The following is a 115,343-nucleotide window of genomic DNA, read 5'->3' on the forward strand; positions in this document are numbered from 1 at the left end:
GTATAAATCCTCGCACCCCAATGATTCGGCAGATCGGTAATGACTTGATGATCGCAAGGACTATCTGTTTCATATACCTGACGTTCGAAATCAATGTCCCTGTCTGACGCTCCAAATGGAACACTAAAGCCACTGCTTCAAAGTTAGTAGAAGTCGTTAGTAAATCCGAATATGGATACAACATCTCAATGTAACGATGAAAAAAAATATTCAACACGCGTAATCTGGTTGATTCATCAGGCAAGATATGCTGATATAAAGGATCATTTTTAGCAAATGCTTCGGCCAGAACACTGGCTGCTCTCGGAATATCATGCTTCTGAATTTTTAGTAATGTACTACAAATAGTTCCACCTCATTTAATAGTCTTACGAATTAGTATAACTCGTCCAATTGAATATGGCACGATGGTTCTATTGTCATTTCTTTATTGAATACGATATGATTGAAAAGATTACAAAAATACTGGGAGGTAAAATGGAAGATATTATACTGTGGCTTAAATACTTGTTTCTAGGGTTTGTTCAAGGGGCAACTGAGCCAATCCCCGTCTCTTCGAGCGGCCATTTGATCATCGCACAGAAATTGCTAGGCTTAAAACAAAATGGGCTATCATTTGAAATCTTAACAAATACGGCTTCACTAATCGCGATTTGTTTTATTTTCCGTAAAGATATCGGAAGATTGATCACTGGATTCGTTCAATTTATTCTGACCCGCAAAGAGGAATATAAGTCAGATTTCCTGTTCTCTTTGTACATCATCATCGGTACCTTGCCTGCGGTAATCGTTGCTTTACTCTTCAAGGATCAGATTGAGGATATCTTCTCGTCAGTTCATACCGTATCCATCGCCTTGCTGGTTACGGGGGTAGCTTTATGGTTGATCCGTAACCTTCGCGGCCGTAAACAAGATGGTGACTTAAAAGCGAAGGATGCAGTTATAGTCGGACTTGCCCAAGCAGTCGCCCTTATTCCTGGGATAAGCCGCTCTGGTGCAACTGTCATCTCTTCCATCGCTGTGGGAATGAAGCAAGAAACTGCTTTACGCTTTTCTTTTATGCTTTATATTCCTGTCAGTTTGGGCGGACTTGTTATGGGCGCATCTGATATTGCCCACGATCCTAACCGCTCGCAGCTAGCAATTCCATACTTGATTGCATTTATTACTACACTTATCGTTACTTATTTCTCCATGCGCTGGTTTATGGGGATTATGGCTAAAGGTAATTTGAAGTATTTCTCTTATTACTGCTTCTTAGCTGGGATACTTCTCCTCATCTTTATGTAAGACATAACTTCAATTAAAAAACCTCATGACAATCTCTGAAATTACAGAGAGAGCCTGAGGTTTTTTTATACTATTTCAACATGGATATTACTTCATCGCTCGACCGGATCTTACCTATACGAGGGAAGATAGTTTTGCATACATAATCATGCTCTTCTTTTACCATCGCGGTCATAGCGTCTTCTACAAAAACTTGATGATAACCAAGCTGATAAGCTTCTCTTGCAGTAGTATCCACACCAATCGAGGTAGAAATACCACATAATACGATCGTATCTATTCCGCGGCGCCGTAACTGCAAATCAAGATCTGTACCGAAAAATGCCCCCCACTGACGTTTGGAAATCAGATGTGCATTTTTGATATTCGCTAATTCTGGCACGATGTTGTCCCAACCTTCTGGAAAGGTGACAGAATTCATTTGTAAATCAGTTTTAGGTTTAAGCATATCTTGCCCATCTAGCCATGACACCCTCACTAGAACAACAAATCCCCCTTTCTCCGTAAAGGATTGAGCTAATTTGCTGGCATTCTCAACCACCTGAGCACTTGTATTCGGCCCCTGCTTTGGACTGTGGACAATTCCTTGTTGCAGGTCGATCACGACTAGCGCCGTTTTACTTGCCTCAATACTTTCAGATGCTAAGCTTGTTAATTCTTCCATTGTCTTCTCTCCGATTACTATCAATTTTGTGTACATCTTAAAATAGACCCACTGTTAGTTTAATACAACAATTACCCTATATTACCCAATAGGTGTCCCATTAGGTAATTTAATATCTGGCTTCAAGAGAACCACATCCCCTTTATCCGGTATTCCTCCAAGAACTAATACTTCTGATAGGAAACCCGCTATATTTCGAGCAGGGAAGTTAACTACCCCAATGATTTGTTGCCCTACAATCTCTTCAGGCCTATATCGTTTAGTAATCTGTGCACTTGATGTTTTGCTTCCGATATCGGGTCCAAAATCAATTTGGAGTTTAATCGCAGGTATTTTTGCTTTTGCAAAAAACTCCGCTTTAATAATCGTTCCAACACGAACATCAAGTTTCAAAAAATCATCAATAGTTACCATTTCCCATCCCCCTATACATATTTCCGACTACTCATTTACTTATTTTGAATGTTGTACTTTAAAGATTTCGACCAAAAATACATTCCCATACCGAGTAAGGTTATTATGCCGCCTAAAAGCTGGAATAATGACATAGTTTCCCCTAATAATAGGTATGCAAGGACAATGGCAAGAACAGGCTCACCAATAATCCCAACCGAGACAGTAGTTGCTCCAATCGACTTTAACAAAAGGTTAAAGATGTATTGACCAAAAATAGTTGGAATTATTGCAAGAAGCAAAAAATAAATTCAATCTGATGAAGCATAATTAATTAATGAGACATTATTTATCAAATTGTACACGAGCATAACAGTACCACCAATAAAAAAGACGAAAATGCTGTATATATTTGCATTGATTTTGCCGCTTACTTTTTGCCCGGCCAACAGATAGACTGAAGCGCAGAATGTGCCAATTAACGATAAAGCATCGCCGATTAGTGCATCTTTCGAAACCCATATGTCTCCCCATGCAATAACAATCGAACCTAAAAGAGCAACAATCAGGCAAAAAACGGTTAGCAGGTTAACATGTTCTTTGAATAAAAAGTAAGACCCCATCATAACAAATAGCGGCTGTAACGATAAGATCACCATGGAGCTTGCAACTGAAGTATAGACCAATGATTCCATCCAGAATAAAAAGTGTAACCCTAGAAATAGGCCGGATAAAACAACGATGGCCCAATCTTTTTTATTCATCTCAGCAGAACGAGCCATTTTCCCAGATGTAAAACAGAGCATGATGATTACAGAAATAAACAATCTATACATCCCGGCCACTGAAGTAGGTGTATCTGATAGTTTAATCATGATTGAAGAGATAGAAACGGACAAAATACTGATAAATAACAGAATAAACGGATGAAATAGTATAGGCGGTTTATTTGAACTAACCATAGTTCCTCCAAAATGTGTGACAATCCCTGTGCACAGAATTGTATGATAAGTCTAGGCTGGATATAATAATATCACCGTCAGGGTCTATATTGTGCAACTATATCTTTAATTTATATAGAAATATCGTCAAATAAGGAGAATAAGCACTTTGAAAAGGCAATTGCACGAAGCCATTCAATTTCCTGATGATGCATTTCCATACATCATGTACACTCATACCAATTATGAATCTATTCCTAATGGCAGAGGGGTTAACGATCTACATTGGCACCAAGAACTACAAATTACTTTAGTGACCAAAGGGAAACTAACCATACAAGTCAACGGAATCAATTATGATTTAGAAGCAGGTCAGGCCATCTTTATTAATAAGAGCGTACTTCATATTGTTACGTACCTTAACCAAGAGGGTGAATATGTTAGTTTTAACTTCCCAGAGAAGTTACTCGCTTTTTATTCTGAAAGTGCAATGGAAAAAAAGTATGTACTTCCGTATACCAATTCATTCTTGTTAAGTTTAGAAATCAAAGGAGATAAGGACTGGCATAATCAAATCCTACAAATTCTTTGGGATATGAAAAAAGAATTTGAATCGAAAAAAAAATGGGGATGGGAGTACGAAGTTTCTATCAAAACTGTCCAGTTATGGTTAATCCTTATATCAAATTTTTCTCTATCCTCTGAGGAATCGTCTAAATATAACAGACTCCAGCAAGAGAGACTACAATTAATGCTTAGTTTTATTCACAAAAACTATTCTAATAATTTGACATTGAAGGAAATAGCAGACACAGCACATCTAAGTGTATCGGAGTGCACTCGAGGTTTTAAGAAAAGTATCCATATGACTCCGTATTTCTACTTAATTAAATATCGCATTAATAAAAGCTGTGATTTGTTAATAGCAACTGACTACACGATAACTGAAATCGCACAGCGAGTTGGTTTCAATAACGCCAATCACTTTATCCAGTCTTTTAAAAAACACTTAAACATAACTCCTAAGGAGTTCAGAAAAATTAGAAATGAACGAACTTAAAAAACAACAAAAGCAGAGTCGATCGCTTTGTCTGACTGCCTAGTGTTAGCGTAATTTCGATGTCCTTCGTAAATCTCGAATATATTTCCAAGACACAAGCTTAATGTTTTTATTTTCTATTAGTCTATGATTCGAAATCGACATAAACGATATTCCACTCTTTTCCAATAAAGTTACGTTTATATCTTCAACCTTTTCGTCCTGCATGAATTAGTGTTCAATTCTCCTATATGATAAACTTGCAAGAAGTTATCTGCTATTTATCTATTAATAAAGGAGCGGAAAAATGAGATGGGCAAAAAGAAAAAAACATTACCCGCCAATTTTGCCGAGCTGGTTAAAACGAATGATATGTCTGCCTTAAAAGAGGTATTTGAGCTATGCGAATGGGATGCCCGTGGGGGTTACAGCAAAGGTACCGCCCTCAGCTTCCGGCAAATACCGGATGAAATGGTTTCCTGGCTTGTGGAGCAGGGTGCTGACATCAACGCTGCCGACAACTATAAGCGTACCCCTCTTCATGCTCAGGCTGCAACCTGGTCCGGAAATGTCCCCTTACTCCTTGAGCTAGGTGCAGATATGGAAGCCCTGGATTACCAGAATGAGACACCGCTGCACTCAGCAGCTGCTTCTTACAAAACAAAAGTAGTGCGGGATCTGGTGGTACGCGGCGCAAATGTCCATGCAGAAAATAACCGAAAAAACACACCTCTCGCCAAAGGATTATTACAATGCCGGAATATCGATATAGTTCACATGGCAGAAATCTCGCGTATTATGCTAGATGCAGGAGCAGTAATCACGCCGGAGATGAAGGAATCCGTGCGGCGTATCGGCAAGGATTTTGAATTCGTCAGAACAAATTACAATAAAGATCGACTGGATGAAACGGCAAATGCTCTCCTGGAGCTGTACCGGCAATTTGATGTCGAGCCTATAGCGAAACTGGTGAGACATGATGGAATCTCTCCTATCAAGGTAACGGCAGCCGCATGGCCCGCACAGCACCAAGAGCTGTGGGATTTTCTCGTCCCTGCTTCAGGACACGCGATAACGGTGCAGGGTGAGGTTATCCGCATCACAGGGCGGGTGTCTCATGAAATCCTTAATAATGGCGGAGGAAACTGGGATGCCGATTACCGTAAAATGCTGGATGCACTGATGCGGCATTTTAGCACGGGGACGCCTTTAACGCCCGTCCTTCTTCAAGAGGCAGCTGCACTCGCCAAACGGTTCCGCAACATCGCTGGCAATGAGCAACCAGCCAGATTATGCGAGCTGGCGGTGCAATGGGTACTTGCCAATCCTCAGCCCATTTCTATGACACAACCCGATTATTCCCGTTAAGTCTATCCTGCTAAAGAAAACAAAGAAACGCCCCGAAGAAAAAAACTTCGGGGCGTCAATTTACATAAATTCTAGATCCAACAAGTTTTAAGGATAATGACGAGGAGAATGTAAAGCACAAGAATCGTACCCGTTGATGTCCAAGGATTAATACAAACTGGAGCCTTTTTTTGTTCTTGAACGCCCCCAACACAGTTATACCCCATTTAAATCCCTCCCTAATTATTTTATTTTAATTTCACAACAGCATATGACTATGTATCATCAAGTGATTGGGCATTAAACAACTTTACCGCTTGTATTTAATTCTATGATTCTATTCATTTTCTTTAACTTGACAAGCATCCATAACTTTATGCTAATATAGACAAATCAATAACGTTGATATATCATCTATTCTTCAATTAGGAGAGATCATATGGATTCAAGAGAACCTTTAGGTTTGGTCATTCGAGATTTGCATTTAGAAATAGCAAATTATTTAACAAAGTTACTTGCTCCTTTTCGACTTGCACCTGAACAGCATCTACTTATGGCTCTGATGCTTGAGAAAGAAGGTCTATCTCAGAACGAGATTGCTGCTAATCTTGGTAAGGACAAAGCCAGTGTTGCCAGAATGATCGCCAGCTTAGAGAGCAAAGGTTACATACGCAAAGTAACAAGTGCGCAAGATCGCCGAGCGGTAAATGTATATGTAACAGAAGAAGGACGGAAATTAGAGAATACTATAAATGAGGTGACGGTCAATTTAAACGAAATTATCGAGTCAGGATTATCTGCTTCAGATTACTCAACACTTAAGACTTTGTTAACTCGTGTGCAGGATAATGTAAGAGGTGCTTAGAGCATTTCTCTCCTCCTCATAGTTGATATATCATCTATCCAGCATAAATAATCCGAATCACAATTCTGAAAAGAGGTTCATCATAATCATGGAATCAACATCAACTGTTCAAGTTAAACGTCCCGCCCTTATGGCCTTCTCGCTTATGCTAGGTGCATTCGTCGGGCTATTTAGTGAAACCGCCTTAAACATGGCTTTTACAAATTTAATGGATGAATTTTCAATCAACGCCTCAACGGTTCAATGGCTAACCACAGGATATTTACTTGTATTAGGAATCCTCGTTCCAATATCCGCCCTATTAATGCAATGGTTTACCACTAGACAATTATTCACAGCTTCCTTGCTATTATCTATCGTCGGTACATTAATTGCTGCCCTCTCCCCTAATTTCAGCTCATTATTAATTGCACGTTTAGTGCAAGCCTTAGGGACAGGCTTATTGCTTCCATTAATGACCAATATTATTCTTATTATTTTCCCTGCACATAAACGCGGAACTGTCATGGGAATGATGGGGCTCGTTATTATGTGTGCACCGGCCCTTGGACCTACTCTATCTGGTTTAATTGTAGATCATTTTGGCTGGGAGTATATCTTTTGGATAAGCTTACCTTTATTGTTATTTACATTAGGTTTCGGATTAACATTCATCAAAAATGTAGCCAACATCACAAAACCTAAAATAGATATTTTATCCATCTTGCTTTCTACGCTTGGATTTGGTGGAATCGTCTTTGGTTTTAGTAACTTTGCTGATCATTCTTTGAGTGAAATCATTGTTTTGTTGCCTCTTATTATTGGTTTCATCAGCTTAATCTTGTTTGTATTACGGCAATTTAAATTGGAAACCCCAATGTTGAATTTACGGGTATTTAAATATCCCATGTTTACGATAGGTCTTATAATGCTCTTTTTAGGAATGATGATCATTTTATCTTCTGCAATTTTATTACCTTTATATTTAAAAGGAGGTTTATTGTTATCGGCCACAATGGCTGGTACTCTACTTCTTCCAGGCAGTGTTATTAACGGGGCTATGGCTCCAGTTACGGGTAGAGTATTCGATAAATACGGTCCGAAATTATTGCTGCCGCTTGGATTTTCCATCACAACCATTGCTGGTTTTCTATTTACAAGAAACTCAACTGAAACCAGTAGCCTAACCTTTATTTTAATACACTGCGCAATGTTTATCGGATTAGCAATGGTCATTATGCCCGCTCAAACCAATGGGTTAAATCAATTACCTGTGAAATACTATCCGGATGGGGCTGCTGTTATGAGTACACTTCAGCAAATTGCAGGTGCTCTTGGTACAACGTTCGCTGTTACGCTAATGTCTAGTGGACAAACACGATTCGCAAACACACATCCAACCGCTGCACAGCCTGAAATATTAACCGCTGGAATTACACATGCTTACTTATTTATCGCAGCAATTGCAGGTATAGGATTGATTATATCGTTATTTGTGAAGCGTATTCGAGTGTATTGATTTGTATGTTAAAAAGACAGTGGACATGAACTGCCCGCTGTCTTTTTTTTCAAGTATAATCCTAAGGCTTTAACTCATATGTTTTTCATAAAAAACTAATATTAAGTTGTCATTTATTTTTTTGGTTTCCCCCGTGCTTCTATACCCTAACTTTTCATATAAATAGCAATTCCTTTGCTCTTGTATAATACTATCCAGCTCCCATTTCTTTGATACTGACCCGATAAGTTTTATTTTCCTTTTTAACGATGCGGACACCACCCACAACAATATCAAAACTCTTAATCATGTAATAATCTGCAAAAGACTGATTAATTCGATCCCTTATTTGTTCCACAGATTCATTGGCTGGGCTGGTTTCATAATCTTTATATTTCTCCAGCAATGGCATAAAGGCTTTGACTTGCATTTCATGAATAAACGCTGCGTCACTCGCGTCTGCTTTACATATAGAAATCTCCATAAAGTTATACCCCTCCGAAAGTTAGTAAATATATAAGCTGTCAGATATTCTTTTTATCCTCCGATTTAGAGGAATCTCTAAAAGAGCCCAAGATACCCGTAAACAGCCCAATTAATCCAATAAAAACGCCTATCCCGCGGCCACCCTCATAGGCTAATATCACAACTACTCCAAACAATGTAATGTGAAGACCAAAAAGCTGAGTTTGTAGGACACTAGGCCGGATAAAATCTAATAATGCTCCTGCGTGAAACATTACAACAACTAGCACAATTAGAGCGGTTAAGATCCATAATCCTAAACTAATCATCCTTACCTCCATTAAGATTTATTATTCACTAGGCACTCCTGATTTGAAAAAAGACACTTGAGCCTCCCGGCTCCAGCGTCTCATCATGTGGATTTATGGTTTGTTTTTGGGAAGGATATAGAGCGTTCCGTCTTCTTTATATTCAGCATAGGCAATATCCTCAATGCAATTATAGCCCTGCTCTCTGACGCGTTCCTTAATCTGCTCCTTGTTCATCGCTCTGCCACGCATAGACTCTTCCAGTACCCTGCCTTTATCAATAACTGTAACGGAAAAAGCAGAAGATTGCTCATCTTCAGACTTGCGCATTACCGATAGAGAACCGTTCGTTTCGAGCAGAGCATACCGTACTTCACTTAGGGAAAAGATATTTTGTTGCCTCAGCATGAACAGCAGTTGGGTATACTCAATATCATATTTCTCCAACAAATCCTGATTCACTATGCCATCGTCAATTAGCAGCACTGTCCGGCCTTCCGCCATGTTCCCGAATTTCACAAAATGGGTAGTCACCTTTTCGAACAGATAAGATAATGCGGTCCAAATAAAAAGAGCAAACAGCAGATGCCAGATCTTCACCTCATCATCATATATCGTATTGCCGACAATTTCACTTAAAATCAATGAAGACAGAAAATCAAGTGGTGTCAATTGACTAAGCGTCTTGCGGCCGGTAATAAAGGTAATGATCCACAAACCAAAAAAGCTGATGACCAATTTGACGCCTATAGTTACAAATATCTCCATTGCTGCACCTCCAGATGGGACTCGCGCAGGCACGTTGCCCTTTTTACACGAAATCCATTCATGAAAGGTATTACACACTCCTAGTGGGGTATAAACAGCAAAAGATACTCTCTGCAACTTGCCTATGTTGGGATGGTTATAAGGAATGTTGTCCCTTTGCCTTTTTCACTATCGACTTCAATATTTCCTTTCACTTTATCGACGGTACTGTAGACCATAAGCATACCCAGCCCCGTCCCTTCTGCTTTAGTAGAATAATACGGTTTACCGAGTCGCGATATTTCATCTTTAGTCATGCCGACTCCGTTATCTTTGATACTGATCATAATATTTTGCTTTTTTTCAAATATATCGATAAATAGCGTTCCGCCATCGGTTTCCTTCATCGCTTCTATACCGTTTTTATATAAATTAATTAGACACTGCTGAATCTGGTTCCGGTCATAATTTTTATTTAAGGAATTATTAAAATTGAATTGAACATCTACTTTGTGCATGGTGGCATAAGGCATTATGATATTTTTAGTATATTCTGATTCTGCCTTCATATTGGAGTAAACCATGTTTTCAGATTGTGGCTTGGCAAAGGAGAGATAATCACTTACAATTTTTTCTGCTCGCTGTAGCTCTTGTAAAGACAACTCTACAAATCCCTTTTCCTCTGGCGTCATTGTTTTAGATTTATTTAATAGCTGCAAAAAACCACTAGTCACTGTAAGTGGATTTCTGATTTCATGGGATACACTTGCCGCTAGCTCGCTGACGACATTTAATCTTTCCGATTGGACAATCCGTTCCCGATTTTTAATATTAGATATAATTTTTTCAATCAAAATCATAATGACACTCATCACCCCAACATGAGTCGTCAAAGCATTTAATGAAAGAATCCAAAATTGCCTGTCTAAAGAATCCTGAACCAAACCTAAAATAAACAGATAAACCCCCATAATTAGCAAAGCAATCAGATTTGCCGCAATCACACGACCTTTCGATGGTAATTTTAAAAATCTGTTTTTATATAACGGCACCAAAATCAGAATCGCCGTCGCAAATAGAAACGAATAAAATACGCCATCTCCACCCACATAGAATCTGTACGCATTCAAAATAATATATAGAGGAAAAACATTCCTATATCCTCCAAAGAGTGCCACAATAATAAACGGAATGTACCTTAAATCAAAAATATAGCCAATTTCTAGTCTGATAGGTTTAGCGATACAGAGACTCATGGTCACTGCTGACATAAAAACGAGAATCAATCTATTGTAGGAATAGGCCCGATTCTCAAAAAATATCAGAAATGTTAATACTGGAAAAAGCAAAAACAAAAAATTCAAAAGTAGGGTTTCAAACAAGAGATGACTTCCTTTCAGCCTTTTGCTGCGTAAATGAATATATTCAAGGTTATATTAAGGGTTTTAGATAATTACCTAAGCTAACATTATAAGTCACAGTATTGACTATACACTAAGTATTTCTCAACCATTTTTCAAATAATCCCAAAAAATCATACTATAGAACCACAATTAGCAAAAAAATACAGACATCTGAAGTCTGTATGGGGTCATCAATTTTCGTATTCCTGAATATCCACATTATAAACTGTACCTTCGTAGTTTTTATGGCTGGAAATGAATCATTGAATTTGTTTTACACAGAAAACAGCCATCCCCTCAGGATGGCCGGTTTTTATTTCACTAAAAATCCGTTAACTGTGATATGGAGCGGCGCCTAATTTAACTTCGCTCGGATCTCCACTTTTGATCATAGCAATGGAGACAGCTATAAGCAATATTTTCCGATGAATAAATAAGTACTACAGCCTAAAAACAATTTGATCTCCTGTCTCATTGTTCTTGAAGGGTTTACCATATTTCCTGAACTCTAATGTAACGCCTGAAGGATCGTCAGAAAGCGGTGGAGAAATCACGTAATTATAAGAAGCTTGTCCGGTTGAACTTCCGCCATTCGTCATTCGACTATCATATTCTTCTCCTATAAACAGCTCGAAAAAGCTATGGCTATGAGAATTTGCTGGAAGCTCAGTTGTCATGTCCCAATCTATATTAAGGGTGACCACACTAGCATTACTGTATTGACGTATAGAGGTCAGTGTATAAAATAATTCATCTTTCTCAATTGATTTAAGAACTGCAATATGTTTTCTAAAATCAATTGGCTCAACCATCGGTTTAAAATGCTCTTCACTTAGCAATGTCCCAAATACCGCTTTCAAAAAATCCTCATAGAGCTCATAATTTTCTGCCCATTTAGAGATAGATTCAAACGGTGGGAATCCTGGATTATTATTCGAGATTTCCTTTCGTTGCTTGATCAATGCACATATTTGCTCGTCGATATCCTTAATTTGCAGATCGTAATGTTCAGTTGGTCGTACAAACGGCATCCTTTTCATTTTGAACCTCCTTTTTGCACAAATGCAAAAGAAATCTCAGCTTCACATACCAGCTCACTATTTACTGTTGCGATGCCTTTGCCTTTTACAATCTCACCTTTCATCCGATTGACTTCGAATTCGAGAAGAAGCTGATCCCCAGGCGTTACTTGGCGCTTAAAACGGGCATTATCAATGCCAACTAATAACCCTATCTTGCCCATCAGCTTTTCGTTTTTGCACATTGTGATTCCTCCTACCTGGGCTAATGCCTCCACAATTAAAACACCTGGCATAACAGGATGCTCAGGAAAATGGCCGCTAAAAAACGGTTCATTAATGGATACATTTTTTATACCTACTGCTCTCTTGTTATCCTCCAACTCTATAATTCTGTCCACTAAAATAAACGGATACCGATGAGGAATAAGTTCTACAATCTGCTGTATATTAAGCATAATTCCCGTCTTAGCCTCCTAAAATACTTTTTGGGTAATTTTAACACCAGAAGAGATTTTGTACTACTCAAAAATACCAAAGCAACTGGCTTATAACATCACTTCTGGAGAACCTAAAAAACAACGGCAGCCCTGAACTAGTAAATAAAGTCCACGACTGCCGCTTTTTATTGATCTACTGTATCCTGTTAGTTTAAGATTCAAACTCAATTAACAAACACCTGTGTCTTTCTCCCTGCTTCAATTCGTTCAGTGAATTTTCCGCCAGTGTATTCCTCTATTACCTTTTTCCAAAAGCGTTGTGCGGGCTCATTATTATCTATTTGATAAACTTCCCATAGCCCCTTATGTAAATTAAAAATATCTTTTGCAACTAGTCTACCTAATCCTACTCTCCGATACTTTTTTATAATAAAAAACTCTGCAATGGAAAAGTATAAATCATCATCTCTATTTTTTAATTTGACTAAAACGAATCCAGCATTTTTCTCATTCAGAGTTAACAGATATGGGAAATTCGACTCTTCTGTCCAGTAATCGTTGAGAGGATAATCATTAAATTTTCCGTTTTCTTCAAGGTGCAAATCCATATACTCGGAGAAATCATACATATAAAATTGCATTAGGTTGTTGAGGATTTCTTTTTCTTCAAGGGTCGCCCTTTTAATTTGATAGTTCATTTAATAATCATCCCATATCTATATTTTATCTAATTAGTAACGGAATCTTCTATTTTCTCGGATAAGTTTCTTCGCATCCTTTTGAAATAAAATGATTGTTGTTGTACGCTTCAATGGATTGATTCCCAATTACTTTGCAGTGATATGTTACCACTCAAGAATACTCTCTTTCAACTTTACAAATTTTCACTTTGTAATTTTGGTACCATTCTTTCTTACCTTTCTCCTGAGCAACTTTGTGAGATTGATGCTGTTTCCAGTTACTAATCGCCTCTAAGCTCTCCCAATAAGAAATCGTAATACCCGCTCCTGAAGAATTCCGGACACTTTCCACTCCTAAAAACCCTGGTTGCCCGGACGCAAGCTGCTCCATTTTTTCAGCCATAATGTTATATCCGTTATCCCCCTCCGTACGTTGACTTGAAAATATGACTGCATAATAAGATCCGTTTGATTCATGAACCATTCCGCTCAAACTCCCCTTTAATCGTAGATGTTTTTATATAAAACAGATTATACTATTATAATTAAGATAAAAATAATGAATATTAATTATTAGTTTAATGAATTTTTTTCATATATTATTGAGGAGAGAAATCATTATGAATCTTTTAAAATATCAGATTTTCAGTAAGGTAGTTGAGATTGGCACTGTGAAAATAGGTACTTTCTCTAGTGTATCGATCCAATGGATGCCCCAAATCATTAAACAATTTCAAAATCAGTTTCCACATATTGAAATAAAACTACTTGATGGTAACTACTCTGAAATAGAAGAATGGATTGCCGATGGAACCGCTGACTTGGGATTTGTAAATCTGCCTAGTAAGTATACTCCCCGAAATGATTCTGTCACATCTCCCCGACAATGTATGTTATCGCCCATTAGAAGGAGAGCATTATCGTTCTATTGGCATTGCAGCCGCATCCATTAAAAATGCCTCTCCAGCGGCAAAAAAACTAATTGAATTCATAACAGAATGGATCACCCAACGTGCCCAACCCTCCGCATTACCGTGATTAATGATACGGCTCAACGCGCTGTCTGTAACGGCAAGCTTTAAGGTTATCCTTCGCAGAGTGGTCCTTTTTTGAATCTAGTATTAACGTCAGCGTCAGGGAAAAATGAACCTTGTCTATGTATCTTTTGCGTAATTCACTACTCCCGGAACACGAAAATTCGCATAACATAGAGAACAGCCTGCTGGCTGTTCTCTATCGCTGTCTGCTTTAGAAGCACGTGAACGAAGCGATCCGATTCAAATCAATACCAAAGTACGACCAGAAAAAACCGTTCCATCTGAACCCTGCAATAGAATTACGCCCGACGAATACTGGAAAGAACCAAAATTGCTCGCCGTTGTTCAGCCAAATGTATGTGTTGCGGAACAGGCAGCGTCTGATCCCGCCGGGATCAATGGCAAATGTGGTAGTCGACATTTGCGGCACGAATTGCGGTGGAGGAGCCGTCGGCGCTTGAACGCCTCCTGGTGCACCCCCCGGAAATTGTCCGGGGGTTCCCGGAAACCCTGGTCCCCCGGGTCCTCCAGGTCCTCCAGGTCCTCCGGGTCCTCCCGGCATGCCAGGTCCGCCAGGTCCGCCAGGTCCGCCCGGGAATCCTGGAAATCCTCCGCCGGCTCCCGGTGTTGGAAAAAATCCCATATGTGATCGCTCCTTTCAATGAGTAGGCATAATCATCATATGCATTCGTGGAGAGGGCGCTTGGGCGCAATGGGCGTTTTTTCAAAAAATGAAAATCAACAATAAGATCTAACATAGGCTATATCAAAAAACTAAACTTGCTCCTACTTATAGTACGGTTCAACGCATCATAAATAAACTAAGCCAATTACACTCATCAGCACCTGCTGAATTAATTCCGTCCACGTCACCTTGTTAAGTTTTCAACTTTAACGTTAAATCGTCACTGATGAGATGCAGATGCTTGGTCAGCCTTCACACAATCAATAGCGACAACGAACGCAATCATGAGCGTCTCCATCTCATCATTCAATATTTGAACCTTATAGCTATCACCCCAAGTGAACCACTCCTTGTTCACTTTACCGATGACTACACCATGCTGTAAAACCTGAAAATCCATGTCCCACCAGTTACCATGTACCTCAATGTCAGCCGCATCAATCGTATAACGTGCTTTAAAGAAAGAAAACTCCTTCTTAATCGTTAACACCTCTCGACCATCTACTTCAACAAAAAACTTTGGTAAAAAACTGAACACCTTTTTCGTAATTAGTGCGACTTCATCTCTTGTTGTATTCATAATAGAGAAAGTCTTGGGAATTTGCATAAAACTGCCCTCTACGTAATAGACATCTTGCTCCTGCTGATTCTTTACCGTGAATTTACCACTTAGACTGAATACCTTTTGTTTTATATAAAGTTGCTTCATTCTAAGCCTCCTATCGCTCCTTAGTTAACATCATTTTAGAGAAATGTTATAGTTGTTTTGTCATAATAAAGTCTATTTGTTCCTCATCACCCATATAAAAAGAATGAGTTCCTGTATGAACAAACTTCATTTTTTCATAAAAGCTAATGGCGTTCTTATTTTTTTCCCAAACCCCCAGCCAAATCTTCTCTTTATTACATTGTATCGCTATTTCTATAGCTTTATTTATTAGATATTGCCCAAGCCCCTGTTTATGAAATTTTTTCCTAATATAAATCCTCTCGATTTCAAGCGAATCATTGCCCATTACTTCAGATTGAGCATCATCGGTGTTAACCTTTAAATACCCAGCTATTTCTTCATTAAAATAAATAAAATAGAATTCTGATGAGCTATCCGACAATTCTTTTTCTAATTGCTTTAAGTTAAATGCTCTATCCAAGTAGGCTTTCATATTTTCAGGTGAATTCTGATTACTAAATGTCTCATTAAATGTTTCAACACTAATTCCTTGAAGTGAACCTAAATCTTCGAACGTGCACTTTTTTATATTTATAGCCATTGTGTTTTCTCCTTTTAAAATATCAATTTACAAATAAACTCTTATTTTGAGCTCCATTTATATGGTGTTATGCAGATGTGACAGGAAAATAGTATACCATAATTGTTGTATTTGCAACAAAAACTAAGTGTTTTCCATTCATTCCACCTATTAGCGTATTGGCGTAATCAGTCTCTATGCGGCAGTCAGGACTCCAAAAGTGGAAGCGAACGAGGTTTTTGGGGTTCGATGATGGATGGCGGTTACTTTCGGACCCAGATGACGTTATTTGCGAATATTTCGGCTTTGGAGCAAGGGTTCGGACTCCAGTGCAGTTATTCCCCTGAAAAGGCTGCTTTCGGGGTGTTTTTCAGGCCAATAGCGACTATGCGGTCCGTTAGAATTCCAAAAATGGGATATGACGCGTCTAAGGGTCATCTGAGTCCGATAGATGCTTCCGGACGCGCAAATGTGATCGAAGAAAGTGTGACTTGGGAGTGTGATAGCGGAAGAGAACAAAATTTGAGGATTCGGTGATGAAGAATGTGAGCGAGGTTTGGGGTTGAATGATGGAGAATGTGAGCGAGGTTTGGGAAATCGGTGATAGCGGTAACAAACGAAGTATGAGAAATCGCGGATGGAGGAAGCGAACGACGTTTGGGGATTCGATGATGGAAGACGGTTACTTTCGGACCCAGATGACGTTATTAGCGAATATTTCGCCTTTGGAGCAAGGTTTCGGACTCCAGCGCAGTTATTCCGTCGAAAAGGCATCATTTGGGGTGTTTTTCAGGCCAATAGCGACTATGCGGTCCGTTAGGATTCCAAAAGTGGGATATGACGCGTCTAAGGGTCATCTGAGTCCGTTAGCCACTTCCGGGTGCGCAAATGTGATCGAAGAAAGAGTAGTTTTTGGGGGATAGCGGAGGTGACAAAATTAGAGTGTTCGATGATGGAGAATGTGCGCGAGGTTTGGGAAATCGGTGATAGCAGCAAACGACGTTTCTGGATTTGCGGATGGAGGAAGCGAACGCCGTTTCTGGATTCGCAGATAGAGGAAACGAGCGACGTTTTGGGGTTCGATGATGGAGCAAAAAAAATGACGTGCCCCAGTAGCCATTTTCGGCTTTTGGGACACCCATCCTCTCCGCAGTGCGCATATAGCGCGGTATGGTGGACTGGTCAGAGCCCGGTTAAAGCCATCTCATAAATCTTTTTTTAGATAGTTTAATCTGATTATGTTCGGCCCATGCGGTTAGTTCTTTCATTCCCTTGTATTCTTCGTCAAGAAAACTAAAACATAATCTATAGGGAGGAAATTTGTGATCTACAGGTTTAATGCCTATTACGGGTATGAAATAGCCCTTTACATAAATATTCTCAATTTGTTTCGCTTGAATTTCTTTGTTATCTACTAGTATAGAGTCTGGAAGAATCCGAACCTCAATGAACTTTCTAATCGTAATGATCCTATAGAGCAATATGATTACAACAATCAGACAGAAGGTCAACCATATATAACCAAAATAAAGTAATACTTTATACTCCATATTATTTCTGGCATTTAACAGTAGTATGCTACTTGAAAAAATCATAGAAAACAGAAGCGACATTAACGACGGACGACTCACCTTATAAGCTCCTATATTTTCCATAACCCCCTCACTTTCTCAGACTATTATAGCTTACTATATTTCATAAATTATGGATATGGCACCTCTTTTTAATCCACTGGAATCTCAATCACCTTGTTATATTCCTTCATATAATGTATTCCTTCTATCAGAATATTTTCAGGTTTCGTTTGTGTATCAAATAATAAGGTGCGTTCCTTCATGAGTTTACCGTTGTTTTTTTCTGACTCTTTTTGATTAATTGTTGTTTTTAAAGCCGTGTTTTCGCCAGCATTTTCTATAGACACACCATCCAGCATTACATCCTCATCTGTAGCAATAGTTACTTCAATCCCTTGAGCGGTATTGGACACATCCTTAATCCATAATTCTTTATCCCCCAGTAGAATCGGCTCATTACTATCAGCATTTAGAGGATACTTCTCTTCCAGCTTCTGATATCCAACAAACTCTTTAACAACCAGCTGCAATGAATGTAGTTCTTTTGGCAAGGTGTCATAACGAATATCAAATGATCTCCCACCCAGCGAGGTTTTATTGCTACTGCCTAATATTTCTACAGGCTTTCCATTGGCAATTAATTGAATGCCTTCTAACCCTAATCTTATTCGATCGAAATTCTCGACATTCATACTCCCTTTAATCACAGTCATGGTTGGTGTGGCCGTGATCGATTTGAAGGTAATTGATCCTTTGTCGGCTTTGACCTTTTTATTAATCGACTGTTTGATCTGAGTCACCATCGCTTGATTTGGATTATAAGAAAACGTTATGCTCCCTTCACTCATCTGCCCTTTCTGTAGAGGTCCCCAGTAATGAAGTGTTAGTTTTTTCGAAAATGGGCTTACGCTATCAAATGTCATCGTGCCTTTTATTTCTGTATGTTCGTCATTGATTAAAGATACGCCACTTCTTATGTTGGAATTCGTGAGAAACCCTTCTATTTTAGAAGGACTAAAATGATCTCCCGTCTCCTCTAGTCCCTTAGGATTGTTTAACGTGTAATACACAATAAATTGATTGGCATCTGCCATAATTCCGTTAATCTTAAGTTCTGTTCCATCTGCTAACGTCGTCTTTTTGTCTATGCTTTGTCCCATTCCTTGTTCATTGAGTTGTTGTAAAGTTCCCTCTAGCACCTCATCAAAACCAAATAACTTTTTTCCATAATAAGCGAAGGCATTATAGCTGTTTCCAGTAACCACTATCACTAATAAGATGACGGCTGCAATCTTCCAGAGGGGGGAGCTTTTTCTTTTTATTCTTTTTGGGGGTGCCGAGTCTAAAGCATTTCTTAATCTCATTTCTAAACCCTCAGGTGCAGTTATGGACTCTAAATTCCTCTTCTCATCCACCAATCGTTGTTCGACGTTATCGTTCATCAACATCACCTCTGTAATGATTTTTTAGCGTTTGTAATCCATTGTAGATTCTTGATTTAACAGTTCCGATCGAGACCTGTGTAATGTCAGCTATCGTTTGATAATCGAGATCATGAAAATACTTTAATTGAATTGCTTCTCTTTGCTGCTCGTTCACATGTAACAATAACGCCTGCATATCCATTTGCTGTTCACTTTTATGATAAGGATCGCCTGGTGCAACATGGACGCTTTCCATCTTATCATTGGAGCTCCAATCCTCTAATAACACCAGTTTACTTCGCTTATGAAGCTGCCTTTTGCAGCCATTTACCAAAATCGTCTTACTCCAGCTGTAAAAAGACTCCTCTTTCTTAAGTTGATCAATCTTCTCGTATAACGTAACTATCATTTCCTCCATGGCATCCATAGCATCATGCGCATTTCCCATATAGCTGTACGTAAGCCTATAAAAAATATCTTTTTCATACATGATTAATTGCAGCAAAACTTCTTTATTTCCCTTTTTGGCTTTTTTCACCAATCGAACAACATCCATGCCTTCACCTCTCTCCCCTATATGAGTCAGGAGCACTGTAAAAAGTTCATCTTCATAAAAAATTTTTATATATCGCGAACTATTCAATCCACCTAAACTGTAATATTCAGGAAAATTCCACTCAGACATACCCAAATCTAGTTGATTTTAAACGCTTCAATGTAATAGAATGAACTAATCTAAAAAGAAAAGGATGGGCATAAGCAATGCCGTTTAAAGAACCTCGTACCCTCAGTAAAAGATCCCTGCTATTCTTCTCTCTCATTATGCTTGTAAAAAGCTATTTTGCCTGGTATTTTCTATTTGAAGATGGCCCTACTTGGACCACTTGGCTTAAAGAAATCCCTTTTGTACTTCTAGTCTTTTGCTTGATTGAATGGTTCGCTACGAAACGAAAAATTGCAATTTACATGCTTGTCAATGTGTTGATTACTACTCTATTTTTCTCATTAATTGTATATCATAATCATTTTGGCATCATTGCTACTTCGCAAGTATTAGATCAGGTCAAACAAGTGGGAGCCGTAAAGAAAAGTATATTTTCGGTCCTTCGTCCTCAATATATGCTTATCTTTGTGGATATCATTGTCATCAGCTTGGTGATGTTTAGAAAACAGAAAGCACTGGATTGGAAAAAAGCCATGTCGCGCAAAAGTAACCGTAAAGCGGTGGCAGTCCTGTTCTGTATTTCCATCATCATTTGTGCAATGAATATTTTTCCAAACCGTGCCAGTATGAACGAAACGATTAAAGCGGAGCAAATGGGCATTCTTAATTATGAAGCCTACTCTCTGCTAGCTGATCAAGAGGAAGAACAAATTGACGTCTCTGAGATTACGCAATCCACTATTGATAAAACCAAAGGAATTCAAGCAATCTCTAACCCAGTTTTATTTGGAGCCGCCAAAGGAAAAAATCTAATCATTCTGCAAATGGAGTCTTTCCAGAACTTCTTAATCAATCTAAAGATTGATGGACAAGAAATCACACCAAATATGAACAAGCTTGCGGCCAGCAGCTTCTACTTCCCGCGTTTCTACCAGCAGGTTGGACAAGGCAACACTTCTGACGCAGAGTTTATTGTGAACACTTCTTTTTATGTACCACCTGATGGTCCAGCTACCCAAATGTACGCTCCTAAAGAGCTTCCAAGCTTACCCAAGCTGCTGCAAGCACAAGGTTACGATACGGCAACATTCCATACGAACGAAGTCGACTTTTGGAACCGTGGTGAGCTTTATAGTGCTTTGGGATTCAATCGTTATTATGATAAAACTTACTTCGGGGAAGAAGACACAGTATTTTATGGCGCTTCTGATGAAGTTTTGTATGAAAAAACCGCTGCAGAGCTGGCAAGAATGGATCAGGATGACCAGCCCTTCTACTCCCATGTAATTTCGATGTCATCTCATAACCCGTTCTCCATCCCAGAGGATAAATACAAAATGACACTTCCAGTGCGATTCGAAGGAACGCTTGTTGGCGATTATATTCGGGCTCAGAATTATGCTGATTATGCGCTAGGACTTTTTATTGATGAGCTCAAACAAAACGGAGTGTGGGATAACAGCTTGATCGTATTGTACGGGGATCATCGTGGGCTGCCTATCTTCTCTCTAAAAGAGGATGATCATCTCCTACTGGAAGAGATTCTCGGCCATGAATATTCGGAACGTGAATTGATTAATATTCCGTTGATCATGTCAGCGACAGGGATTACAACACCTAGTGTAAAAGAACAGCTGGGCGGGCAAGTGGATATTTTACCTACCGTATCTAATTTATTGGGTGTCTCACTTACAGATCATATTCATTTCGGACAAGATCTCTTGAATCAATCATCATATAACTTACTTCCACAACGGTATTATTTGCCTACAGGATCTTTCGTAAATAACGAAGAGCTCTTCTTATCCGGCAGTGGCTTCGAGGATGGCCAGCATTATACTTTATCTGGTAACGGCGATCAACCTCTGCAATCCACAGAAGACGAATTCGAGCGTGCCTTACAACTGCTCCATTTGTCAGACAGCTATGTTACACAGCTACCGGATAGAGTTATTGAAGAATAAGCTGCAATGTACAGCAAAAAAGACTGTGCTCGCCAAATCGGCGAGCGCAGTCTTTTTCTATAATGGTTATTATTTTGACTCTTTAACAACTAGTTTAAGCGGTGCCGCAATCAGCTTTTCTACGGTTTTGCCTTCTAATACATCCTTAGCGGCTTGAATGGCTAGCTGGCCAATTAATTCAGGCTGCTGAGCAACGGTTCCTGTTAATTTACCAGCTTCGATGGATTTAAGTGCATCTTCATTTCCATCAAAACCAATCACAGGGATATTCTTGCCTGAACTTTGAATGGCTTCAATGGCACCTAGCGCCATTTCATCATTATGAGCGAAAACTGCTTGTACACCAGGATTTCCTTGTAGAAGGTTCTCCATAACGGTCAGGCCTTTCGTACGGTCGAAATCAGCCGTTTGCTTAGCAATGACATCTAGCTGGCTGTCCGCAATTTCATGGAATCCCTTACCGCGTTCCCGAGTCGCTGACGCTCCTGGGGATCCTTCTAGCTCGATGACCTTTGCACCTTTCCCAAGCTGCTCTACAATATATTCTGCCGCCATAGAGCCACCCTTTACATTGTCAGAGGCAACAAGAGCTTTGATATCCCCTTGATCTGCGGAACGGTCCAAAGTAACGACGGGAATATTTAAACTGTTAGCTGTTTGCACTACCGTCGAGATCGCTGATGAATCTACAGGATTGATCAATAACGCATTCACACCTTTTTGCATCAAATCTTCGACGTCATTACTTTGTTTAGCAGAATCATTTTGGGCATCAATGACAAGGACTTCCAAGCCTTGCTTCTTAGCCTCGGCCAAAACACCATCTTTAACGGATACAAAGAAGGGGTTATTTAAAGTAGATATGGATAATCCAATCTTCATATTCTCCATGCTTCCACCACTGCTAGGCTTAGCCCACTCTGGAGGCTCCAAGGAACAACCTGTCATGAGAATTAATAGTAAGGAAGTAAGAATCAAAGTTAACTTTTTCATGTTGGAATCCCCCTTATACGGCTTTCTTACGGTCTATGAGTACGGCAATGGCAATAACGATCCCTTTGACCACCATTTGGTAAAAAGAGGATACGCCGAGCAAGTTCAAACCATTGTTCAAAATCCCGATAATCAGTGCACCAATCAATGTGCCTACGATACGTCCACGACCACCAGTTAAGCTCGTACCGCCTAATACTACAGCTGCGATAGCATCCAGCTCATAGGATGTGCCTGCTGTGGGTTGTGCTGAGTTCAATCTGGAAGTCAGGATAGCTCCTGCCAATGCGGACAACATACCGGTCAATGAATAGATCATAATTTTAATGCGGTCTACTTTAATCCCTGAAATAATTGATGCTTTTTCATTACCACCAATGGCATAGGTTTTACGACCAAATGGAGTTTTGTGCAATACAACCCATAAGACTGCGAAGACGATGAGCATTGTTATAGCAGGTACAGGTATTCCCAGTAAATATCCACGACCAAACAATTGGAAGGTCATGCTGTCTCCAAGACCTGTGATTGGATTACCGTCTGTGTATACAAGAGTTAATCCCCGGAAAATCGTCATGGTCGCCAACGTAGCGATAAATGGTGCCATTTTACCTTTGGTAATCATCAGTCCGTTGACCATCCCCATCACACCACCCGCTAAACAACCTACAATAATAGCTAAGACAGGATCCCAACCTGACAACATCAGGTTAGCTGTGAAGGCACTGGATAGGGCTAGAATAGAACCCACCGATAAATCGATACCACCCGTTAGAATAACAAAGGTCATCCCAAAAGCGATAAGCGCATTTATGGCAACTTGTCTAAGCAAGTTCAGGATATTAAGGGGCTCCATAAAGCTTGGGTTCAACACCGTAACGATAACAATTAGAATAATCAGCCCTAGTAATGGACCTAGCTTCTGTGTAATTTGCCCGATTTGAAAACCTTTATTTTCTCTCTCACCTTTGATAGTTGTCATTACTATTGCCCCCCTGTAGCTAACGTCATGATTTTTTCTTGCGTAGCTTCTTGTTGTGATAGCTCTCCACTAATTTCCCCTTCATGAACCACTACGATCCGGTCGCTCATTCCTAAAACTTCAGGAAGCTCTGACGATACCATGATAATGGCGACTCCACGTTCCGTTAATTCGTTCATGAGCTGGTAGATCTCCCGTTTAGCTCCTACGTCCACTCCACGGGTAGGTTCATCGAGGATAAGCACACTTAAGCCAATCCCAATCCATTTGGCGATGACCACTTTTTGTTGATTCCCCCCGGATAAATTCCGGACCAAAGTGGAGGAAGACTGTGTCTTGATGTGCAGCCGTTTGATAAGTATGTCTACAAATTCTTGTTCTTTTTTATCAATGATTACACCCTTAGGAGCGAAGCTATATAAATTTGTAAGGACCATATTGTCTCGAATAGAGAAATCAAGCACTAACCCTTCATCTTTCCGATCCTCCGTAACGAATCCTATCCCCACCTTCATCGCATCATTGGGATTTCGAATCGTGACCTTTTCTCCCCGTACCATAATCTCACCACGGTCTAACGATTCCAATCCGAATAAGGTTCTCATCATTTCTGTTCGTCCAGATCCCATTAATCCTGAGAAGCCTAAGATCTCACCAGAATGAACGGAGAAATTAACATCTTTAAATTGCCCTTTTTTCGTGGCATTTTTGACTTCAAGAACAACCTCTCCGGGTTTGGAGGTACGCTCAGGAAACCGGTCAGTTAATTCACGCCCTACCATCTTCCGAACTACATCATCGAAGTTAGTCTCTGGAATAGGCTTCGTGTCTACTGTTTTCCCATCTCGCATGACCGTTATTCGGTCACATATCGTAAAGATCTCTTCCATCCGGTGCGAAATATACACGATGGAGACGCCTTCCTTTTTAAGGGAAGTTATGACTTCGAACAATTTTTGGATTTCCCGTTCGGTTAATGCCGCTGTCGGTTCGTCCATGACGATAACTTTTGCATGAGTCATAAGCGCTTTTGCAATCTCAATCATCTGTTTCTCACCTACCGAACATTCCCCCGCCTCTTGATTTAAGGGAATCGTTACGGAGAGCTTACGAAATTGTTCATTTGCTAACGCTTTCATCTCTTTCATATTTAAGATCCCTAGTTTGGAGGTTCGTTCCTTACCAATAAACAGATTATCTAGAACCGTCATATCCGGCCACACGTTCAGCTCCTGATGAATAAAAGCGATCCCATAACGTTCAGCCTCTTTGGGATTATTAAAGTATGTTTCCTGACCATCTATAGTAATGGTCCCTTGATCACGCTGATGCAGTCCAATCAGAATGTTCATCAGAGTAGACTTGCCTGCGCCATTTTCTCCCATTAGGGCATGAACTTCGCCATCCTTCAGTTCAAAATCCACACCCGTCAACACACGGTTAGCCCCAAAAGATTTATAAATATCTTTCATCGTAATGTGCATACGCTTTGAACCCCCTTTTTATCAAAAATAGACCCCGGCTTGTAAAATACAATTTGCATAAGGCTTAGCTTCCCCCGTACGAATGATGACCTTCGCATGCTGGGTTAACCATTTAAATTGTTCATGTGAAATCGCCTCTATAGGTATTTCCTTAAATTTGTCATTCAAGTATTCAGAGGTATCTTTATTTTTTGCAGCTAATTCCTCTGCTACGATAACTTTCTCAATGACCATATCCTCTGAAATGATTTCGACAAGCTCTTGGAAGCTGGGAACTCCCAATTTAAGTGCTAAATCAATCTTTGGAACACCAGGTGGAACGGGTAATCCAATATCAGCAATGACAATCGTATCGGTGTGGCCTAAATCAGTAAGCACTTTGGAAATATGACTGTTTAAGATTCCTTGTTTTTTCATAATTAAAGACTCACCTCCACCTCTACTCTTGTTGGCATGCCACCTTGGGCACCAAATTTTGTGACGGATAAAGAAGCCGCGCGATTGGCAAACTTTACACTAGTTCGAATAGACTTGCCTTCAGCTAGAGCAACAGCAAATGCCGCATTAAAAGTATCTCCTGCTCCAGTGGTATCTATAGCATTTACTTTATAGGTGGGAACTAAAACTTCCTGTTTACCATCGTAATAACGCACACCATTGCTGCCCTCGGTTATAAATAACTTATTGGGATATTTGCGTAAAGCTTCAGCAGTACTCATCTCAGGAAATAATATTGCACATTCATGTTCATTGGGTGTTAAATAGGTGGCATTGTTTATAATCGTTTCACTGATAGGACGAGCAGGTGCTGGGTTAAGCAACATAGGCACATTGAATTTGTGGCAAATCTCACTTACAAAAGACACCGTTTCTTCCGGAATTTCTTGTTGGATTAATACCATGTCAGAGCCTTTAATATTCTCAAGTGCCCGTTCAACCAATGCAGGAGTAACTAAATCATTGGCTCCTTTTACAACGATAATGCTGTTATCGCCTTCCGCTAAAATGATGTGGGCTGTTCCGCTTTCGGCATGTGTAACCGGTTCCACATTGGCGGTAAAAACGCGATTCTTTTTCAGATTATCCATGATAGCGGTACCATAGAAATCATCACCTACACAACCAACCATCGTAACTTCTGCTCCAAGACGGGCAGCAGCGACTGCTTGGTTCGCGCCCTTACCGCCCGGAACGGTGGAGAATTGTTCTCCAAGCACAGTCTCACCCGCGTGAGGTCGCTTATTCGAAGTCACTACTAAATCCATTGAACAGCTGCCAATTACACAAATCTTAGCCATTTTCATCAACCTTTCTCATGCTGTCATCTATTCTTTACTTCTTGTAGTTTCCCGCTCCACAAAGCTAACGGGTAGTTGAATAATCTTCTCTTCCACCTTATCTTGCTCAATTAGCTTAATAAGTAAACCCGCCGCTTCTCTACCCATATCATGTGCCGGCTGGCGAATGGTGGATAAAGCAGGTGACAACAAGCTGCTAAGCGGGATATCATCGAATCCGATGATTTGCAGATCCTGCGGCACTCTTTTACCTAAACGATGTGCTTCATGAATGACTGCCGTCGCGACAATATCATTACTGGCAATTACGCCATCTGTATCTATATATTTAGCAAATAACTCCACAGCCCATTGTTCTGCTACTGTATGGGAGAAGGATGAAGTTTGGATCACATTATAGCTGATTCCCATTTCATTAAGTACTTCAATCGCCCCAAGAAATCGATCTTGTGCAGGTTTGATATGCGCCGGTCCTTGTATGACTGTGATTTTTTTGCTTCCCCGTGCGATAATCTCTTGTGCTGCAAGACGTCCGCCCTTTTTGCCATCTGCGTATACGGAAGGGCTATCGTTAGAAGTACGGTCCAGAAATACGACCGGAATTTTCAAGTTAGAATAAACGTCGCTCTCAGGGAAGTTGGTTGACGATATCATGCCAATGACATTATTTTGGATAAAGGTTTGAATATAATCCATCTCTTTGTCCTCGTTCTCATCACTATTGCCAAAGATGATCCGATAACCTTGCTCCTGCATCCGATCCTCTATCCCCCGCGCTAACTGCGGGAAGAAGGGGTTGGTAATATCAGGCAAGAGCAGCCCGATTAATTTAGATTTCCGCTTGTACAATGATCTTGCAACCTCATTAGGGGTATAATTCATTTCTTTGATCGCTGCCTCAACCTTTTTGCGAGTATCGATATTCACATATCCAGATTCATTTATAACCCGTGAGACTGTTGCTACCGAAACTCCAGCTATTTTTGCGACATCTTTGATCGTCATCATTCTTTAATTCATCCCCCAATGTGTAACCGGTTACATGTATTACATAAATTAGATTATCACATAACCTTTTCATTTACAAATCTTTTTTTTGATCATAAAGCTAACAAAAGATACCAATTATATATCGATATCTTTTGTTATTTGAATTTATTTATCTGCAAAGCGATTTAATAATTTTATTGTATTGAAGTGCATACCTTCATGGTAAAGTGTGAAATTTATGAATTCACCGATTGAATTTAAGGTTAATCCACTTCCTGTTGTAAGAGGGGTTACTTGCTCACTTAAGCGATTGTGAAAAGCTTCCTGGATCCGTTTGGGTTGCTCCGTAAGCATCTCAAGTAAAACTTCAAGCGTTGGCGGTTCCTCATTCCACTCGGCTGGTTTAGTCCCTTTCGCAAATAAGCGTTCAAAGCTTGCCGGCAATTGCATAAGCTCCCTAGCAGAATGAAAGGCAAACTTCTCTTGCACCAAATAAATATGTCCCAAGTTCCAGCGGATATTGTTATTAAAACCTTCTGGAATACTATCTAAAATTCCCTCAGATAGTCCCTCGACAGCACGCACAGTAACACTACGCACAAACTTAATTTGTTTGAATATAATTTGATCCATTATAACCCCTCCTAACTTTTATCCATAGTTTACCATAAGCTTATCTTTAATTTCCTAATATTATTTTAAACTTAATTGTTTCATAACGAACGTAATAAACGACTGCATATAACTTTCTTGAAGTTCCTTCTTTCTGTAGCCCATCCATATCGAATGCTTGGAGACTACATTTTCTACTGCTACATTAGCTAATGTTCCCTGATCAAGATAAGGTTTCGCCAACAAAGCAGATACATAACTAATTCCATAACCGGCAATCACAGCTTGAATAACTTCATTCACTCCATTAAATTGAAGCCCAATCGTTGGCTGCTGTACACTTCTTTCTTCACACAACCGGACAAGCCGCTCTCTGGCTGCACTGCCCTCTTCTCTCATAATAAATGCTTCAGACATCACTTCTTCAAAGCTTACCTGCTGATTGGCATAAGGGTGCTGGGAAGAAACCACGAATACATACTCGTCCCTATATAACTCCCGATGTTCGAACACTCCTGTATTATGCGTAGGAAACTCCATATCACTGTAAATCGCTACGTCTGCTTCAAAATTATTCAATTTTTCCATGACTCCATGAGAATTAGTAGTAGTGATCTGAATGTTAACTTCCGGAAAAGATTGTTTGAATAATGACGCCCACCGGGGAATGAGGATGCTTGTTGCCAAATAATTACCTGCAATCCGCAGATTCCCCTCAGGAAATTTGTGATAGTCTTCAATGATTTGCTGGACTTGATCACCCATGGCAAAAAACTTCTCAAGAGGTTCGATTAACCTTTTTCCTAAAGGGGTGAGCACCATCCTCTTTCCTTTAATTTCAAATAACAAAATATGATTCTCCCGTTCAAACTTACGGATTTGCGCTGATATAGCGGGTTGACTGATATGCAAACGTTCAGAGGCTTTGGTCACACTACCTGTGATCGCAACGTAATAAAACAATTTTAATACATGATAGTTCATCGTGATCTCTTCCTCACTTCATAAAATAATATCTGTATTCGCCGCTTATCCTCAGTCATTTTACTATAACTATACATTATGGATGTTAACTATTATATATTGTTTATTTATATTTATTTCTTTTATACTTACAACTATTCATAAGGGAGGTTTTGTTAATGACAAAGACAGTATTATACTTAACCCGCCACGGGCAAACAGAATGGAATTTACAAAAACGAATGCAAGGGCATCAAAATTCTGCGCTTACAGCCTTGGGCGAACAGCAGGCCGAATGGTTAAGGGATCGTTTGCAAGTAGAAAACTTAGGCGCAATTTATTCTAGTACTAGTCCAAGAGCATTGCATACTGCGCAGATTTTACGGGGAAAGCGGAGTTTACCTATTCAACAGCAAGTTTCTTTAATGGAAATAAACATGGGGAGCTGGGAAGGAATGAATACGGATCAGATACAACTAGAATCCCCTTTACAATATTCCCATTTTTTCACCAGACCCGATCTATATATTCCTCTAACCTCAGGTGAGACTTATAAGCAGCTTGAAGAAAGAGTAGTGCCGACAATGGAGCGCATCATAAACGATAACGTAGGGCTAGAGGTGCTCATCGTCACCCATCGGATGACTTTAAAGGTCATTATGGCTTATTTTCTTAATAAATCATTGCAGGAAATAGGGGAGTTACCGGATATTCTCTCTACTGCATTATGTAAAGTAACCCTAACTGATAACAATACAACCATCGATCTGTATGGAGATACTTCACATTATCAATGACTATGTATTAAAAAAATAAAAAGGTAACTCCGATTAACGGGGCTACCTTTTTAGCGTTCAACATTAAATATCCACACTTTTGATTATAAAACTGCGTACCTTCATCCATTTGCCTGAAATGAATTCATCAATCGTTTTCGTCTTTGGTCTAACGCAAAAACGGTGTTTTGCCCCTTTATCAAAGCCCACAGCTTCAAAAATTAGGCTGTCCCCTATTTGCTCCTTGAAGAACACCTGCTTTAATCCCAACCTATTTAACATTTCAAGCTTTACGCTCTCAATATATGTGCGCGAATACTCCTTAGACATATGTGTTCCTCCTAGTAGTGGTAGTAATATTATAAGTCAATAGGAAGAAAATCAACAATAGTTCATATATTCATCATCCACAAAAAAACAACCAGGCAGCAATTCTCCGTTATTGGAGGTTCGCTGACTGGTGTTTTGGGTCTGTTGTGATTTGCTTGATAGGTTATGAGCTAAGCTTAATCATTCGTAGCTTTCGGATAACCACTCCGTTGTAGCGCACTATCTTGATATATCTGTAAGATAACTGCATTCTATACACTTATTCGATATCCACAAGGGCTAATTCTAACTTTAAGTGTATTCTATACAATTAAAAACTAGAGAAATAGCCTATAGAGTATTAAATCAGGAAAATAGATGTACAAAATACAGCTATTTTCATTGGCCGGGCGTTTTGAGCATTTTAGTTGTACAAAATACAGTTAAAACCATCTACTGTACACTTCAATGTTTCATACTCCATTACTTCATACTCCATTACTTCATACTCCATTACTTCATACTCCAATAATTCACTGCTTCAATACTCCATTACTTGTTACTTCGAAGCCGTTGGCTCTCATATGGTAACTAGATGGGGTGTAGTCCATTATGAGTCAGCCCATTCATTACTGATTCCTTTTGCCTATCCTATCCGGATAATTCTATCTATATAGTTAGTCCTTCTACTTCTACCTAATCGAAATCATCACTAACTTATTTAACTTCAGTTGCCCCAGTCACTTTACCTTCAATCCCTGCAGTTGCTTTCACATCTTCGTTTGCGAAGTAAAGATTTCCATCAATAGTCGAAGTTTCATGCAGATTAAATCCGTTCGCTTCTACATAAACATCACCTTTAATGGTTCCGCCTTGAACTCGTAAATTTTCACTTTGTACAGTTAACTTAGGTACAGTGAGTGTGTAATTGGCAGTAACTTTGTGATCAGCGTCTTGGGCATAAAGAGCAATCTTACGGTAGATGTCGCCGTCTGCGGCCCCTTTATCATGGAATTCGCCTTCAACAACAACATCTTGGGCAATGGTCACATCATTTAGAATGGCAATAATCCAGTTTCCATCTTTACTTACAGCCTTGGTAAACGCATCTGCTTGATTTACGATTGAAGCTGTAGTAACTGCATCCGTTTGCTCTGTAGCTGGAGCCGTAGTAGCCGCTGAATTAGTTGCATTATTATTATTCGCACCACAACCAGACAAGACTGCAACCGAGACGCCTGCTACTAACATCATTTTAAATAACTTCATTTTAAATCCCCCTTGTTTTTGATTATAAATTAATTATATATTAAAATTTTTAATAAACAGGTGAAAATTTTCACAATATTGTGTCGTTATCTGAAGCGGTTTCACAAAGGTGATTAATTCCATACAAAAAGGACACTCCCAATAACTGCGGAAGTATCCTCATAGTCTTTATTACTATAATTTTTTAGATTAAATACCCTCTTGAAAAAGATATGGAACCATCATACTCTACACTTACTTTTTTAATGTTAGGTTTATGCAAAACATCAGCATAAAAATAATACAGCGGAAGGATGACCATTTGGTCAATGAGCATTTTTTCAGCTTTTGCATAAAGCTTGTTTCGTTCGCTAGTGTCTAATGTAAGCCTAGCTTGTTTAATATAACTATCATAAAGTGCACTGCTCCAGCCCGAATCATTATCGCTGCTCCAAGATGTGAAATAATCTAAAAAAGTCGATGGATCGTTATAGTCGGCTGCCCAAGCCGCTTTTGCCATTGTATAATTCAGCTTAAGACGATTATCAAGCAGATCTTCCCAGGGTTGAACCTCAAAGCCTACTGTAATGCCCAGATTTTTGTTCCAGCTGTTAATAACGGCTTCTGCAATTTCTTCATGACCTTCATTTATAATAATCGAAAAACTAGGAAGCTGAGTTAAGCCCTCTTCCTTCAAACCTTCCTGAAGTAATTTCTTAGCCTGTATTACATCCTCTTTGAAATACCGTGTATCAATAATCTCTGATCTAAAATTCAACTTGGAACCACGAATACTCCGAGGAATAAAACCGTAAGCAGGTGTACCATAGCCGATAGATTCTCGGTTAGCTGCCATGGCTAATGCTTTACGTATCTTCAGATTTTTGAAAGGTGCTTTGCTTAGATTGAACTGATAATAATATGTAGAAGCATACGGCAATGCATATAACTCCTGAGGGAATACAGAATTTAAAGAAGCCTTATCTATCAGCTCATCTTTTGCCCCTACCCAGTCAACTTCATTGTTTAAGTAGGCCATAGTTGGCGAAGGTGTTCCAGCTTTAGGCCGAAGTAGATGCACCTCTGAGAAACGAATTTCTTGCGCCGCATAATAGTTTGGATTTTTAATTAGATGAATCGAATTTTCATCCCACTGTTGCAGTTTAAAAGGGCCATTAGTAACCATAGTTTTAATATTGTACGCCCAATTCTTATCTGCTTTCGCGACTTGCGCATTAATTGGCATGTAAATACTTTCCGCGAGAAGCTGCGGGAAATGTGAAGTTTTTTCATTCAAAGTCACTTGGAGTGTATCGTTATTTAACGCTTTCACACCCACTTTCGAAGACTCCTTTAGCTTCCCTTTATGATAATTCTCTGCGTTAGCAATTATGAACATTTTGAATGCATAGCTATTCATAGACTGAGGTGCAAGCGCTTGTTTCCATGCATACTCAAAATCTGAAGCCTTAACCTGCTGCTGATTACTCCATTTTGCGCTCGGCCGCAAGGAGAACGTGTATGTTTTCCCATCCTTGGAGACTGTCCACGACTTGGCTATCCCGGGAACCGCCTCTCCCGCATCATTCAAACGCACCAATCCCTCAAATATCCCTTTAATGACCGTAGTCGTACTACTATCTGTGGAAGAGGCAGGATCTAGATCTACAGGAATATAATCAAAACCAATACGCAACACCTGTTTAGCCTGTACAGCAGATGCAGTGTTCCCTTCACTTACATTTAAACCTATTAGTAATACTAAAACAAAGAGAACATGGAGCAATTTTTTCATCGACACTTCCCCTATTTCTATTATTTTTATTAACTAGAATAACATGGAATCTATTGATTCCGATAGATTAATTTCACCGCAATTCTTCCATTTCTAGAACCTAGCAGGGTCATCTAACTGCACACTCACTTCCCATTGACGCTTTGGGATCAGAATGTTAATCTTTAGAAAATATCACAAGGATAAGGGAGCTATTTACTGGTGAAAAAGACAACCATGAAGGACATCGCACTTCGTGCCAATGTCTCCGTCGCAACAGTGAGCTATGTTCTGAATCGTGTCGGCAACCAAACCATTCCTGAGAAAACGCGCCAGCAGATTCTTCAGCTTGCCGAGGAACTACACTACATACCCAATCTGGCGGCACGTTCACTTGCGAATCAGAAAACAGGATTGGTAGGTGTGCTTGTTAACACCTCAGCCCATACACCACACTGGAAGCTCCATGCCCAGTTCTCATTTATACATGCCTTGGAACAACGGTTAACAAATGCTGGTTACCATACGCTGCTATATTCACTTGATGTTGATCAGCCTTCTTTGGATATTATCGTAGAAAGAAAGCTGGAGGCTGTATTTCTGATCGATGTGCGCGAGGAAGCCTTTTATTCGATCTCCAAGCATTTTGTAGAAGGAATTCCTTTGATTCTGATCGACAGCATGATTGAAGATAAACTCTTTAAGCAGGTCCTTTTCAACTATCGAGCAGCTCTGCAAAAGGTAAAACCACAGGACCTTTCACAGGTATGTTTAATTATGGAGAGCTTCAATAACTCTTTCCTCACCCGCTTTATTCAGGACAGTATTCCATTACCTGAAGAAGCGATATTCACCGTTGTCAATTTGGAGGAATTAAATACATTCTTACAGGAGGGGGGCTATAAAGAGGCCATTGTCATTAATGAGTTTATTGGAAGTTACGTTGAAAAAAACGGGAGGTTCGAACAACTCTCTGTTCTTTGCACCTGCAATTGTCCGGAAATATTAGGCGATGACGTTCATAAATTCATTTTCACAGGGGATAAAGCGGCTACTGCATTTGAACTAATGGACAAATTATTGCATCATTCTGACTACTCCGCACAAAAAAATAATTGTTATTTTGTAGAATAATTTTTTTGGCTATTCACTTAATCGTTTAAGTTGAAGGGAGCATAACTTATGTCTGGTCCTTTATTAGTGAAACAAGTTCCCCCTGCTGTTCAAGCTCATCCCTCTCTTTGGGGAAATCGGAGATTCCTGCTGCTACTCAGTTCGTACTCCATTTCCTTATTCGGTAACACTTTTCATAGTATTGCTTTAAGTTTATGGGTACTGCAAACGACCGGCAGCGCCAAAATGATTGCCATCATCACGATAATCAATTTAGTGCTCAGTTCTTTACTTGGATCGATAGGGGGAACTTTTGCGGATAGGGTCAATCGTCGAACCCTCATGCTGATCACCGATCTGATAAGTTGCGGACTCGTAGTGACACTTGCTTTAGCCATTTCCCTGCCCTCTACATCGTTCATTATAGTCGCTATACTGACGGGTCTTACGACCGTTTCAGCTTTATTCCAGTCCCCGGCATACCAAGCTTCTATCACTACTGTTGTTGGTAAAGAACATCTACAAAAAGCGGTAGGATTGTTGAACTTGTCTGAAAACATCTGCCGTACTATTGGTTATTCAGCCGGTGGTATTTTCGTAGCGAGTTTTGGAGCAGCCGACGCTATTTTATTTGATGGAGCTACATTTTTCCTCTCCTTTCTGCTCGTTTTAGCAGTTCGCTCCCTTCCTTTGCCAACTCAATTAAATAACGCACCCAAGAAAGAACGGAAATTCACACAGGATCTGGTTGATGGAATTCGCTATATTTGGAGGTATCCTTTCGCACGCGCCGTTATGATTATGCTTCCTACCTTAACCTTATTTTTTGTCCCCTCCCTGATGTTGACGCAGGTTATGGCCGTCAAAGTGTGGGATTCCACTCCCTTTCAGTTTGGACTTATTGAAGCCTGTATTCCACTTGGTTATATAATCGGGTCCGGACTGATCTTGCTGCTTGGCTCCAAATTGAAAAACAGAGGTTTCCTTATTATGACTGGACTGCTATGTCTCGGTCCCCTGTACCTCCTGTTATCATTCGTCACTTCCGCTGCGATTGCCATTCCTATCATTCTTGTGATTGGCTTCATGTTCTCATTCTCCACGTTGCTGATTAATACAATCCTTAGGCTGGAAGTTTCAGAAGACATCCAGGGTAGGGTGTTCGGTGTATTAGGTTCTATCATGAGTGTAGCCCCATCCATTGGTCTTACTGCTGTCTCGTTCTTGTCTGATCTCTTCAGCCCTGGTCCTGTCATGGGTTCAATCGGAGTCTTGCTGCTGCTGTTTGCCTTATCAACTATCACTAAATTAAAGGTAATTCGAAACTACAAGTAATTTCAGAATGTATCCTGTGTTCTTTATCGCCCTCTTTTTCTAATAACGCGTCTAAGATAAAGCTCAAACAGTAATAAAACAACCAGAAAAATCAATAACAGGAGACCCGCTATTCCAGTTAGAAACGGAAATAGGAGTGGGAAGAAAATACTAGGATAGGCCTTAGTAACATCTGAATAATACCCCATACCCATAAGGGAGGTACCGGAGAACTCGATTAGCTTGACACCTAAATGATTGATGCTTCTTTGCGCATAGCTGAGAACCTCTTCGTCTACTTCTCCGTTTTGTGCAATCGTGATGATTTTCCATTTTCTGTTTTCCATGGGTTGACTATCATCGGTCAGTCTTTGGACTATACTTACTTGTTCCTCACCAGTTTTTCGGTCCTTTACTGTGAGAATATCTATCCACGAAAAATATCTGCTGCCTCTGTCCCGATTGGATAGCCATATTTCATCAGGGGTGGAGATTTTTTGATCATTTAATAAGAACTGAACTTTGACAATATCACCAGGCGGGGCCTTCTCCTCTTCATCCCATGGAGTCATATCTGCTTTCCTGCCTGTTTTCACGTATATAGTTGAACAATGGGTTAAAAGAAATCGCCAGCAAAAATAGCGAGACGCCAGATATAACTATAAACTTCTTCATAAGTCCTCCTTTTTAACTTACAGTCAGTTTAAACTTTTGGCGTGAACCCCCTTCCGGTCCATCGGGAACATATTCCTGCAAAGGACTAAATCCAAATTTCCGATAAAACTCCCTGGCAGGTTGGCCTGCTAAATGATCCTCACCAAAGGTAGTGACGGTTATCTAAATCTCCCAACCATAATAAACATTGTGGAATAAAATCTGCATAGTTCTGTAATGCATTAATCGTACGGATTACCTCACAAGTACCCAGCTCCCGTTCTGCGTCATCCGAGCTCTCCAGTCCTAGCGAACGTCTGATATTGTAAGCTAACCATTCTAATTTTCCCAAAAAGCAATAGTTAAGCACAACCTGCCAATCCGCATAAATCTTTCCGCCATGCTCCAGATAGCTGCTAATCAAATTTGAGAATGCCTTTTTGCTTAAATCTCCCGATTCAGAACCTGACCAATATAAAGCTACATCTATCAGCTCTAACGTCGGATGAATAGGTCCTGCTGCTTCCCAATCGATTATTATTGGAGCTTGCCGCTCATCCCACAAGACATTCTTGGGGTCTAAATCCCGATGGCTGATAACATAATGATTCGTCAATAGACTCGCTGAAGAATAAATCAATGCCTCCCAATTCTCTATCTTATGCAGGTGATCTGCCAGCAAGCTTGACCATTCTGCACGCTGCTGCTCTCCTTTGAGAGCAAGCTCTTTCCAATTGGCAACTGCAGCATTAGACGCTATAAGCGTTTCAAAGTGATGATCATCCGTTCCCTGTGAGAAATCGATGATGTGGAGCTGCGTAATGCCTTCCCCTGAACCCATGGAAACAATAAATAAAATTGCCCCTCAACCTCGTGCATACTACTGCCATTAGATACGATTGCCGGAACAGCATGGATCCCCTTTTGATAAGCCAGATTCGCAACCATTTCAGAAAAAATATAATTAGACATGGCTGTATCTCGTTGCATAATTTGAGGATTTAAGGCCTTTACTGCGTATTGCGCTTTATCCGTTTGCAGGCGATACATTCTGTGCAAGAGTCCACCTGTTATCGGTTCAGGTTCATTCATCAACAGACCCAGATTATATTTGGCACAAAGTGTTGCGAATTTTAAATTATAGCTCATATTTTCCATGTTATGTATTCCTTTCCGTGTGAGTGAAGCCGTACTCATATAAAATGGTTCAAGTAAATTTAAAACATATTTTTATCTTTATGAAATATTATGTACTGTTCACTATGACATCCTGTGTAACCCTCGTGAACCAAAAATGAAAAGGAGGCTTCGTTAATGAGTAAGCGGTTACATCAATCAGGGTATCTTGTAATCATTTGGTTTTTAGTCTTTACCTTAGGGACGGCAGCTTTTGGCTCTCTTTCCTCTGTGTCGGCAGCAGCTGCCCGGCAAGCGGAAAAGCTAAATCGGGGACTAGTAGCAGTGAAGGTATCCAGCGGTGTATTTGTGAGCTGGCGGCTACTCGGAACAGAAGAACTGTCGGTTTCTTTTAATTTATACCGCAATGGCACAAAAGTAAACGTTACCCCAATCACGGACAGCACGAATTATCAGGATAACGCCGGCACAGCTTCGTCTAGCTATACAGTTCGAGCAATCGTTGGCGGTATTGAGCAATCTGATTCTCCAGCAGCAAATGTATGGGCCAACAATTATTTGGACGTTCCAATTCAGATTCCGGCTGGCGGCACTACGCCAGATGGCGTAAGTTATACCTATAGTGCCAATGATGCCAGCGTGGGTGACTTAGACGGTGACGGGGAATATGAAATCGTATTGAAGTGGGATCCTTCCAATTCCAAAGACAACTCGCAAAGTGGCTATACTGGCAACGTCTATCTGGATGCCTATAAGCTGAATGGAACTCGGCTATGGCGAATTGATCTGGGCAAAAATATTCGGGCTGGCGCGCATTATACTCAATTTCTAGTCTATGATTTCAATGGTGATGGTAAAGCCGAAGTAGTCTGCAAAACAGCAGACGGTACGGTTGACGGAGTTGGCGTAACCATTGGAAACGCAAGTGCAGATTATCGCAATTCCAGTGGATATATCCTGACCGGACCTGAATATCTGAGTGTATTTTCCGGACAAACGGGGAAAGCCTTAACCACAATTGATTATGTTCCTGCCAGAGGAACGGTATCCAGTTGGGGTGACAATTACGGCAATCGAGTAGACCGCTTTTTAGCAGGAGTAGCCTATCTGGATGGAGTACATCCAAGCATCATTATGGCACGTGGTTATTATACACGCACAGTCGTTGTAGCTTTTGACTGGAATGGCAGTGCTTTGACTCGTAAATGGACCTTTGATAGCAATAGCTCCACCAATGCTGGAACCGCCGGTCAAGGTAATCATAGCTTAAGTGTAGCCGATGTGGATAACGATGGTAAGGATGAGATCATTTATGGTGCCTTAACCATTGATAATAACGGTGCGACCTTATACAATACAGGGCTGGGTCATGGAGACGCGCTGCATGTAGGCGATTTAAATCCGAACCGCCCCGGTCTCGAAGTTTTTAAAGTCATGGAAAATACTAGTTCTCCCTATGGCGCTGCGGTATGGGATGCTGCAAACGGGACGGTCTTATGGGGTGTATACACGGGAAAAGATACCGGCCGGGGGATGGCTGCCGATATTGATCCCAATTATCCCGGGGAAGAGGTATGGGCTCACGGCGTTGGCCTATACTCCATTACAGGCACCAAAATAAGCAGCACAATGCCTTCTGTGAATTTTGGAATCTGGTGGGATGGCGACTTGTCCCGCGAACTGCTGGATGGTGTCAAGATTGATAAATGGAACCCTGCAAGCAACTCCGTTACCAATTTATTAACCGGAGCGAGCGTAGCATCCAACAATAGTACCAAAGCAACGCCAAGCCTACAGGCCGACCTGCTTGGAGACTGGCGCGAAGAGGCTATCTGGAGAAAGTCCGATAACTCGGCTCTACGAATCTATACAACTACGAACATCACCACTAATAAAATATATACCTTAATGCATGATCCAGTATATCGGTTGAGCATTGCCTGGCAGAATACAGCTTACAATCAACCTCCGCACACAGGATTTTTCCTAGGCAACGGTATGCCCACTGTGTCTAAACCCAATATCTACGTAGTGCCGTAAGCTTTCTAAAGAATTAGTAAGTGAATAAAAAAGCAATTGCAGTTATCCGGATGTGCCGGGGCAATTGCTTTTTTGTTCGGTTTATATCAGCAATGATCGAGGTGCGTTAATAGTTTTTTTAATTGTTTAATGCCTTCGCATTGAGTGGTTATTATTGCATATAAAATAGGTTTTAGTGCTGGGCAGATATTAAACTGTAAAACGTTGTTTGACATTCGTACAGCGCTAGATCCCCAATCAGAATCCCAGCTTTAATAGCCAGGCCGCAAGCTTCTCCTCCCGCCTTTTCAATTCACCATCTACGCGATTATATTTTCCAAGCCGTTGCTCAGCTGCAATGCTGCCATCTAGCATATATAAGACACGCTCAGCTTGAGCAGCGACTTTGGCATCATGTGTGGCGATTATAAGCGTTGTTCCTGATTGATTAATATCTGCTAATATGTCCATGATTTCACTAGCTGCTTTTGAGTTAAGCGCCCCGGTTGGCTCATCGCCAAACAATATATCTGGCTGATTAATGAGTGCTCTGCAGATTGCTGCTCTTTGCAATTGTCCTCCTGACACCTGTGTAATATCACGTTCAGCCAGCGTAGCAATTCCTGTTTTGTTCATTAACTCGGCTGCTCTTTTATTGATAGTTCTACGGCTGCTGGTTCTCGCCCGATAAGCAGACAGGATGATATTGTCGCGGATATTCAAGTTTTTTAACAGATGCATTTGCTGAAAAATAAAGCCCATATGCTTTAAGCGCAGTCCGGCTAATTCGTTCTCTGAAACTCCGCTGATCTCCTGCCCTTTAAAAATAACACTTCCCGCTGTCAACTTATCCATCCCGCTGATCGTATACAGCAATGTTGATTTTCCTGAACCAGAAGGTCCCATGACAGCTATGAATTCCCCCTGTGACACCTGAAGCTGAACATCCTTTAATATCGACTGCGGAGTTCCTTGCCCTGTTGAATAACTTTTTTTTAACCCCTTCGTCTCTAATATGAACATTCTGCCACCTCCTATCATTCGACAATTAGTTTGGCTATACTGGATTTTCTCATTGAGATCGTGCTTGTTACGGTGGTGAGCGCTACAATCAGCATGAAAAGTAGCGGAAGAATAAGATAGGCTACCGCCGGATTGATTACAAACTGTATCTTAGAAGCACCCATAAAAGAGCCTAGCATTTGAGCAATTTTTTGCCCGAGAGTGTTAGCCGCAAAAGTACCAAGAATGACGCCCAGCCCTGATATTATCAGCATCCTTACCAGATACTGCCTACGAATATCTCCTAACGTAAAGCCAACACTTCTCAAAATAGCGGTTTGCGAAGAATCCTTGGCAAGCAGCATTTTCAAAAATAAAGAGGTAATCAATACCGAAATCGAAAATGCGATAACGATGGATAAGCCTGTAACCAGCTTCAATTGGCGAATTGTATTTCCTAATGTCTGAGCTAAATAGCTTTGCAGATGAGTGATTTTTGCTGGATAAAATAAATTGGTGTACTGATCCATTTTTGCCTGGACGGAAATTCCCGGGTTCACATCCAAAGCTACTACATACCAGAGAACCGTCTTCGGATCATATGGCAATTGCGATTTTGCGGTTCGGCCACCATTAGTTATATCCTGATAGATCCCGCTAACAGTCAATTTTTTTGCCACCACAGCAACCTCTAAAAGAACGGTATCCCCCACCTTTTTATTCAGTTCCTTGGCGTTCAGGTCAGAAAGAGCGATCTCACTTGCACTGCTAGGAGTTCCTCCATTAACATACGAGAGCGGAAAAATAGTAAAGTCACCGGTTTCAACATTTAGCGATTCCCATACACCATCACTACCTAATACCTTAAATCTAGAAGTAATCAGTGGAGATAATTTAGAGATGTCCGGGTCATTTTCAAGCTTGGTTATCATCTCATTAAAACGCTTCTCTATTTGGTTCGATTGCTGCAAATCTATACGAATATCGCTCTGACCGACGCCCATATAAGAAACAAACCGGGGAGACTGAAGGGTATTCAATATATTCACTGGCACTAGAACGATAAACAAACTGATCACAAATACGAAGAACAATAATCCGTACATGGTGAAGCGCCCGTAAACATCTTTTACCCCGAGAAAAGCATTCACGTTAACAAATTTACGCTTACTAAGTGAAAATCTGCTTGTGTTAATCCTTGCTTCACCCCTCGTACCTGACCGTAAAGCTTCTACAACCGTGATGCGATTAAAGCGTCTAAGAATCATCCGGCAAAAGAATACAACAACTCCAAAGATCAAACCTACCGCCAGGACAGGAACAAAATATTGAAGGATACTGGCAGGAGCAACGCCCAAATACAAAGTAATATTGGCTGTAAACAAACGCACCACACCTAAAGATAGTAAATATCCACATACAGAGGCGACGGCTGCCATCACGATATATTTTGCTAAATAAATGCTGCGAATATCTTGCTGCGTGATCCCAATCGCTTTCATGACACCTATCTCTCTGTAATCCTCTTCCAAGGTAGCGATCATCGTAAATCTGAGACATAAAATAGCAATCAGCATCAGCAGAACACTTACCAAAATAATAACAACTGCGATAATCCCATCCGTCAGTGCATTCAGCGTTTTAAATAAAGGATAGTCAATAGAGGGGCCTTTATTGGGCAGATTTGAGGATTGATACTCATTGCGGAAATCATTGAGCTTGGATAGATCCGTAAGCTGAAATTCAATCAGGTATTCAGGTTCACCCAGATTCTGTCTCAGCGCTATGAAGTCAGCAGTATTTACGACAAATCGTTTGGAGCTGACCATGGCTGGATTCATTTGGACATCCCTTACAAAATCAGTAATCACAAACTTTTTATCGAACTGTTCACCTAGAATGCTAACTACGTCGCCGATTTTCAAATTCTTTTGCTTCATATAATAAATGGGGACAGCGATTTCTCCTGCCGATACCTCAATCACCTTGTTCTCTAAATTCAGCAGCAAATCAAACGAAGGATTCTGCTCTACAAAGCCGATATCCATCACGCTGTTTGCTTCCGAGCCTTGGTTACTGCCTAGATAAACGTTAGATCCATCCAAGTTAAGCATCTCTACGATTTGTTGATCTTTCACCAGTGGATTAGTAGCTGTAAAGCTCTCGATTGCTGAGCTGTCGATTTGTCCTGCGTGCATCTGCACGAAATGAGGGGCTTTGGATTTAATCAATAGCTGATTCAAGGACCCCGACAATTCCATAATCACTTGCGACGCAGAAGCAACAAGCAAAGCCGATAACATGATAAACACAAATAATCCGAAGGTAATGATTTTATTGCGTTGAAGGTCTCTTTTTACAATTCGTAGCAGCATTGACGGGCCTTCTCCTCTCTAATACAGAATTCAATTATCCACGTTCAAGGTTACGGATTGATTTCATTCGGGGGATCACAAATGCCATAATAATGATGAGCAAACCAGAGATGATAAATAATAAGCCGATTCCCCGTCCTTCCCCTGTGCCTATCACCTTACCTACTGATGAAGTAAGCAGACCTCCCTCTCGTAAAAGAGGATTAAACACTTGATCAGCCAATATGCCAGCAAAAGCATACGCAGCCACATAACCAAGTTGTGATAAAATGCCAATGATCCCCCATGCCCGCCCCTGTGTGTCATTTGGGATATGGTTGCGAATCATAACGTCAGCACTGGTATTAACAAAAGGCAACGTTGCAAAAAATAAAAAGCCAGCAGCTGTAATAAAAGCAACATTCGTGGTCAGTCCCACCAAAGAAAAAAACAGTCCGGCGAATCCTAGGCCGAGCGCTAATACTTTGATATATTTACGATCGATGCTAAAAACTCCAATAATCAGACTGCCGAGCAACATCCCTATAGCACTTACAGACAATACCGTGCCTAGAGTTTTCGTATCCGTAAAGGGTAGAAGCATAGGCGTATATAAGGTTTGGAGAAAACCCACATAAAAAGTAACGACAGACAAAATGATCGTAAGCTGCAGTACACCTTTCGTGTAAATAAGAGCATCCCAGCCCTCCTTCAAATCTTTTACAAACGACTGATTCGTTGGGACTCTGTGTTCAGTCTGTAGATTCCTGCGAACAGCCATCACTGCAAGAACTGTAACTAGAAAGGTTGAGATATCTATAAGCAGGATAGTTGTTATATCCATAAAGCTAAGCAAAATCCCGGCAAGGATAGGGGAAAGAAGATATTTTGAGGACGCAGCAAGCTGAACTAAACCACTGGCCTTGGCAAATTGCTTCTCTGTTAATAAATCTGTAATGGTAGCCTTGTAGGCAGGTTCAAGCAAGGATACAAAAATCGAACTAAACGTCACGCCTAGACAAATCTGCCATAAATGAGGTTCACCCAGCAGCATGATGATGAGAACATATACTAGTCCAAAAGCAGATAACAAATCCCCTGCTATCATCATCAATCGACGATCAAACCGATCCGCTAACACGCCGCCAAAAGGACTAAGCACAATGGAAGGGAGAAAAGCACATAAGGTTAAAAGTGCCACGCTAGAGGCAGTCTGCGTCATCTGGAACACATAAACCCCTAAGGTGAAAGCCGTCAACCCGCTGCCAATACTGGATATCCACTCCCCCATCCAAATGATCATAAAATTACCGAAGGATTTGTTGTTCAGAATATTCCCTCTCCCCTACTCAAACATTTGAAACACATAGTCGAAGCTACCTTTCTCCGCCCCTAGCGTAATTTCCATCGTATAGATAAAAGCTCTTATCTTCTGGATGATTTCCTCAGGCTGCCACTTGAATATACCTTCATCAAAAAGAAATTGAGAGGTGATCAATAGAAATTCCATCGTCTCCCGGGGATACGGATTGTGAAACAGTCCCTCCTCTATGCCCTGCTCAATGACCTCCGTCAAAACAGGAGTTAGCCGCAAAATGGTTTCCACCAAGCTTTTCTGGTGCAGCTGTGCATTATCAGCCTGATGGAACTGCTCAATCATTTGGCTTTTTCTGTCCGTATCCGGCTTTTGCGCCATAATGATTTGCAGCAGCTTTTCATGAACGGTCAGCTTAGGATCTGCAGCAATTTGCTTAGCGGTTGCTACACCAACATCAATAAATCGCAGCACTACAGCATCCATGACCTCTTCCTTCGATTTAAAATAATAGTAGAAGGTTCCCTTCGCAATACCTATAGCCTGCAAGACATCATTCACTGTCGTTTTGGTATACCCTTTCGTAAAAAACAGCATTTCTGCTGTATCCAATATTTCATTTCTACGTTCTTCCGCTTCTTTGGAAATTCTCATCTGAAACGTCCTCCATTCTATCGACCGACCGTCGGTCTATTCCAATTATATACAAATATCAGATCCTGTCAAGATTAATCCGGCATCACAAAAAAGAGAGAATTCCAAAAGCTACGTTATGGCAGCTGGAACTCCCTCTTTTTTGGATAAACTGTTGGGTTTTACTGTTGGGTTTTACTGCTGGGTTTTAGTCTTACTGTTTACTGTTTACTGTTTGGTCTTATTGTTTATTGTTGGATTTTACTGTTTGGTTTTACTGTTTGGTCTTACTGCTGCGTTTTACTTTTAGCTTGCTCTTTGATCTGATCCGTTGAGCGAAACCTTTGCTCGTGTTGTAACACTAAACTTCGTTTGCTTATATCACATTTACACTTACGACATAGCCTATCGGACACAGCTGACCTTATATGCGGCATTATCCCCCATTTGGAATCCTAACGGACCGCATAGCCACTATTGACATGAAAAACACCACAAAAGACCCCTTCCTCAAGGAATAGCTGCACTGGAGTCCGAAAACCGGCTCAAAGGGCTATAAATTTGCAAATAGCGTCCTTTGGGTCCTTAAGCTACACGGGATAGGTATTCTATAGGTATTCAATAGGTATTAATTACCTAAGTACGGACTAAGTGGCTTCCGGCTGCAGATTTTGCCCCCAAACGGCTTCCCTGTATAGAATGCTGCTATTTCGCATGAGCTTCTGCAATCCCGTCTCAAAAAGATTATCTAATCCGCCGGATTGTACTAATGAAAATTTGCTGCCCAAGGAATAGGCTATATAATAATCCGCCCAACTGCTATAACGTTCTTGTAGCTGCCTTGCTGCTTCTATTTTGTATTCCCAGGCTTCTTCCTTCTTCAAATAATCCTCAACATAACCAATCCGGCTCAGATAAATTACCCAAGCTAACCCAAAAGCAGAAATGTCACCAGAAGGCAACTGATGTATTCCTTGTGCAACAACCTTCAGATTAACAAAATCCTCATGATCCTTATGTGCCTCAAGATATTTACTGCGTGAGGTTTCGGAAAGTGTGGCTAAACGAGCATGTAAAGATCTATATTCTGCACGGTTGCCATCTTCTAAAAGCCAGCGAATTTGGCGATGAAAGGAGTTAGCATCCTCGATATTCCATCTTTCACAAGCATTTTTGATTAATCCTCTTTTGAAGAAGACATTACTGAAATCAAACTCATAAACCACATAGTATCTCCCTAAGAGACCACGTATGCAGGTAGAGGAAAGACAGCGGAAATACATTTCCAATCGTTTTCTTTGCTTAACATTGTATTCCTTCAGCATGTAGAGCCTCCTGATATTAGTTCGAGAATAAGTATGCTGTTTTGCAAATGTTCCTGATTTTCCATAGAATAATAAGAATGAACACCGCATTGACAAGCGGGGGAAGCTCAGAAACTGAAAAATAACATATGGTATATACCAAAATATAGAACCAGCTTAATTTCAGGAAAACCAATAGATAGAATAATATAGGCCCTATAATGTTCTTTCCAATGGTTACTAGCGAAGAGATACGAAGACGTTGTGGATACAGTTTTTTGTTCTTCAACATGTACTTATTCGCAAGATAACGAAAATGAACGAACTCGTCTTTTTTAGGCTCATTTGTCTCCGTTTGTGTAAGAGCTTCCTCAATTTGAGAACGTGCAATCTTACATTCCAGAATTAAACATTGCACATTTCTATTTCCAGCATCCTCCTGCAACAGATATTCACAATCCTTCATCGCTTCCTCATAACGCTGCAAATAGTAGAGAAGCCGCCCTCTTAATAAGTAACCGTCTCTTTCGTTAGGCCACATAGTGGTTACTTGGTTTAAACACACCAGCGCTTCCATATAATCAGCAGTATCCAGACAATACTTAGCTCGCATTAATTGCAGATCCGGATCATTCTGAAACAGCTTATTTGCTTCGTCGAGCAGTTGACCAGCTTCAGTATGTTTATCCTCCATCAGCATGAATTGAGCGGATCGCCTCAAATTTAGATAGTGTTCTATGTCAAACTCAAGAGACGCCTGCAAAAGGAAACACTCATAACGCATCTCCAAACTTCCGTCGACCTGCCCTAGTATGTACTCGACTAACTTATTATCATAACGTTGAAGAAATATTTCCTTGTCCTCACGAAAATGAAAAAATGAATCCAAAGCCTCCCATACGGCATGAGGCAAATTCCGATGCTGATCAAGGAACAACATAAGCTTATCCCTTAGCCGATCACGATGCTCTATACTCCACATGAAATCTTCATTCAAAAGTGAATGCCACGAAGCTTGTTTAATCCGGCGCGAGAAATCCGCATACAGTTCCCTAATTTGTCTGTCAAAAATATCTGCTGGCTGTTCTTGAAGATCAGCATCAAGTTGGATGGGAAGAGGGCGAAACAGCGCCCACTCGTTTTCATGAGGTATAGAAGGTGCCCCTTCTGCTTTTTCCTCGCCTTCTTCCTCCTCAGCTTCATCTACTCGTATTACTTTTTCTGCTTGTATCACCATTTCTTCTATTTCTTTTGATATTGCTTCCGCTATTTCTTTCTTATCCTCACCTACAAATGAAGGGACAGTGCTTGCTATACGCTGCCCGGAGCGGGCCCATTTCACAGCTGTATCATAAGCTTCTCTAAGCTGCTGGTATCCTTCAGGGTCATCTTCGGGGTGATGCGATTTCAGTTTTTTGGCATAGGCCTTTTTGATGATAGCTAGTTCATCTGTGGGTTCAATCTCCAACATACTCCAGATTGTCATGTGAAGTATGACCACCCTTCAATTTCCGCCAATTGCTCATTGAAAGCTTGTGCCGCTTTTTCAATCACTTTCTCGTTCTGAGTATATAAAGCATCTTCGAATACTTTCAGACACTGTGCGATAAACTTCCGTTGGTCCCCAAGCACCTCTTCATATAAACGCTCACCTCTAGCAAGCAGAAGCCTGTTCTCGGTACGCTCACGCGGATGAATTTTGATACTCCGCAGTTCCAGTAAACGAGCTTCAATTTGCTTTTTCGTCATTGCACCAGCATTTTGCTCGATGATCATCTGATGCTTCTGACCTGTTGAAACTGTTGTAACCTCCACCTCAAGAATCCCATTCACATCATATGTATATCTGACATCAATACTTTCTTCTCCCCGAGGTGCTTGCGGAATCTGAAACTCCATTTCTCCCAGGAAAAGATTATTTTCAACGCGAGGACTCTCCCCCTGATACACATCCACACTTATGATCTTCTGATTATCTGCAGCTGTATATAGACGTTCTACCCGGCTAACAGGAATCGGAGTATTACGTTCAATGATCGGAAAGTAATGTCCAGATGACGTTTGTCCACTTGAACCTCTACGCAGAACACTGGTCCCTAATGTATAGGGGCAAACGTCCGTCAAAATCATTTCGTCCAGCGCTTGATTACGCTGCTTCAGGGCCACCTGAACCGCAGCTCCAAGTGCGACGGTCTCATCTGGGCTGATATTCGCATAAGGCATTTTCCCGAACATACGGCTGATAATTTGCTTAATCAGAGGCATTTTAGTCGCACCCCCAATCATCACAATCCCATCCAGATCGGAAGGCTGTAAAGAAGCATCCCGCAATGCTCTTTCTATCGGCTGCCTTAGACGTATTAGTAACGGTTGCACCAATTGCTCAAGCTCTAAGCGATCTATAGTCAGCACGTATTCTTCCTCTTTAATAACTATCCGCATAGTCGCAGCAGACTCTGTACCAAGAATTCGTTTACTCTGCTCTGCCTGCTTATACAACATCGACCTCGTTATTGGTGTTAACGATTCCGCGTCCAGCTTATTCTTTTGGATAAAATAGGCCACTAGTATCTCCGTGAAATCTTCCCCGCCTAGATAGTTATCTCCGGCAATCGACTTAACATCCATTACCCCTTCGAAAAGCTCCAGAATTGACACATCAAAGGTTCCTCCACCCAGATCAAAAACAAGAAATGAAGTCTCCTGATTCTGATGCAGACCATAAGCGAGTGCTGCCGCCGTAGGTTCACTAATAAGCCGTTCTACTTGTAAACCAGCCAGCTCAGCCGCTTTCTTAGTTGCTTTCCGCTGAACATCATTGAAATAAGCCGGAACACTGATTATAGCTTTCGTTACGGACTCACCTAGATGATTTTCCGCGTCCTCTTTCAGTGACCGCAGAACAAAAGAAGATAACTCTTCAGGAGTAAAAGTCATCGAACCTAGCGTATATTTCTTTGCTGATCCCATAAAGCGCTTAAAAGTCGAGGCGGTTAACTGTGGATGTGTAATCAGTCGTTCCTGTGCGATTCTTCCAACTAATACTTCTCCCCCTGCATCTACACTAACAATCGAGGGTGTTACATGCTCCCCGAGTACATTGGGAATAATTACAGCCTGACTGCCGTCCCAATAAGCAGCAAGACTATAGGTCGTTCCTAAATCAATTCCGATTGTTCTCACTACTATGTCCACTCCTTTTATATACAATAATATACAAAGAAAAGAGTCCAAGAATCGAAATGTCACTAATTCAACATATTTACATCCAGAGCATAATAATGAAATTGCACTTCTGCAATAGATATAAAAAAGGTATCTCAAAAGCCACACTGGCTAATGGGATACCTTCATTTTTTGGTGGAGGATATTTTTCTGTACATCATCTATAAAAAACAGTCTCATTCGCTCTTTGGACGTCCTAACATCTGATCTATCTTCTCTTTTGCACCTTCCCATGAGGTCAATAATGGAAAAGCATATTGTTCACGGGCCCGCAAATTCCATGGATGCGGAATACAAAGCACTTTTCTTCCCCCCTGCAATGCCGGAACCAGGTTATGCACCCCGTCATCGATCAATAGATCGTAGTTAATAAGATTTTTTCGCTTACAGGTAAAGAAATTTTCAATCGGAATAAACGGCATATGCTTCTGCAGCCAGTTCCATTTTTCCACCACCGACTGGGGTTGGGCTGCCGTAACAATAATTACATCATAAGCGTTATGCAACTTCTCCATTTCTCCTACGACATGTTCGTCAAACAGTTCAAGCTCTTCATACAGACCGGGCCGCCCATAGAAAATCTCTTGTGTACAATCCGGATGACGTAAATGATCCGTATTCCAATCAAGCATTTCCTCATACCGCAGCAGATGCGTGGGAAAATCATTATTATTATGGTATATGGCTCGCTTCACTAGATGGCAAATTGTATCATCCATATCTACTGCAATTATTGGCTTCCTCATCTGCGCCTCCATTATTTTTTTAGATTACACTTTAATTATATACAATGAAAATACGGTTTTCGTCGAGAGTTAATTAAAATCCCGGTTAATGTTTATTAAATGCTTCTACGCATTTTTGGCAGATACAAGCTTTCCCTCTCAGTTCTTCCGGGATCTGTTCTTGCAATTCGAGTGGAATTTCTGTATGGAAACACCAACATTCACCGCTTTCAGCGCCACAATGATTCAATTCTTTACATAAAGGACAATGGCGTTCTTCAACCAGTATGTTCATCATATCCAAAATTTCTACTCCCCCAAAAATCACAAACTATTTTTCTTTGGAAAACCATATTAATAAAAAAATCCAACAAATGACAATACGTCAGTAAGTAAAACAAATACCCCCCCGAATAGGTTTCCGCCATAACTACTTCTGAAGATCCCTAGTTTAGCATAAGCCCAATTTCTCTATTATTCCTAGACTTGTGAACTCGGTTCACTTGCATTAAGATAGTGAACATTACGAACTCAAATGGGAGAATAACAGATGAATGATAAGAAGATGAGCTTTTTAGAGTGGGTTCGGGAAAGAAACAGTCTCGTATTTATCCGCTTCAAACCCCCACTGCAATATTTTCATGTGTACCTCCAACAGTATTATTTCACTCTTCCAAGTGCTATCTTTCCTTCTATTAAATCTTTTCTTATTTCATGCAAAGCTTTAACTCCTTCATTCGTAAGTGCGACCTGATTATAGTTTAATCCAACACCCATCCTTTGCCTATCATCCAGAAGGGATGCAAATCAGTGGTCGTTAGTATCTCTTCACCTATATGGATATTCCAGTATCTGGATTATTGGACCAGACCATATCACCAACTTGAACCTGTTCAATCGGCTTGGCACCTTCTTGGTTATTCACCAGTGTGCCAGGTGAGAAGCAATTACACGGGTTGAATTTATAGATTTGCCTGAATATCCGTGCTACAAGAATAAGTTTCTGTCCACGAACAAGATATAAAATGGAGTTGAGTCCATCAGGACCCGCCCCAAGGATTTTAATAATATTTCCTGTTAGATCATAGTGAAAACAAGGTGGGTCGTCAGAATTAATGCATACTTTTACTTCGTTGTCTATTAATTTTTTGATTGGATATTTATCCCACGACGGATATACTTCTAAGCTTATATTAGAAGCTGGACATAGAGTAAGTAATATTTTTTTATCTGCCAACCATTCTAATAACTTTTCGTCCTCTACAGCACGAACACCATGATCTATTCTATCAAATGGTATCGATTGGATGGCATCCCAAATACCTTCTGGACCAACTTCTTCACCAACATGACCCGTAATAAAGAATCCATTTTCTTTTGCAACAGTAAAAGCCTCAGCTTGCCGATGAGCCGGATGTCCAAGTTCTTGCATATCCATTCCCACAGCAATCAATGAAATCATATCTCTGTACTTCACTAACTCTTGAATATATTTACAGTTATCCTTAACTTGAGATGTTCTATCGAGGTTTGCAATGAAACGTATATCAATATTATTAAACTTTTGTTTTGCTAATTTTAAGCCTTTAGCAAAGCCATTCATAACAGTTTTTAGTGGAATTCCTCTACGTCCATAGCAAGCTGTGTAACCAAACATTGCTTCACGATAAATAATATTTTGTTCTACCATTTCACGAGCACACTCAAAGACCATGTCAGCGAAGTCATTTTCTGTTTGAATTGAAGAGATCGCTGTTAACATCACAGTAATAAATTCATTAGCAATAATTCTCAGAATACTATTTCGCTTTAATCCAAATATTTTTTCTTTTTCTGGCCAGGTTAAATTATCCATATTTCTATTTGAAAGAATCTCAAAAGCCCTTATGAAATAAGTTCTCTCTATTAATTCTTTGCTTGAATTCAAACCGTATTCACAACTACAGTCAGGACAAAGAAAATACTGTTTAGAATGCAGCAAGTGTGATAAGTACGCCCTGCAGAAGACGAAGCAAGGATGTTGGGAGTACTCTTGATACTAAAAGTGAATTAGGTTCATCGATATCTGGATGAAGAGAACTAACCACAATTACAGCGACTACGGGTACTGTTATTTTATAATCGGCTAACCCTAAAATCGAAATAGTAACTCCGGTACTTATGGCTAAGTGAGCTCTTCCCATCATAAGAATCAATAACCTTTCTTTAGCAAGGTAGTATGTGAATGATATCCACTAATTTTCTTGAATATTGACACTTTGGGAGACTACGAATGACTCTTCCCCCATATCTCTTGGTTAAGATCCTGTTATCTAGAATGATAAAAGCGCCTTGGCACTTCATGGATCGATTTAAACGCCCAATCCTTGCTGAAGCTTTACCATCATTTTAGGGAACATATAATCAAAGAAACTGCTGCGCTTGGCTTAGAGTAGCACAAACCTCGGAAATTTCAATCTTGGTTGTCATAAGCTTGAAGGCAAGTAATCCTCCTTGATCATCTCTCATCTTCTTTCCTACTTGAGCGTACACTTCATCAATTTGCTGGTGAAAAGTTTGACGAAGCTGAGCAAGCTCGATTTGATTTCCATGATCGAGTTCCGAAAATGCACTTCGTTTGAAGATTGCTTCAAATAAAATTTCAAAACGGTTGATATCTACTTTCTTTTCGAAGACATTGCAGCATACATCCTCTATTTCATGTGCTTCGTCAAAAATGACGGCATCATATGCTGGAAGAGTACCATTCCCCGTCTTCATTCTCATTTTTAGATCATTAAAGAAGTAAGCGAAATTTGTGACAATTATATGGGAGGTATACATCTTTCCTTTCAGGTCTTCTAACATGCAGTTGCTTGGTTTAGTATTGGCTGGACAATTGGAAGCACTAATCTTTTTTCACACATTGTCTTCAACATCGAATCCTAGAGCCGCACGATCCCCAACCCGTTCTTGTTTCACCATCTTTGAAATTTCACGTACAAGTTTAGCTTCAGAATCATTACTGCGTAACTTTTCTTGCCAGTGAGCTTCTAATTTTGTATTACAAATATAATGATCTTTTTCTTTGACATGTTGGAACTTAAGTGATAACTTCTCCATCTTAAGAATGTTAACTACTCTTGGCAGCTCCACATTAACGATTTGATTCATTAAAGGGATCGTATGCGTACAGACAATAACTGTTTTCTTATTAACGACAGCCCATCGAGCTGCAGGAGTTAAATATCCAAGTGATTTACCAGTCCCGGTGCCGGCTTCGCAGATTAAATGCTGTGAATTTTCTAAAGATTCGCCAACCTTTTTCGTAATCATTATTTGGGGGGCTCGTGGGATATATCCATTTACTAACTTAGACAAATGCCCTTGAGCCCCGAAAGCCCGTTCAATAAATAATATATTGTAAATGCCTTTGTAGGAAGCTTGATAAATAAAATCTATGCTATCACTCTCATACTTATTTATTCATCTAAAATTTTGGAAGCATCTGATTCGTAAAAGTATTCAATGTAATGTCCTCTTGTTCCCTCCACTTCCAGGTTTCCCAAAATAAAATTCGAGATAACTCTCGGGTTTGCTAATAGGATCAAAATCCCGATCACTAATATCTTCCACGATGGATTAGGCAACCCTCTAGCTTTTCTACTGACGGGTGGTCAAGTTATTCTTTTCCAGCGATTGAATTGCTTCAGGAGTTAGATATTATTGGAAGTCACATTCTTGGCGACAAAGCCTATGGCTCAGAAGCGATTCGGAACTGGATTACGACTAAACAGGCCACTTACACCATTCCACCTAAAACGAATAGTCAACATCCATGGAAGGTCGATTGGTATCGGTAGAAAGAACTCCACTTGGTTGAATGCTTTTTCAATAAAATCAAACACTTTCGCCGTGTGGCCACTCGTTACGATAAGTTGACTAAGTCATTCCTCGCGTTTATATACATAGCTTCCATTTTTAAATTGACTCAATGATAGTTTTCAGACACGCCCTAAATGACAATATTAAAAAAAGTGGCGTAATGGCCTCCTCCTATGTAGGTGGGCTTAATAGTAGAGCCTTTATTCCGTTCCATGAAGATCACGGCATGATTAAAGCGGCTCAGCGGGGTACCCTTACACTAGAGAAGCTGGAATCTATGACCTTTGGTCGAATTTGGCAGCCTGCTCGGATATGCACCAGTTATAGCAGTAAACGGCTTCAACTGCGCGAACTTCGTTAATCGTGGCGGACGAATCCCAGCTCCAATTCATAGCTTTAAGAATTAATTGAAACCTCAAACAGCAAGTCCCTATTTCACTTCACTTAGGAGACTTGCTGTTTTTTTGTGTTAGTTGGTCAGTCGTAGAAAAAAACTTTAGCTGAATGTAGAGGCATATCATTTGATATACCCCTTTATCCATCTTATTGCAATTAAATCAAACCGTTTCCATTCTATTTGAACTGGAACCAAGTTAAATTTGCAACTGTGGTTGAATCTGACTTAACAAAAGTAACATATACTGTATGGGTTCCTACAGCTGTCCCGGCATTAAGCGAGATATTCTTGACTGACCATGTCTGCCATCCGCCTGTGCTTTCTGCCGTCCAATAACCCAGCATAGTGCCTGTAGGGCTGTCCAAGTGGAATTCTATTCTTCCGCCGGAATTAGCGGATGCGACCTTCAAATCAATACTTGTTTTAGCTGTACTACCAAAATCTACATTTTTAAATGCTATATAGTCGCCATTACTCCCTCCACCAACATCCAGCCCACCATCAGTGCTTGCCTCATAGGAAATAACACCTGAACTAAGGTTATAGCCTTCCGCTTCAAATTTCAATGTGTTGAATTTTGGAGCTTCAGCATAGCTGTTAGTATCTGTTATTTTCAATTCTGTCAATGTAGTTGCCGCAACTCCACCGACGCGAACATTGTTTAATGTAACTCCGGAGACAGTAAATGTATCACTCCAACCCTTCATTACTGAAATTTCACCTAAAGCGCGTAAATTGATATTATTATAGACCACATTTTTTATCGGTCCGCTTTTTGCAGAAAGATCAAACCATCTGGAGTGAACACCGGATCTTGGCCAGAAGCCTTCTACATCTATATTGTCAAATATGATGTTTTGTGCTGGTGTAGTCCCATAAAGATGACCTACCGCTAAAGCGCGCCAGCACCTGTATACATAAGAGTTTTTAACAACAATGCCATCCTGAAGCTGTTTAACTCCATCTCCAACCTTAAATGCTCCACATCTGCTCCAAGCCAAAGCATCATCCACAACTACATTTGACTGGTTTTCAGGACTTCCCGGCCAGTTTGCAGCTATATCCGTAGTTGCTACATCCCATGTCTTAAATGAGTATGTGTCATCCTCCGATACTGCTACCGTGTGCTTTATTAGTACATTCTGGCTCTCTTGAATGTCTATTGCATCATTTTCATAATCAAGTTCATTGTTGTTGAAATGCTTTGTATTCTGGAATGTGACGTTATTGGATCTTGTAACTATGGTAGCCCAGCCCCCGCTGTCTCTTATTGTTATGCCGTCAACCGTGAAGTTGCTGCACTGCAAGGGTACAAGAATATTGTTCAAATAATTCTTTGTATTTCTCATATAATGGCCATTGCCGTCAATAGTCCCCCTGCCGTATATCTTAATATTGTTTGCATTTGTTTCGGTGTAAATAAACCATGTTCCATCCTTACCCAGAGAATTCTTATGAAAATGGGTAGTGTAATCGCTCGGATTTCCTGAACCCCTTATAACAGAACCACCCTCCAGATAAACCGAAACATTGCTTTTTAAAACAAGGTTTCCGCACTTATAAACACCGGCTGGAACGTATACTATACCGCCACCTGCTGCGTTAGCCGCATTTATGGCGTTTTGTATTGCAGTTGTAGCCATAGCGGCACCGGTACTGTCGGCACCGTATTGAGTTTTAACATTGTATATACCTGTACCGGATGAAGCCGGAACATTGGTTTCAAGAGCATCTGCCGCAATAACCAGATCTTTCAGGTTATTGATTTTAACTATAAGATATGTTGGTGATGAAAGTGTAAATGTAAGTGTATTTCCGCTCTTTGTTGCACTAATTCCCAAAGCTTTGGGAGAAATATTATAGGTATTGATTGTCTCGCTTGCTGTTATTGTGATTGTAGTAGTACCTGAAAAAGAGAAATTACAATAATTATAGTTTACAAATACCGCCGAAGTGTCGATTACCGGTATATTTGTAGAGTCTGCTGTTACCGTGTATTGACTGGTCGTGGTATAGATCGACGGTAATGGATAGCTTACAATTGTATCCGCCGCTCTTGCTGTCAAAGGAACGACAGCTAAAAGACTGGCGAGCATACAAACAATTAAGCTTAATAATTTTAACTTTTTCAGCATAAATAAACACCTCTTTCATATTTTCAGGAAATACTCTGTCATCAGTGAATAATGATTTCACCAGTGATGCTCTATTACTCTTTTCATAAAATCGACATATTCCTGTTCAGCTTCGGAAGTGGCAGAGTAATACTAACCTTTTCTGCATCAGCAAAGTTTCCTTTTAAAATACGGTCCTGGTTTTGTTGCACCTTGTGCAGGATTTCTGCGTTGGTCGCTACTACTGAGCTGTATTGTTGCATTTTATGGATAATCTCCCCACGGTCGCTGTTGTTGATTTAGCATTGTTGCACTTCATGCACAAACTCCGCGCAAGCCGCTCCAATCATGGCACATGGCCCCACTGTTACTCCGCATTTCCGCCCTCAGCCTGCTTCCAATCTTATCTATGCTCCGGCTCCAGACAGAGTCGGAGCAGATCGTCCACATGGGCCGTTGCCAGACATTCTACCGTATCCGCAGAGCCATAATAGATCTTGACCTCGCCGTTATCCTCCAGAATCATCCCTCCCGGAAAAATCACATGATTGCGGAAGCCCCCGCCAATCTCATAGTCTGTCTCCGGTGCCAGCAGCGGCTGCCTGCTCATGCCGATCACCTTGCGGGGGTCCTCCAGATCCAGCAGCATAATTCCGGCGGTATAGCGCTTCTTCCAGGTGTCCTCCCAACCATGCTTGCCTCTGGCCGGGTCCACATCCACCGCATGGAAGGTGGTCAGCCAGCCCTTATCCGTCCGGACCGGAGGTGCGGCCGGACCGACCTTGTCATTGGCAAACGGCACCTGCTCGACGGCGAGCAGTAGGCTGGAGTTGCCCCAATGCTTCAGGTCCGGCGACTCGGAGATCCAGGCATCGAAGCGGTCCCTGCCGCCGCGGCTGTATACCGTGAAGGGACGCTCCAGCCGGACATACTTGCCGCCGATCAACTCGGGAAACAGTACCATATTGCGCAGGTCCGGTGTAGACAGGCTGAGCACCTCGAAGTGTTCCAGATCATCGGTAACGGCAATTCCGCCGCGGATGCCATGGTGCGTATCCACGGCAAAACACATATAACAACGGCCGCCGATCACGGTCAGGCGCGGGTCGTAGGCGCGGATAATTTCCTCGTCATGCATTTTGAACACTGGCTTCGGGCCGGCGGTCCAGCTCAGCCCGTCGTCACTGTAAGCAATGCCGAGATCCGTGGTGTGGTGCGGCTCAAGCGTCTGATCGGCCAGTGAGCCGTAATCATTGCGGAAGATCATCACATATTTGCCGTTAAATTTCGTTACACCGGCATTGAATACCAGTGCGGTGGGGTAAGGAATCTTCGCTGCAGCCAGCACCGGATTGCCCGGATACCGCCGGATGAACGGGGCAGATTGCAGAATCGCCGGAACGTGTTGAGTCATGGGGTGTACCTCCTTGAATGTTAAAGATGGATTATGGGTTGCGCAGGGCCAGACCGCTACCCTTTGAGGGAACCGGCCGTCATCTGCATGAAGGATTTGTTGGCGAACAGATAGGCCACGAGAATCGGCAGAATGGACAAGCAGGCGCCCGCCATCATATAGTGGGTCTGGGAAGCGGCTGAAATCCCGTATTTCAGGTTCGCCAGCCCGACAGTCAGCGTCTGCAGCTCCGGCTTCGTCATCGTGAACACGAGCGGCAGCAAATATTCATTCCACGCGCCGCGGAAGGTGAACAGCCCACCTACGCCGAGTCCGGGTCCGAGCAGTGGCAGAATAATTCGCCAGAAGGTGCGGCCAGGGGAGCTGCCGTCCATCAGCGCCGCCTCATCCAGCTCACGGGGAATCCCCTTCATGAAGCTGGACAGAATGAAGAAGATCGAAGCATGGGCGGAGATCAGAATCAATATGACCCCCCACAGGCTGCTGTGCAGATGAAGCTTGACCATCAGATCAAACTGCGGACGCAGCACGACCGCCCCTACTGCCACGAACATAGTGAAGGATTGCAGGCCGATATACAATTTCTTGCCTGCAAAATCCATCCGGTCCACCACATAAGCCGCCATGGATGATACCAGCAGCGTGCCAACCACCGCCGCCAGAGAGACAATCAGGCTGTTCAGCGTATATCTGGAGAAATTCGCCTGCGCCCAGGCTTCGGCATAGTTCGAGAAGTGCCAGCTATCCGGCAGGAAGGTGGCTCCCGCAGTCAGTTCGGCATTTGTCTTGAAGGAGCCGAGAATGGTGATAACGACCGGAATCAGAGTGATAAAAGCAAATGCCAGCAAAAAAATCCACAGGATGATATTGCCCAGTATGGTTCTTAGTCTCATAATATCCTCTCTCCTCAATCGGTCTGATTCATACGTCTGGATGCGTAGAAATAAATGAGCGATATGATCCCGACGATGACCGCAGACACAAAGGCGACCGCACTGCCGTATCCGAACTCTTGGACCTGGACCGCCGCGCTGCCTCCGCCGACAGGGAAAAATAATTTGTACAAATACAGGAACATCACCTCTGTCTTGCCTACGGGACCGCCTTCGGTCAGCACCATAATGCTCTCGTAGCCCTTCAAAGCTGTAATGATCGCCAGCATAATGACCATCTGCATGACAGGCCCGAGCATTGGCAGGGTGACATAGCGGAACTGCTGGATTCTGCCTGCTCCGTCCAGGGAAGAGGCCTCATAAACATCCTCCGGGATATTCTGCAGACCGGCGAGGAAGAGCAGCATGTAATTGCCGACCGCCCCCCAGGCTGCAACCAGAATGACGGTGAGCATGGCATATTTCGGCCCCAGCCAGTCCACACCGGAATCGGAAAGGCCCGAACGGATCAGAAACTGGTTGAGAATCCCGTTATACGAGTTAAAGATCGTGAAGAAGACTACGGCCATTACGGCAGTACTGATGACGGTCGGCATGAAGAAAATCCCCCGCAGCAGCTGTCTGCCCCGCAGCCCTCGATTCAATATGGCGGCCAGCAGCAGAGCCAGCGGAATGGTGATCAGCAACTTGCCGCCTGCATAGACAAACGTGTTACCCACCGACTCCCAGAACTGGGTATCCTTCAGGATGCGTCTGAAATTGGCCAGCCCGGTAAACCGGGCCGTTCCGAACCCTTTGTAATCATAGAACATATAGCGGAACGCCCAGGCAATCGGATAAATCCCGAGGACCAACGTGAGCAAGGCACTTGGAAAGATAAAGCTGTATGAAAATAAGGCTTGTTTTGTTTTGTTCATCTGGTTTCTTACGGCTCCTCTCCCTTGCGGCCAGAGCAGAGGGAGAGGAAAGCTGCTTCCCCATCCCTCTGCTTTGGCCTATATCTCTATCCCTAACCTTCCGTCTACTTGGCGAACTTGCCGCCCAGTGCGGCGGGGTCAAAGCCGGCATCCGGCTCGGCCTTCACGCCATCATTCGCAATCACGCTGTCCAGTGCAGTGTTATAGCGTTTGTTCAGATCGGCGATAATCGCCTTCAGATCGCCGCCGTTCAGCATATACTTGAAGAAGGCGTCATCCGATTTCATCCCTTCCGGTGCTACAGACGGATAGACCGGCCACACTCCATCGTGCTTGTTCGGCAGGAAGCCTTCAATGCCGTTCACATCCGGTGTCTTGGCTACTGCGCTGACGGATGGAACCATGGAGATGCCAAAGCCTTTTTCCTGATAATCCGTCAGCACCTGATCGCCGTACATGAACTCCATGAACTTCCAGGCTGCTCCTTTGTGCTCCGACTTCGAGCTCAGCGCCAGCCACTGGCCCCCGAGGAAGCCCGAAGCCCCCTTCACGGTGCCGTCGATGGTCGGAACCGGAGCGGCTGCCCAGTCAATCTTGGCCGGGAACTGATTCTTGTAGACACCCGGCTCCGAGGAGTAGGACATATACATTCCGATTTTGCCCTCTGCAAACTGCGACCGCAGCGGATCAATATCCAGTGATTCCACACCCGGCAGCATGCTGCCGTTGTCCCGGATCTGCTTAAAGGCATTGATGATCGGCTCGAAGCCGCTGAAATCGTAGCGGGCCGTCTTGAAATCATACCCGAAGCCGCCGTAGCCGCTCATCTCCGCAATCACCCGCGCCGAACGCCCGAACGCGCTTCCGGGGCTTTTGAAGTTCTGGGCGAAGCCGTAAGCGCCATCCGCTTTACCGGCTTCCGTCAATTTTTTGGCGGTTTCCACCAGCTCCTGCAGGGTAGCCGGCGGATGCTCAACGCCTGCTTTGGCGAACAGATCCTTGTTGTATACAAGACGCATGGTTGTTCCATAATTCGGCAGACTGTAACGCTTGCTGTCGAATTCATTCAGATCCGGCATGGCCGGGAATTTCGTCTTCAGCTCATCGGTGAGGAACTCGTCAATGGGAGCGAGAAAGCCTTTTTTGTAGAAGGTCTGGATGGTATTCTCCTTCACCCGGATTACATCCGGCGCATCGGAGGTTTGGAAGGACAGATCGAGTGCGGTATCGAAGTCGTCGCCCTTGACGACCAGTTCCACCTCAATCCCGTCGGTATTGGTTGCGTTGAACTCGGCTACCTTGTCCTTCACGAAATCCGCATCATGACGGTCGCCGGTCCAGTAGCTGATTTTGGTCTTGTCCCCCGAGCCGCCTGTCTTCCCGTCTCCCTTACCTTCTGCAGCATTGCCGCCGTTACCGTTGCCGCAGGCTGTCAGGCCAAGTGCCAGGACCAGGCTCAGAGATGTTATTAGCATACGCTTCATCATTGGTAGTTCCCCCTTATATATCCCTGATGTATTCGCTTACAACCTGATTATAGACGGATTGGCGCATCCGGATAAGGCGGGTAAGCCCACTTTAAGGGCAGATTTCTGCAGAAGCTTTATACAGTGAAGGGAGGCCACCTCCGCCCTGCGGACATGCCTCCCCTGCGCATTTTTATTCTTTTCCAAGATAATGCAGTTTGAACTCGGACGGGGTCATTCCGGTATATTTCTTAAACACCTCGCTGAAATAGCGCCTGTGCTCATACCCAAGATCCTGGGCGATCTCCTGAACCTGCCGTCCGCTGATCAGCATCGCCTTGGCCTTCTCCATCTTCTCGTGCATCACATACTGCTGAAACGAAATCCCCTGCACCTTCTTGAACAAGTTGGAGAAATACCCCTGGCTGAGGTTAATCTGCTTCGCTACCTGCTCCAGCGACAGTCCCGTATCCAGATGGCTATCGATATAAGCGGCGGCCTGGCGGATAATCCGCGTGGACTCCAGGGAACGGGTCTCTGTAACCAGCGCACAGGCCTCCCGGCACAGCCCGGACAGCAGGTCCCGGATATCCTGCAGGGAAGGATGCACCTGGTTCTTCATGACGGCAATCCTGCGCTCCAGCGGCTCCACCTGCCCGTAGGGGAACTGCTCCAGCAGGACCCGGCAGATCCTGTAGCCCAGCTCATAGCCGACGCTTTCCACATAACGCGGCTCAGGCAAAAGCCCGCTGTCCAGCAGCTCCGCGAATAGCTGATCGAGCATCTGCAGGCTTTTGGCAGAATTGCCGGAACGCAGGGCGAACAGCAGCTCCTGCTCGGCGGCGGCGGAGTAGCTGTGAAGTGCGAGCGGTTTATTCTCGATATTGCTGTAAATGTAGACCCCGTTGCCTCCGGTGTAGAAATGATAACCCAGCGCGCTAATCGCCTGCCTGTACGCTGCGCTCAGCTCCTGAATCGCCGCTGCGCCCAGCCCCACGCCAATGGAAAGCGTATGCCGGGAGAACCGGCTTACATTCGTGCAGCAGGCCTCCGTAACCAGCGCGGCCGTATCCGGGTCCGAGCCGTTCATGATGCAGACATACCGGTCTGTCGCCTCCCGGATGATGACGCCGCGGGTCCAGGCGGAAATCGTCTCTTCGAGAATATTGTGCAGGCTGAACCGCAGCAGCTCGACCTCCTGCACAGGCTGGCCGCTCAGTTTCTCCGTGAAATGATCAATTTCGGCGACAAACACGAAGAAATCATGCTGGTCCAGAGGGATATCGAGATAGGCCCAGCGGGAACGTGCATCCGATTCTGTCGTCTGGTGGTGCAGCAGGAAGATGAGATATTCCTGGCGGAGAATAGGCAGACTTTCTCTGATTTTGGCCTCCATCACAGCAAGTCTGGTGGTCTCCTGACGCTCCTCCCGGCACAACTCCCTGGCCTTCAGCACAGCCTGCATAATCTCGTCCAGCGAAAAGGGCTTCTTGACGAAATCAAGCGCCCCTAGTCGGATGGCTTCCTGGGCATAAGAGAACTCCGAGTAGGCGCTGAGGATAATAATCTTGCAGTCCGGAAGCACCTCCAGAATCGCCCGGGTCATCTGCAGGCCGTCCATTCTTGGCATTCGGATATCCGTCAGCACAATGTCCGGCCGGGTCTCGCGGATAATCTGCAGCCCCGCATCACCGTCAAGCGCCGTACCGACGACCTCAATACCGTGCTCCTGCCACGGCGGCTTGCGCGAGACCATCTCCACCACACTTTTAATATCGTCGATTACACATAACTTGAACCTTTCCTGCTCCAGCTCCCAGTCCATCCTTCATCTCTCCTCCCCTAACGGAATCCACAGATCTGTCCGTGATCCCTTACATGGTTCGCCGCCAACGTCCATACGTGCTTCGGCCCCGTAATACAGCGCCAGCCGATGCCTGATGTTGAACAGGGCATAACCTTTCCTCGACTGCGGAGCCCTGACCATCCCCTGCTTGACCCGTACAGCATCAAGACCCCGCCCGTTGTCGGTAATGCAAATATGCAGCAGTTCCTGCTCCCGGCTGACCGTGATGTCGATCCGGCCGCCGGCGGTCCGGTCGCTGAACCCGTGCTGAATGCTGTTCTCCACCACCGGCTGCAGGATAATCTTGGGCAGCAGGCAGGACAGCAGGGCCTCGTCCTCAACAGTCACCGTGTATTCAAACAACCCTTCATAGCATTTCTGCTGAATGGCGAAATACTGCTGCATGTGGGACAGCTCATCCTCAAGGGGAATCAGATCCTTGCCGCCGCTGAGCCCGATCTGAAACATCTGCGACAACGACAGGATCATCTCATTCACATCATCATTCTCGCCCATGACCGATTTGCAATAAATGGTATTCAGAGTATTGTACAGAAAGTGCGGCTCCATCTGCGCCGTAAGTGCGCGGATCTCTGCATGACGCTTGTCCTCCTCCTTGGCCTTCACATCTGCAATCAGCACCTTAATCTCCGACATCATCCGGTTGAACTGATAGCCGACCTGGGCAACCTCATCCTCATAACGGCTCTCATAAACTACGCTTAGCTGGTTCTCCTCGACTCTGCGCATCAGCCGCCGCAGCTTGAACAGCGGCTTAAGCAGCACAGACGTCAGCTGATTGGAGATCAGCCAGGTGGCCAGCAGGAAGAATGCGATGACATAGAGGGTGATGCGCTGCACCCGCTGCAGCTTGCCCAGCAGCTGGTCCCTCGACTGCATGCCGGAGATGATCCAGTCCGGCGATGCCGCTGAGCCTGTATAATTAACCAGATACTCCTTCCCGCCATAGCTGTAGTTGTAATCCTTGGGACCGGCTGCTGTCCCGGCTCCGGCAAGCATCGGCTTCCAGGGGAACCTGCCTTGGAAGGGCCAGTGGGACTCCACCACCGCCTCGCCTTCCCCGCTCACCAGGTAATAATCCCATCCCGCTTGTTGTCCCCCTTTATTCAGCAGCTCATTTATCCGGCTCTCCCTGATATTGACCACAATAAATACATTGCTGATCGGTGTGTAAGGGTATTCATAAATTCCCCGGACCACGAAGGAGACCACCCGCTGGCTGCCCGTGAATAACCGGTCATAATGTCCTTTGGCCCAGTAGCCGCCCGGCTTCCCCTTGCTCAGACCGTATAATTCCGAGTCGTAGAATGAATAGTCCTGCGCCCGGGTCTGCGTAGTGGAATAGAAATCGCCTATCGGGGTAACGATCAGTACATTCTCAATGATCGGCTGATTGAACGTTGCCTGGGAGAGCACATATTGCAGATCCGACAGATGCACATAGTAATTCGACACATCATGGCTGAACACATCGAGCATCATCTTGCGGTACGCATCGCTCAGCATCAGGGACTGCACGGACAGCGCCACATCATTCAGGCGGGAATCCAGCAGCTGTGCCGTCTTGCTTACGGTCTCCTGGCTGCCCGCGTAGGCATTGTCCTCGATCTCCTGCGCGGCAATCCAATACGAGAAGCTGCCCATTGCACTGATGGACAGCGTGATCAGCACGATGAACGAGAACAGAATTCTCTGCTTGATGGATATCCGGTAATACCTGCTGACGATCTGCCGCCGGATCTGTCGGCCATAGGCTGTGAATTTATTCATAGTTCCCCCTTCTTGAGCATGTGTTTGTATGTTTGTATGTTCTTGTCACTTGTACCATACGGCTGCTCCAGCCCGGCGTCAAGACAGGGCATGACTATTTAGCTGATTCTGTCCCTTATTATCAATAGGCAGGGGGCCTCCGCTTAACATGGTGCGGATTCATTAATCATGGCTCAGGTTGACGGGAAGCTACGCGATTGAGTAATTATGCTTGTGACGGTCAGTCCATTCCGTTTGATGCCTTTCTGCGGCAAATGTTGAACGATCCAACAGTAGCAGAGCTCACTGATTTTGTTGCCTCATACGTAAAAAATAATACAATTAGCCAAACTGACGGTTTCAAGGGCGATTCTATGAAGCATAAAACAGAGATGGGGGGAACGTTGAGCGAAGTCCTGCCCCAACTGAATACTGGCGGCAACGCAGTGTTCACTTATTATGGCGGCAAGCAATCTAGTCCGCTTCATGTGGTATTCCATGTATAGGTCTGGGAACAATAAACTGCTTCCATTTGCTGCTTCGACACCTGGATGAATAAGGGCTGGGACCAGTTGTTGGCATTACGATTGCGGATGTAGAGCGCTATTGAGACCAGGAACATTGACGGATTGATCGAACGACTGGCTGACGACTATGCGGCCCGTCTTCTGGATACCGGACATCGTCAATTTCAGCTAATCGGCTACTGTTTGGGAGGACTGATCGCGGTTGAAACAGCTGGTCGTTTGTTGGAGGCAGGGACTGGAGGTTGTAGACTTGGTGCTGGTAGACAGCCATCCTGTTTTTCATTCCATTGAAGATGAATTAGCAATGGAAGCGCTATTAGTACCGAACCTTAATATTTCACTGGAGCAGACCGGTTTTGTCGGAGTTGCCTCGGGACAACTTATTCGCGACCTACAGACAGTTTTTCTGTGAAAATAAGGGGAACTGGACGAATGGACGAATTTTAGTTTTTGGAGTCGGCCTTCTAAGTAAGCTTCTTTGTTTTTCAGCATGCTATAGGCTATGACCAGTAGGGTTCGTGCCATAGCAATTGGCGTTAGCATGAAAGAAGTACAAGAATGGCTAGGTCACAGTGTCTATTCCACCACAGCCAACATCTATGCTCACTTGGAATTCAGTTTTAAGGTCACTTCCGCAAACCGAATGAATGAAGTAATAAAAATAAAAATAGTCCACCAGATTTTTAATCTATTGAACTGCTCTTAGTAAAGGGCGAGAGGACTCGAACCTCCACGGTTTCCCACTCGATTTTGAGTCGCGACTGCTATTGAGAAGATAGCAGAAATTAAGTCCAAGAAGAGGAGTTTAAAGACCGCTAAAAATCCTTGTAGAATCAAGGTTTTTAGCGGTCTTTCTGGTCTTTTCCAAGCCCGTAAGGGTTCCCGGCATCTGGGCAAAATGAAGCTTTTTGGGACGTTGGAGAGAACTCGGGAAGAACTCAGAAAGAACAACAACAGAACGGCCCGCTCCCTACCATTGACAAAATAATGAAGCATCTGCGTAGGGCGTATCTGAAAACTATCATTGAGCCAATTTAAAAATGGAAGCTATGTATATAAACGCGAGGAATGACTTAGTCAACTTATCGTAACGAGTGGCCACACGGCGAAAGTGTTTGATTTTATTGAAAAAGCATTGAACCAAGTGGAGTTCTTTCTACCGATACCAATCGACCTTCCATGGATGTTGACTATTCGTTTTAGGCGGAATGGTGTAAGTGGCCTGTTTAGTCGTAATCCAGTTCCGAATCGCTTCTGAGCCATAGGCTTTGTCGCCAAGAATGTGACTTCCAATAATATCTAACTCCTGAAGCAATTCAATCGCTGGAAAAGAATAACTTGACCACCCGTCAGTAGAAAAGCTAGAGGGTTGCCTAATCCATCGACCATGGCATGAAGTTTGGTCGTCTTGCCGCCACGACTGACGCCGATGTGTTGGTTTACTTCGTGTCCATCTGCGTTTTTTTTTGCACCGGCACTGTGTCGGTGGGCTTTGACCGATGTAGAATCGATGCTCAAGTTTTTAAAATCGGGTTCGATGTGAAGGGCTTGGAAGATGGCGATAAGGAGTCCGGAGTCTCTCCATTTGCAGAAACGACTGTAGACCGTTTTCCATGAACCATAACGTTCTTCCGGCAAGTCTCGCCATGCCGCACCACTTCGGGCAATCAAGGAAAGGCGTTAAACATCGTACGATTGCTTAATTTCGACGGTCTTCCTGTTTGATAGGGGGAACATGTCCTTTATTTGTTCCCACTGTTCATCGGTTATTTCGTACCGTCTTGGAATCATGCTTGTTTCTCCATTCGTTTTTCTCATATCATACCATAGGATTCTTTAGTTTTCAGACACGACCTAGATAAAGCGTAAGCAAGATTGTATGCAGTGGTCGTTTTGCCTATACCGCCTTTCTGATTGGCAATGGTAATAACCGTCGTTTTGGACATTTCAATCCCCTCCCTGAAAACAGTAGGCTATTAAAATGAGTAAAAAAGATTTTATATCGTTCTCCTTTAACTGTTTCGCTTCTCTTCAAAGTCAGTCAAAACTGGCTCGGGAAGTTTGCGTTTCAAATGTGCCAGTATATGCTCAAAGCAATATACCAATGATTCGCGGTTTAAGTTCGGTATCCGTCCTAGCAACTCCCACTCGGCATTAGTCAGATTCTCTTTACACTTCAGGCATTTATGGTTTGAAACCGCAAATGATTGTATTGGAGCGGCTCCATCCTCCACTCCTGCAGGTGGTCCACTCTGTTGTAAATGTGCAAGCGCTGGGTTCCCTGCCCAGTCCTCAAGCATGTAGGGGGCGAGATCCTTCCATCCCATCTCATAAGTATCAATCGCGTCGATGAAAGCTTCATTGACTGCCTGATCGACCGCTGTACGTATTAACTTGGGCTCGGCAGCAGGATCTCCATTCATAATCGATACTCCGTAGCCATCACGAGTATAGGGTCCAATACGGATCTGTACGATCGCCTTTACATAGCGATGTGGCACACTAATATCCAGCTACTTAATCTCCTTATCCCACTCACTGCCTGTTGCAGTCTCAATTCGATCTGTATAGACCTGATTGGGGATATAAACTCCCTTCTTATCTTTTCGGTGTGTTACTGTCCCTTCCGGAAAGCGCTGCTTCAGCGAAGCTATGATCTCCTGATAGTTATCCATCCTCTCATACCTTTCTATTAGTCATATTTTTTCATGATTTTAGAAAATCGTTCATAAACGATGGCCATGTTTACTTCTATCCTACATAGTGACTTACTTGCTACCATGGAAGAAGTATATAATCCTTGCAGGTTTGATTGCTCCGAACCTATTCTTGAACCGCAAAATGCGGAATACGGAGCATATATCTTTACCTTAAATGCGCTGGCCATTAGATTCCGGGTGGCTAAAATCACACCCACTAAAGTCGGGCAATTTGTGACACTATGGGAGCGAATTGGAGATCATCCCATCCAACCCTATGACATCTCAGATCCTGCTGATCTCTTCGTTATAAGTACACGAAATGGGAATCACTTTGGCCAATTTATTTTCCCAAAAGCTGTCCTAGGAGAACATGATATTCTATCTGCTAAAGGTGAAGGTGGAAAAAGAGCTTTTCGAGTCTACCCGCCTTGGGACAATCCCACGAGTCGCCAAGCTCAAAAAACGCAAACATGGCAGTCGGAATATTTCTTGGATATCCCTGCAAATAAACCCGTAGACTACCTTCGTGCACAAGCACTTTACGGTTTACCTGTAAATCTTACGGTCTGACCTATCTCCTCCACATGTTCCTTATCGCCCTGCAAAATAAAATAATAGTATACATCATCTCCTATTTTCACTGCTTCGGGATATTTAATTATAAGCGCCGCTTGATGATTCCATTCCTCTCCTTGGTCAGTAGAAGGCATTATCAACTTTGCCTTCTCTTCCTCTTTTAACCTCTCTAATGTCAGTTCAGTGATTTGCGGATTGGAGCCATAAGGCTTCAGCTGATGGGAGGCAATAATTTCAGCTACTTCATCTATTGATTGTCCCTCTCCAGACATAGCGGATAATTGAAAAAAACCATCCTCCCCCTGACCCTTCTCATCATCTGCTGAATCGACGACCCATTCCGTTGGATACTTCAAAGAGACTCCATAAGCATTGGATGTAAAGGTTGCAAGCCCAGTTTGCGTAAGCAGCATACCGATTACAGTACCTGCAAGTGCAATAACCACGATAACCAACACCCAAAGCCACCGTTTTTTGTATACATTTGTTTTCACGATATCCTCCTAAATCAATAATTAGTTGACATGTACAATATTAGGAAATAAGATATAAACAAATATGTGAGCAATCATTCATATGTATTAGTAAGGAGGAAATCATAATGAGCGATCTTAAAAAAATCCTATCTCTACTTCTTTTCTGCATCTTCCTATTTTCTTATCTATTAAAGCTCCTTATACTTTACAAGAAAAACCACATTAAAGGAAACGTTCTGGCTAAAGGCGATAAACTATCTAAGATCCATTATACCGAGCTATTGGTAAAAACCTCTACTTTTTTATGGGGCGCAGCATGGTTTGTTTTTTCCGTAGCAGAGTCCTTTATGGTTACACTTGTAGGTAAACCGTTTGATATTCCTGTAATTCACTTTAGCGGTGTTGGTGTAGCTGCCCTCGGATGTTTTATTTTCATTCAAGCTATGATTGCTATGCGCACTTCATGGAGAGTTGGGATTGATAAGACTACTGTAACCAAACTCATCACACACGGTATTTATAAATATAGTAGAAACGCTGCATTTGTCGGGTTTGATCTCATGTTTCTGGGATTGTATCTGATGTACCCCAATCTGTTAACACTCCTAATATTCATTCTTAACATTGCCGCGATTCATTTACTAATTCTTCAAGAAGAGCAACATTTAAAGTCCGTATTCAGAGATGAATATATCCAATATTCCAATAATACACCTAGATATTTTCTATTTTAAAATCTTTTATCACAGCTCGGATAATTTATATTCGCTATATCATTTTACATTTTTTACAAGACAAGAAAACATTCTCTTAATGTAACTACTATAATATGAGACTGTAAACATACATTAGGAGGGAAATTATGAAATCACCGAAAAAGCATGGCGTCAAAACAGCAATTGTAGCGACAGCGGCAACGGCTCTTTTTGTATCCAGCATAGTCACTACTCATGCACCTAATCAAGCAGACGCAGCATCTTCGAACACAAGAAATGTAATTCTGTTTATTGGAGACGGAATGGGTGCTGCTCAGCGTGATGCCATCCGGCTTGCCACCGTAGGTGAAAAAGGAAATCTAGCAATGGATTCGATGCCATACGTTGGATTAATTCATACAAGCTCCACTGTCCCTGTTACAGATTCGGCTGCTTCTGCTTCAGCCTATGCCAGCGGTGTGAAAACTTATAATGGAACTATCGGAATGGATGCCGATAAAAAAAGTGTTAAAACCATTATGGAATATGCTAAAGATGCCGGAAAATCGACAGGTGTCGTTACTACTAGTCAGATTACAGACGCGACTGGCGCCGCATTTGGTGCTCACGTCGAAGACCGCTCAAAGCAAAGTGATATCGCCCTCCAGCTTCTGACTAAGAGCAAGGTTGATGTTCTGCTTGGTGGGGGTGAGGATTTCTGGTACCCTGCAGGCAATCCCGGGAAATTCCCAGATGAACCCGCTGAAGATCCTTCAGAGAAAAGCAAAGGAACACAAGGTAACCTTGTTGATAAAGCTAAACAATTGGGCTACACCTATGTAACGAACAAAGCGGATATGCAAAAAGCTAAAGACGGCAAGCTACTGGGAATATTCGCAAACGAGGAAATGTTCCAGCAAAATCCTGAGGGTGAAGGGGATATTTATAATCCGGTGGTATCGCTGCCCGAGATGACTAAGAAAGCTATAGATACGCTAGCAACAAATAAAAAGGGATTTTTCCTTATGGTGGAAGAAGAAGGCACTGACGAATTTGCACACCAAAACAACGCTAAAATGACGATTAAATCAGGTCAAGAACTGGACAAATCCGTGCAAGTAGCCAAAGACTTCGCCAAAAAGAATCCAGATACACTGGTTCTAGTTCTTGCCGATCATGAGACCGGCGGATTTTCTATTGAAGCAGTTGACGCAGATGATGAGTCCGGTGACGCCATATCCAAAGAAGACGGTCCATTCGCCATCGCCAATTCCAAACACAATTTTGTAGTGGACTGGACGACCTCAGGCCATACTGCGGTTGATATTCCAATCACAGCTATGGGCAAAAATGCACAATTATTTACTGGAATCTACGAAAACACCGAAGTATTCACCAAGCTTATGCAAGCATCAGGTTTTAAAGCCAAAAAATAAAGGCGAACAATAAAAGACTAGCCAAATTAAGGAGGATGCCCCCTGCTCTCTATTGAGCAGGGGGCATCCTCACTTCTGATTACCTCGGTTGATATTAGCATCAATTAAAGCATTTTTGTGCTTGTTATCTTCTTCTTCTTCTTCTGTTACAACTACGCTTTTCAAAAATAACGGACTGTTATTAGTAATCATCAAATTATACTCATTATCGTTTGCTACTTTTGTATCATACTTAAGTATTTCTTCACAGTCATAAGCTTGACTCTCCAATCTTATATTCTATTGTACCTCCTCATATTTTAAAAAATGATTGGTTCATAGGGTGCTAAACTGTTTCCTTATGCTTCTAATTTACGTGACAGCTCCTTAATTAACTCGATCTCTCGTAAAACCATACTTCGGGTGTAAAAATAGAGCTCCTCAGAGTAATCCATATCCTCACTATTGCCTACTACTTTGGATAACTGCTGTAAATGGTCCAGCTTTTCGTTCATATAAGTCTCTCTGTAATCAAGCAATCTTCTACGTGTCTCCTGATCCAAAAGCTCATAATAAGCAAGACGAATAGACCATTCATTATCAATTCGAATAGTCTCCAGCGTAAATTCTGTTAAGCAGGTGTTAAACCGCTCCTCACCCTCAGTAGTTATAGAATATACATAACGTTTAGGCCGGCGTTCCTGAATTTCCGTTTTTTTGATTACCCATTTTCGCTTTTCAAATAATTTCAGCTTTGGATAAAGCGAGTTATTGTTTACGATTTTATCATTGCCCATTACAAAAATAATGTTTTTTTTAATTTCATAACCATGTTTGGCCCCTTTCATTAATTGGGCCAGAATCAAAACTTCAATATCCATAATCATCCTCCGGGCTTCCGGAATACGTATCCGGTTCATCATTTTCTTATATTACCTCAATTACTACATTTCTGCCAAATCACTCGTGATTTTTTGCACATACTTTCACCCTACCCTTTCGCTAATATAGGTTAAAATAACCTATTTATTTTTAACCTATATGTAGAGAGGAAGTTATCATATGGAATTCACACATTTATTTAGCAAGGGCACAATCGGAAATATGGAGCTTAAGAACCGGGTCATTTTACCAGCGATGGGCACGAAAATGAATGCGCCGGGTGGATACGTCAGTGATCGTCTGATTGATTACCATGTAGCACGAGCTAAAGGCGGCAACGGCTTAAATACTGTAGAAGTAACAACTATTCACCCAACGGCGGCCTCCGATGATGCTCCTGCCCTTTATGATGATAAATTTATTCCAGGTATGGCTCAATTAGCATTAGCTATTCGAGAGGCAGGAGGCAAAAGCTGTCTACAGTTATGGCATGGAGGTAAAGTAACTCCCAACCTAATTCAGGTCTCCTCTTCACCTGTTCCATTTGAAGGCGTAAGTCATATACCACGTGAACTTGCGCATCATGAAGTCGGCGAGATGGTTCAAGCTTACGCAGATACAGCCTCACGTGCGAAGAAAGCCGGATTTGACAGCGTGGAATTCCATGCCGGCCATGGTTATTTGCCCCAACAATTTCTAAGTCCTGCAATGAATTTTCGTCAGGATGAATACGGCGGTTCTTGGGAGAATCGTTGCCGCTTCCCGTTGGCTTGTATCCGCGCTATCCGGGAAGCGGTTGGACCTGGGTTCCCTATCTTGATGAGAATTTCTGCAATTGAGGATCTACCGGGCGGACTTACGCTGGAAGATATGAAGCTCTTCTCGAAGCTCGCTGAAGAAGCTGGAATTGATGCTATTAATGTATCTCGTGGGGTCCCTGCTGGCGCTGCAATTAAATATGAAGTTCCGCCAATCGATTTACCTGTGGGCTTCAATGTAGATAACGCGGCACAAATTAAATCTGTGGTTAACATCCCTGTTATTGCCGTAGGCCGTATTAATGATCCAGCAATTGCAGACCGGATAATCGCGGAGGGTTTGGCTGATTTTGTAGCCATTGGGCGTGCGCAGCTGGCTGATCCGGAATTCTGCAATAAAGCTTTAGCCGGACGTGCAGACACCATCGTTAAATGTGTGGGTTGCGACCAAGGCTGCTTCGATGGATTCGTGAATCCTAATGTGCCATTTATCAGCTGTGTGTTTAATCCTGCAACCGGCCGTGAAAGTGAATATGAATTGCAGCAAACGAATATCCCCAAGAAAATACTTATTGCTGGTGGTGGCCCTGGTGGATTAGAAGCAGCTGTCACACTGAAACGACGTGGGCATCATCCAATATTATGCGAAAAAAATGACATTCTAGGCGGACAGCTCTATATTGCCGGCGCCGCACCACGTAAAGAGGAAATGGCTGCAGCCGCTCTGCATATGGGAGAAACCGCTAAACGTGAAGGTGTAGACATTCGATTGAATACAGAGGTTACACCTGAATTAATCCAAGAAATTGGTCCAGATGAGGTCATTCTTGCAATCGGATCTTCTCCTATTATTCCGCCTGTGGAAGGTGTCGACAGTTCACATGTGGTCAATTCACATGATGTGTTGTGGGGAACGGTTCATCCAGAAGGAAGAGTCGTTATTATCGGTGGCGGTTTAGTGGGGCTTGAGGTCGCAGAGCTGCTTGTAGAACGCGGACATCAAATCACTGTAGTTGAAATGCAAGCCGATGTTGCTAATGATCTAGGACTTTTGCGTAAAATCTGTGTCATGGAAAGTCTATATGGACATGGCGTTGAATTAATAACCAACAGCAAATGTATGGCGATTCAAGGGGATAGCGTAATTGTTGAAAAAGACGGCGAATCTCACAGCCTACCTGCTGATTATGTAGTAATCGCCGTAGGTTCACGCGCCCTCAACAAACAACCTCTTCAGGATTTCTTGGAGGAAAGCTCCATCCCTTATCATGTAATTGGCGATGCGGTGCAAGCGCGTAGAGCGCTTAATGCGATTTGGGAAGGCGCTGAATTAGCTAGACGAATCTAATTAAGCTAGCTATAAGATTTATGAAACAAACCCGGCAGGTCGCCCTGCCGGGTTATTTTTTACTCAGAGTGCATTCGTGAGCGGTTATCCGGTAATCGGTATCCATTCAACCATTCACCCATTATGCCGTTCTGTCGTTCGGACTCAGGAGGCGCTATTGAGCTAAAAGTAGTCTTTTTACGAATCTATCGGACCCAGATGCCGCTATTCCGCAAAAACAGGGGGCAAAAGTGGTGCTGCGACGGGAATAACTGCATTGGAGTCCGAAAAGCTCAGCAAATCAGCATTTAGGAGCTAATAAGTGCACTGGTGTCCGTTAGCGTTAAAGGTGCGCACAAAAGTATGGTAAGAAAGATGAAAACGGTGAGAATGATGAGAATAGTGAAATACTCATGTCAATGAACCACTCACATTCATTTTGAGTATCGGCAGCCCGATAAATGCCGCATATCGCTCAGCTTCTTTAAGTACCAACTTTTCCGTATCGCCCAGCTCGGCAAAAGGATGGATCACAATCTCGATCCCCTTGGTCTTTAGAGTTCTTTTCCATGTACCCACAACCTGACCCTCCACAACAATCGTTGGAAGAAAAACACCATTATTCCCCGGAACTATCAAAGGAGCAACGTCAGGCTCTAGAACGGCACTTCGGTCTTTATAACCAAGAATGTACTCATCAAAACCCGGAAGCAGATGAACGCCCGAGTCCTCAGCAGTTGGCTCTAGCCGATCAGCAGACATCCAATACTCACTGCCATCAATAACCTCTGATTGCAGTTGACTTTTGGCCGCTTCCAATCCTCGTCTGGCATCTGTAAGGGTTATGCCTGCCCACCAAGCAAAATCTTGAACAGTTGCTAAACCATGTCCAGTGAAATATCTCCGAGCGAGTTCATACAATGACTCTTCGTAAGTAAGATCGCGAAAATGAGGCACCCATTCCTCTAGCAAAACAATCGTTTGCTGCTTACCATTCATCGGCCCGAAACAAATCAGCCCTTGGTACGCAACATTCCACAACATATGATAACCACGCTGGTTCCCTGTGTGAATACCTTCTTCTTCTATTAGCTGAAGTAAAAGAGCACGATCTAGCTGCTTTCCACCTTGTAAAGCATTAACTATAATATGTCTACAACGTTCTAGTGTCTGATCATCTAGCCCAAGCTCTGCATTTCGTCGCTTTGTTTGTCCCGTTAAACGCGGCACAGATAGCTGATGCATCCACTTTACATCTTCCGGTGGGACAAAATGAAGCGTACCACGCAGCGTCCAATTCAGAATAATCTTGCGATCAACGATAGCACACTCTATATCAGCTAAATTCGAAGATGGAGTACGTAATCCGATCGCCCACATCGCCTGCATGTAATCCTGCGCCTGTATTGCCCCTAATTCTTTAACGACCTGTTCGGGCTTGATTAGCTTGGAATCAACGATCTTCTGATTATATAAACGCTGAGCAGCTATCATTTTATTCGTCACACTTTACCTCCTTAAGTGAACCTTATCAAACCATCGTCTAACCTTATAGGAATGATTTTAATATAATTTTTTCCAATCTCATAGTTTTTCTTATTTCTTAGCTATATTATTGGATAGGATGAAGTTTCGATTCAATCTCTTCCCGGCGTTCTTCCAGAAAAGAAGGTAAGGTCAAATTCTCGCCCAGCGCATCAAAAGATTCATCAATCTCAAACCCTGGACCATCTGTAGCAAGCTCAAAAAGAATATGGTTCGGATCACGGAAATACAAAGAATGGAAGTAATAACGATCAATGACCCCTGTGTTCTTGAACCCTGCAACTGTGATTTTAGCAGCCCATGCGGTTAACTCTTCCAGATCCTTCACTCTTATAGCCACATGATGAATACTGCCTTTTCCCGGTCTTTCCCGGTCTTGATCATTAACTTCTTTGAGCTGAAGTTCAGTGTACAAGCCGCCTTTAGCTGTTTCATAAATATCCACCATTACCTTCGGGTCACCCATGGATGGCACTCTACGAACTTGTGTATAGCCTAAAATATCCTCCAAAACAGCCTTTGTACGGCTAGCCTCACGGACAGTCAATTCAACGGGACCCAAACCAACAATGGCATATTGTGGTGGAATATCATCAGTAATCCAAGGTTCTACCAGCTGAGTCACATTATCTTTTTCTGCGGACACCAGATGAACCGTTAATTCATCACTATCCTGAAAAGTAAGCGAATTGCGCTCCTCTATACTTACGATAGCTTCATGAGCGATTTCAAATGTATCTAATCTGTTAGCCCAATATACTAAGGCCTCATCGCTAGGAACGAGAAGAGAGATTGCAGAAATGCTGTTCGTTCCTTTCCGGGTCTGGCCTGCATTTGGCATATCAAAAAAGGATACCTCGGTGCCTGGAGCGCCATTAGGGTTGCCATAGAATAAATGGTACATGGTTGGATCGTCCTGATTTACGGTTTTTTTGACAAGTCTTAGTCCCAGAACTTTTGTATAAAACCATAGGTTTTGTTTAGCGTCTTTAGTAATCATTGATACATGATGTTGTCCGGTTATTTGTTGTTGGCTCATTTTAATTTCCTCCTAATATGATTATGGTTTACTAGTAAACTGATGCTGAAAAAAGGAAGCTTTATTCAGAATAAAGCTTTAGCGCAACTACTGAGCTCCTCGTGGAATTCGATTCTCATTTTGGCTATGGCGGTGAATCTTCTTAAGCATGCTGTAAAATACCTTTTTCTCCTCGTCCGTCAGTGGATCGAATAACGAAGCTTGGAAATCCGATTGCAAAGGAAGAACTTTCTCGATAAGCGCCTGGCCCTTTTCAGTTAAAGAAATATACTTCACCTTCCAATCCTGCTTGCGTTCAATCCATCCTTCTTTTTCTAATCTGCCAAGCATATGTGATACTCCACCTTTAGTAATGGTTAAATGCTCGGCAATTTCCATCTGTGTCACAGGCTGATGTAATAGTATTTGTACTAACGCATCAAACTGGCTAACCGTTAAATCAAACTGCTTCAAGAACTCATTGGAAAGATCGTTACTATTGTCATAAACTCTTACCAGCCGCAGCCAGATCAACAAGCTTAGTTTGTTGTCTTCAGTGAATCCATTGTTTCGCATTATGCCACATCCATTGCTTTGGAATTGGATCTATTTGATTATCAGTTTACTAGTAATCTGATGTGGAGTCAAGTTTCGTATTAACTTAAGAAATAGAGAAGCACAGATAAACCATTACTAAACATGTGTGCACTTATTGGCACTAATATATTTTTTCTTTTCTCATATAGGTAGGCAAAGATTAATCCAGCAGTCATATAGGAGAAGATATTCCACATTTCGTTATAGTTACCCTGAAAAACCACGGCTCTATAGACATGCTGGAAGCCAAATAAAAAGGAAGATATCAGATAAGCCAGAAGACGGCTTTTCCTGCGGATCGTTCTGTAAATGGTCGCCCGATACACTAATTCTTCAATCACGGGACCAATCCATACCACATTCACTGTAAAAATAAATGGATACGAAGACAACATTGCCCGTAAATCCACCTCATTAACAGACTTTGTAATGGGATGAAAGATGGAAATTAGTGTGGGAATCAACATACTTCCGATGATAATAATCAAACAAAGTCCCCAAACCATCCATACCATATTACGCACCCAGTGTTGTCTGAAATCATGAACAGCTTGTTTATAGAACCCTCTAATACCTATAATCACTCCTATGTAGATCAGACTATTCAACAGTAAGGCCATTCGATTTTGTTGTTCTGGCTGCCAAATAAAAACATGGTTAAGAATCTCCATAATCGGCCGGATCAAGAGAATAGAGAACAATCCTAAAAAGTACATTACTGCTAATATAACGCCCAAGATCAATTGCCTTTTACTTAATTTCTCATCAATCATTATAATCTAATCCCCCATGTAAAATTGTTAATAGACTGAATATCAACCATTTTAGCATTGGGAAATTTCATACGACTTAATGTAATCTTACATAGACCTTAAATTTTCCAGTTCAGCCCAATTATAATTTCAAACTGGTTATCCTGCGTATTCAGCTGAACAGTCCCTCCATGAGCAGTTATTATTTTCTGAACAATGAGTAGCCCTAATCCAGAACCTGCCGGGTTCAAGGCTGATGGTTGACCGTAATTAACAAAAGTAAGCTTGGCTCCATCACTCACCTTTTCCAGCACAACTTGAAACTTAGAACCTCGCTCCTGATAAGCGATGGCATTATAAAGCAGGTTTGAGAATACACGGTTCATTCTTTTTTTATCAAACTGTAGAATTATTTCTTCTGGCTCGATTACAAAATCAGGAATCAGACCCGCAGCCTCAAGCTCGGGCAACATATGTATCATTTCTTCTCTCAAATATTCTGAGAAATCATCTGTTGTAACATCCAAACGAAATTCGGGACTTTCCATTCTCGATAATTCAAACAAATCCTGAATCAATACATTGGCACGGATACTATTTTCGTATATTATTTTGGCAAATTCCAAATGTTCTATCCGACCGCTCACCTGTTCTTTTAGTTCAAGCTCTGCGTAACCCATAATACTTGTTAATGGATTTTTTAAATCATGGGATATATCCAATATTAGATTTTTTCGATTATTTTCACTCTGTTCTTTTAACGAGGTCTGGATCTGAATCACTTCTGCCATATGATTAAAAGCCTGCTCCAGTTGACTAAACTCCCGATTCCCGCCTACCTGCACTCTTGCTGAATAATCCCCATTCTTAACCTTTTCTACAGCAGCGGACAACTGGTCTAAGGGTTTAATGAAACTAACCGCCGTAATCTTTGCATAAATCATCGTGCTTAGAATCAGAATCAATAAATAACCTAACCCTATAAACCCAAGCATTTGAAGGGTATGATCCTGCATAGGTGAATCTGAATTCCAATGGAAACTGCCTGTCATTTTCACTTGTATAGGTAAAGAGACGATCAGCCAAAATTGTTCCTGCTCATTATATTCAACAGTGATCATATCTTTGTTAGCCCCAGTATTCATTAGAAAATCCGTAAATTCTTTGACACTAATCTGCTTGGACGTAAATGGATTTTTGCCAATGTAGTGTATGACTTCGTAATTGGAATTCACAACCTGTAAACTGCCCCCGACATCATTAATAACACTAGTGTCAATTCTTTGATAGTCATTTTGCATAAGCTTAGCAGCCGTTAACTGATTATAAATAATGTCCTTAGATCCCAGCCTGTTCATGCTAAACAAAGCAACAATCACCAATATCGTGATAACCGTTGTTATAAGAAAGATCGCGATATAGTTTTTTAACAATTGATAGGATATATTATGTTTTCTCATCTTATTTACCTGGATTGTAGAATTTGTAACCTAGTCCACGCACTGTGACGATAAATTCGGGATGGTGTGGGTCCCGTTCGATCTTATTCCTTAGACGGCTGATGGTAACCATTATCGTATTATTATCACTATAGAAATCTTCTTCCCACGCTGCTGCATATAACTTTTTGGGCGTAAAAATTTGATTAGGACTCTGCATCAGACATTGTAATACCTTATATTCCTTGGCATTTAAAAGAACCGGACTTTCATTTATGTACAACATACATTCCTTTAAATTCAGCTTCAATTCTCTATGTTGGATTGTTTCTTCAGTTATCGATTGGCTAAGATCGTATATATTTCTTCGTCTCAGCTGCGCCTCAACCCTAGCCACAAGCTCTGAAGCACTAAATGGCTTCACCATATAATCGTCCGCTCCAAGACCTAAACCAACAACCTTATCAATTTCTTCACCGCGGGCAGTTAACAAGATAACCGGAATATGGCTTTTCTCTCTTATCTGTCGCAACAGATTAAGCCCATCAAGCTTGGGCATTACAATATCCAGAATGGCAAGATTTATTTCATGTTGATTAACAACCTCTAAAGCCTCAATGCCATCCTTGGCTTCGAATACTCGATAGGATCGATCTTCTAAATGTATTTTCACTAGTTTTCTTATATCAGTTTCATCTTCAGCAATCAGTATATTCATCGCTCAATTCCCCTAACTAATCTCAAATAGCTGAGTCTTTTCACTCAGTATAACTTGCCAAATACCACTTCGGTATATAAAGCCTAAAGAAAAGATCTGGAACATCATGATTAAAATACCCATGGATTCGGCCCGATGCGAACTCTGGACTCGTTAGTGCACACCAAAAATGCGATTAAATTCCTCCCAAGGATCACCATAATCAAATCTATTAAGATCAATAATTCCAAGTTCCCTCGACTTCGTAATGATCATATTCCCTACATGATAGTCGCCGTGTTGAAAAGTCTGCGGCCGCCCCTCCAATAAGTAACGATTCGACTCCACAAACTCAATGACCTGCTCTGCTCCCTTTAGAACAATGCCGAATGTTTGATATTTCGTGAGTACTTATCGATCTTCCACCCCAAACTAAAGAGGTCATTTCACAACCTCCTTTTAATCAAACTGCTTCACAAAATAGAAAAATTTTCTTATTTATTTCTTAGAAGATTATTTTATTCAATTGATGTTGGAACAACAATAGTGTATGATGCATAGTATAGATCGAATACTGTATGACACATAGTAAGTATAAGCGGCTTCGACGTCCTCTCAAGGACAACAAGCGTTTAAACCAAAAATATAAGAACAATTTATAAGAGATTATAAATCCTTATATTTTAAATAATGAGGTGGGTGAATGAGTACTTTATTAAATTCTTTAATCACAGAGCTTAGAAGAGGTACGTTAACGCTAGCCGTTTTAAGTCAATTACGAACACCCCAGTATGGATATTCGCTCGTTCAATTGTTGGAGGAATCCAGCATCATCATCGATCAAAGCACCTTATATCCATTACTTCGCCGATTAGAGAAACAGGAATTAGTGACGAGCAGCTGGGACACATCCGAGAGCAGACCCCGTAAGTATTATGTTCTAAGTGACTATGGCGTAGAGATTTTTTTACAGCTAAAGGAAGAATGGCTTAAGAATTCGAAAGAACTCTACGGCCTATTACAAGGGGAGGATGACCATGAAGCTAATTGAGATTTACATTCATGAAGTTACTCGGAGGTTACCGGAACAAAATCGGGAAGACATCGCATTAGAATTACGATCAACCATCGAGGATATGTTACCGGATGATTATGACGAAAAAGAGGTAAAGGCCGTCCTTGAAAAATTGGGCAATCCAGCTATTTTAGCTAGTGAGTACCGCGATCAGCCCATGTATCTCATCGGCCCACGCTATTTCGATTTATATGTTACGTTATTAAAAATGATTATACCAATCGCTGTAGTTGTTTCTTTAATCGCTCTGGTTGCTGATTACTTGATTGGCTACAGCGGCGATAAAACAGTTGCGGATATTGTTACTGCAGTTATAAGTACAGGAATTGGAACCTTCCTTGAAGTAGGAATCCAAGTCTTTTTTTGGATAACTGTTGTGTTCGCTATTATCGAACGGGCGGATAAAGGAAAGGAAGGGCATCCGCTTACTACAAAATTAAGGAAATGGACTCCTGATGATTTGAAGGATATCGCGCTTGTCCATAAGAAAAAAGCAATTACAAGCTTCGAAGTGTTCGGAAGTTTACTGTGGACTGCCATTTGGGCTACTGTTTATTTTAATGCTGAACACCTGATCAGAGTCTATAGAGGCGGTGAAGGCGCACTTAACTTCGTAGCCCCAGCTTTTAATCAGCATGTGTTACTTGATTATTGGCCTATTATTCTTATTGTGATCGGATTAGAAGTCGCATTAACTATATATAAATTAATCAAGAGACAATGGACTAGAGAATTAGCATTATGTAATACGGTCCTCGAGCTCATTGTACTTATTGTATTCGCTGTTATCCTTATAAATCCGAATGTATTTAACCAAGAATTCATTAACTACATGTCTAATTTATTAACTACTACAGCTAACCAATTTGAAACGGGGCTAGTAGGTGGAGGTATAGCAGTCTTGATTTTAGTTGCGGTCCTCAATATATATGAAGGCTTCCGCAAGGCTCGCCTCTAGTATTCGCAGAGCGGTGATTCTCCTGTTATTTGGAGAATTGCCGCTTTGTTTTCTGACTCGTTGAATGCCTGCTTAAAATGCTTCAACAGTATTGTCACCCTCTAAGAGTTACGGACCCAGATGACTTAATTTGCACATTTTCTGCCTTTGGAACAGGGCTTCGGACTCCAATGACGTTATTCCCTCGAAAGAGCTCCATATCGGGGTGTTTCAAGGCAATAGCGGCTATGCGGTCCGTTGGCATCCCAAACGTGCGATATTTCTGGGTTTAGTGTCATCTGTGTCCGATAGGTGTTTCGTATGTGCAAATGTTAGCGAAGAATACGAAAAAAAGGAGTTGTCCCATAAGCCATGAATGGCTGCTAGGACAACTCCTTCTGATTTAATTAAATAGTTCAAGCTCGATAACCGTATCCATCTCATCAGGTAACATCGCGCCTTTTAATGTAATAAACGCTCCACCGTCAACATCCGAATATTCCTCAGCCATCCACGGCGCCTCCACCTTTAGCTCGGTACCATCACGTAGTAATCTGGCCTTTTTAATCTTCCCTTTCAAGCCTTGGAAATAGATCGGGCCAATTCCACGGTCGTAAACGTGCGCATATAACTTATTGCCCTTTTGCGTATAACGTCCCCACTCTGGCTTAGGTAACAAAGACTTCCCGCATCCATAAATACTGTCTCCATTAAGGCGCATCCACTCCCCAACTTCGTCAAGGATAACCAGTGATTCCCGTGTCATTTCACCTTTAGCATCTGGTCCAACATTGAGGAGCAGGTTACCATTCTTACTGATACATTCGACCATCGTACGGATGACTTGCTTGGTTGATTTATAATTCTTATCCTCGGAATGATAACCCCAGTTGTCATTAAGGGTAATGCAGGCTTCCCAAGGGATGGATTGGCCGTTTACGTCAACAATGCCGCCAGGTGGAATGATCTGCTCGGGGGAGAAGAAATCTCCAGCATATTCCTCAGATTCTGCCGCACGAATATTGCCACCTAATCGATTGTCGATAATAATATCAGGTTGTATGGAACGAATCATCCGGATAAGCTCCGTCGCCTTCCACTTCTCCCCTGTCATATTATCGTAGGAGAAGTCAAACCACATAATGTCGATTTTACCGTAATTGGTGAGCAGTTCCTTTACTTGCCCATGCATATACTCCAAGTATCTATCGAAATCAATCGGCTTATCTTTAGCCGCTTCGTTATCCCGATCAGGATGTGCCTTATCTCCATATCCGGGATAATCCTCATGGTGCCAGTCTATGATAGAGTAATATAGACCTACTGCAATCCCTTCAGCCCGGAAAGCGTCTACATATTCCCGCACTAGATCACGCCCAGCGGGCGTATTAGTGGCTTTGAAATCAGTCAGCTTACTATCGAACAGACAGAACCCGTCATGATGTTTGGTCGTAAGAACAGCGTATTTCTGACCCGCAGCTTTTGCTGCACTTGCCCATTTCTTCGGATCATATCGAGAGGCGTCAAATTCATCGAAATACGTCATGTAATGCTCTCTACTCATCCGCTCGTTACCGCGTATCCATTCCCCTCTAGCAGGAATTGAATATAATCCCCAATGGATAAACATCCCGAACCTATCCTGTAAGAACCATTTCGTTCTTTCTTCTCTTGCACCCATCTCTCCAACTCCTCGTTAATGAAAGCTATAATCAATCTTTCACTCCACCTAAGCGGTATGAAATAATGCTGCGGCTCCAATTAAACCTACATCGTCTTTGAGAGCGGCAGGTTCAATTGTAAAAGTACCCTTATATGGATCCATGACAAATTGCTCCGTCTTCTCCACCAGTGCAGGGAATAACAAATCTCCAGCCTTACTCACGCCTCCACCGATCACGATCCGATCAGGATTGAACGTATGAACTGCATTGGCTAGACCTAGTGCCATATAATGAATACTGCGGTCAATAACCTCGACGGCCACGGCATCGTTAAGTGCCATGGCTTCAAATACGTGCCGCGAAGTAATTTTTTCTCCATTTATATTAGCCAGTTCCGTAATCATCGACGGTCTGCCCTCCATACTTCGCAGCGCCATATCCCGAATCGCTGTGCCCGAAGCGAAAACTTCCCAGCAGCCGAATCTTCCACAGCTACATTCCGTTCCGTTCGGGTCAATAATATTATGACCTAGTTCACCAGCAAATGAATTTTTGCCAAGAAGCAGCTTGCCGTCAATGACGATACCTGCTCCAATCCCTGTGCTAAAGGTAACATAAACCATGTTGTCTGCACCTTTGCCAGCTCCTCGGACATACTCACCCCAAGCCGCAGCGTTCGCATCATTCACTACCTTTACTTCAACGCCTAGCTCCGACTCCATCCAGTGCTTCAGCGGAACATTATCCCATTCCGGAAGATTGGTGCCGTGAATAACGATCCCGTCCTGGCTATTTACAGCTCCGGGAGAAGCCAGCCCCACTCCAGTGAGTGGTCGTCCTTCGGATACGGAGCGGATCATATCGATCATTCGCTGCACCACTTCTTTAGCGGTACGTGCCCCAGCCGTTTCCATCAGTTCCCGTTTCAACACGGTCCCCTTTGAATCGAACAATGCTGCGGCAATTTTTGTGCCTCCTAAATCGATTCCAACTACGTAGCTCTCAACCTTCTGCATAACCCATTCACCTTTTCACTATCTATTATTAGCCGTTAGAATGAATACTCTCTGCTAACGCCCGTAAGGCTGCTGGATCGATTGGCGACAAAGCGTCTTTATCATAACGAACAGCCGACCCAAAATGCACTTCTGTTACTCCAGTCTGATGTATAAATGAAGTAATACCTTCCGGCTTCAAACCGCTTCCAGCCAGTATACTTACCGTTTTACCTCTTGATTCCTCGACTAGCTTCCGCATAGCAGGAATAGCTTCTGGTGCCGGACCTGGCCCAGCAGAAGTGAGTACACGCGTAATTTGCGGATACTTACAAAGCGTTCGATAACCTTCTATTTGATCCTTCAACTCATCAAAAGCACGGTGGAAGGTTACTTGCAATCCATCGGTCAACGGCAATAATGTTTCAAGCGCTCGCTCGTCGATAGTCCCTTCCGGTGTTAACGCACCAATCACAATCCCCGCCGCTCCGCTGGCTGCAATTTGCTTTATCTCTGCTGCCATGGTCAAAATGTCATACTTTGAATAGCAAAAAGAACGGCTGTGCGGGCGAACCATAACAAACGCAGGAATGCTAACCGATTTAGCAACTTGTTGCACCAATCCTATCCCTGGTGTTAGACCGCCTTCCGTAATCGCAGTAATGAGCTCCAGGCGGTCAGCCCCGTTCGCTTCGGCTGTAAGAGCATCGTCCATACAGGTAGCGATGACTTCCAATCTCATAACTTTCCTCCACTCTTCCGTTGTTATTGTTGTGCCTGTTTCATGACATAATCAGCGAGCAATCGAGCACCATAGCCCGTTGCTCCAGCTTCTGAATACCCCACATCCTGCTTGTACTGAACCGTCCCAGCCATATCAATATGAACCCAGCTCAGCGATTCCGCTACAAAACGCCGTATAAAAAGCGCTGCTGTAATCGCACCTGCAAAAGGTGAAGTACTAACATTACGTAGATCAGCGTAATTGCTTCGAAGATCGACTTCATATTCATCCATAAGCGGCATGGGCCACAGTCGCTCACCATTGCGCTCACCGATTTCGACGAGGTTCTGCGTCATCTCTCCATCACCCCATATGCCGGCGATACCTAATCCTAGCGCTGCGCCAACATTTCCAGTAAGTGTTGCAATATCGATGACCTTAGTTGCCCCGATATTTGCTGCATGAATAAGCGCATCCGCGATAATAAGCCGCCCCTCGCCATCCGTATTTGCAACCTGAACCGTCAGCCCATTAGGATAGCGTATAACAGACGATGGCAGCATCGCTTCAGCATCTGGTACGTTATCAACAACTGGGATCAATACGGTCACATTTACATGAGCTTGATTCCGTACTAAAATATCCAGCGCCCCAATAACAGCTGCTGCACCACCCATATCCATACGTGCATCGCTGATATCACTTGCGGTCTTAACATTCATCCCACCCAAATCGAAGGTAACACCTTTACCCACCAATGCCAGCATTGGCAATTCAGGGTTACTCTCATAGCGAATTTCAACGAGGGCTGGGGAGTGTTTACTGCCTGCTCCAACCGCCAGCAACCCATTCATCTGTAGGTCAACCAGCTCCTGCCCCCGGTAAACATGAACTTTCACTGCTGCGTTATCACGCTCGAAATATTCGACCATCCATTCTGCGAACCGATCCGGATTTAGAGTCCCGGGCACCTCATTCACCAGATCGCGAGCAACCACTGCTCCTTCAGCGCGTATGCGGCCAGTACTTAGTACAACTTCCAGTTCAAGCTTAGTCAGCTCAGGCCAATCGGCTGTCTGGAGCAGCAAATCAACTGAATTGTCTATTTTAGTAACGCCACGATAGGTTTGGAAACGATATAATCCGAGAAGCCAGCCTTCAATCCATGCTTGCAGCTCATCCGCAGCGGAAATATCACTTTCTGCTGTCCTACGAACAAATGAAGCGAAATTCAGCCCTTCTCTTAGAGCTAAGCGGGCGGCAGATCCCGCTGCTCGACGAATTTTCTCAAGCGTAAGAGCCTTGCGTTTTCCCATTCCAACAGCTAACACATCGGACTCTTCCTCAGAACGAGCATATAACCATGTCACACTGCCACTCTGTTTGTGAGCTTCTCCCAGCCGAAGAGGAAAAGGCTCCTCTTCATAGGCTAAGTAGATAAGCATATCCGCCCCATTAGCAGAATCGAACAAGATATTCATAGCTGTCCCTTCTTTTCCGTAAAGTGTACTCACATTTAAAATTATCGTTCTAGTTTCAACATTTCTTCATCAAACAGATGACAAGCGAGCTCATGACCTGGTTCAACTTCCCGGAATACAGGCACATGTTGCTTACAGATCTCCATACAGGAAGGGCATCTTGTATGAAAGCGACAGCCCGTCGGCGGATCAACGGGACTTGGAAGGTCACCTTTTAGAATAATGCGTTCCTTCTTCAAGCTTGGATCGGGCACGGGAACTGAAGATAGCAGCGCTTGGGTGTAAGGATGCAAGGGACGGTCATACAATGTATCCTTATCAGCCGTCTCCACAAGGGAACCCAGATACATGACCCCAATTCGATCACTAATATGCTCGACCACACTAAGATCATGAGAGATGAATAAATAGGTCAGGCCATATTCCTCCTGCAAGTCCTGTAACAGATTCAACACTTGGGACTGAATCGATACATCTAGTGCTGACACGGGTTCATCCGCCACGATTAGACTAGGGCGCACTGACAAAGCCCGGGCAATCCCAATCCGTTGCCGCTGTCCACCGCTGAACTCAAACGCAAATCGCTCAGCGTGCAAACTGTTCAATCCAACGGTCTCCAGCAGTTCGCAAGCTAGCTTATCCCGCTCTTTGGAGGACAGCTTTGTATGAATAAGCAGGGGTTCGGCGACAAGATCCTTCACCTTCATGCGTGGATTAAGTGAAGCGTAAGGGTCTTGAAACACCATCTGCATATCTTTGCGCAGAGGCCGCATTTGGTTATCTGAGATATGACTAATATTTTGCCCCTTAAACCACACTTCTCCATGATTGGGTTCCAGTAAGCGAGTCACTAGTCTGCCCGTAGTCGATTTCCCACAGCCACTTTCACCTACAAGGCTGAACGTTTCTCCTTTACGAATGGCGAATGAAATCCCATCAACGGCGTGCAAATATTTAGTCGTTCCGAAGAAGCCCTTCTTCACAGAAAACAACTTCTTCAAACCCTTAACTTCAATTAGTGGAGTCTCTTTCATAAACATCCCGCTCCTTCCGTGTCCTCCTGCTGTGTAAGCCAACAACGGCTTTTGCGCTCTAGTCCCTCAATCGGAAGTAGCTCAGGTTCGTGCGACAGACAGCGCTCCATGGCAAAGTCGCAGCGAGGCGCAAACTTACAGCCGGCAGGCATTTGTGAAAGGTCTGGCACATTCCCTTTTATAGACTCCAAGCGATGTACGTTCTGGCGCAGCTTAGGTACCGATTGAATCAATCCCTTGGTATACGGATGCTGCGGTCTGGCAAACAGCTCCTGAACAGAGGCTTCCTCCACCACACGACCTGCATACATAACAACAACCCGGTCACATAATTCGGCAACTACTCCAAGATCATGGGTAATGAGCAGCATTCCCATATCCTGTTCATCTTTCAACTGCTTCATCAGATCAAGAATTTGCGCTTGAATCGTTACATCGAGTGCGGTCGTGGGTTCATCGGCAATCAACAGCTTAGGATGACAAGACATGGCCATTGCAATCATGACCCGCTGTCTCATCCCGCCGGATAGTTGATGCGGATATTCATCGATTAATTCCTCTGCGCGAGGGATACCTACAAGCCGCAACATATGAATCGCATGCTCACGAGCCTTCTTGCGTCCATAACCCAAATGCAGTCTAATCGGCTCTGTTAATTGCAGCCCAATCCGCAGCACTGGATTAAGAGAGGTCATCGGCTCCTGAAAAATCATTGCCAGATCATTTCCCCGGATTTGGCGCATCTCCTTCTCAGAAATCTTCGTCAAATCCTTTCCTTCAAAACGCACAGAACCTTCAGAAATTCTACCCGGCGTATCTTTAAGCAACCGCATGATCGATAATGAGGTTACACTTTTGCCACAACCAGATTCACCAACCAGGCCTAGCACTTCACCTTTCTTAATGGCAAAGTCTACCCCCGCAACCGCAGTAATACTTCCATCGCCGCGTTTGAACTCCGTTTTCAGCCCTTGTACATCCAGCAAATGTTGAGTCATGTCTTGTCCCTCCTTAGTTTTTCATTTTGGGATCAAGAGCATCACGCAGTCCGTCCCCGACCAGGTTAAATGCAAGTACTGTTAAAAAGATGGCTATCCCCGGAAAATAAACGATATGTGGAGCAATACTTAAATAATCACGTCCCATACTTAACATTGCGCCCCAATCAGGCTCCGTTGTTTTTGCACCCATTCCGAGAAAGCTTAGTGATGCAGCGGCCAAGATCGCTCCGCCAATCTTCATGGATAGATTAACGATAATGCTGGGCACGGTCTCAGGAAAAATATGACGCCAAATAATCCGGCGATGCTTCGCTCCCATGGAACGAGCAGCTTCCACAAACAATGTTTCTTTCGCAGACAGCGTTACGCTCCGAATAATTCGGGCGAACGATGGAGTACCAAAGACTGCAACCGCGATAACAACATTGGATAGACCCGGACCGAGGATGGCGACGATCCCAATGGCAAGCAGCAAGTCTGGAAATGAAAATAGTACATCACTGCCACGCATAATAATCCGATCTAGCCAACCGCCATAATATCCACTTAACAGACCTAGGATGGTTCCAAGTACGCCTGCGATGAAGACGGAACTGAGACTGACAGCTAAGGTTAAGCGAGTACCATCAATCAAACGGCTTAGAATATCACGGCCATATTCGTCTGTCCCGGCCCAATGTGCAGCAGAAGGACCCGCCATAAGGGCATCGTAGTTTGGTTCATCAGGATTATACGGGGTCAGAAATGGCCCGAAAATTGCAATTAGGAATAGCAATATAATAAAAAATGCGGCCACAAGGGGCATCTTTTGTTTACTGAACTTACGTAAAAAAACACCCATACGGCCTTTTGTTTTCTCCGGGGCCAGTACCTCTCCGGGTAATGGAGATTTTGCTCCCATCACCGCCGAATTGTCACTCATGATATCCCTCCTGATCCTAAATTCACCCTATAAATCTATTGAAATTCTGCTTCTTAGTCGCACTAGCTACTGAGAAAACCTTATTTTCGGATTAAGTACGCCATACAATAAATCTACTAATAGATTGATAAGAATAAATTGTGTAGCAAACAGAAGCAGTAAGGCTTGAATGACTGTATAATCCCGGAACAAAATGGAGTCTACTAGCAGCCTGCCAAGACCCGGAATACTGAATACCGTCTCAACCATTACAGAGCCGCCGAGCAGGAACCCAAACTGAAGTCCAGCTACGGTAACCACCTGAATCAAAGAGTTGCGCAGCGCATGCCTGCCGATAACAACATACTCGCGTAAGCCTTTTGCACGTCCTGTACGGATATAATCCTCCCGAAGGGTCTCCAGCATAGATGACCTAGAATAACGGGCCAACATAGACATAATTCCCATCCCAAGTGTAATGGAAGGAAGAATATAGGACTTCCAGGAATCAACACCACCTGTTGGAAACCAACCAAGCTCTACCGAGAAAATTTGAATGAGTACCAAGCCTAACCAAAATCCAGGAATAGACATCCCTGAAATAGCTGTCAACGTCCCTAAATGATCTGGCCACCGATTGCGATAAACGGCTGAAACCACGCCAATTAGAAGACCAATAATTAGAGCCCAGGCCATACTGAGAAAAGTCAGCCACAACGTTGGCATTACTCTGCTTTCTAGCATGTCGGTAACCGGGATCCCTGAACGGATCGAATTGCCCAGATTCCCACTTAGCAGATCACCCATGTAGTTTATGTATTGCTTCCACAAAGGCAGATTGAGACCCAGCTGCTCCTGAATTCCACGAATCTCTTCAAGTGTGGCATCTTTACCGGCAATAAGTCGGGCTGGATCGCCTGGGATTAAGTGAATAAACAAAAAGACAAGCACCGATACAATGAACAACAGCGGAATAACCCCGAGGAGTCTTTGTAAAGCATATCTACCCAACTCATAAGCCCCCTTCAGTATTGACAAATGATTTAGTGAGGCCGCTTCCCACCATACTACAGAAGCGGCCTCGTTCATTTCTTGGGATATTAAACCTAACGTTTGTTTAGCATTATTTCACTTCTGCATTCAGGACATTAATGGAACCATCGGGGAAGACCTTAACTCCTTCCAGATACGATCTTTTGCCTGAGATGATTTGGTCGACGCCCATGAATGCCCATGGAGCATCTTCCCATATTGTTTTTTGAATATTGCCATAAATGGATTTAGCCGCTTCTGGATCAACAGATTTATTCGCCTCAGCGATCCACTTGTCTACATTTTCATTTTTATAATAAGCTGTATTTGAGCCAGCAGGCGGGAACATTTCACTACTGAACAACCCTCTGGTTGCACCATCTGCATCACCTGAAGACGGAGACCAGCTGACATACCACATTTGAATTTTTGCTTCTTCTGGCGTCTTAGCAGAGTTAATTTGGTCGGACAATGTGCCGCCTTCCATGGATTTCACGTCTACCTTAATCCCTACAAGTGCTAGCTGTTGCTGAATAAATTGCATACCCTTCATAGTTTCGGATTCATTTTCACCCCAAATTTCGGTTTCGAATCCATCAGGATATCCTGCCTCAGCAAGCAATTGTTTAGCTTTTTCAATGTCATAGTCATAACCTGTTTGTGGGGAATAGTATTGTGTTTTGGAAGACATCGTGGAATCAAGCTTAGCGCCAAGACCCGATTTCACAACTTTGATATAAGCTTCTTTATTGATAGCATAGTTAATGGCTTGACGAACCTTCACATCATCAAAAGGTTTTTTCATCGTATTTAACGTTACATAACGAACAATTGTCGAATCGATGGTATCTACAGTAATTCCTTCAAGACCTTCAACCTCAGATACTTGCTCCGTTGGCATTGGATAAATGAAATCTGCCTCGCCGGTTTTTAGCATGGCTATCCGTGATCCATTCTCTGGAACAGGTCTAAAGGTCACACTATCCACTTTTGGCAACCCAGCTTGCCAGTAGTCAGGGTTCTTAACGACAACCAAGCGGTCGCCTTGCACCCATTCTTTGAACTTAAATGGTCCCGTTCCTACAGGATTTTTCGAAATATCGGCGCCATTTTCTTCTAAAGCTTTCGGACTAATAATAGGTGCCATAGCTACTTTATTTAAAAATGCGTTGTACGGCTCGCTGAGTGTAATAACCACGGTTTTAGCATCAGGAGTCTCCACTTTCGCTACCTTTGCGAAGCTTTTGCGCAGTCTTAGATTGTTCTTCTCATCTTGAATACGGGCGATGTTTACTTTAACCGCTTCAGCATTAAAGTCAGTACCGTCTTGGAATTTAACATTCTCTTGCAGTGTGAACGTGTAGACCAACCCGTCTTCACTTATGGAATGGCTTGCGGCAAGAACAGGAACTACGTTCATATTCTCGTCAAAACCCATCAGACCTTCGTACATCGTTCTGGCAGCGCTGATTGAATGCGTATCGCTTGCGTTATGAGGGTCCAGCGTAATAAAGTTAGAATTGATGGCAATTACAATGTCTTTATCATTCTTTGTAGTTGGGGTGCTAGTTTCAGTTCCACCAGCAGTATTGCCTTTTTGTCCCTCGTTGCTCGCTTTGTTGCCGCACCCTGCAGTCACTACTACTGTAATAAGCAGCAGCATGAACATTGACCATACTTTTCCTTTTGCTTTCATTTTTTACACTCCCCTATTCAAACGATGTATTAGAAAAGCTTCTAGTCCGATTAATTACCAAACTTGAAGATTATTCTTGACCTTATGCTCTAGATCTCCCATTGAAATACAGCACGGCGTTCGCCGACCACAGTACCGCCATCATTAACAATCGTGTTAGGCACAAGTGCATATAAGCGATCAATTGTGTCTTGATTGCTGTAACCAATACGTTCTAGAATCGATGCGATAATACATGGCCAGACTTGTTCTGATCCGTCGGATACCTTCAGTGATATACCCATTCGTTCCTTACGGAGTCCGATACCGTATACCCCTTTTGCTCCACCTTTAGCTGTCAGATTGTCATCCTTCAGGAGCTCTGAGCATACAAATTTCGTGTCAGCAATCATAACCGGGTTATCGTTCATAAGTTTTGCAATGGCAGCGGCTGCCTTACGTATATCCGTATCCTCAATCAAATCGGGACACGCTAGCTTTAGATAGGAATAAGCGATTTTATGAAGCGGAAGTGCGAAGATAGGAAGTCCACAGCCATCAATACCTTGCGGGATGGACGCTTTGGGAACTTCAGCGATATAAGCCATCATCTCAAGAATCTCCTGTTGTACAGGATGGTTAGGATCGTAATAAGTGTCTATATCCCAACCCATATATTTGCTAAGGCCCATTAAACCTGCATGTTTGCCTGAGCAGTTATGAAAGATTTTACGAGTTGGCTCATTTGCCCGGTGACGTTCTGCTTTGGCTTCTTCATTCAGCGGGTATGTAGAGCAGCAATGAAGTGACTCTTCTTTTAATCCCATTTTCTGAAAAAGAGCTTCAAGCGCTTCAATATGGAAGGCTTCTCCCCGGTGTGAAGCGGTAAACAGCGAAGCTTCTTTACTTGTCAAACCATATACTTCATCGATCCGGCGTTTCATTACCGGCAAAGCTTGGAATGGCTTAGCAGCAGAGCGAAGATAAGTCATATGCTCCGGATCACCTGCTTTGTACAAAATGCTGCCCTTCTCATCAACTACACTAACTGCACCATAATGCACATTCTCCAGCAGGCCTCCACGATATTCTTCTACCAATGTTGTAAATCCCATCTGTACACCCTCCCTAGCAGTAGTTAATTTAATCTAAGGCAAAAAATCGATTCTGTGATAAAAGTCCCGATCCGATAATTACACCCTTCTCATTCAGCAACGAGCGATGAATCGTAAAGGAACCACGAAGCGGCTCCCATGTAAAGCGCGAGAGGTACAGCTGCTCAACTTCTTCGTATATATCCGGGAATTTGTCCACGAGTTCTCCACTTAAAATCACGCTGTCGGGGTTATACATGCATACGACATTATTAATGGTGATGGCCATATACATGAGTGCACGGTCGATCAAGTGAATCGCCCATTGTTCTCCTGCATGTTTTGCTGCGAATAACTCCTCAATCGTACGGATCGGGCGAATCCGATTAGCTTCAGATAATAAAGAACTGATATTTATATAGGTCTGTAAACAGCCCGCTTTGCCGCACTCACACATCATTCCGTTAGGATCCACTGTCGTATGCCCAATTTCACCCGCACTGTTCATCACCCCTCGATAAATCTCTCCCTCGAGAATCATCGCAGAACCCACGCCTTGACCGAAACCCAATAATGCCGTACGGCTGGAGCCGACTGCGGCTCCTTTAAGATGTTCAGCAAGAGCCCTTACTTTCAGCTCATTGTCCACAGCGATTTCAAAACCTGTCAGCTCCTTCAAGCGTTTGGCTAACGGCACATTTTTCCATCCTAGCTGAACAGAGAAGACAACAATTCCTTCTTCGTTATTCACAATGCCGGGAAGTCCAACGCCAATACCCACGATACGTGTTCTGTCAATCACATGCAGCTGGAACAATTGCTCAATGGCTTCATGAATCCGTTCCAGCGTTTGATCCGGGCTTTCGTCTGGTGTACGGGGAAATTGACTACTGCAGATAAGCTGTCCTTGTAAATCCACAATTCCAATAGACATAAGACTGCGATCCAGTTCAACGCCAACCGATAATACAGAAGCGTCCATCATACCTATTAACGTTGATTTCCTACCTAATCCTGATGATACCTGCTCTGAATCGAGTAAATATCCTTCCTCCGTCAACTCTCCGACAATTCGACTTACAGTCGTAGGACTCATACCAGTCTGCTTAGCAATAGAAGCGCGAGAAATCGGTTGTTGATTTTTTATAATTTCGAAAACCGTTAAACGATTTTGTCGCTTCATAAAATCCTGATCGTGCTTTTTCACGGGCATTCTCCTAATTATTTTCTCCGGTGCATTAATTGGATTAATAAACCACAAAAACAAGAAAATATTTGCAAATAAAGCGCTGATAATGTATTGTTTGATTTAAATTTTAATTTAGTTTCTCCAGTGATGGGATTAATAATAAAGGGTCATGGTTTATGTGTCAATATAAATGACATATTTTTTATTTAAAAATATATGTAAGCGGTTAACTAAAGATAACCAACACAAAAACCATTAAATATATAACACAGACATAACACACATACCCATGAATTAGCATTTAATTTGAATCTTGAACCTATTAATTGGGATAGAAGGACTGAAAGAAGTATTTTGTTTGGATTAATGTGAGGTGTGTGAATCGATTGTAAAATGGAAGGTAACACTCGCATCAAAAGGAAGCTCTCTAAAGGGAGGTAACCTTTGATGCGAAGTGAGTTAGTTACATCGAGGGTGCTAAAAAATCATTGAAACTCAACGGTCTTAACGGCTGCGTCCTCTTGGATCATCGATAACAATTGCACTGGATTAAATGATTCAGGCAATCTTACAACGATTTCTACGTTTAATTCGGATTCTACACTGTTATTTTCAGCATGAAAACTTAGAACAGCGATTTTGTGTTCTTTAAGTAACTCTTGAATTCGGCCCATAGCGCCTTCTGTGTTAGCTAGACTTATATCGAGCTGTTGGGTTTTTGGTGCGGCCAGCCAGCTGTTACGACTGTGTAAGATCTTTTGCCCAAGTAAAATGATTATCGTTGCTCCTACGCCAAGAATATAAAGACCAGACCCTATAGCCATGCCCACTCCGGCTGTTGCCCAAATCCCTGCAGCAGTAGTGAGCCCTTTGACTGTGTGTCTTTGCATAAAAATCATCCCTGCTCCCAAAAAACCTACTCCGCTTACTACCTGAGCAGCTATCCGAGCGGGATCAAGAGAAAGATTAGGCCAATCCGCTTGGTCCTGAAACCCATATTTGGAGATGACCATCATGAGTGCAGCCCCTAAGGCTACAACAAAATGTGTTCTAACTCCAGCTTCTTTCATCCGGCTTTTGCGTTCATATCCAACTAATACGCCACAAATTCCCGCGCCAATTACACGAAGCAAATACTCAAACTCCATACCTTCACCTTCTTTCATCATGATATGTATGTTGGATTAGTACCACGTAGGATAAATTCGATAATCTATTTATTGTATCACAAACAAAAAACCATAATACGTCCTCTCGCATTATGGTTAACTTGCTTTTATTAATTTTACACTTCTTAGTTCGTATCGGAAGCTAACAAAGAGCAAATCTCCGCATCTACAAATCTACCTTTTTCAAAAAAAGATTCGCGTAACAACCCCTCATACTTAAAGCCCGCTTTCAAAAGCGACTTCTTGGAGGCAATATTAGCCGGATCATAAAACGCCTCAATTCGATGGAGCTTCATATGCTCAAAGCCATACGCAATAATAGCTGTCAGAACTTCCGTCATCACACCCTGCCGCCAATAAAGTGGAGATAATTCATACCCAATCTCTGCTTTGAAATTTCTGTGCGCCCAGTTATGATATCCGCATGAACCAATCATTATATTATCCTCACGCCTGGCTATTCCCCAGCGAATGCTTTGTTTGCCTTTGAAACGTTCATCCCATCTTTCGATAAGGTTGATCGCTTGCTGTATATCGGTGAAGCTATCCAGATCATAATACTGGGTCACTTCATCTTTTGAAAAATAATCATATATTTCTTTAGCATCATCCAGTGTAATTCTTCTCAAAATAAAGCGGTCAGTTTCGAGCACCGGAAATACTTCAACGTTATCATTCATATTTTCCTTAAGTCTCCTCTCATTTCTCTAGTAGTACAGTTCGTCGTGGAAAGTGAAACTTCCTTTAGGATATAATGTATTTATAAACTAGTGATTTATTTCACCTTGTAATCATTTGTTCATATTGCGTTCTTAATTGCTTGATACACTTCAATCATAACGATAACTACAAAGGAGATATTCTTATGAAAAAATTGTATTACACGTCTTTTTTCTATGCAATTCTTGGTTTGATAGCCGGAGTGGCCTATCGCGAAATTACTAAAATGAATGATTTCACAGGAGATACTATATTAGTTGCGCTTCACACCCACATTCTAGTCTTAGGATTCTTTTTCTTTATTATTGCTATGATCTTAGACAAGTTATTTAATATCCATGAGGCTAAATCTTTTGGTGCATGGTACATTGTCTATAACATTGGTCTTCTAATCACGATTGGTGCAATGGCTACACGTGGAATGCTGCAAATTAACGGCAGTGATATTAGCTTCCTGCCCCATATTGCGGGGCTTGGTCACGCCATTGTTGGGGCTGGAATCATCTGGCTGCTTGTGCTACTCGGTAAACGAATTAAATAATACAGAAAGAGCCGCCAGGATCACTGATAAGCTCCCATCATAGTAGACAGTAGAAAAAACAAAAACTTCTACTGCTACAATGATGGGAGTTTTTCTAATGTCTAATAGAAGTCCAACATCTTTAAAAGTAAAATTACATGTCGTAAGGCTGTGCCTTGAGCACAAGTCAAATCCAAACTATGAGGCAAAGCAGCTAGGTCTTAGTTCACACACAGTTAGAGAATGGATTAGGAAATATAAAGCAGATGGTTTGGACGGGTTGAGGGAATCGAGAACATGGAAATCATACCCAAAGGAATTGAAGCTTGCTGCTGTTAACGAAGTGTTGTCTGGTCGTTGCTCCGTTGAAGAGGTGACAAACAAGCATTATATTTCAAGCAGAAGTGTTTTGACAAAATGGATTACCAAGTATACTAATGAGATAGAATTGAAACCTACACATACAGGAAAAGGACTATCTCATATGAACCAAGGACGTAAAACAACTTTCGAAGAACGCATTGAAATTGCACAATATACCATCGCTAATGGATTGGATTATCAGAAAGCGATTGAAAAGTACGGAGTATCTTATCAGCAAGTTTACGCATGGGTCCGGAAATATCAAGTTGGCCGCGAGGAGGCTCTTCAGGACAATCGCGGTCGCAAAAAGCCTGTAGAAGAACTAGATGAGCATGACCGCCTTAAACTACGGATTAAAGAGCTAGAAGCGCGAAATGAATACCTAGAGATGGAGAATGACTTCGCAAAAAAGTTGGCGGAGATCAAGCGACGAAATACACGCTAACCCTCGTTCGACAAGTAAACTTGTATCAAGCGATTCAAGAACTGAACAAAGAAAAAGGTCACGCAATTACGAAGTTGTGTGCGTTAGCTGGGGTTGCTCGATCTGCCTATTACAAGTGGTTAAAATGGAAACCCTCTTGCATAGAACTTGAAACTCGTGCGTTAGCGAAAGAAGTAAAGCTACGATATGACAAGCGAAAAGGGATTCTTGGCTATCGTCAAATGCGCACGCAATTAAACCGAAAGCTCAAAAAGCAGTACAACAAAAAGCGTTATTACCGAATTATGTGTGCTCTTGGGCTTAAAGCAGTCATTCGCAGAAAACGAGCGAGTTATGTGAAAGCTACGGAGATCCATGTAGTTGAAAATGTAATGAACCGTAACTTTGATGCCAATTCTCCTAATTCAAAATGGTGTACAGATGTGACTGAACTGAAGTACGGGAATGGGCGCAAAGCCTATTTGAGCGCTATTATTGATGTATATGATAATTCCATTGTCTCATGGGTATTAAGCCATTCCAACAACAATAAACTCGTGATGGATACGTTGAAGAGGGCTTACGCGAAGAATCCTGGCGTATCCCCTCTTTTACAAAGCGACAGAGGCTTCCAGTACACGTCTCATGAGTACAACCGACTTCATGTAAAATACGGATTTAAGAAAAGCATGTCTCGTGTGAGTCGGTGTTTGGACAACCAACCTATTGAGCGTTTTTGGGGTACATACAAGTCAGAAAGCTATTATCTTACAAAGTATGACACCTATGATGATGTCCTCACAGAGGTTAGCAAATATATTCACTACTACAATAATTACCGCTACACAGAGTGTTTGGATGGCTTGTCACCTAGCGAATACCGACGAGCTGCATAACGAAGATACCTCAGTTCTGGCAATACGAACTGAGGTATCTAAACTAACTATTTTTGTTTTTTACACTGTCCACTTGACAGGGAGCACTTCACACTCCAGCGGCTCTTTTAAATATCCCCTGCTTTCCGTTACGGAGCAATCCCCCATACGAGAGCATCACTTTGATAAAGCGTCACTTTATCCCAGTTAGTATAAGCAGTTTTAGTAGCATCAAAGGAGTAGTCATTGGCTTCGTTAAAATTAGTCCAATCGGATTTATATATTCTGAGCTGAATATCTCCGGACTGGCCTCCAGCTGGAATGGAACCAGCTGCAGAAGTAAACGAAAGCTCAACGTAAGTGTCTGCATTCGTGCCTGTGTAGTCTGCAAAGGCGACTTGAATATTACTGTTGCCAACTTGTGCCCAGTCAATTGCGCTGTTTAACGTCTGATTACTATCTTTAGTGAAATAATAACGGATTTTAAGATCGCTTAAGTTCACTGCGGCTGTGCCGTTATTTTTAATATTAAAATAAGGTTTGATCTGATTGTCTGTCGCATTAGTATCTCCCGCCCGATACTGCAACGTCAGACTAGTTGCTGCCGGAACTTGTGGAACAGCACTCGCTTGTGCCGAATACACACTCTCTCCCGCACTATTGGTTGCGCTTACAACATAGTAATAGGTTGTTCCGTTCGTTAAGCCCGTGTTGATGTAGCTCGTTGCCGTTAGCCCTGTTGCTACAGTGGTGTACGGTCCTCCGCTTGTGGTTGCACTTTTCACAGTGTAACTCGTCGCACCACTGGATACGCTCCAGCTCAGGCTCACTTTCGCATCTCCTGCTGTCGCTACCAAGTTAGTTGGTGCCACTGGAACAGTTGCCACCGCTGCTGGGATCGCACTTGCTTGTCCCGAATTCACACTCTCTCCTACACTATTGGTTGCGCTTACAACATAGTAATAGGTTGTTCCGTTCGTTAGGCCCGTGTTGGTGTAGCTCGTTGCCGTTAGCCCTGTCGCTACAGTAGTGTACGGTCCTCCGCTTGTGGTTGCACTTTTCACAGTGTAACTAGTCGCTCCACTGGATGCGCTCCAGCTCAGGCTTACTTTCGCCTCACCTGCTGTCGCTACCAAATTGGTTGGTGCCGCGGGAACAGTCGCCACTGCTGCTGGAGTCGCACTCGCTTGTGTAGAATCCGCACTCTCTCCCACACTATTGGTTGCGCTTACAACATAGTAATAGGTTGTTCCGTTCGTTAGGCCCGTGTTGGTGTAGCTCGTTGCCGTTAGCCCTGTCGCTACAGTAGTGTACGGTCCTCCGCTTGTGGTTGCACTTTTCACAGTGTAACTAGTCGCTCCACTGGATGCGCTCCAGCTCAGGCTTACTTTCGCCTCACCTGCTGTCGCTACCAAGTTAGTGGGTGCCGCTGGAACTACAGTGCCCCCTCCGTTGCTCAGAGGAATTACAGGGTAAGCATTCTGTACCAGCTGAACAAATTGATCATGGAACCAGTGACCTGATACAGGCGCATTAGGTAATGCACCGGTCAGTGTGCCGCTTGAGCTGGTATAAGTCGGATCACACATTCTGTCAAAGCCCTTGCCTTCATTATTTGGAATGGCACTGCTGGAACCATCAGATTCTCCCGGAGGTTTCACCCAGACAAATGCGTCCAAATGTGAGGCTGCATAACCTGCAGGGGCTGCTTGTGGAACTTCTCCAATTCCAGCGCCGCTGGCATTACACCAATTGCCGCGATGGAGACGTTTATCAATCCGACCGGAATCTGCATAAGCGTTAACGGTTGTTCCGCTTGCACTAGTCGGGCGATTAGGTCCACCCCACCCGTTACGGGAGGTATCAATAAGGAAGCCGATCGTGGAAGGCCAACCTTTTGCTACAAAACCTGAATACAAAGCTGCTGTGAAATCGGCTTCATCAAAATACGGATTCCATTCATAATAACTTGCGGAGCGAAGCTGCTGGCTGCCTATCGTAAGATTCGGATCTGGAAGATTAGGTTCTACTAGTGGAGTGGTATTGGCTGTATTCGTAATAAATCCATCGACACTAGCAAGTCCAGCTGTAGTGCCTGACACAACCGAAGTAAAGAGGTCGATAGCGGGGCCACGGTTAGTATCCCATCCGAGCCAGCCGGAGTGGCCAATATCCATGTAAGTATATACATTCGGAATGGCATGGAGAGCATTTAAAGTGTAACGCGTAGCATCACGGTAAATATTCGTGGAGTTAGCTTGAGCACACTGTGGTGTGCTGAGATTGGTGACTAGATTCGGAAGCGAGTCCGGCTCTACGATAGTCACTATACGAATGTCACTATATTTGGGCTTTGCAAAAATACTGGCGATTACGTCAACATAATCTGACTTATAGGTTGTAAGACCCGCAGCTGTCAGTGGCAGCTCGCCATTGGAGGCAAGAGCGTGGCAATCCCGCCCAGGCATGTCATAAATTACGAACGTGGCTGTAATCGGCGTATTGGGTTGCTTTTGCGCGAGTACGGCATCTAAAGTCTGTCCCAGACTTTTTCTACCTCCATTGTCCTCTCCGCCATAAATTGCAGCAATTCGATCCAGCCATACGGCTGTCGGATATTTTTTAATGGTCTCCATCTTGGAAACTAAAGTACTATCGGTAACCTGAGCAATAGAGGTATCAATCAGTGCGGCATAATCAGGATTCACATATGCTGTAGCTCCTACAAACGGATTGTCAACATGTGCCTCACTGGCATACGTGGTAGAAGGAGCATATCCGGTGATAACTAAAGCCATGATCGTAAGCAATAACAACATTTGCTTCCTTAGTGCTTTTGTCATTTATTATTCTCCTTTCGACAATTAAATAAATTCGTAAATAATTTATTAATAGCCACGCGATGCTACAATTGCAGTATTCACTCCTTTAAAGAATTGTCACCTCCTCTATGCCTTACCCGCACTAACCATCACCTCCTCTCAGTGGTAAAGATCAAACACGAGCCCAAATACACCCCAACTATTTAACATAAATATAATTTTATTTAATTTATAGAAAATTATCCCTTTTCTTGAATACTACCATATCCTATTTTTAATTAGAAGATAGTAGATGAAATAAAAGTTTAATAATGAGACTAAAAGTATATTTGTTTATAAACTGGTAAATGATACAATGTGGATGTGATAAGGTATTTTGAATTTTAAGAATTTTTGATGTGCCGCTAACAAACCTTTAAGGAGTGAAAAAAATGTCTATCGATGTTTATCTTAATTTCAACGGGAATTGTCGTGACGCAGCAGAGTTTTACGCAGAGGTGTTTGGCACTGAACGTCCACAAATCATGACCTTTGGTGAAACACCACCCGATCCCAATTTCACTCTTCCTGAGGAAGCTAAAGATTTGGTTATGCACACCCGCTTGAATATCGAAGGCAGTAATGTAATGTTTTCTGATGTTTTTCCAGGCATGCCTTTTATCGAAGGAAACAATATTAGTCTTTCCGTAGTTAGTAAGGATTTAGATAACATAAAGAAATATTTCAATAAACTTCAAGAGGGCGGTAAAGTAGTTATGGAACTGCAAGAAACCTTCTGGAGCTCTTGTTATGGTAGTCTAAAAGATAAATTCGGCATTGATTGGCAATTCAATTATGATGACGGACGAATGAATATGTAAAAAAAACAACGAGTATGGAGTAACAAACCTCCTGCTCGTTGTTTTTTTGTCTTTTGCTTAGTCCATAATCAAATCGTAAACACTAACCTTCCGAATTCGCCGGGCAACAAGCATAGACACCGCATAAGCGACTACTAGAATGGCTGCACACAATAGCAATACTTGTGGCAAACTAACCGCCAGTTGGACGTTATAAATCCCTAAACTCGAGAGCAATAGTACAAACGCAGAGTCCGAGAAAAAATAACCGCCTATACTCCCCAAAGCTACTCCCACCACAATCACCGGAAACAGACTAAAGGTAATCTGCGTCATCAGATTAAAAGTGGTATAACCCATTCCTTTAAGAATGCCGAACTCACGCTTCCGCTTCAGAATCAAAGTCTTAATCACTAAATATAAAATCAGGCTTACTACTATAATCGTCACCACAGTGATGACTGCTGTCATAGAAGATACTGCGGCAGTGAATGTACTGAGCGTACTATCAACCGTTTCTCGAATGTTAGTAATATTCCATTTTCCGGGGAAATGTGCTTCCAGATCCTTCACAAAAGCTTGCGCATCTCCCCCCTCTTTCAGATACACATTGATGGACAGAGGGGTGTACTCCGGTTGAAGTCTTCTCATTCCATCACCGGTCATACTCGCCACCATTCCAAGTTGGCTAATCTGCTGGCTTAAGCCAGTGACCAAATAATTCTCCGTCACACCATTAAAAGTGATAGGTACCTCGTCCCCTATTTCTGTATTTTTCAACTTTGCAATAACACCGGAAATCACAATTTCATTATCATAAATAGGCTCTCGCCCTTTGTATATGGTTTGTGTCTCCAGCTTGCTATAATCGTCAGATACCCGGAGCATAAAGCTGGTATTTTTAATCGAAGCGACCATGCTATCCAATACAGTCAACTTTTCAACCCCTGGCATGGCTTCTAATTCTGTAAACTTCCCCTGCTGTAGGTCACCGTTTTTCGGCAACAACAAAAAGTCGCTGCGTTCTATACCTACCAGTTTTATAACTGCTGAGGTGTCTCCCTTAAAGTTGAAATTCAATATAGAGCAAAAAATACTAGAAAAGGTTAATCCGGCAACGATCAATACGATCATCATATTCTGCTTCATTTGCCTTACTAAAGCTTTAAGGCTTAAGCTGAATTGCAGATTCATTTCGGATGTTTCGAGTGGAATTGGGTTCCGCTTAAAATTGTGAGTGAGGATTCCGCTCTGCAGAGCTGTAATCGGAGTAATGTTCCGAATTCGCCGGCTCGACAGATAGGTAACAAGTAGCACTAGTCCAGAGACAATAACCAAACTAAGTACTGCACTGACCCCTTCAAAGGATATTGGCCACAGAAGTCCGATTGAAGACGAAATCATATTCCCTACCAACGGCATAACCAGCCCAGATAACCCACCTCCCGGTATAGCTGCGATGATTGACACTGAGGTGAACTGTAGCAGAAGCGCTTTTTTAATCTGCCATGAAGTATAACCGTTGGCTTTTAAAATACCGATGTTCGTCAAATTGTCTTCAATATGTCCCAATATTTGAAACCTGATGACAATAAGCGAGATCAGAACCATAATCAGGGCAAATACGATCAGAATGGCCGCTAAAAGATTAACAAAAACACGGTTCCCTTGGAGACCAACCTCTGCCCGCATGACTTGAAATTGATCCGTACTTCCTGAGGCAAAAATCCGCTCACTTAGCATTTGTTCCAGCTTTACATCCTTTGAAGGATCGGTTAAATCTGCTGATAGAAAGCTGTACTGAGCTTCTGTTCCAAGACGTTTCTCCAACTGCTTATAACCTTCATCATTCAAAAATACTTTTAAAGCTCCATTAGTTAACGTCCCTAGCAACGGCTCCTCAATAAAGCCACCTATGGTATAAGAGAATGGCTTATTATCGTATACAAAAGAAAAGGTATCGCCAAGGTTATACCCCGATCCAACATGGAACAAATAAGGCAAATAGATCATATCCGCATCCTTAGATCCTAGCGGAGTCGTTGTCTTGAATAGTCCCTTGGTCCGCGGTGTATCCATGTTAAGAATTATAAAAGCTACCGTAGTGTCCGTTTGTCCGTACTTCATTTTAGCGTCTGCTAACAGAATTGCTGCTTCATTCTCCCAGGTTTCTGTATATGAATAACTATCCACAAGCTCCTCATACTCTTCTAGATGATCATCTTTTGGGAAAAATGCACTTATTTCTGGAGTCCTTAATTCAGTCATTTTTTCTTGCTGAAAAGAATTTAGCTTTAAACTGACCGTAAGGCCAATGTTCAGCAGCAGCACAGCTATCATGATCAAAATGAAGAGTGTAAGCGTGGCGCTTTTTCTTTTACGAATATTTGACCAAGCTAGTTTTCCTATTAGGCTGCTCATCTCTACCACCCCAATTCGGTTAGAAAGGACTGTACTTGCTGCTGCCGTTCAGGTCCGTTATCTTCGCTATAAGGGGTAAGACGCAAATCACCAACGATGACTCCGTCTCGCAGATACAATATCCGATTACCACGCAACGCGGTTTTAAGATCATGTGTAACCATAATTATGCTTTGCCCTTGCCTATTCACCTCAGTGAGGACGCGCAATACACCTATTCCTGCTGAACTGTTTAACGCACCTGTCGGCTCATCAGCGAAAACCGCTTTTGGACTGTTGATCAATGCCCGGATAATACCCGCCCGCTGAGCTTCGCCACCTGAGATTTGCGCCGGAAACTTGCCCCAGACAGAGTCATCCAGACCTACATCTGAGAGTAGCTTTTTGGCTTTTTTCACAGCCCCTGCTCTATCCTTTTGTACAAGAAAAGCACTAGATAATACATTGTCGAGGACACTCATCGTATCCAGCAGATGAATCTGCTGAAACACGAACCCACAATTCTTCCGCCGGAATATCGCAAGCTGATCATTACTCATGGCTGTGATATCCTGACCTTCAAATAGAACCTCTCCAAGCGTTGGCTTATCCATACCCGAAATGGCATACAGCAGTGTTGATTTACCAGAACCAGAGCTGCCCATGATAATCGTGAAATCAGCATGATATAAGGTCAGATCCAGATTTTTCAAAACATGCTGCTGAGTTCCTCCATGGGAGAAGGTTTTTCCAAGCTTATTAGTCTGCATCAGCACTTTATTATTCACTTCGCTCATGTTGAACACTCCATTTACATTCATGCTCATTAATTGCGCTAAAAGAAAATCATTGCTCTACGCGAAATATAATGGCTGCAATCACAAGCTCATTCGTAATTGCAACCTTATCGTACGTTAAATGTTCTTAACATGTCTTTGTGCAATCCTTAGCTAATTCTTAATTCTGTCCTGCTAAAGGAATTAGCAGTTTGACTGTAAATCCATCCTCCCGATTGGAGCACACAATGTCGCCTTGCATTTTTTGCATCATATAACGGGAAATGTACAGGCCTAGACCCGCACCATTCTGGCTCACGGCCAGACTGCCCCGAAAAAATTTATTAAATACTAAAGGCAGCTCCTCCTCAGGAACCCCGGGGCCATAATCCAGAATATCTACCTCCAGATAATGATCCGTAATCTCGAACCTAATATCAATAGGTGTGTCTATGTAGGCATATTTGTAGGAATTATTCACAACATTATCAATCACCTGCTGCAGCCGCAAGGAGTCCACCGTAATGATACAGTCAGGCACTGCTGCTGCTGAAATCCGTTCATAGAAATTTACATTATTTATAATTTGGATCAGCAGGTGGCTTTGCTCCTCCGTTAAGCTGACTTTAAGTTCATTTAGTTCCTCTAAGGTCGAATGGAACATATCGGTCACCAGACGATCAATCTGATCCGCTTTGGAATACAAAGTGTTAAGCTGTCTGCTGGTCTTCTCATCCCTTGCGCTTAATAACATCAGTTCCGTAATCGCCTTTAACGAAGCAACTGGTGTTTTAATATCATGACTGAGACTAGCAACCAGTTCCTTTTTACTTTTATTCGCCAAATATTCGCTGTGTCTAGCCGCTGCAAGCTCTTCCCGCATCATATCAAAGCTTTCGGTAAAAGCACCAAACAGATGATTACGATCCATCTCCAGCGGAACTTCCAGATCACCTCTCGCGATATGCTTCGCGAATAGCTGCATTTTGCGAAACGGACGGAGAACCGATCGATTCAGGAACCAAATATAGAGAATGCCTAGAACCGTAAGCAGTAGCAGCATCACAATAGAAACTTGTATAAATTGTTTTTTCATATGTATAAAAATCGCATGGTAATCATTATTAATAATCACCTTACCCACCATCTTATCCTGAACAAAAACGTCCACTAGAGTATCCCGATTGTTGATGGCTTCGTTAACGGTAACGGAAATCGCATTTCCCGTCTGATATTTAAGTACTCCCGCGGTATCGATAATGGCAAATTCATAAGGACCTTCCTTGTACAGGTTCGGATCAAGCTTGTCCCAGTTCTGCTCCGTGAGCTTCACAATGGTATTGATAGCCACTCTATCTGTTCCTGTCTCCTCCTGCAAATTAAGAATTAGGAATGTGAGCGTTAAACTTGCGGCAAATATAGTAAGTAGAAGAGCCAACAGCAGTTTTTTAGTCATAACTATTTGTCCTCAAAAGCATAACCGATGCCCCATACTGTACGGATGTACTGAGGATCATTAGGATTCTGCTCAATCTTCTCGCGTAGATGGCGAATATGTACATTTAAGGTGCCATCCCCCGCAAAAACATCTCCCCATACCTCTGTAAATAACTCCTCTTTGGGGATTACCCTATTTTTATGCTGAATCAAATAGCTGAGCAGTTTATATTCCATCGTTTTCAGCTTGAGAGCTACGCCATTAAGGCTTGCCCTCCTAAGTTCAGGGTCTATCTGGATAGAGCCGGCTTGAAGGACCGCTGCCTCAGCTATAACTTCGTTATTGTGGCGTTTAAGCACCGCCTTCACTTTTGCGAGCAGCACTCTCAGGGTATACGGCTTATGAATATAGTCATCTCCTCCGATATCAAGAGCAATCAATACATCATCTTCACTGGAGCGGGCACTAATAAACAAGATAGGAATCCCCATCGTCTGACGCAGCTCTTTGCATAACTGGAAGCCGGATTCACCGCCTAAATTAATATCAAGCAGTAACATTGAGACCTGATGCTCACGCAAAAAGCTCCGACAGGCAGCAGCGCTTGTAACAAACGCGGTTTGAACATCAAACAAATTAAAATATTCGCAGGTGCTCTCCGCAAGTTCAGTTTCATCATCAATAATTAAACAATCATATCTCATGGATTTCTCTCCGCTTCAACAGAATTTAGTATTATGTTAGAATATGCCTTTAAGGAGGGGTTACCTGTGGATAAACAATCCCAGCGTCTGGAGCAATATTTAGAAAAATACGAACAAAGCTGGCCACTGAGCGGCACAGTCTTAATAGCTCAGCATGGAGAAATCAAGCTACAAAAAGCATACGGATATGCGAATCTTGAACATCAGGTTCCGAACACTATAGATACCAAATTCCGGATCTGGTCATTAACCAAGTCATTCACTGGCATGGCAATTCTGATGCTAAAAGAACAAAAACGTCTGCGACTGGAAGATCCGATCCTTAAGTATCTTCCTGAACAGCATGCATTCGAGGGGATTACCGTTCTTCATCTGCTGGGACATACCTCGGGTATAGCCAACTACACTTCTCTACCCGAATATAATCAAAAATTAAATAAGCTGAAGCTGACTCCACTGGAGATGTTACAGCTATTTGTGAGTCAACCGCCTGCATTTATGCCTGGCACATCGTTTTCCTATAATAATTCAGGTTATTATTTATTAGGAATGATTATTGAGAAGATTACAGGCATGACATTTGAAGATTATATCACTACTTTTATATTACAGCCTCTTGGCATGGTAAATACAGGAGTTTATAACAATCAGCAAATCATTTCAAAATTAGCCTCACCTTATCATTCCTCATGGGGTGAGTATACTCAGGGTGAATACATAAATATGAGCTCTATCCTATCAGCGGGTGCTATGTATTCGACGGCTGCTGATCTTTTCCTGTGGGATCAAGCGTTATACTCCGATCAATTAGTATCCCACGATACTTTGGAGATGGCTTTTCATTCAAGTAATCTCAAATATCGTTTTGGTTGGTTTTTGGACGAACGTTATGATCGCAAAAGAATGTATCACGGCGGCGCTTATCGCGGCTTCCGAAGTGAAATGCACAGATATCCAGAAGAGCAGACGACCGTCATCATGTTGACCAATTATGATTGTGTCCCCATTACCAAGTTAACGGAATCTCTATCTGGATTAGTATTCGGTGAGCCTGCCGAGATGCCGATATTCCCGCAAGCCTTCCCACTTGATGATAGCATGTATGCTGAATATATGGGGACCTATGAGGGATTTGGCTGCAAAGCGAGCGTAGAGCGTAGGGGCCAGGACTATTATTTTGTCTGGAATGATGAAGAGGTTACACCGTTCTATCCTATCTCAGAAACAAGATTCCATCATACCAAGCATGACAGTGAATTTGAATTTAAACGGAATGAACAGGGTGAGCTTTCATTTCTGGGGATGAAAAAAAACAAACGAGTGCCGCATAAGCCATGAAATGGCTGCTGGGGCACCCGCCTTTTTTTTCAGCTAAAGCCTAAGCCTTGGCCAAAATAATAAATTGTGTGAGCATCACGATTACCGCTGAAGACACCCCCAGCGAATTAATGATTGTTAAAGCATTTGGATAACTTTCTTTCCGAAATTGTGAGAACAAAGACACCGTCCATAACACGCTGAAAAATAACGACGACAACCCAGATACAGCTTCACTATCAATTCGTCTGCTCCGGAGAAACAATCCGGCAAGGGTGGCGACAGTATAAACAATATATATTACTAGCTCTATCGATGTGATAACGATCGCCTCGCCGGCAGAGAACAAACGCATTAACAAGTATTGAAAACCTAAACAGATAAACACAAGCTGGTTAAAAGATAGTCTCTTCACTCTCATAGCTTAGCTCCTTTAGGATATATTTTCACAAAAGACAACGCTTACATTGTACTAGTGATTGAATATATCTTCTGTGACTTTCCATACCCTGCCAAATATTAGTCAGATAATATCCTCACATACAAAAAAGGAAGTACACTTTGCGAAAAAGATCCGCAAGGCATACTTCCTTTTTTTTACGATTCGATTGTAGATTTAGACGGAATGGGACATCTTAGTTCCAAAATAGAATGAACAGTGGATTTATAAGATGTTTTCTTAAAATTAGGAGGTCATTGCTGTGAGAAACAAACAATCCATTGTCTTCGTGACCATTCCATTATCCGAGATCAAGAAGTTCATCCTTATTGATATTGTTGCTGGATGGGTCTTTTATTTTGCTATAAAATTTCCCTTCCATTCTTTAATTGCCGCCTCTGCCGGAAGCATGTTTGGTCCTATCCTCATACGCCAATCCATGAAGTTAGTTCAAAATCGCGCCAAGGTTTAAGGTTTCAAGAACTGCTCAATCTGTTTTTTATGATGCTTATCATGTGGGATAAAACTTCTCAAATACTTGCGAACGCTGAATTTTTTGCGATCTCCGTCCTTATATTCCTGATTGAATTCATCTTCCGTTAACCCTGCAGCTGCATCTATGATTTTAGTTCTATAACGTACAAATTGTTCAATTAATGTTTGTTCAGATAATAATTTAGCATATTCTACAGCGTTAGCATTAAACTCGTTAAATCCAAATGCTTAGTTGTGATCGGTTCCCGGAGAATTATTTTCTTAATCGCACCTTCATAAAAATATTTATCCCATAACATGAGATGACAGATGATATCCTTTACAGTCCATTTACCAGCTGCAATAGGCTGATTCCAATGTTTGTCTGATACTTCCTCTAAAGATTCTACGAACGGGATGAGGGACTTAAATTCGAGTAACATTTGCTCATTTGTTTTTGCAGCCAGAGAGATCAACCTCCACATGAAAAATAAAATAATTCAGTCACAACATCTATGCTGCGTCATCCGCAGAAGCTGCGGCCAGATCCATATCGGTAGAGTCAGGATTCAGCCAAATCTCAATCAACTCATGGGTACGCTTCACATCATTTTCGTCAAGCATATAATACCATTGATCCTTCCGTCTGCCTTCACCCTGCAACATATGGCTTGTAATCTCAGGAGTACCCCCCTCGAGAATTACTCTTTTCGCCAAATCAAGAATAAAGTCTGACTTCATATTGGTTTGGAAATTACTGCCTGCTATTTCGATGATTTTCTGTATATTAAGGATATTATCTACTCTCTTCATCCGTTCAAGCGCAGATTTCAAAAAGATCCGCTGCCGCTCCGTTCGTTTAAAATCAGAATCCTCACGGTATCTTACATACATTAATGCTTCAGCGCCAGAATAAATCGGTTTGTTCGGTTCAATTCTTAATTTCTCATGATCCGGACTCTTGTTCTCAATCACCTTGGTAATCGGAAGTTCAACACCCCCTAGAGCATCTGTAACGCCCACAAGACCGTTGAAATTAATAGTAGCGTAATATTCGATAGGCGCGTTTAATAAATTTTTAACGGTGTCTACACTCATCTGAGGACCGCCATAGGAATGTGCTGCATTAATCTTGGTTTCTTTCCTAGCTCCTTTAACATTTTCCGCTCCGATAATTTCTGCATAGGAATCACGAGGGATCGACACGAACAATACTTTATGATCAACTGGCCGAATCACAGTATATATAATCGAATCAGAAAGCCCGTTCTCTTTTCCCCGCTGATCAGTACCCAATAGGAGGATAGAAAATGGACGATCCTTATTATCCGTCGTGGGTTGGAATCCAGGAGCTTCAGCATTTTCATTATTTTTTAAAGGAACGTATGACCCATCAAGCGTGTGTTCAATAGTTGGAGCCACAACATTATTAAATCCGAAAATCAGCAGTTCTTTACGAAAAACATAAGATCCTAGCCCAGCAATAAGTACGATAGCAAGCATAAATAGCCAGATCTTTTTTTTCCTGCTGGTCTTAGTTTTCTTCTTCACCTTCTTTTTCTCAATTCTACTTAAAGAAAAAGAAGAAGCTGAATGGGTAATCTGTTTATTTTTCATTCGGATCCTTAACCCTTCCTGATGACGGATTCTACCAGCCGATAATAGGGAATCATGTAGGTTGTCTCAAAGCCTAATCTATGCGCTAAGTTGAAAGAACCTTCGTTATCCAGACGACACGCCCACACCGGCTCAAGCTGATGTTCTAGACAGTATTCGATTAAGGCTGAACAGACAGCGTAGGCATAGCCCTTCCCCCGATGTGCTTCTGAGGTTTCTATGCCAATTTCCAGTTGATGCTCATTAACAAAACCCGAAAATGCCGTAGAGGCAATTTCCCCAGCATCAAGAATATTGAAGCCCAGCCCCTCAGCAAGAAATTGCTCTTCATTCCTCCAAAAATCCTTAGGATTGACACCTCCTGTTGCCGCCATAAACCGTTCTTTGTTCATTCGCACCACTTCAAGGTCTTGGTTAAGATAAGAAGCTTTCTGGTTCAGATATCTCTCGCGGTTAAAGCTGAAGTTGACCCTTGTATTTCTATGGAGCATTTCCTGTTCACTCCAATGAGCGATAACTTCCGGCCAACCTCCCGCTGGATCAGCCTGCAGCAACTCTTGATGATGCCGAATCATATTTTTATTGGTTATGTAATCAAAAAGGTCGCGCTTAAACTCTTCATTATCCGACTCTCCAATTAATAAAGACATTCCACAAGGGTGTGCAATGTAAAAAGCACGCGGGTTAACGATATCGTCAACATATACGCTGCCAGCAATGACTTGCTTCACCACTGACTCAGCAAACATCGTATTTATTTTCACATTTTCTAAAGGCTCAATTGCTTTGTAATAATCTTTACACTCTAGTCGTTTCATAATTTTCTCCTTAGATATCACGTAATGTTTTGATAGATAACCACCAGCTTGTGAGAATATTTTTTTACTGGATGACACCGTTACCTAAAATATCCCATTATTATAGACGATCTTCGGGTCGATAAGTTTCTATTTATAAGAAATTTGTGAGACAAAAAAAGACCATATCCTATCAAGGATTGGTCTACCCTATTTATTAATGCTGATCTTAGATTTTTTTCACAATCATATCGATCTCGCTCTTCAGTAAAAGATATCTGACGACACTTCTCATGATCGGAACTTTAGTCAACTTATGCTGATCTACATAACTTTTCATTTGATCTTTAGACAGCCCAAGCAAGCTTCCCGCTTCAGATACCGTCAATACTTCCTTGTTACTTGTAGCGTTAAAGGTTTTCTTAACTTTTAAATTCCAGTCTTCAAACACCTGCATTTACATCCGCCACCTTTCTATAAAAAAATCCCCAAACGATACGTTTGGGGATTCATTTTACTACTTACAGTTTTACAACATTCTCAGCTTGTTGACCACGATTGCCTTGAACTACGTTAAATTCTACACGTTGTCCTTCATCCAGGGACTTGAATCCGTCACCAGTAATTGCGCTGAAATGTACGAATACATCTTCTCCACCTTCAACCTCGATAAAACCAAAACCTTTGTCTGCGTTAAACCATTTCACTGTTCCTGTTTGCATAATATAATTACCACCTTATTTTTATTTACATGTTATTCTTATCCTCAAAAAATCTCTTACAAAATCTCTAAAAAAATAAAAATTCACATATGGTACAAGGTTATTAACGTCTAAAGAATAACCCTCTACGCTATGTGAATTCGCCAGGTAAATACTTTCGATAGATTGATTATAGCACAGCTAACACCAAATAGATACTCTTCTGCATTATGAACAAAATGGGAAGAAAGAAGGAGCTGTGTCATAAGTGATTCTACGAGTGGAGACTGACCTCCTCACTTTCAAAATCTTAAAATCAACAAAACAGCGATTCTTCTGTTCTCGAAGAATCGCTGTTCGGCGTTTTTTGGTCATTCGCGGTCTGCTTCAACTACACTTTCATTATCCTGCGGGGCTTTCGGACTCAGTTGACGTTATTTACATGTTTTTATCCTTTACAGCTAGAATTCGGACACCAGCGACGTTATTCCTTGGAAAGAGGCTCATATTAAGCATTTTTTGGGCCAATAGCTGCACTGGAGTCCGATAACATTCCAAATATCGGATAATCCTACGTTTAAGGACCACTGTGTCCCTTAGCAGGTTACTAAGCGTATTTTCCAGTGACTAAGCATGTGCTTTCGACACAGCAGTCATTTTCATAGCTTAGGGGATAGCCCTTTTTCTAAAATTTGAAAAGGGAATTTAAATTTTAAAATAGGACAATTTATCCAACAGATCTTGCACCATTGAGCTAAGTGACTCCGACGAAGCTGAGATCTCTTCCATAGAAGCAAGCTGCTCCTCTGAGGCTGCTGCCACACTTTGGGAGTCAGATGAAGCTTCCGAAGCAAGATCGGCTAATTGTTTAACTGTAACTGAAATTTGCTCCGTACCCGCGGTCATCTGCTGTGCAGCTGCGGACACCTCTTGGATTTGATCAGTCACCTGCGTCATCTCTGTCAGAATCGAAGTAAATAAAAGATCACTATCAGATACACTTTGCACACCAAGAATTACTTTTTCATTGCCGACAGCCATTGCTTGTGAAGCTTGATTAGTATCTTGCACCACATCTTCAACCAAAGCAGTAACTTGTTCGGCAGCTTTTTTAGTCTGATCTGCCAGCATACGAATTTCTGAGGCCACTACAGCAAAACCTCGGCCATGTTCACCCACTCTGGACGCCTCAATAGCCGCATTTAGTGCCAACAGATTGGTCTGTTTACTTATGTTCGAAATCAGGCCTATAATCCCGCTGATCTGAGCAGATCGTTCGCCTAAACGTTCGATTGCCAGACTCGTCTCATCCACAGACAGCTTTAACTCTGACATTTGGTTCACTGCCATTTGAAGCTGCGCACTGCCCTTTTTCGTCTGATCGGTAACCTCATCTGCAGACGCAGACACCGATGACGAAGAGTCAGCGATCCGTTGCACTCCAACATTCAGCTCGCTCATCGCCATTGAAGAATCACCCGCATAATCACTCTGCAGCTGCGCTCCTTCGGCTACTCGTCCAATTGCCACAGCAATTTGTTCAGCAGCTTTCCCAGTCTGCTCAGCGTTAGCTGTCAGCTCTTCAGAGGTAGCTCCCACAGACATTGATAAATCAGCAACAAGTCCAAACATTTCTCGAAGCTTATGGGTCATATGATTAAAATGTGTAGCCATCTTGCCGAATTCATCATCATTTCGAACCTGCAGGGTTTGAGTCAAATCACCCTGAGACATCAGCTGCAATTTATCAGATAACAAGCGAAGCGGTTTAACTACCATCAACCATAGCTGAAGACCAACAATAACAGCTAAAATCAAAATACCAATAATCATAATGATAAAAAATTCTGTTTTGGCTTGTTCATAATCAGCCATGATAACATCCTTAGAAATCGCTGTCTGTGTGTACCAGACCTGGTCACTTCCAGGCATTGGTATCGGAACAAAAGTCCGCAGCACGTCTTCTCCCTTGGAATTTATCGTGTATCCCAGTGTGGCCTCCCCATTCTTCACACGCTTCCACAGTAATGTTTTATCTTCTGTATCACCGAACTCTTTGAGTACACTTTGAGGATCATTTGGATTGGCTGCATATTTGCCATTACCAGTGATTAAAGAAACATAACCTCCCAGAGGTTTATAGTTAACAGCTTCTTCCT

General features: G+C 42.5%; 116 protein-coding genes and 4 pseudogenes (2 of these 120 only partly in view). 27 read left to right on the forward strand and 93 right to left on the reverse strand.

Features of this window, described 5'->3' with window-relative positions; all coding sequences use genetic code 11:
• Window positions 1–73, reverse strand: partial view of a GNAT family N-acetyltransferase gene (locus NYE72_RS19570; RefSeq protein WP_249267676.1) — the 5' end (the start) only. It extends 308 nt beyond the left edge of the window; 73 of the gene's 381 nt are visible here — the first part of the coding sequence; the start codon lies at window positions 71–73; the stop codon falls past the left edge of the window.
• A 404-nt stretch (window positions 74–477) separates the two neighbouring features.
• Between NYE72_RS19570 and NYE72_RS19575 the strand changes: the two genes are divergently transcribed.
• A complete protein-coding gene (locus NYE72_RS19575) occupies window positions 478–1,290 on the forward strand; it encodes an undecaprenyl-diphosphate phosphatase (protein ID WP_036688882.1) in 813 nt (270 codons plus the stop codon).
• A 70-nt stretch (window positions 1,291–1,360) separates the two neighbouring features.
• On the opposite strand, the gene NYE72_RS19580 is transcribed toward NYE72_RS19575, so the two are convergent.
• From NYE72_RS19580 to NYE72_RS19595, 4 genes are all read right to left on the reverse strand, one after another.
• Entirely contained in the window at window positions 1,361–1,954 is a 594-nt protein-coding gene (locus NYE72_RS19580) for a hydrolase (protein WP_038572190.1), read from the reverse strand.
• Between the two features lie 81 nt (window positions 1,955–2,035).
• Window positions 2,036–2,368: a chaperone CsaA gene (gene csaA / locus NYE72_RS19585; protein ID WP_038572193.1), complete on the reverse strand. Its 333-nt coding sequence runs from the start codon at window positions 2,366–2,368 to the stop codon at window positions 2,036–2,038.
• 35 nt (window positions 2,369–2,403) lie between these two features.
• Window positions 2,404–2,649, reverse strand: coding sequence for an EamA family transporter (locus NYE72_RS19590; RefSeq protein WP_339210280.1), 246 nt, complete (start codon window positions 2,647–2,649; stop codon window positions 2,404–2,406).
• Window positions 2,650–2,658: 9 nt separating this feature from the next.
• Entirely contained in the window at window positions 2,659–3,309 is a 651-nt protein-coding gene (locus NYE72_RS19595; protein ID WP_339210282.1) for a DMT family transporter, read from the reverse strand.
• A 148-nt stretch (window positions 3,310–3,457) separates the two neighbouring features.
• Here NYE72_RS19595 and NYE72_RS19600 point away from each other — a divergent pair, with 148 nt between their 5' ends.
• Both NYE72_RS19600 and NYE72_RS19605 read left to right on the forward strand, forming a co-directional pair.
• A complete protein-coding gene (locus tag NYE72_RS19600; RefSeq protein WP_038572196.1) occupies window positions 3,458–4,348 on the forward strand; it encodes an AraC family transcriptional regulator in 891 nt (296 codons plus the stop codon).
• A 291-nt stretch (window positions 4,349–4,639) separates the two neighbouring features.
• Window positions 4,640–5,695, forward strand: a complete 1,056-nt coding sequence (locus NYE72_RS19605; protein WP_038572199.1) for an ankyrin repeat domain-containing protein — start codon at window positions 4,640–4,642, stop codon at window positions 5,693–5,695.
• Between the two features lie 71 nt (window positions 5,696–5,766).
• Here the strand turns inward: NYE72_RS19605 and NYE72_RS19610 are convergent, their stop codons facing one another.
• A complete protein-coding gene (locus NYE72_RS19610; protein ID WP_232061537.1) occupies window positions 5,767–5,847 on the reverse strand; it encodes a YjcZ family sporulation protein in 81 nt (26 codons plus the stop codon).
• Between the two features lie 266 nt (window positions 5,848–6,113).
• Between NYE72_RS19610 and NYE72_RS19615 the strand changes: the two genes are divergently transcribed.
• Both NYE72_RS19615 and NYE72_RS19620 read left to right on the forward strand, forming a co-directional pair.
• Entirely contained in the window at window positions 6,114–6,539 is a 426-nt protein-coding gene (locus NYE72_RS19615; RefSeq protein WP_036688893.1) for a MarR family transcriptional regulator, read from the forward strand.
• Window positions 6,540–6,621: 82 nt separating this feature from the next.
• Window positions 6,622–8,037 carry an MDR family MFS transporter gene (locus NYE72_RS19620; protein ID WP_143767711.1) on the forward strand — a complete coding sequence of 472 codons (1,416 nt, stop codon included), beginning with the start codon at window positions 6,622–6,624 and terminating at the stop codon, window positions 8,035–8,037.
• Between the two features lie 190 nt (window positions 8,038–8,227).
• Here NYE72_RS19620 and NYE72_RS19625 read toward each other — a convergent pair whose 3' ends face one another.
• From NYE72_RS19625 to NYE72_RS19660, 8 genes are all read right to left on the reverse strand, one after another.
• Complete coding sequence (locus NYE72_RS19625) at window positions 8,228–8,500, reverse strand: N-acetyltransferase (RefSeq protein ID WP_305953604.1); 273 nt, start codon at window positions 8,498–8,500, stop codon at window positions 8,228–8,230.
• A gap of 40 nt (window positions 8,501–8,540) precedes the next feature.
• Window positions 8,541–8,810, reverse strand: a complete 270-nt coding sequence (locus NYE72_RS19630) for a hypothetical protein (protein ID WP_036688898.1) — start codon at window positions 8,808–8,810, stop codon at window positions 8,541–8,543.
• Between the two features lie 93 nt (window positions 8,811–8,903).
• Entirely contained in the window at window positions 8,904–9,557 is a 654-nt protein-coding gene (locus NYE72_RS19635; RefSeq protein ID WP_038572205.1) for a DUF421 domain-containing protein, read from the reverse strand.
• A gap of 122 nt (window positions 9,558–9,679) precedes the next feature.
• Window positions 9,680–10,918 (reverse strand): ATP-binding protein, encoded by a 1,239-nt coding sequence (locus NYE72_RS19640; protein ID WP_038572208.1) that lies wholly within the window; start codon window positions 10,916–10,918, stop codon window positions 9,680–9,682.
• Between the two features lie 461 nt (window positions 10,919–11,379).
• Window positions 11,380–11,979, reverse strand: a complete 600-nt coding sequence (locus tag NYE72_RS19645) for a chorismate mutase (RefSeq protein ID WP_036688907.1) — start codon at window positions 11,977–11,979, stop codon at window positions 11,380–11,382.
• Window positions 11,976–12,416: a 3-hydroxyacyl-ACP dehydratase FabZ gene (fabZ, locus tag NYE72_RS19650; RefSeq protein WP_076143732.1), complete on the reverse strand. Its 441-nt coding sequence runs from the start codon at window positions 12,414–12,416 to the stop codon at window positions 11,976–11,978. The genes NYE72_RS19645 and fabZ overlap by 4 nt, the downstream gene beginning before the upstream one ends.
• 206 nt (window positions 12,417–12,622) lie before the next feature.
• On the reverse strand, window positions 12,623–13,096 hold the full coding sequence (locus NYE72_RS19655; RefSeq protein ID WP_076143730.1) for a GNAT family N-acetyltransferase: 474 nt from the start codon (window positions 13,094–13,096) through the stop codon (window positions 12,623–12,625).
• A gap of 154 nt (window positions 13,097–13,250) precedes the next feature.
• A complete protein-coding gene (locus NYE72_RS19660) occupies window positions 13,251–13,562 on the reverse strand; it encodes an antibiotic biosynthesis monooxygenase (RefSeq protein WP_076104988.1) in 312 nt (103 codons plus the stop codon).
• A gap of 166 nt (window positions 13,563–13,728) precedes the next feature.
• Here NYE72_RS19660 and NYE72_RS19665 point away from each other — a divergent pair.
• Window positions 13,729–14,116 (forward strand): annotated as a pseudogene (locus tag NYE72_RS19665) (LysR family transcriptional regulator substrate-binding protein); the annotation flags it as partial.
• Window positions 14,117–14,326: 210 nt separating this feature from the next.
• Here the strand turns inward: NYE72_RS19665 and NYE72_RS19670 are convergent.
• The 3 genes from NYE72_RS19670 to NYE72_RS19680 all read right to left on the reverse strand — a co-directional run bounded on the left by NYE72_RS19670 (window position 14,327) and on the right by NYE72_RS19680 (window position 16,071).
• Window positions 14,327–14,758 (reverse strand): transporter, encoded by a 432-nt coding sequence (locus NYE72_RS19670; RefSeq protein ID WP_094901099.1) that lies wholly within the window; start codon window positions 14,756–14,758, stop codon window positions 14,327–14,329.
• 262 nt (window positions 14,759–15,020) lie between these two features.
• The gene (locus NYE72_RS19675) at window positions 15,021–15,509 is read right to left on the reverse strand and encodes an LURP-one-related family protein (protein ID WP_076104991.1); all 489 of its coding nucleotides are present in this window, start codon (window positions 15,507–15,509) and stop codon (window positions 15,021–15,023) included.
• 46 nt (window positions 15,510–15,555) lie between these two features.
• Window positions 15,556–16,071 (reverse strand): GNAT family N-acetyltransferase, encoded by a 516-nt coding sequence (locus NYE72_RS19680; protein WP_076271999.1) that lies wholly within the window; start codon window positions 16,069–16,071, stop codon window positions 15,556–15,558.
• A 545-nt stretch (window positions 16,072–16,616) separates the two neighbouring features.
• Between NYE72_RS19680 and NYE72_RS19685 the strand changes: the two genes are divergently transcribed.
• A complete protein-coding gene (locus tag NYE72_RS19685) occupies window positions 16,617–16,973 on the forward strand; it encodes a hypothetical protein (RefSeq protein ID WP_339210286.1) in 357 nt (118 codons plus the stop codon).
• Window positions 16,974–17,243: 270 nt separating this feature from the next.
• Here the strand turns inward: NYE72_RS19685 and NYE72_RS19690 are convergent, their stop codons facing one another.
• The 3 genes from NYE72_RS19690 to NYE72_RS19700 all read right to left on the reverse strand — a co-directional run bounded on the left by NYE72_RS19690 (window position 17,244) and on the right by NYE72_RS19700 (window position 19,604).
• Complete coding sequence (locus NYE72_RS19690) at window positions 17,244–17,705, reverse strand: hypothetical protein (RefSeq protein ID WP_076105271.1); 462 nt, start codon at window positions 17,703–17,705, stop codon at window positions 17,244–17,246.
• A gap of 68 nt (window positions 17,706–17,773) precedes the next feature.
• The gene (locus NYE72_RS19695; RefSeq protein WP_076297670.1) at window positions 17,774–19,066 is read right to left on the reverse strand and encodes a DUF4179 domain-containing protein; all 1,293 of its coding nucleotides are present in this window, start codon (window positions 19,064–19,066) and stop codon (window positions 17,774–17,776) included.
• On the reverse strand, window positions 19,056–19,604 hold the full coding sequence (locus NYE72_RS19700) for a sigma-70 family RNA polymerase sigma factor (RefSeq protein WP_339210288.1): 549 nt from the start codon (window positions 19,602–19,604) through the stop codon (window positions 19,056–19,058). Before NYE72_RS19700 ends, NYE72_RS19695 begins: the two co-directional genes overlap by 11 nt.
• 206 nt (window positions 19,605–19,810) lie before the next feature.
• On the opposite strand from NYE72_RS19700, the gene NYE72_RS19705 reads away from it, so the two are divergent.
• Window positions 19,811–21,676, forward strand: a complete 1,866-nt coding sequence (locus NYE72_RS19705; RefSeq protein WP_076141066.1) for an LTA synthase family protein — start codon at window positions 19,811–19,813, stop codon at window positions 21,674–21,676.
• 69 nt (window positions 21,677–21,745) lie between these two features.
• Here the strand turns inward: NYE72_RS19705 and rbsB are convergent, their stop codons facing one another.
• The 8 genes from rbsB to NYE72_RS19745 form a co-directional block, all read right to left on the reverse strand.
• Window positions 21,746–22,669: a ribose ABC transporter substrate-binding protein RbsB gene (gene rbsB / locus NYE72_RS19710; protein ID WP_036688935.1), complete on the reverse strand. Its 924-nt coding sequence runs from the start codon at window positions 22,667–22,669 to the stop codon at window positions 21,746–21,748.
• A gap of 13 nt (window positions 22,670–22,682) precedes the next feature.
• Window positions 22,683–23,651, reverse strand: a complete 969-nt coding sequence (rbsC, locus tag NYE72_RS19715; RefSeq protein ID WP_036688938.1) for a ribose ABC transporter permease — start codon at window positions 23,649–23,651, stop codon at window positions 22,683–22,685.
• A gap of 2 nt (window positions 23,652–23,653) precedes the next feature.
• A complete protein-coding gene (locus NYE72_RS19720) occupies window positions 23,654–25,135 on the reverse strand; it encodes a sugar ABC transporter ATP-binding protein (RefSeq protein ID WP_076141067.1) in 1,482 nt (493 codons plus the stop codon).
• A 21-nt stretch (window positions 25,136–25,156) separates the two neighbouring features.
• Complete coding sequence (rbsD, locus tag NYE72_RS19725; protein ID WP_036688943.1) at window positions 25,157–25,552, reverse strand: D-ribose pyranase; 396 nt, start codon at window positions 25,550–25,552, stop codon at window positions 25,157–25,159.
• Window positions 25,553–25,554: 2 nt separating this feature from the next.
• Window positions 25,555–26,433: a ribokinase gene (gene rbsK, locus NYE72_RS19730; RefSeq protein WP_036689135.1), complete on the reverse strand. Its 879-nt coding sequence runs from the start codon at window positions 26,431–26,433 to the stop codon at window positions 25,555–25,557.
• A gap of 27 nt (window positions 26,434–26,460) precedes the next feature.
• A complete protein-coding gene (locus tag NYE72_RS19735; protein ID WP_036688945.1) occupies window positions 26,461–27,441 on the reverse strand; it encodes a LacI family DNA-binding transcriptional regulator in 981 nt (326 codons plus the stop codon).
• Window positions 27,442–27,588: 147 nt separating this feature from the next.
• The gene (locus NYE72_RS19740) at window positions 27,589–28,056 is read right to left on the reverse strand and encodes a DinB family protein (RefSeq protein ID WP_326047728.1); all 468 of its coding nucleotides are present in this window, start codon (window positions 28,054–28,056) and stop codon (window positions 27,589–27,591) included.
• Window positions 28,057–28,116: 60 nt separating this feature from the next.
• A complete protein-coding gene (locus NYE72_RS19745) occupies window positions 28,117–29,019 on the reverse strand; it encodes a LysR family transcriptional regulator (protein ID WP_326047730.1) in 903 nt (300 codons plus the stop codon).
• Between the two features lie 158 nt (window positions 29,020–29,177).
• On the opposite strand from NYE72_RS19745, the gene NYE72_RS19750 reads away from it, so the two are divergent.
• Entirely contained in the window at window positions 29,178–29,795 is a 618-nt protein-coding gene (locus NYE72_RS19750; protein ID WP_076100194.1) for a histidine phosphatase family protein, read from the forward strand.
• A 63-nt stretch (window positions 29,796–29,858) separates the two neighbouring features.
• Here the strand turns inward: NYE72_RS19750 and NYE72_RS19755 are convergent, their stop codons facing one another.
• From NYE72_RS19755 to NYE72_RS19765, 3 genes are all read right to left on the reverse strand, one after another.
• Window positions 29,859–30,104 carry a hypothetical protein gene (locus NYE72_RS19755; protein WP_036688955.1) on the reverse strand — a complete coding sequence of 82 codons (246 nt, stop codon included), beginning with the start codon at window positions 30,102–30,104 and terminating at the stop codon, window positions 29,859–29,861.
• Window positions 30,105–30,800: 696 nt separating this feature from the next.
• Window positions 30,801–31,352, reverse strand: coding sequence for a polymer-forming cytoskeletal protein (locus tag NYE72_RS19760; protein ID WP_076100192.1), 552 nt, complete (start codon window positions 31,350–31,352; stop codon window positions 30,801–30,803).
• Window positions 31,353–31,536: 184 nt separating this feature from the next.
• Window positions 31,537–33,126, reverse strand: a complete 1,590-nt coding sequence (locus NYE72_RS19765; RefSeq protein ID WP_051491588.1) for a peptide ABC transporter substrate-binding protein — start codon at window positions 33,124–33,126, stop codon at window positions 31,537–31,539.
• Window positions 33,127–33,327: 201 nt separating this feature from the next.
• On the opposite strand from NYE72_RS19765, the gene NYE72_RS19770 reads away from it, so the two are divergent.
• Both NYE72_RS19770 and NYE72_RS19775 read left to right on the forward strand, forming a co-directional pair.
• Entirely contained in the window at window positions 33,328–34,239 is a 912-nt protein-coding gene (locus NYE72_RS19770) for a LacI family DNA-binding transcriptional regulator (protein WP_326047734.1), read from the forward strand.
• Between the two features lie 48 nt (window positions 34,240–34,287).
• Entirely contained in the window at window positions 34,288–35,553 is a 1,266-nt protein-coding gene (locus NYE72_RS19775; protein WP_326047735.1) for an MFS transporter, read from the forward strand.
• A 23-nt stretch (window positions 35,554–35,576) separates the two neighbouring features.
• Here NYE72_RS19775 and NYE72_RS19780 read toward each other — a convergent pair whose 3' ends face one another.
• The 3 genes from NYE72_RS19780 to NYE72_RS19790 all read right to left on the reverse strand — a co-directional run bounded on the left by NYE72_RS19780 (window position 35,577) and on the right by NYE72_RS19790 (window position 37,344).
• Window positions 35,577–36,104, reverse strand: a complete 528-nt coding sequence (locus tag NYE72_RS19780; protein WP_339210292.1) for a hypothetical protein — start codon at window positions 36,102–36,104, stop codon at window positions 35,577–35,579.
• A gap of 242 nt (window positions 36,105–36,346) precedes the next feature.
• On the reverse strand, window positions 36,347–37,027 hold the full coding sequence (locus NYE72_RS19785) for a phosphotransferase (RefSeq protein WP_339210294.1): 681 nt from the start codon (window positions 37,025–37,027) through the stop codon (window positions 36,347–36,349).
• The gene (locus NYE72_RS19790; RefSeq protein WP_339210296.1) at window positions 36,943–37,344 is read right to left on the reverse strand and encodes a phosphotransferase; all 402 of its coding nucleotides are present in this window, start codon (window positions 37,342–37,344) and stop codon (window positions 36,943–36,945) included. Before NYE72_RS19790 ends, NYE72_RS19785 begins: the two co-directional genes overlap by 85 nt.
• Window positions 37,345–37,500: 156 nt before the next feature.
• On the opposite strand from NYE72_RS19790, the gene NYE72_RS19795 reads away from it, so the two are divergent.
• The gene (locus tag NYE72_RS19795) at window positions 37,501–39,363 is read left to right on the forward strand and encodes a rhamnogalacturonan lyase (RefSeq protein WP_162164293.1); all 1,863 of its coding nucleotides are present in this window, start codon (window positions 37,501–37,503) and stop codon (window positions 39,361–39,363) included.
• Window positions 39,364–39,600: 237 nt separating this feature from the next.
• Here NYE72_RS19795 and NYE72_RS19800 read toward each other — a convergent pair whose 3' ends face one another.
• From NYE72_RS19800 to NYE72_RS19860, 13 genes are all read right to left on the reverse strand, one after another.
• Window positions 39,601–40,365, reverse strand: coding sequence for an ABC transporter ATP-binding protein (locus NYE72_RS19800; RefSeq protein WP_036688966.1), 765 nt, complete (start codon window positions 40,363–40,365; stop codon window positions 39,601–39,603).
• A 14-nt stretch (window positions 40,366–40,379) separates the two neighbouring features.
• Window positions 40,380–42,719 (reverse strand): ABC transporter permease, encoded by a 2,340-nt coding sequence (locus tag NYE72_RS19805; RefSeq protein ID WP_339210298.1) that lies wholly within the window; start codon window positions 42,717–42,719, stop codon window positions 40,380–40,382.
• 34 nt (window positions 42,720–42,753) lie between these two features.
• A complete protein-coding gene (locus NYE72_RS19810; protein WP_326047738.1) occupies window positions 42,754–44,001 on the reverse strand; it encodes an MFS transporter in 1,248 nt (415 codons plus the stop codon).
• 42 nt (window positions 44,002–44,043) lie between these two features.
• On the reverse strand, window positions 44,044–44,667 hold the full coding sequence (locus NYE72_RS19815; RefSeq protein WP_038572259.1) for a TetR/AcrR family transcriptional regulator: 624 nt from the start codon (window positions 44,665–44,667) through the stop codon (window positions 44,044–44,046).
• A gap of 626 nt (window positions 44,668–45,293) precedes the next feature.
• The gene (locus tag NYE72_RS19820) at window positions 45,294–45,971 is read right to left on the reverse strand and encodes a DUF1266 domain-containing protein (RefSeq protein WP_051491590.1); all 678 of its coding nucleotides are present in this window, start codon (window positions 45,969–45,971) and stop codon (window positions 45,294–45,296) included.
• A gap of 16 nt (window positions 45,972–45,987) precedes the next feature.
• Window positions 45,988–47,436: a J domain-containing protein gene (locus tag NYE72_RS19825; protein WP_339210300.1), complete on the reverse strand. Its 1,449-nt coding sequence runs from the start codon at window positions 47,434–47,436 to the stop codon at window positions 45,988–45,990.
• Window positions 47,433–49,133 (reverse strand): molecular chaperone HscC, encoded by a 1,701-nt coding sequence (locus NYE72_RS19830; RefSeq protein WP_339210302.1) that lies wholly within the window; start codon window positions 49,131–49,133, stop codon window positions 47,433–47,435. The genes NYE72_RS19825 and NYE72_RS19830 overlap by 4 nt, the downstream gene beginning before the upstream one ends.
• Window positions 49,134–49,351: 218 nt before the next feature.
• On the reverse strand, window positions 49,352–49,921 hold the full coding sequence (locus NYE72_RS19835; RefSeq protein ID WP_076141078.1) for a hypothetical protein: 570 nt from the start codon (window positions 49,919–49,921) through the stop codon (window positions 49,352–49,354).
• Between the two features lie 85 nt (window positions 49,922–50,006).
• On the reverse strand, window positions 50,007–50,198 hold the full coding sequence (locus NYE72_RS19840) for a cysteine-rich CWC family protein (protein WP_339212097.1): 192 nt from the start codon (window positions 50,196–50,198) through the stop codon (window positions 50,007–50,009).
• Window positions 50,199–50,732: 534 nt separating this feature from the next.
• Window positions 50,733–51,827, reverse strand: coding sequence for a hypothetical protein (locus tag NYE72_RS19845; RefSeq protein WP_339210304.1), 1,095 nt, complete (start codon window positions 51,825–51,827; stop codon window positions 50,733–50,735).
• Window positions 51,828–51,867: 40 nt separating this feature from the next.
• Window positions 51,868–52,086, reverse strand: a complete 219-nt coding sequence (locus tag NYE72_RS19850) for a hypothetical protein (protein ID WP_143758656.1) — start codon at window positions 52,084–52,086, stop codon at window positions 51,868–51,870.
• A gap of 217 nt (window positions 52,087–52,303) precedes the next feature.
• Complete coding sequence (locus NYE72_RS19855) at window positions 52,304–52,747, reverse strand: hypothetical protein (RefSeq protein WP_143758655.1); 444 nt, start codon at window positions 52,745–52,747, stop codon at window positions 52,304–52,306.
• 51 nt (window positions 52,748–52,798) lie between these two features.
• Window positions 52,799–53,215: a DEAD/DEAH box helicase gene (locus NYE72_RS19860; RefSeq protein WP_076105255.1), complete on the reverse strand. Its 417-nt coding sequence runs from the start codon at window positions 53,213–53,215 to the stop codon at window positions 52,799–52,801.
• Window positions 53,216–53,894: 679 nt separating this feature from the next.
• On the opposite strand from NYE72_RS19860, the pseudogene NYE72_RS19865 reads away from it, so the two are divergent.
• Window positions 53,895–54,171: pseudogene (locus NYE72_RS19865) on the forward strand (DUF711 family protein); the annotation flags it as partial.
• 166 nt (window positions 54,172–54,337) lie between these two features.
• On the opposite strand, the gene NYE72_RS19870 reads toward NYE72_RS19865, so the two are convergent.
• The 8 genes from NYE72_RS19870 to NYE72_RS19905 all read right to left on the reverse strand — a co-directional run bounded on the left by NYE72_RS19870 (window position 54,338) and on the right by NYE72_RS19905 (window position 64,602).
• Window positions 54,338–56,296, reverse strand: coding sequence for a carbohydrate-binding protein (locus tag NYE72_RS19870; protein WP_076105254.1), 1,959 nt, complete (start codon window positions 56,294–56,296; stop codon window positions 54,338–54,340).
• A gap of 83 nt (window positions 56,297–56,379) precedes the next feature.
• Complete coding sequence (locus tag NYE72_RS19875; RefSeq protein WP_178944312.1) at window positions 56,380–56,538, reverse strand: hypothetical protein; 159 nt, start codon at window positions 56,536–56,538, stop codon at window positions 56,380–56,382.
• A gap of 140 nt (window positions 56,539–56,678) precedes the next feature.
• Window positions 56,679–57,689: a glycoside hydrolase family 130 protein gene (locus NYE72_RS19880; RefSeq protein ID WP_038572282.1), complete on the reverse strand. Its 1,011-nt coding sequence runs from the start codon at window positions 57,687–57,689 to the stop codon at window positions 56,679–56,681.
• Window positions 57,690–57,745: 56 nt separating this feature from the next.
• Window positions 57,746–58,582: a carbohydrate ABC transporter permease gene (locus tag NYE72_RS19885; RefSeq protein WP_094903770.1), complete on the reverse strand. Its 837-nt coding sequence runs from the start codon at window positions 58,580–58,582 to the stop codon at window positions 57,746–57,748.
• 14 nt (window positions 58,583–58,596) lie between these two features.
• Window positions 58,597–59,499 (reverse strand): sugar ABC transporter permease, encoded by a 903-nt coding sequence (locus NYE72_RS19890; protein WP_038572287.1) that lies wholly within the window; start codon window positions 59,497–59,499, stop codon window positions 58,597–58,599.
• 104 nt (window positions 59,500–59,603) lie between these two features.
• Window positions 59,604–60,986: an extracellular solute-binding protein gene (locus NYE72_RS19895; protein WP_076100165.1), complete on the reverse strand. Its 1,383-nt coding sequence runs from the start codon at window positions 60,984–60,986 to the stop codon at window positions 59,604–59,606.
• Between the two features lie 172 nt (window positions 60,987–61,158).
• The gene (locus tag NYE72_RS19900; RefSeq protein WP_038572292.1) at window positions 61,159–62,790 is read right to left on the reverse strand and encodes a response regulator; all 1,632 of its coding nucleotides are present in this window, start codon (window positions 62,788–62,790) and stop codon (window positions 61,159–61,161) included.
• A 3-nt stretch (window positions 62,791–62,793) separates the two neighbouring features.
• Complete coding sequence (locus NYE72_RS19905) at window positions 62,794–64,602, reverse strand: sensor histidine kinase (protein ID WP_339210307.1); 1,809 nt, start codon at window positions 64,600–64,602, stop codon at window positions 62,794–62,796.
• A gap of 197 nt (window positions 64,603–64,799) precedes the next feature.
• On the opposite strand from NYE72_RS19905, the gene NYE72_RS19910 reads away from it, so the two are divergent.
• Window positions 64,800–65,087 carry a hypothetical protein gene (locus NYE72_RS19910; RefSeq protein ID WP_339210309.1) on the forward strand — a complete coding sequence of 96 codons (288 nt, stop codon included), beginning with the start codon at window positions 64,800–64,802 and terminating at the stop codon, window positions 65,085–65,087.
• Between the two features lie 223 nt (window positions 65,088–65,310).
• A complete protein-coding gene (locus NYE72_RS19915; RefSeq protein ID WP_076273775.1) occupies window positions 65,311–65,520 on the forward strand; it encodes a hypothetical protein in 210 nt (69 codons plus the stop codon).
• A 609-nt stretch (window positions 65,521–66,129) separates the two neighbouring features.
• Here the strand turns inward: NYE72_RS19915 and NYE72_RS19920 are convergent.
• From NYE72_RS19920 to NYE72_RS19935, 4 genes and pseudogenes are all read right to left on the reverse strand, one after another.
• Window positions 66,130–66,899: pseudogene (locus NYE72_RS19920) on the reverse strand (IS5 family transposase).
• A 23-nt stretch (window positions 66,900–66,922) separates the two neighbouring features.
• Window positions 66,923–67,054: a ParA family protein gene (locus tag NYE72_RS19925; protein ID WP_339210310.1), complete on the reverse strand. Its 132-nt coding sequence runs from the start codon at window positions 67,052–67,054 to the stop codon at window positions 66,923–66,925.
• 66 nt (window positions 67,055–67,120) lie between these two features.
• The gene (locus NYE72_RS19930) at window positions 67,121–67,609 is read right to left on the reverse strand and encodes a hypothetical protein (RefSeq protein ID WP_339210312.1); all 489 of its coding nucleotides are present in this window, start codon (window positions 67,607–67,609) and stop codon (window positions 67,121–67,123) included.
• 12 nt (window positions 67,610–67,621) lie between these two features.
• Window positions 67,622–67,783 (reverse strand): hypothetical protein, encoded by a 162-nt coding sequence (locus NYE72_RS19935; RefSeq protein WP_155288153.1) that lies wholly within the window; start codon window positions 67,781–67,783, stop codon window positions 67,622–67,624.
• A gap of 105 nt (window positions 67,784–67,888) precedes the next feature.
• On the opposite strand from NYE72_RS19935, the gene NYE72_RS19940 reads away from it, so the two are divergent.
• Window positions 67,889–68,380 carry a MepB family protein gene (locus NYE72_RS19940; RefSeq protein ID WP_339210314.1) on the forward strand — a complete coding sequence of 164 codons (492 nt, stop codon included), beginning with the start codon at window positions 67,889–67,891 and terminating at the stop codon, window positions 68,378–68,380.
• On the opposite strand, the gene NYE72_RS19945 is transcribed toward NYE72_RS19940, so the two are convergent.
• Window positions 68,350–68,880 carry a hypothetical protein gene (locus tag NYE72_RS19945; RefSeq protein ID WP_339210316.1) on the reverse strand — a complete coding sequence of 177 codons (531 nt, stop codon included), beginning with the start codon at window positions 68,878–68,880 and terminating at the stop codon, window positions 68,350–68,352. The two genes, NYE72_RS19940 and NYE72_RS19945, sit on opposite strands and share 31 nt — an antisense overlap.
• A gap of 107 nt (window positions 68,881–68,987) precedes the next feature.
• Here NYE72_RS19945 and NYE72_RS19950 point away from each other — a divergent pair, with 107 nt between their 5' ends.
• Together NYE72_RS19950 and NYE72_RS19955 are read left to right on the forward strand one after the other, a co-directional pair.
• Window positions 68,988–69,596, forward strand: coding sequence for an isoprenylcysteine carboxylmethyltransferase family protein (locus tag NYE72_RS19950; RefSeq protein ID WP_339210318.1), 609 nt, complete (start codon window positions 68,988–68,990; stop codon window positions 69,594–69,596).
• A 128-nt stretch (window positions 69,597–69,724) separates the two neighbouring features.
• Window positions 69,725–70,993, forward strand: coding sequence for an alkaline phosphatase (locus NYE72_RS19955; protein WP_339210320.1), 1,269 nt, complete (start codon window positions 69,725–69,727; stop codon window positions 70,991–70,993).
• A 69-nt stretch (window positions 70,994–71,062) separates the two neighbouring features.
• On the opposite strand, the gene NYE72_RS19960 is transcribed toward NYE72_RS19955, so the two are convergent.
• Window positions 71,063–71,263 (reverse strand): hypothetical protein, encoded by a 201-nt coding sequence (locus tag NYE72_RS19960; protein WP_076105246.1) that lies wholly within the window; start codon window positions 71,261–71,263, stop codon window positions 71,063–71,065.
• A gap of 68 nt (window positions 71,264–71,331) precedes the next feature.
• A complete protein-coding gene (locus NYE72_RS19965; protein WP_036688994.1) occupies window positions 71,332–71,853 on the reverse strand; it encodes a PadR family transcriptional regulator in 522 nt (173 codons plus the stop codon).
• 181 nt (window positions 71,854–72,034) lie between these two features.
• Here NYE72_RS19965 and NYE72_RS19970 point away from each other — a divergent pair, with 181 nt between their 5' ends.
• Window positions 72,035–73,960, forward strand: a complete 1,926-nt coding sequence (locus tag NYE72_RS19970; RefSeq protein WP_339210322.1) for an FAD-dependent oxidoreductase — start codon at window positions 72,035–72,037, stop codon at window positions 73,958–73,960.
• A 390-nt stretch (window positions 73,961–74,350) separates the two neighbouring features.
• Here NYE72_RS19970 and NYE72_RS19975 read toward each other — a convergent pair whose 3' ends face one another.
• The 7 genes and pseudogenes from NYE72_RS19975 to NYE72_RS20005 all read right to left on the reverse strand — a co-directional run.
• The gene (locus tag NYE72_RS19975; RefSeq protein WP_339210324.1) at window positions 74,351–75,445 is read right to left on the reverse strand and encodes a winged helix DNA-binding domain-containing protein; all 1,095 of its coding nucleotides are present in this window, start codon (window positions 75,443–75,445) and stop codon (window positions 74,351–74,353) included.
• Between the two features lie 106 nt (window positions 75,446–75,551).
• Window positions 75,552–76,523, reverse strand: coding sequence for a ring-cleaving dioxygenase (locus NYE72_RS19980; RefSeq protein WP_339210325.1), 972 nt, complete (start codon window positions 76,521–76,523; stop codon window positions 75,552–75,554).
• Between the two features lie 87 nt (window positions 76,524–76,610).
• A complete protein-coding gene (locus NYE72_RS19985; RefSeq protein ID WP_339210327.1) occupies window positions 76,611–77,078 on the reverse strand; it encodes a MarR family transcriptional regulator in 468 nt (155 codons plus the stop codon).
• 80 nt (window positions 77,079–77,158) lie between these two features.
• Entirely contained in the window at window positions 77,159–77,872 is a 714-nt protein-coding gene (locus NYE72_RS19990) for a type II CAAX endopeptidase family protein (protein ID WP_339210328.1), read from the reverse strand.
• A gap of 98 nt (window positions 77,873–77,970) precedes the next feature.
• A complete protein-coding gene (locus NYE72_RS19995; protein ID WP_326047746.1) occupies window positions 77,971–79,311 on the reverse strand; it encodes a HAMP domain-containing sensor histidine kinase in 1,341 nt (446 codons plus the stop codon).
• Between the two features lies 1 nt (window position 79,312).
• Window positions 79,313–80,008: a response regulator transcription factor gene (locus NYE72_RS20000; RefSeq protein WP_326047748.1), complete on the reverse strand. Its 696-nt coding sequence runs from the start codon at window positions 80,006–80,008 to the stop codon at window positions 79,313–79,315.
• 79 nt (window positions 80,009–80,087) lie between these two features.
• Window positions 80,088–80,386: pseudogene (locus NYE72_RS20005) on the reverse strand (phosphotransferase); the annotation flags it as partial.
• Window positions 80,387–80,690: 304 nt separating this feature from the next.
• Between NYE72_RS20005 and NYE72_RS20010 the strand changes: the two are divergent.
• A complete protein-coding gene (locus NYE72_RS20010; RefSeq protein ID WP_036689003.1) occupies window positions 80,691–81,038 on the forward strand; it encodes a PadR family transcriptional regulator in 348 nt (115 codons plus the stop codon).
• Window positions 81,025–82,020 carry a hypothetical protein gene (locus tag NYE72_RS20015; protein ID WP_038572325.1) on the forward strand — a complete coding sequence of 332 codons (996 nt, stop codon included), beginning with the start codon at window positions 81,025–81,027 and terminating at the stop codon, window positions 82,018–82,020. The genes NYE72_RS20010 and NYE72_RS20015 overlap by 14 nt, the downstream gene beginning before the upstream one ends.
• Before the next feature lie 382 nt (window positions 82,021–82,402).
• Here NYE72_RS20015 and NYE72_RS20020 read toward each other — a convergent pair whose 3' ends face one another.
• The 13 genes from NYE72_RS20020 to NYE72_RS20080 form a co-directional block, all read right to left on the reverse strand.
• On the reverse strand, window positions 82,403–83,680 hold the full coding sequence (locus tag NYE72_RS20020; protein ID WP_038572328.1) for an alpha-L-fucosidase: 1,278 nt from the start codon (window positions 83,678–83,680) through the stop codon (window positions 82,403–82,405).
• 48 nt (window positions 83,681–83,728) lie between these two features.
• Window positions 83,729–84,679, reverse strand: a complete 951-nt coding sequence (locus tag NYE72_RS20025; RefSeq protein ID WP_038572332.1) for an ROK family protein — start codon at window positions 84,677–84,679, stop codon at window positions 83,729–83,731.
• A 28-nt stretch (window positions 84,680–84,707) separates the two neighbouring features.
• Complete coding sequence (locus NYE72_RS20030; RefSeq protein ID WP_038572334.1) at window positions 84,708–85,400, reverse strand: copper homeostasis protein CutC; 693 nt, start codon at window positions 85,398–85,400, stop codon at window positions 84,708–84,710.
• Window positions 85,401–85,423: 23 nt separating this feature from the next.
• Window positions 85,424–86,863, reverse strand: a complete 1,440-nt coding sequence (locus NYE72_RS20035) for a leucyl aminopeptidase family protein (RefSeq protein WP_339210332.1) — start codon at window positions 86,861–86,863, stop codon at window positions 85,424–85,426.
• Between the two features lie 41 nt (window positions 86,864–86,904).
• Window positions 86,905–87,897: a dipeptide ABC transporter ATP-binding protein gene (locus tag NYE72_RS20040; protein ID WP_094903192.1), complete on the reverse strand. Its 993-nt coding sequence runs from the start codon at window positions 87,895–87,897 to the stop codon at window positions 86,905–86,907.
• Window positions 87,894–88,895, reverse strand: a complete 1,002-nt coding sequence (locus tag NYE72_RS20045) for an ABC transporter ATP-binding protein (RefSeq protein ID WP_038572340.1) — start codon at window positions 88,893–88,895, stop codon at window positions 87,894–87,896. Before NYE72_RS20045 ends, NYE72_RS20040 begins: the two co-directional genes overlap by 4 nt.
• A gap of 13 nt (window positions 88,896–88,908) precedes the next feature.
• Window positions 88,909–89,820, reverse strand: coding sequence for an ABC transporter permease subunit (locus NYE72_RS20050; RefSeq protein ID WP_036689021.1), 912 nt, complete (start codon window positions 89,818–89,820; stop codon window positions 88,909–88,911).
• A gap of 66 nt (window positions 89,821–89,886) precedes the next feature.
• A complete protein-coding gene (locus tag NYE72_RS20055; RefSeq protein WP_036689023.1) occupies window positions 89,887–90,810 on the reverse strand; it encodes an ABC transporter permease subunit in 924 nt (307 codons plus the stop codon).
• Window positions 90,811–90,922: 112 nt separating this feature from the next.
• Window positions 90,923–92,527 (reverse strand): glutathione ABC transporter substrate-binding protein, encoded by a 1,605-nt coding sequence (locus tag NYE72_RS20060; protein ID WP_036689025.1) that lies wholly within the window; start codon window positions 92,525–92,527, stop codon window positions 90,923–90,925.
• Between the two features lie 89 nt (window positions 92,528–92,616).
• Entirely contained in the window at window positions 92,617–93,621 is a 1,005-nt protein-coding gene (locus tag NYE72_RS20065; RefSeq protein ID WP_036689028.1) for an asparaginase, read from the reverse strand.
• Between the two features lie 28 nt (window positions 93,622–93,649).
• Complete coding sequence (locus NYE72_RS20070; protein ID WP_076147498.1) at window positions 93,650–94,807, reverse strand: ROK family transcriptional regulator; 1,158 nt, start codon at window positions 94,805–94,807, stop codon at window positions 93,650–93,652.
• Window positions 94,808–95,274: 467 nt separating this feature from the next.
• Window positions 95,275–95,937, reverse strand: a complete 663-nt coding sequence (locus NYE72_RS20075) for an MgtC/SapB family protein (RefSeq protein WP_143767781.1) — start codon at window positions 95,935–95,937, stop codon at window positions 95,275–95,277.
• Between the two features lie 146 nt (window positions 95,938–96,083).
• The gene (locus NYE72_RS20080; RefSeq protein ID WP_076147493.1) at window positions 96,084–96,638 is read right to left on the reverse strand and encodes a GNAT family protein; all 555 of its coding nucleotides are present in this window, start codon (window positions 96,636–96,638) and stop codon (window positions 96,084–96,086) included.
• A gap of 185 nt (window positions 96,639–96,823) precedes the next feature.
• Here NYE72_RS20080 and NYE72_RS20085 point away from each other — a divergent pair, with 185 nt between their 5' ends.
• From NYE72_RS20085 to NYE72_RS20095, 3 genes are all read left to right on the forward strand, one after another.
• Complete coding sequence (locus NYE72_RS20085; RefSeq protein ID WP_076129897.1) at window positions 96,824–97,219, forward strand: DUF2871 domain-containing protein; 396 nt, start codon at window positions 96,824–96,826, stop codon at window positions 97,217–97,219.
• A 97-nt stretch (window positions 97,220–97,316) separates the two neighbouring features.
• Window positions 97,317–98,006, forward strand: a complete 690-nt coding sequence (locus tag NYE72_RS20090) for a helix-turn-helix domain-containing protein (RefSeq protein ID WP_076147889.1) — start codon at window positions 97,317–97,319, stop codon at window positions 98,004–98,006.
• A 20-nt stretch (window positions 98,007–98,026) separates the two neighbouring features.
• Window positions 98,027–98,881, forward strand: a complete 855-nt coding sequence (locus NYE72_RS20095) for an IS3 family transposase (RefSeq protein ID WP_081383579.1) — start codon at window positions 98,027–98,029, stop codon at window positions 98,879–98,881.
• A 128-nt stretch (window positions 98,882–99,009) separates the two neighbouring features.
• Here NYE72_RS20095 and NYE72_RS20100 read toward each other — a convergent pair whose 3' ends face one another.
• Window positions 99,010–101,658 carry a glycoside hydrolase family 6 protein gene (locus NYE72_RS20100; RefSeq protein ID WP_339212099.1) on the reverse strand — a complete coding sequence of 883 codons (2,649 nt, stop codon included), beginning with the start codon at window positions 101,656–101,658 and terminating at the stop codon, window positions 99,010–99,012.
• 455 nt (window positions 101,659–102,113) lie between these two features.
• On the opposite strand from NYE72_RS20100, the gene NYE72_RS20105 reads away from it, so the two are divergent.
• Window positions 102,114–102,542: a VOC family protein gene (locus NYE72_RS20105; protein ID WP_036685812.1), complete on the forward strand. Its 429-nt coding sequence runs from the start codon at window positions 102,114–102,116 to the stop codon at window positions 102,540–102,542.
• A gap of 57 nt (window positions 102,543–102,599) precedes the next feature.
• On the opposite strand, the gene NYE72_RS20110 is transcribed toward NYE72_RS20105, so the two are convergent.
• The 4 genes from NYE72_RS20110 to NYE72_RS20125 form a co-directional block, all read right to left on the reverse strand.
• Window positions 102,600–104,942, reverse strand: a complete 2,343-nt coding sequence (locus tag NYE72_RS20110) for an ABC transporter permease (RefSeq protein WP_339210335.1) — start codon at window positions 104,940–104,942, stop codon at window positions 102,600–102,602.
• Between the two features lie 2 nt (window positions 104,943–104,944).
• Window positions 104,945–105,718 (reverse strand): ABC transporter ATP-binding protein, encoded by a 774-nt coding sequence (locus NYE72_RS20115; RefSeq protein ID WP_339210337.1) that lies wholly within the window; start codon window positions 105,716–105,718, stop codon window positions 104,945–104,947.
• Between the two features lie 160 nt (window positions 105,719–105,878).
• Window positions 105,879–107,153: a HAMP domain-containing sensor histidine kinase gene (locus NYE72_RS20120; protein ID WP_038572352.1), complete on the reverse strand. Its 1,275-nt coding sequence runs from the start codon at window positions 107,151–107,153 to the stop codon at window positions 105,879–105,881.
• A 2-nt stretch (window positions 107,154–107,155) separates the two neighbouring features.
• Window positions 107,156–107,839, reverse strand: a complete 684-nt coding sequence (locus NYE72_RS20125) for a response regulator transcription factor (RefSeq protein ID WP_038572354.1) — start codon at window positions 107,837–107,839, stop codon at window positions 107,156–107,158.
• Window positions 107,840–107,905: 66 nt separating this feature from the next.
• Between NYE72_RS20125 and NYE72_RS20130 the strand changes: the two genes are divergently transcribed.
• Window positions 107,906–109,177 carry a serine hydrolase domain-containing protein gene (locus NYE72_RS20130; RefSeq protein WP_051491413.1) on the forward strand — a complete coding sequence of 424 codons (1,272 nt, stop codon included), beginning with the start codon at window positions 107,906–107,908 and terminating at the stop codon, window positions 109,175–109,177.
• Window positions 109,178–109,217: 40 nt separating this feature from the next.
• Here the strand turns inward: NYE72_RS20130 and NYE72_RS20135 are convergent, their stop codons facing one another.
• The gene (locus NYE72_RS20135) at window positions 109,218–109,577 is read right to left on the reverse strand and encodes a hypothetical protein (protein ID WP_036685802.1); all 360 of its coding nucleotides are present in this window, start codon (window positions 109,575–109,577) and stop codon (window positions 109,218–109,220) included.
• Window positions 109,578–109,857: 280 nt separating this feature from the next.
• Here NYE72_RS20135 and NYE72_RS20140 point away from each other — a divergent pair, with 280 nt between their 5' ends.
• Complete coding sequence (locus tag NYE72_RS20140) at window positions 109,858–110,067, forward strand: hypothetical protein (RefSeq protein ID WP_036685800.1); 210 nt, start codon at window positions 109,858–109,860, stop codon at window positions 110,065–110,067.
• 515 nt (window positions 110,068–110,582) lie between these two features.
• On the opposite strand, the gene NYE72_RS20145 is transcribed toward NYE72_RS20140, so the two are convergent.
• The 5 genes from NYE72_RS20145 to NYE72_RS20165 all read right to left on the reverse strand — a co-directional run.
• Window positions 110,583–111,686, reverse strand: coding sequence for an LCP family protein (locus tag NYE72_RS20145; protein ID WP_051491411.1), 1,104 nt, complete (start codon window positions 111,684–111,686; stop codon window positions 110,583–110,585).
• Window positions 111,687–111,694: 8 nt separating this feature from the next.
• A complete protein-coding gene (locus tag NYE72_RS20150; RefSeq protein WP_038572355.1) occupies window positions 111,695–112,504 on the reverse strand; it encodes a GNAT family N-acetyltransferase in 810 nt (269 codons plus the stop codon).
• A 208-nt stretch (window positions 112,505–112,712) separates the two neighbouring features.
• Window positions 112,713–112,940, reverse strand: coding sequence for a hypothetical protein (locus NYE72_RS20155; protein WP_036685795.1), 228 nt, complete (start codon window positions 112,938–112,940; stop codon window positions 112,713–112,715).
• Between the two features lie 64 nt (window positions 112,941–113,004).
• On the reverse strand, window positions 113,005–113,205 hold the full coding sequence (locus NYE72_RS20160; protein WP_036685790.1) for a cold-shock protein: 201 nt from the start codon (window positions 113,203–113,205) through the stop codon (window positions 113,005–113,007).
• Window positions 113,206–113,889: 684 nt separating this feature from the next.
• A protein-coding gene (locus tag NYE72_RS20165; RefSeq protein ID WP_052097158.1) for a methyl-accepting chemotaxis protein crosses the window boundary here: on the reverse strand, window positions 113,890–115,343 show its 3' portion. 655 nt of this gene lie beyond the right edge of the window; 1,454 of the gene's 2,109 nt are visible here — the last part of the coding sequence; its start codon lies off the right edge, out of view — the gene reads right to left on this strand; its stop codon occupies window positions 113,890–113,892.

It is taken from the genome of Paenibacillus sp. FSL L8-0333, from assembly GCF_037965665.1.
In the GTDB taxonomy this organism is placed as follows: Bacteria; Bacillota; Bacilli; order Paenibacillales; family Paenibacillaceae; genus Paenibacillus_AQ; species Paenibacillus_AQ odorifer.

Bases quoted from the DNA above. Each gene is read 5' to 3' on its own strand.
- NYE72_RS19790 (WP_339210296.1), bottom strand. From the start codon at position 37,344: ATGGAAAATATGAGCTATAATTTAAAATTCGCAACACTTTGTGCCAAA.
- NYE72_RS19750 (WP_076100194.1), top strand. From the start codon at position 29,178: ATGACAAAGACAGTATTATACTTAACCCGCCACGGGCAAACAGAATGG.
- NYE72_RS19775 (WP_326047735.1), top strand. From the start codon at position 34,288: ATGTCTGGTCCTTTATTAGTGAAACAAGTTCCCCCTGCTGTTCAAGCT.
- NYE72_RS19575 (WP_036688882.1), top strand. From the start codon at position 478: ATGGAAGATATTATACTGTGGCTTAAATACTTGTTTCTAGGGTTTGTT.
- NYE72_RS20050 (WP_036689021.1), bottom strand. From the start codon at position 89,820: ATGAGTGACAATTCGGCGGTGATGGGAGCAAAATCTCCATTACCCGGA.
- NYE72_RS19745 (WP_326047730.1), bottom strand. From the start codon at position 29,019: ATGAACTATCATGTATTAAAATTGTTTTATTACGTTGCGATCACAGGT.
- NYE72_RS20115 (WP_339210337.1), bottom strand. From the start codon at position 105,718: ATGAGCGAAGTGAATAATAAAGTGCTGATGCAGACTAATAAGCTTGGA.
- NYE72_RS20160 (WP_036685790.1), bottom strand. From the start codon at position 113,205: ATGCAAACAGGAACAGTGAAATGGTTTAACGCAGACAAAGGTTTTGGT.
- NYE72_RS19760 (WP_076100192.1), bottom strand. From the start codon at position 31,352: ATGAAGTTATTTAAAATGATGTTAGTAGCAGGCGTCTCGGTTGCAGTC.
- NYE72_RS19940 (WP_339210314.1), top strand. From the start codon at position 67,889: ATGGAAGAAGTATATAATCCTTGCAGGTTTGATTGCTCCGAACCTATT.
- NYE72_RS19980 (WP_339210325.1), bottom strand. From the start codon at position 76,523: ATGAGCCAACAACAAATAACCGGACAACATCATGTATCAATGATTACT.
- NYE72_RS19695 (WP_076297670.1), bottom strand. From the start codon at position 19,066: ATGAACGATAACGTCGAACAACGATTGGTGGATGAGAAGAGGAATTTA.
- NYE72_RS19985 (WP_339210327.1), bottom strand. From the start codon at position 77,078: ATGCGAAACAATGGATTCACTGAAGACAACAAACTAAGCTTGTTGATC.
- NYE72_RS20125 (WP_038572354.1), bottom strand. From the start codon at position 107,839: ATGAGATATGATTGTTTAATTATTGATGATGAAACTGAACTTGCGGAG.
- NYE72_RS19855 (WP_143758655.1), bottom strand. From the start codon at position 52,747: ATGTTAGAAGACCTGAAAGGAAAGATGTATACCTCCCATATAATTGTC.
- csaA (WP_038572193.1), bottom strand. From the start codon at position 2,368: ATGGTAACTATTGATGATTTTTTGAAACTTGATGTTCGTGTTGGAACG.
- NYE72_RS19925 (WP_339210310.1), bottom strand. From the start codon at position 67,054: ATGTCCAAAACGACGGTTATTACCATTGCCAATCAGAAAGGCGGTATA.
- NYE72_RS20150 (WP_038572355.1), bottom strand. From the start codon at position 112,504: ATGAAACGACTAGAGTGTAAAGATTATTACAAAGCAATTGAGCCTTTA.
- NYE72_RS19660 (WP_076104988.1), bottom strand. From the start codon at position 13,562: ATGGTTCATGAATCAAACGGATCTTATTATGCAGTCATATTTTCAAGT.
- NYE72_RS19835 (WP_076141078.1), bottom strand. From the start codon at position 49,921: ATGAGGAAGCCAATAATTGCAGTAGATATGGATGATACAATTTGCCAT.
- NYE72_RS19785 (WP_339210294.1), bottom strand. From the start codon at position 37,027: ATGGGTTCAGGGGAAGGCATTACGCAGCTCCACATCATCGATTTCTCA.
- rbsB (WP_036688935.1), bottom strand. From the start codon at position 22,669: ATGAAAAAGTTAACTTTGATTCTTACTTCCTTACTATTAATTCTCATG.
- NYE72_RS19580 (WP_038572190.1), bottom strand. From the start codon at position 1,954: ATGGAAGAATTAACAAGCTTAGCATCTGAAAGTATTGAGGCAAGTAAA.
- NYE72_RS19995 (WP_326047746.1), bottom strand. From the start codon at position 79,311: ATGAGAAAACATAATATATCCTATCAATTGTTAAAAAACTATATCGCG.
- NYE72_RS20145 (WP_051491411.1), bottom strand. From the start codon at position 111,686: ATGAAAAATAAACAGATTACCCATTCAGCTTCTTCTTTTTCTTTAAGT.
- NYE72_RS20040 (WP_094903192.1), bottom strand. From the start codon at position 87,897: ATGAAAGAGACTCCACTAATTGAAGTTAAGGGTTTGAAGAAGTTGTTT.
- NYE72_RS19895 (WP_076100165.1), bottom strand. From the start codon at position 60,986: ATGATGAAGCGTATGCTAATAACATCTCTGAGCCTGGTCCTGGCACTT.
- NYE72_RS20010 (WP_036689003.1), top strand. From the start codon at position 80,691: ATGAGTACTTTATTAAATTCTTTAATCACAGAGCTTAGAAGAGGTACG.
- NYE72_RS20105 (WP_036685812.1), top strand. From the start codon at position 102,114: ATGTCTATCGATGTTTATCTTAATTTCAACGGGAATTGTCGTGACGCA.
- NYE72_RS19795 (WP_162164293.1), top strand. From the start codon at position 37,501: ATGAGTAAGCGGTTACATCAATCAGGGTATCTTGTAATCATTTGGTTT.
- NYE72_RS20120 (WP_038572352.1), bottom strand. From the start codon at position 107,153: ATGACTAAAAAACTGCTGTTGGCTCTTCTACTTACTATATTTGCCGCA.
- NYE72_RS20035 (WP_339210332.1), bottom strand. From the start codon at position 86,863: ATGAATATCTTGTTCGATTCTGCTAATGGGGCGGATATGCTTATCTAC.
- NYE72_RS19950 (WP_339210318.1), top strand. From the start codon at position 68,988: ATGAGCGATCTTAAAAAAATCCTATCTCTACTTCTTTTCTGCATCTTC.
- NYE72_RS20080 (WP_076147493.1), bottom strand. From the start codon at position 96,638: ATGAATGATAACGTTGAAGTATTTCCGGTGCTCGAAACTGACCGCTTT.
- NYE72_RS19955 (WP_339210320.1), top strand. From the start codon at position 69,725: ATGAAATCACCGAAAAAGCATGGCGTCAAAACAGCAATTGTAGCGACA.
- NYE72_RS19885 (WP_094903770.1), bottom strand. From the start codon at position 58,582: ATGAGACTAAGAACCATACTGGGCAATATCATCCTGTGGATTTTTTTG.
- NYE72_RS20000 (WP_326047748.1), bottom strand. From the start codon at position 80,008: ATGAATATACTGATTGCTGAAGATGAAACTGATATAAGAAAACTAGTG.
- NYE72_RS19685 (WP_339210286.1), top strand. From the start codon at position 16,617: ATGATGGAGAATGTGAGCGAGGTTTGGGAAATCGGTGATAGCGGTAAC.
- NYE72_RS19935 (WP_155288153.1), bottom strand. From the start codon at position 67,783: ATGGATAACTATCAGGAGATCATAGCTTCGCTGAAGCAGCGCTTTCCG.
- NYE72_RS19780 (WP_339210292.1), bottom strand. From the start codon at position 36,104: ATGACTCCATGGGATGAAGAGGAGAAGGCCCCGCCTGGTGATATTGTC.
- NYE72_RS20060 (WP_036689025.1), bottom strand. From the start codon at position 92,527: ATGAAAGCAAAAGGAAAAGTATGGTCAATGTTCATGCTGCTGCTTATT.
- NYE72_RS19875 (WP_178944312.1), bottom strand. From the start codon at position 56,538: ATGCAACAATACAGCTCAGTAGTAGCGACCAACGCAGAAATCCTGCAC.
- NYE72_RS19625 (WP_305953604.1), bottom strand. From the start codon at position 8,500: ATGGAGATTTCTATATGTAAAGCAGACGCGAGTGACGCAGCGTTTATT.
- NYE72_RS19690 (WP_076105271.1), bottom strand. From the start codon at position 17,705: ATGGAAAATATAGGAGCTTATAAGGTGAGTCGTCCGTCGTTAATGTCG.
- NYE72_RS20025 (WP_038572332.1), bottom strand. From the start codon at position 84,679: ATGCAGAAGGTTGAGAGCTACGTAGTTGGAATCGATTTAGGAGGCACA.
- NYE72_RS19850 (WP_143758656.1), bottom strand. From the start codon at position 52,086: ATGATGGGAAGAGCTCACTTAGCCATAAGTACCGGAGTTACTATTTCG.
- NYE72_RS19645 (WP_036688907.1), bottom strand. From the start codon at position 11,979: ATGAAAAGGATGCCGTTTGTACGACCAACTGAACATTACGATCTGCAA.
- rbsK (WP_036689135.1), bottom strand. From the start codon at position 26,433: ATGGCTAAGATTTGTGTAATTGGCAGCTGTTCAATGGATTTAGTAGTG.
- NYE72_RS19810 (WP_326047738.1), bottom strand. From the start codon at position 44,001: ATGATCATTTGGATGGGGGAGTGGATATCCAGTATTGGCAGCGGGTTG.
- NYE72_RS19965 (WP_036688994.1), bottom strand. From the start codon at position 71,853: ATGGATATTGAAGTTTTGATTCTGGCCCAATTAATGAAAGGGGCCAAA.
- NYE72_RS19820 (WP_051491590.1), bottom strand. From the start codon at position 45,971: ATGCTGAAGGAATACAATGTTAAGCAAAGAAAACGATTGGAAATGTAT.
- NYE72_RS19970 (WP_339210322.1), top strand. From the start codon at position 72,035: ATGGAATTCACACATTTATTTAGCAAGGGCACAATCGGAAATATGGAG.
- NYE72_RS19740 (WP_326047728.1), bottom strand. From the start codon at position 28,056: ATGGATCAAATTATATTCAAACAAATTAAGTTTGTGCGTAGTGTTACT.
- NYE72_RS20110 (WP_339210335.1), bottom strand. From the start codon at position 104,942: ATGAGCAGCCTAATAGGAAAACTAGCTTGGTCAAATATTCGTAAAAGA.
- rbsC (WP_036688938.1), bottom strand. From the start codon at position 23,651: ATGACAACTATCAAAGGTGAGAGAGAAAATAAAGGTTTTCAAATCGGG.
- NYE72_RS19840 (WP_339212097.1), bottom strand. From the start codon at position 50,198: ATGATGAACATACTGGTTGAAGAACGCCATTGTCCTTTATGTAAAGAA.
- NYE72_RS19805 (WP_339210298.1), bottom strand. From the start codon at position 42,719: ATGCTGCTACGAATTGTAAAAAGAGACCTTCAACGCAATAAAATCATT.
- NYE72_RS19890 (WP_038572287.1), bottom strand. From the start codon at position 59,499: ATGAACAAAACAAAACAAGCCTTATTTTCATACAGCTTTATCTTTCCA.
- NYE72_RS19630 (WP_036688898.1), bottom strand. From the start codon at position 8,810: ATGATTAGTTTAGGATTATGGATCTTAACCGCTCTAATTGTGCTAGTT.
- NYE72_RS19675 (WP_076104991.1), bottom strand. From the start codon at position 15,509: ATGAAGCAACTTTATATAAAACAAAAGGTATTCAGTCTAAGTGGTAAA.
- NYE72_RS19705 (WP_076141066.1), top strand. From the start codon at position 19,811: ATGCCGTTTAAAGAACCTCGTACCCTCAGTAAAAGATCCCTGCTATTC.
- NYE72_RS19870 (WP_076105254.1), bottom strand. From the start codon at position 56,296: ATGCTGAAAAAGTTAAAATTATTAAGCTTAATTGTTTGTATGCTCGCC.
- NYE72_RS19615 (WP_036688893.1), top strand. From the start codon at position 6,114: ATGGATTCAAGAGAACCTTTAGGTTTGGTCATTCGAGATTTGCATTTA.
- NYE72_RS19755 (WP_036688955.1), bottom strand. From the start codon at position 30,104: ATGTCTAAGGAGTATTCGCGCACATATATTGAGAGCGTAAAGCTTGAA.
- NYE72_RS20020 (WP_038572328.1), bottom strand. From the start codon at position 83,680: ATGGGTGCAAGAGAAGAAAGAACGAAATGGTTCTTACAGGATAGGTTC.
- NYE72_RS20015 (WP_038572325.1), top strand. From the start codon at position 81,025: ATGAAGCTAATTGAGATTTACATTCATGAAGTTACTCGGAGGTTACCG.
- rbsD (WP_036688943.1), bottom strand. From the start codon at position 25,552: ATGAAAAAACAAGGAATCTTAAACAGTCATATTTCCAAAGTGCTTACT.
- NYE72_RS19680 (WP_076271999.1), bottom strand. From the start codon at position 16,071: ATGGCTATAAATATAAAAAAGTGCACGTTCGAAGATTTAGGTTCACTT.
- NYE72_RS19635 (WP_038572205.1), bottom strand. From the start codon at position 9,557: ATGGAGATATTTGTAACTATAGGCGTCAAATTGGTCATCAGCTTTTTT.
- NYE72_RS20135 (WP_036685802.1), bottom strand. From the start codon at position 109,577: ATGAGAGTGAAGAGACTATCTTTTAACCAGCTTGTGTTTATCTGTTTA.
- NYE72_RS20065 (WP_036689028.1), bottom strand. From the start codon at position 93,621: ATGGGATTTACAACATTGGTAGAAGAATATCGTGGAGGCCTGCTGGAG.
- NYE72_RS19595 (WP_339210282.1), bottom strand. From the start codon at position 3,309: ATGGTTAGTTCAAATAAACCGCCTATACTATTTCATCCGTTTATTCTG.
- NYE72_RS19900 (WP_038572292.1), bottom strand. From the start codon at position 62,790: ATGGACTGGGAGCTGGAGCAGGAAAGGTTCAAGTTATGTGTAATCGAC.
- NYE72_RS19990 (WP_339210328.1), bottom strand. From the start codon at position 77,872: ATGATTGATGAGAAATTAAGTAAAAGGCAATTGATCTTGGGCGTTATA.
- NYE72_RS19655 (WP_076143730.1), bottom strand. From the start codon at position 13,096: ATGAACTATCAAATTAAAAGGGCGACCCTTGAAGAAAAAGAAATCCTC.
- NYE72_RS20075 (WP_143767781.1), bottom strand. From the start codon at position 95,937: ATGGAGTTTGAGTATTTGCTTCGTGTAATTGGCGCGGGAATTTGTGGC.
- NYE72_RS19735 (WP_036688945.1), bottom strand. From the start codon at position 27,441: ATGATGACGATCAAAGATGTCGCAAAAATAGCTGGAGTTTCGGTAGCA.
- NYE72_RS20085 (WP_076129897.1), top strand. From the start codon at position 96,824: ATGAAAAAATTGTATTACACGTCTTTTTTCTATGCAATTCTTGGTTTG.
- NYE72_RS19605 (WP_038572199.1), top strand. From the start codon at position 4,640: ATGGGCAAAAAGAAAAAAACATTACCCGCCAATTTTGCCGAGCTGGTT.
- NYE72_RS19825 (WP_339210300.1), bottom strand. From the start codon at position 47,436: ATGACAATCTGGAGTATGTTGGAGATTGAACCCACAGATGAACTAGCT.
- NYE72_RS19860 (WP_076105255.1), bottom strand. From the start codon at position 53,215: ATGATTACGAAAAAGGTTGGCGAATCTTTAGAAAATTCACAGCATTTA.
- NYE72_RS19880 (WP_038572282.1), bottom strand. From the start codon at position 57,689: ATGACTCAACACGTTCCGGCGATTCTGCAATCTGCCCCGTTCATCCGG.
- fabZ (WP_076143732.1), bottom strand. From the start codon at position 12,416: ATGCTTAATATACAGCAGATTGTAGAACTTATTCCTCATCGGTATCCG.
- NYE72_RS20155 (WP_036685795.1), bottom strand. From the start codon at position 112,940: ATGCAGGTGTTTGAAGACTGGAATTTAAAAGTTAAGAAAACCTTTAAC.
- NYE72_RS20030 (WP_038572334.1), bottom strand. From the start codon at position 85,400: ATGAGATTGGAAGTCATCGCTACCTGTATGGACGATGCTCTTACAGCC.
- NYE72_RS19800 (WP_036688966.1), bottom strand. From the start codon at position 40,365: ATGTTCATATTAGAGACGAAGGGGTTAAAAAAAAGTTATTCAACAGGG.
- NYE72_RS19815 (WP_038572259.1), bottom strand. From the start codon at position 44,667: ATGAGAATTTCCAAAGAAGCGGAAGAACGTAGAAATGAAATATTGGAT.
- NYE72_RS19905 (WP_339210307.1), bottom strand. From the start codon at position 64,602: ATGAATAAATTCACAGCCTATGGCCGACAGATCCGGCGGCAGATCGTC.
- NYE72_RS20100 (WP_339212099.1), bottom strand. From the start codon at position 101,658: ATGGCTTTAGTTATCACCGGATATGCTCCTTCTACCACGTATGCCAGT.
- NYE72_RS20045 (WP_038572340.1), bottom strand. From the start codon at position 88,895: ATGACTCAACATTTGCTGGATGTACAAGGGCTGAAAACGGAGTTCAAA.
- NYE72_RS19700 (WP_339210288.1), bottom strand. From the start codon at position 19,604: ATGGATGTTGTTCGATTGGTGAAAAAAGCCAAAAAGGGAAATAAAGAA.
- NYE72_RS19720 (WP_076141067.1), bottom strand. From the start codon at position 25,135: ATGCACATTACGATGAAAGATATTTATAAATCTTTTGGGGCTAACCGT.
- NYE72_RS19670 (WP_094901099.1), bottom strand. From the start codon at position 14,758: ATGGGATTTTTTCCAACACCGGGAGCCGGCGGAGGATTTCCAGGATTC.
- NYE72_RS19765 (WP_051491588.1), bottom strand. From the start codon at position 33,126: ATGAAAAAATTGCTCCATGTTCTCTTTGTTTTAGTATTACTAATAGGT.
- NYE72_RS20090 (WP_076147889.1), top strand. From the start codon at position 97,317: ATGTCTAATAGAAGTCCAACATCTTTAAAAGTAAAATTACATGTCGTA.